The organism is Nannocystis sp. RBIL2, from assembly GCF_026626745.1.
In the GTDB taxonomy this organism is placed as follows: domain Bacteria; phylum Myxococcota_A; class Polyangia; order Nannocystales; family Nannocystaceae; genus Nannocystis.
The window spans coordinates 5,488,166-5,601,683 of record NZ_JAPNJW010000001.1 but is presented as its reverse complement, the minus strand read 5'-3'; the positions used below and the strand labels follow the sequence as shown (position 1 = coordinate 5,601,683).

Sequence of the window (113,518 nt, the reverse complement as noted above, 5' to 3'; positions counted from 1 at the left end):
GGTCCGCCAGCTCACCGCGAAGGACCGCGAGTGGATCGAGTACGCCTGGACGGTCTACGTCAAGCGCGCCGCCGAGTACCTGGCCGAACGGTCAGAGTGATGCGATGAGCCGGGCTTCGGGGCGGGCGCCGTGCGCCTGTCCCGAGAGACAGGCGCACGGCCATCGGCTCAGCTGCACAGGCCGTTGCACTCGGCGACGCACACCTCGTCGCAGAGGCACTGGATCTGCGCGTTGTAGAGGTCGATCGTCGCGGTCTCGACGTTCTCGCCGCACATGTAGAGGCACTCCTGGGTCTGGCAGCCGCTGATACAGGTCTCGAGCGCCTTGCAGGCCGCGTTGGCGGCACAGGCGTCGTTCTCGGCCTTGCAGCCGCCGGTCATGGACTCCTCGGCGCAGGCGTTGCACGCCTCGATGCCGTTGCAGGTGCCCTCGACGCAGGTGTCGTCGCCGGCGCAGGCCTTGCCGCAGCCGCCGCAGTTGGCGGCGTCGTACTGCACGTCGACGCAGGTGTTGTCGCACACCGCCTCGCCGGGGTTGCAGCCCTGGAACGCGTGGAACTCGGTCGAGCTAGTGACGATGTTCAGGTAGCCGACCGGCTGCACGGTGACGCCGGTGAGCTCGCCCTTGGTGGTCAGGTCCTTGTACACGTCGACGCGCTGGCGCTGCACCGACACGGCGATGTTGACCGCCGGGTCGCCGCCGACCGCCGCCTCGAGCGCCGCGCGCGGGATGTCGAACTTGCCGCTGGGGTCATCGGCCTTGCAGGTGATGGTGCCGACGGCGAAGTCGCTGGAGGTGACGGTCGCGGTGATCGTGACCTCGCCGTCGCCGGCGTTCCAGCGCACCGGCAGCGGGCCGTCGCCGAACACCTCGGCGAAGTCGAGGGCGTCGAGCTTCGGGCTGGTCTGGATGAACTCCGTGCCCGTGAACTCCTTCTCGAACGCCGCGAAGCCGGCGTTGCTGGCGCCCGAGGCCTGAACCGTGGCCGTGCCGCCGGGGGCGAACGGCGAGGCGTTGTCGTCGCTCATGAAGGCGTACGGCGGGAACAGGGTGATCGGGATCGGCGTGCCGAGGAAGGTCAGCGCGCCGGCGTCGAACGACTCGATCTTCTTGCAGCCGGGCGTGTTCGGGGCGGGGAAGTAGCAGACCTCGTCGGCGCCGCACGAGGCGTCGCAGATCCGCAGGCACGTGGCCTCGCAGCTGTCGTCGAAGCCGCAGTACTCGTCGGCGTCGCAGTCGCCGCCGCAGTCGGGCACCAGCGCCAACTGACAGCCGGCCACGCTCTCGGTACAGCCCTGAATTGCGCCGGTGTCGGCGTCGGGGACGAAGCTCGCGGACACGGCCGGGGAGCTGTTGCCGCCGGCGGCCGGGTGGCTCTCGCCGAGGAAGATCGTGCCGAGCGCGTGCGGGCCGTCCTGCGGCCCGCCGGTCGGATCTTCGGTGTCACCGGTGCCGCCCTCGGTGGGGTCGTCGGTGGTGCCGTCGGTGGGGTCGCCGGTGGGGTCGCCGGCGGACGACGGGTTGCTGGTGCCCGGGTTCGAGGTCGGGCCCGCGGTGAGGGTCGCGGTGGCCGTCAGCAGCGGGTTGGAGTCGTCACCGCAAGCGGTGAGGGAGAAGAGGCCGAAACCGGCCGCGAGGAGCGCGGCGGCGCGGGGGGGAGCGATCGTGTGCTTCAAGGGGTCCATCCTGTGGCCCGCCGTCGACGGAGCCGGGGCCGAGAGCACACAAAGTTCCCGCGCGGTTCACCCCGCTGCGGGCGAAATCCGGCGTGAGCTTCATCCCGAAGCCTGCTACGGGCCGGGCCGGGTCAGCCGGGGATGACGAAGCACTGGATGCTGGTGTCGATGCGGAAGTTCGACTCGGTGGTGTGGCGCTCGGCGTGGAAGATGTCCATCGCGTAGTTCTGGCCGATCGTGATCCCGAGGTAGCCCGCCTGGGCGTCGAGGTCGATCGTGTCGGTCAGCTGCGGGTGCAGCCCGCCGAGGTCGATCGCCAGCTTGCCGTTGATGAACAGCCACAGATCGTCGTCACCGGTGAACGTGAACACCTCGCCGCCCTGGTAGGTGAACTCGGTGTGGATCTCCGTGGTGAAGTGGAAGTTGTGCGGGTTGCCCTCGTTGCCCCAGCCCTGGTCGTCGATGGGGAAGAAGGCGTTGTTCTGGTAGGTGAACTGGCCCGGCGACACCTCCGTCAGCGGGATGTCGATCTGGAACGCCATGTTGACGTCCGGCGTGTCGTTGTACCATTGAGAGAACTCGTTCGGCCCGGTGGTCTGCGGCGTGCCGCCGGCGTGGGCGTAGACCGGCTTGTGGTCGGGCCCGAGATCCTGCTGGACCAGGCCCTCGTAGGCAGTGTCGCCGCCGAAGCTCTCGAAGTCGGGGTGGCTCGTGCGGAAGTCGCGGATCGTCGCCTTCATCACCGGGTCGCACTCCGGCGGTTCGAAGCGGTGGTGTCCGGCAGCGAGGTGGCTGTCATCGGGAAGGTCGTGCTCGTGCTCGTCGTCGTGGTGTCGTCCGGGCCGGTGGTCGCGGTCGTGGTCGGCGGCTCCGTCGTCGTCACAGTCACCGCCGTCGCCGAGCCGTCGCTGCCGCCGTCGGTGAGCGTGCCGGCCTCGCTGGCGCTGGCGCTCGCGGTGGAGTCGGTCGCGGTCTCGCTGGCGGAGGCGGCGCTCAGCGAGTCGATGCCGGTCTGCCCGGTCGAGTCGGTCGGGTCCTTGCCCTGGCCCGAGTCGCCGCAGGCGGGCAGGAGCGGGGCGATGGCGAAGATGGTTTTAAGGACATGTCGCATGGTGTACTCGCTTCCACGGGTGATGCGGCCGGACCTACCACCGCGGTGGCGCAGCGCCGGTCTGCGGGCGACGGGGGCCCGCTCTGGCGCGAGCCGCCGCGCCGCGGTCGGGTCGGTTCGTCCGCGGCGAAGGACGCGCGGGCCGGGGGCGGCGGGGCGCTCGGAAGTCTCTTCGGACATGACCGAAGAGCCATGTCGAAGATAAAACCGCGCGAGCGCACCAGCCACGCCGACGAGGATAGCTCGCGCCGCCGCTGCGATCGCGGGGGGATGCACCCGCGGGCGTTTCGAGCGGTCTCTGCGCACTTGACGCGACGTGCCGCGGGCGGTAGCCCCGCGGCTGAACAAGCCGCAGCGTGCGGCTCCGAGGCCGCGCCCATGTCGTCGTTCGAGCTCGTCGAAGTCCCTCTCAGCGACCGCAAGCTGGTCGAGCGGTTCATCCGGGTGCCCTGGTACGTCCACCGCGAGCATCACCCGAGCCCGCGCTGGGTGCCGCCGCTGTTGATGGACCGGCGGGACTATCTGAACCCGGACAAGAACCCATTTTTCAAGCACGTGCAGGCGGCGTTCTGGATCGCGCGCAAGGACGGGCGCGACGTCGCCCGGGTCGCGGCGGTCCGCGACGAAGACTTCGTGAAATTCCATGGCCTGCAGACCGGCTACCTCGGCATGTTCGAGTGCCCCGACGACCCCGAGCTCGCGCAGGCGCTGGTCGACACCGCCAAGGCGTGGCTCGCGGCCCGCGGCTGCACCGCGATGATCGGCCCGTTCGAGCTGTCGATGAACTACATCTCGGGCGTGCTGGTCGAGGGCTTCGACCGCGACCCCGGCATCAACTTGCCGTACAACCCGCCGTATTACGACCGCCTGCTCCAAGGGACAGGTATGGCCAAGGCCAAGGATCTGCTGCACTGGGGCATCGACCCGCAGCGGCCGATCCCCGAGCGGGTGGCGAAGATCGCCGCCAAGGTCGCCGAGCGGCGCGGCATCACCATCCGCGACATGCGCTTCGACGACTGGGACGCCGAGGTCCTGCGCTCGCTCGAGGTCATGAACGACGCGTGGGAGAAGAACTGGGGCTTCGTCCCGGTCGGGCGCGAGGAGTACCTGCACATCGCCAAGGACCTCAAGATGGTCCTCGAGCCCGGGCTGCCGATCATCGCCGAGGTGAAGGGCGAGCCGGTCGCGTTCGTGATCACGATTCTCGACGTGAACCCGGTCCTGAAGAAGCTGGACGGCCGGCTGTTCCCGTTCGGGATCGTGCGCCTCCTGTGGGACTTGAAGGTGCGCAAGGTCGTCAAGGGGGGGCGGCTCATCCTGCTCGGGATCAAGGCCGCCTACCGCGGCCAGGGCATCGACACGCTGCTGTTCCTCGCCACCCACCGGGCCGCGCAGCGGCTCGGCTGGACCGAGGGGCAGATCGGCTGGACCCTCGAGGACAACGACCGGGTCAACGCCGCCGTGAAGAACATGGGCGGCTACCCGATCGCCAAATATCGCGTGTACGAGACCACGCTGTGACCCCGCTAACGGTGGCCGGCGCGCGCGCGGCTTCCGGTCGCGCTCCAGTTGCGATATAGCCGCCGGTACTCCGGGGAGCGCCGTGACCGAAGCCGCAAGACCCACCTACGAAGCCGTGCTCGCCAAGATCTACGCCTACTTCGACGAGAACCTGGCCGAAAAGCCAGCCGCTCCGGTGAGCGAGCAGTCGCACCTGATCCAGGACCTGCGGCTCGACTCGATGCAGAGCTTCGAGATGGTGTCCGACCTCGAGGACCACTTCGGCATCACCATGCCGATGGAGCTGTTCCAGCACGTGGTCACCGTCGGCGACGTCGCGCGCGAGGTCGTCAAGGTCATCGCGCAGGAACGCGGCGAGGCCTGAGCGCGATGACGCGACCCGAGACGCTCACGCAGGCCCTCGACGCGGCGACCGCCCGCGCCGACTTCGGTTACTCGCACCTCGTCCAGGAGAAAGACCCGGTCAGGTTCCTGTCGTACGCCGAGACCGCGCGGCGGGCCCGACGCTTCGGCGCGGCGCTGCAAGCGGCGGGGGTCCGCGCGGGCGAGCGCGTCGGCCTCATCCTCCCGGACTCGTCCGAGTTCGTCGAGGCGATCTTCGGGGCCATGTACGCCGGCGCGATCCCGGTGCCGGTGTACCCGCCGATGAACCTCGGCCAGTTCGAGGGCTACCTCGCCAACACCACGCACATCCTGCGGCAAGCCGGCTGCTCGCTCGTCGTCACCGACGCCAAGGTGCGGCCGATCCTCGGCAAGCTGATGAGCAACGTGCCGAGCGTGCGCGCGGTCGAGGTCTACGCGTCGTTCGTCAAGCAGGTCGACGAGCGCGCGGCGCCGATCGGCGTCGACGTGAAGCCCGACGACGTCGCGTTCCTGCAGTTCACCTCGGGCAGCACCTCGCAGCCCAAGGGCGTCACGCTCACCCACGCCAACCTGATCGCCAACATCGCGGCGCTCGGCGCCGGCCTCCACGCCGACGGCGACACCGTCGGCCTCAGCTGGCTGCCGCTCTACCACGACATGGGCCTCATCGGCTTCGTGTTCGCGCCGGCGGTGCTGCAGGTGCGCGGGGTCCAGTTCATGTCGCCGCTCTTGTTCCTCAAGCGGCCGGCGCTGTGGCTGCGCCAGCTGTCGGAGCGCAAGGCGACCGTCACGTTCGCGCCCAACTTCGCGTACGGCCTGTGCACCGCGCGGATCAAGGACCACGAGCTGCAGGGCGTCGACCTGTCGCACCTGCGCGTGGCCGGCTGCGGCGCCGAGCCGATCCAGTACGACACCCTCAACGCGTTCGCCGAGCGCTTCGCCGCCTGGGGCTTCAAGCGCACCGCGTTCCTGTCGTGTTACGGCATGGCCGAGCACAGCCTCGCGGTCACCTTCGTCGATCTGCAGGAGGACCTGCGCGCCGACAAGGTCGACCCCGACGCGCTGGTCCACGGCGAGGCGAAGCCGAGCGACACTTCCGACGCGCTCAAGGTGGTCTGCTGCGGGCGCACCTTCCCCGAGCACGACCTGCGGATCGTCGACGCCGAGAGCAACCCGCTGCCGGAGCGCCGCGTCGGCCAGATCGAGCTGCGCGGTCCGAGCGTGATGCGCGGCTACTGGGGCGACGCCGAGCGCACGCTGCAGGTGCTCAAGGACGGCTGGCTGGCCACGGGTGACCTCGGCTACCTGGCCGACGGCGAGCTCTACGTGTGCGGCCGGATCAAGGACCTCATCATCATCCACGGCCGCAACTACTACCCGCAGGACCTCGAGTGGCAGGCCTCGCAGGTCGAGGGCGTGCGCCGCGGCAACGTGGTCGCGTTCGGCATCGAGGACGCGTCGCTCGGGCGCGAGCGGGTGATCGTGGCCGCCGAGGTCCGCACGCCGCACGCCGAGGACCTGCGCGACAAGATCGCCGCCAAGATCCTCGAGACCCTCGCGCTCAAGCCCGACGAGGTCGTGCTGCTGCCCCCGGGCAGCCTGCCCAAGACCTCGAGCGGCAAGCTGCAGCGCAACAAGACCTCGGAGCTGTACCGCGACGGTCAGCTCGGCAAGGGCGCGGTCAAGGCCGGCACGATCGACGTCATCAAGCACCTGGCGACGTCGCGCTGGAGTTACATCCGCGCGGCCTTCGGCAGCCGCGACGCCGAGGACTGAGCGCGCTCGCCCGGCGCGGCCACGCGCTCGCATCCTCGCGGCCACGGTCGCGGCCGCTTTGGCGTATCGTCGCCGGCGGAGGTGCGAGGATGAAGGCACGCGCGTGGAGGATCTTGGGGGCCGGGGTGCCGGCCATGGCGATCGCCTGCAGCACTGCGGCCGGCGCCAACGACACTGACGGCGGGCCCACGGGCAACGCCGCCGACCCGGCCACCTCGATCTCCTCCACCGGCGATCCCAGCGGCCTCACCGCCTCGGCCGGCGGCAGCGAGGGCAGCACCGACGGGCCGGCGCCGACGACCGGCTTCGATCCGACCGGCGACCCCGAGGGCCTCACCACGACCAGCGGCACCACCGGTGAGCCGCCGGCGCCCAGCTGCGACGGTGGCGGCGGCCCGGCCGTCGCCGCCGAACCTGTCCTTTCGTTTACTTTGAAAGATCGCTGGGAAGAGGCCTGGCTCGGTTCGCCCGCCGTGGCCGACCTCGACGGCGACGGCGACAACGAGGTCATCGTCCCGCGCGGCCAGGCCCTCCTGGCCTGGGCCGCTGACGGCGAGGTCTTGTTTAAATTCGAGGCAGAGGGCGGGCGGATCTGGTCGAGCCCGGTGGTGGCGAACTTCATCGGCGGGCCCGAGCTCGAGATCGCGTTCGCCGCCCGCGACCAGGTCTACCTGCTCGACAGCACAGGCGCGATCGCACCTGGCTTTCCGGTCACCTGGGAGGACGAGCTGCGCAGCATCGCCGCCGGCGACCTCGACGGCGACGGCGGCCTCGACATCGCGGTCAGCGTCGGCCACGGCGGTCCGACCGACGTCGTCAATGCCTGGCGCAGCGACGGCACCCCGCTGCCGGGCTTCCCGCCCAACCAGAGCGGCAGCTCCGGCTGCGACGACAAGTGCTACCTGGCCGGCTGCTACGACCAGAACCTGGCCGTCGGCGACCTCGACGGCGACGGCAAGGCCGACCTGGTCGCGCCGCACGACAACGCCTACGCCAGCATCCACAAGGGCAGCGGCGAGGCCTTCGACGCCGCCGACCTGTTCCCCGTGACCAAGACCCCGGGCGTCCGCCACTTGCACGTCCTCGCCGAGGCGATGCAGGGCTACGCCGAGGACGAGGAGACCGCGCTGCAGGCCCACTTCACCAACACCGCGCCGGCGATCGCCGACCTCGACGGCGACGGCCAGCGCGAGGTCGTCATGCTCGCCAGCGTGCAGAACGCGGCCCAGAGCGACCGCGAGAAGGGCGTCGCGGTGTGGGTCGTCGGCGCGGACGCCAGCCGCCGCCCCGGCTTCGATCCGCCGGTGCACCTGCCCGACTACCTCTCGGGTCTGTGGGACTACGGCGACACCAACATCGTCGGCATCACCAACCAGGTCGCGGTCGCCGACCTGCGCGCGGACCATCCGGGCCTCGAGATCGTGTTCGTCGGCTTCGACGGGCGCGTGCACGCGGTGAGCGCCGCGGGCCAGGTGTTGTGGAGCACCGAGTACACCGCCGACCCCGAGGTCGCGGCCGGCGGCGTGGTGATCGGCGACCTCTCGGGCGACGGCGCGCCCGAGGTCGTGTTCAACAGCTACAGCACCGGCGACGACAAGGGCGCGCTGTTCGTGCTCGGCAACGACGGCGCGGTCCAGCACCAGCTGCCGCTGCCGCGCCGCGGCGCCATGCCCGTGCCCACGCTGGCCGACGTCGACGGCGACGGCCAGGTCGACATCGTCGTCTCGCTCAAGGACGCCGAGGACATGGTCGAGAGCGTGCGCGTCTACACCGTGCCCGGCTCGACCGCCTCGTGCCTGCCGTGGCCGACCGGCCGCGGCAACTACCTGCGCAACGGCCTGGTGCCCTGACACTTTCGATGAGATGTCCGAAGGGACATTCTTTCCCGAGCGTGGCGCAGCGGTGAGCATGTCTTAAAGGACATGTCGAATGGGGCGCTCGCGGCGAACGAAGCGATCGGGACATCCTCGCCGTTGCGCCGTGCAGCAGCGGGTGATAGCACTCGCGTCATGAGCGGCCTCGAGGACATCGCCATCACTCGCTGGGGCGCAGCAGGTCCGCGCATCATCCTCGTCCACGGGGGAGCCCAGGGCAGCGAGGTCGGCGGCGAGCGCCACTTCTCGGCGCAGGCCCGGCTGGCCGACCGCGGCTTCGACCTGCTCGTGCCCGATCGGCCGGGTCACGGCCGCACCCCGGCGCCGGGTCGCCCCGACGACGCCGAGGCCGACGGCGAGTGGGTCGCGCATCTGCTCGGCGACGGCGCTCATCTCGTCGGTCACTCGTTCGGCGGCTGCGTCGCGCTCGCGGCCGCGGCCCGGCGCCCCGCGGCGGTCCGCAGCCTCACCCTCATCGAGCCCGCCATGCTGGCGGTCGGCCTGCCTCATCCCGCCGTGCTCGGCTTCGTGCTCCGCACGGTGTTGGCGCTCAAGCTCTCGCGCTCGCCCGAGGCCCGCGCCCGACGGTTCAGCAAGCTCATGCACATCCCGGACGACATCGGCGGCGGCGGCTCGCCCGCGGAGCTCGCAACCATGGGTCAGGCCATCGAACGTCTCAGAGTCCCCGCGCGAGCCGACCTCGAGCGCGAGCTCGCAGGGGTCGTCCAGGCGAACATTCCGCTGATGGTCGTGACCGGCGGCTGGAGCCGCGCCATGGACATCACCGCCGCCAAGGTCGCGTCGCTCGGCCGCGGCCGCCTGGTCACGATCCCGAGCCCGCATCACTTCCCGCAGCTCGTCTCCGACGAATTCAATGAGGGGCTCGCCGCGTTCGTCATGCCCGCCGAAGCTGAGGTTCTTCGATCGACGAGCTTGCGGAGTCGGCGGTGACGCACGCGCCTCGTCGTCGCCGAGTGCAAGTCGCAGGACCGTGGACGTGAAGGTCTCATGCCGCGCTCGTCCTCGTCGTTCGCGCGGAGAGCCAGGATTTGCGGGGTCGAAGCATATGTCCGAAGGGACATGTCCTTTATTAAAATAAAAACCTGCGAACTGCCGTGCGCCTCGCGGTCTCGGCGCCGCGTCTGCGTAGCCGTCTGCACGCCCCGCCGTGCGCGTGCGCCAGCACCTCGTCGCGATCACGGGCCTTCGCCCGCGCAGTTTGCTAGCGTCTTCACCATGCAGGACTCTGCCCACAGTCACCGCGATCTCGTCATGGGGGCGCTGGCCGGTCAGGCCGCGCTGGCCGCTCGCACCGCAGCGCGCGCGCTGTACGACGCCGGCGGCCGCGAGGTCCTCCCGACCGTCGCGCAGGCCGGGCTGCAGACCGTGTTGACGCGCACCGCCACCGGGACCGTGGCAGCGGCCGCGCCGACGCTGCTGGTCGACGCCGCGGTGCAGGCCGGCGCGGCCGAGGTCACCAGCCTGGCGGTGGTCACGACGGCTCGCGCCGCGGGGGCCCAGATCGCGCGCACCGCCGCGCGGGCGGGCGTGGTCGGCCTCGTCGTCGACGCCGCCTTCGGCGCCGCCGAGGGCGTGATGGCCTACCGCCGCGGCACCATGACCGGCAAGCAGGCCTGTGTCCACGCCACGGTCGAGGCCGGCACCGGCGCCGCCTCGACCTCGGTCGGCGTGCTCGTCGCCGCCGGCGCGGTCGCCCTGACCGGCGGCCTGGCTGCCCCTGCGGTCATGGCCATTGGGACAGGTACCGCTCTGGCCGCCAAGCTCGGCCTGCGTCGCCTGTTCGTCCGCAACCGCGCCAGCAAGCCCGCCGCGCCGCTGCCCGCCGCGAGCTGAGGCCCCGTCTTCCGCACCGCCGCCGCGAACGCCAGCGCGGCTCGATGGGCTCGCCAGGCTCGGGGCCCCTCTCGCTACAGCCAGCCGTGATCTCGTCCGGCCCGTGATCGCCTTCATCGCGGCAGTCATTCGCGAACCACGGGCTCGCCCGATCGAGGAGCCGTTCACTGGTGTCGAGCCTGCTGCTCGGCGCCACGAGCTCATCATTCTGCCCCGAGCCCCACTGCCACCCGCCGCGTCCCCATCGCCCAGGACCATCGTTCTGCTGCTGTTCCCCCGCCGGCTCGCAGTCGCGCCCTCGCGCGGCTCGAACCCGCGCGCTGCGTCCTCACCTCTCTCGCCCGAATCGCCTGCTTGTGCCCCTCTGCGGCTTCTGGCAGGCATATGAGGTCTCGTGGCGACAGTGTGCGGAGATTCGCCCCCATGCGTGGGGTGAGCCGTCGGCGAGGCGTGGAGGATGCACATGCGGATGATGGAGCTTGGACTACGGCGATCTGTCTTTTCGACCACCTTGTTGTTGGCGGCGTGCGGTGAGACCGACACGGCCGGCACGGCCAGCGCGAGCGAGGCCACGAGCACGAGCGGCGACGTGCAGACCAGCACGGGTGCGCCGCTGACGACCACCACAGTCGGCGTGACCGACACGCCGACCACGACGCAGGGCATGTCGGGCGGCGAGACAGTCGCGCCGACCACCGGCGAGCCCACGACCGGCGACAGCACCACCACGACCACCGGCGACACCGACACCACGACCACGGGCGAGCCCGATCCGGTGTGCGGCGACGGCCACGTCGATCCGGGCGAGGCCTGCGACGACGGCCCCGACAACGGCGCGGGCAAGCCGTGCAACCTGCAGTGTCAGAGCAACACCTGCGGCGACGGTGACCAGGGCCCCGGCGAGGAGTGTGACGACGGCGCCGACAACATGGACTCCAACAGCTGCAAGGCCGACTGCACCAACAACGTGTGCGGCGACGGGGCCGTCGGTCCGGGCGAGGGCTGCGACGACGGCAACGACGACGACGCCGACGACTGTACCAACGCCTGCGCTCTGGCCAGCTGCGGCGACGGCATCGTCGCCCCGACCGAGCAGTGTGACGACGGCAACGCCGACAACACCGACGATTGCACCGACACCTGCACCGACGCGACCTGCAGCGACGGTCACGTCCAGGACAGCGTCGGCGAGGAGTGCGACGACGGCAGCGACAACGCCGACAACGCCGCCTGCACCACCGCCTGCAAGCTCAACGTCTGCGGCGACGGGGCCCTCTACAACACCGGCGGCGGCGTCGAGGAGTGCGACGACGGCGTCGACAACGGCCCCGGCAAGACCTGCAACGCCGACTGTCAGTTCAACACCTGCGGCGACGGCGACCAGGGCCCCGGCGAGGCCTGCGACGATGCAAACATCGATCCGGGCGACGGCTGCTCCGCGACCTGCAAGCTCGAGGAGTGCGGCAACGGCACCCTCGATCCGGGCGAGGACTGCGACGACGCCCAGAACGGCGACGACGACGACGGCTGCACCGACAGCTGCGAGCTCCCCGCCTGCGGCGACGGCATCCATCAGCCCAACGAGGGCGAGCAGTGCGACCTCGGCGGCCTCAACAGCGACAGCGGCGCCTGCACCGTCGCCTGCAAGCTCGCCACCTGCGGCGACGGCCTCGTCCAGGCCAACGTCGAGCAGTGTGACGACGGCGCCGCCAACGGCCCCGGCAAGCCGTGCAACGCCATGTGCAAGACCAACGTCTGCGGCGACGGCGACAAGAGCCCGAGCGAGGCCTGCGACGACGGCAACCAGAGCAACGACGACGCCTGCACCAACGTCTGCAAGCTCGCCACCTGCGGCGACGGCTTCAAGCAGCCCGGCGAGGAGTGCGACGCCGGCATGAACAACAGCAACACCGGCACCTGCACCCTCGCCTGCAAGAACCCGATCTGCGGCGACACCTTCGTCCAGCCCGGCAAGGGCGAGCAGTGCGACGACGGCAACCTGTCGAGCAACGACGCTTGCCTCAACACCTGCAAGTCCGCCAGCTGCGGCGACGGCGTCGTCTACCAGGGCGTCGAGCAGTGCGACGACGGCAACCAGAACAACAACGACTTCTGCGGCAACCAGTGCGTCCTGCCGACCTGCAGCGACGGCGTCAAGAACGGCACCGAGACCGACGTCGACTGCGGCGGTGCGTGCGGCAAGTGCGGCCTGAACCTGCAGTGCACCGGCGGCCTCGACTGCGCCAGCGGCTACTGCAACGCCGGCAAGTGCGGCATCGCCACGAACTGCAAGGCCATCAAGCAGGCCACGCCGGGGGCAGGCAACGGCGTCTACCCGATCGATCCGGACGGCGCCGGCGCTCAGCAGCCGTTCAACGTCTTCTGCGAGATGACGATCGACGGCGGCGGCTGGACCCTCGCGCTCAAGGCCAACGGCACGCAGAGCACCTTCACCTACGCCGCCGCGCTGTGGACCAACACCGCGACGCACCAGCCGCAGTTCCCCGACCTCGACCACAACGAGGCCAAGCTGCAGAGCTTCAACACCGTGCCGTTCAACGACCTCCTCGTCGGCATGGAGTACCCGATCGGCAACGGCCCGCTGGTGCTGAAGACCATCAAGCTCGGGGGGCTCGTCCGGCCCTCGCTGCAGAACTTGATGAGCGGCGCCTACGTCGCGACCGCCGTCGGCCGCAACGCGTGGAAGAGCTTGATCGACAACAGCTCCCTGCAGCCGAACTGCAACCGCGAGGGAATCAACAGCGTGCCGTGGAACGTCGCGGGCTGGCCGCGGACGCGGATCGGCATCGTCTCCAATCAGGAGAACAACTGCGACTCGCCCGACTCGTATATCGGCATCGGCGGTGACGGGGGCCAGTGCAACGTCAGCGGCTACTCCGTGGGTGACCTCGCCAGCTGCGGCGGCGACAACGGCGACAAGAACCTCGCGGCGTTCGGCGCAGTGTTCGTCCGCTGAGCTCGCTGGGCGCGGCGCCGGTCGTCTTGCCGGCGGCGCGACCCGTTCCCGCGATCTGCGTTGCCGGGCCTGCGGAAGGGCACCATCCTCTCCGCATGCCCCGCGACGCCGAGCCGCACGCTCCTGACGACGTGCGACAGATCGCCACCTGGCTCGACAGCGCAGTGCGGATCCCCGGCACCGACTGGCGGGTCGGCCTCGACCCGCTCCTCGGCCTCGCGCCCGGCCTCGGCGACACCGTCTCGTCCGTGCTGTCGGGCTGGATCGTCGTGCGCGCGGCCGGCCTCGGCGCCTCGCCGGCCACCCTGGCGCGCATGACCGGCAACGTCCTCGTCGACGCCCTGGTCGGCTCGGTTCCTGTCCTCGGGGACATGTTCGACTTCGGCTTCAAGGCCAACCAGCGCAACCTCGCCTTGCTCGAGGGCCACCTCGCCGACCCCGCGCGGCGCCGCGTCGTCGATCGCCGGCTCGTGATCGCCGTCGCGGTGGTGGCGGTGCTCGTCCCTGTCGGCCTCGCCGCGCTGGTCGGCTGGCTGGTGTTCGCGGCGGTGCGCGCGGTCGGCTGGTGACGCGCGGGAGCGAGCGGCGCATCGGCCGAGCTCGCGTCGATTTCGTGAAACCGCGGTGACATCGACGCAGGTTCTCAGCGGCAGCCCGCCCTGCGCGCCGCCAACGCGAGCGCATCGGCTCCGAAGCGGCGCCCGATCTCCGCCTCCATGACTTTATTAAAGCCGTGGGCGCGGAGCTCTTCGACTGCTGCGCAGTCCGACAGCGCGCGGTGCTCGATCCGGTGCTCGTGCCACAGCAGTCGGGCGTAGCGCTCGCGACACGGGGCAGGCAGCCCGAACGTCTGCAGCGCCAGCTCGCCGCGGCTCAGCGCTGCCCGGGCCTCGCGCTCGCCGTGCGCGTACGCGGACGCCTGCAGCGCCTCGAACGCCTTCACTGCGGCCTCCGGGATGCTCGGGCCGTCCCACTCGGCCAGCGGCGGCGGTGGCCCTTCGGGGTGCGAGGCCGCGGGTGAGGGTCCGTGTCCGGCGCAGGCGGCGAGGCTCAGGGCGACGAGCAGGGACCGGCGAGCGGTTGTCATCACGCTCAGAGGGTGACTCGCCGGCGATCGGCTCACATCCGACCCAGATCGGCCCCTTCGGGTTGCCCGCGCCCGCGGACCTGCGCTATGAGCCATCGTCGCACTCCTTGCCACGAACGGCCGCGCGATGCACCGACGCTTCACGATCCTCCCTTCCGTCGTCCTCTGCGGCGCCCTCTTCGCCGCCTGTGGTGGCGGCTCCGAGAGCCCGGCCAAGCCTGCGCCGGCGGCCCCCGCGGCCCCCGCAGTCCCAGTCGAGGCGGCGGCGCCGGCCCTGCCCGCCGTGCCTGCGACGCCCCCGCTGACCGCCGACGAGCGGGCCGCCGCGCCCGGGCGGATCTACTTCCTCGCCGAGCGCGACGGCGGGGCCACCATCGACGTCATCTTGCCCTCGGGACAGGGCGCAAAGACCATGCTCCAGGGGACAGCCGGTGACGGTCCGCCCTCGGTGCTGCCCGGCCCGGTCGCGCCGGGCGGCGAGCTGATGGCGATCATCACCGTCGACGAGCACGAGGGCGCGCACTTCGAGCGCATCGAGGTCCGGCCGCTCGGGGCCGAGGGCGAGCTCGGCGAGCCGCTGTGGCGCAGCGACGCCGCCCCGCAGGTGCGCAGCCCCGCGTGGTCGCCCGACGGGCGCACGCTCGCCTTCGAAGCCGCCTTCTCGAGCTTCCGCGACATCTACGGGGTCGACCTGGCCGACCGCACCAAGCCCAAGCTGAACCGCCTGACCGACCACCCGGCCGGCAACTACGAGCCGGCCTGGTCGCCCGACGGGCGCCGGATCGCCTTCGTCTCCAGCCGCGACGGCAACGCCGAGATCTACGTCATGCACGCCGACGGCAGCGAGCCGCGGCGTGTGACTCACTTCCAGCTCGACGACTGGGGGCCGACGTGGTCGAAGGACGGCGGGCTGCTGGCGTTCGTCAGCAACCGCGAGAGCGCCGACCGGATCTTCCTGTGCAAGCCCGACGGCAGCGAGCTGCGCCGGTTGACCGCGGACAAGTCGGAGCCGGGCAGCGCGTTCGAGCCGGCCGAGGCCGAGCCGGTCTTCACGCCCGACGGCCAGGGGCTCGTGTTCAGCACCCGCACCGGCCCGCAGCAGGGCGCGCTGCGCCGCGCCGACCTGGCGACCGGCGCGATCACCCCGCTGACCGCCGGCACCAGCTCCGACCGCGAGCCGACCTTCGCGCCCGACGGCAAGCTGCTGGTGTTCGCCTCCGACCGCGACGGCGACCCCGAGCTCTACCTCATGCGCCCCGACGGCACCGGCGTCACCCGCCTCACCGAGCGCAAGGGCGTCGACTGGTTGCCGCGCTGGAGCCCGCGCTGACGGCAACTCTGGAAAGCATGCTCTGAAGGACATGCCCGGAGGGGCATGTCTCATCGAGCATGTCGCTCGCGCGAGAGGCCTGCACGCGGGGGGCGACCCCGGCGGCAGGCCTCGCGTGGCGCCTAGGACTTGCTCAGGTCGCTGCCGGCGCGGCGTTCTTGGCCTCGGACTCGGCGCGCTCGCGGGCGATGCGCTCGCTGTCCTTGGCGTAGGCGAAGTCGTCCGGCTTGGGCTTGCGGATGAACAGCAGGTACACGCCGGCGGCGAAGATGATCATCGTCGCGTAGTGGGCGGTGGTGAGGCCGAAGTACAGCTTGTCCTTCTCGCGCATGAAGTCGAGCGTGAAGCGGAACGGCGCGTAGAGCAGGCACATCAGGCCGGTGATGCGGCCCGGGGCCGACTTGGCCCAGCCGAACACGAAGTGCACGAACAGGACGATCGGCACCAGGTACATGAACTCGAGCAGGCCGTTGTCGAAGCGGTACTCGCCGCCGGGCCACGGGCCGACCGCGAGCGGGTGCGACGGGTCGACGATCGCGCCGGGGTGGTCGTGGACGAGGGCGCAGCCGAGGCGGCCGAGGGTGAAGCCGACCAGCAGGCCGAACACCAGCATGTCGGACCAGATCAGGTACGGCTGCTTCACCTTGCGCAGGTACCAGAAGAACCCGACCAGCGCGCCGAAGAACCCGCCGACGCTCGACAGGCCGTTCCAGATCATCAGCAGCACCGCGGGGTTTCGGGCCACGTCCTCCGGGAAGTAGAACAGCACCGAGACCCAGTGCGAGATGACGAAGCCCGTGATCAGGATGTAGAACATCAGGTCGCGCGCGATGAACTCGTCCATGTCGCGCTTCTTCGCGAACGCCAGGCAGCGGTGGTACCCGAGGATGACGCCCACCGCGACCAGCGGCCCGAACACCTGCAGCTTCAGCGGCCCGATGACGGGAAGATCGGCGATCAGCTTCTCGGGCGGCTTGATGTACGGGATCAGTTCTTCGAGCATCGGAGCCGCAAGGTAGCCGAACCCCCCCGGCCCTGCAAAACCCCGGGCCTCAGCGCGCGCCGGGCCCGGAGCCCGGCTCGCCGTAACCTCCGCCGCCGGGCGTCTCGATCGTGAGGCGCTGGCCGGCCTGCACCGTGATTCGCGCGCGCCCAGGCAGCTCCGCCCCATCGAGCAGATTGCGCCCGCAGGCGCCCGCAGCCCCGCCTGCGAGCCCGAACGGCGCTCTGCTGCGCCGCTCCGCCACGATCGAGACTTCGATCCCGCCGCGCAGGAATTCGAGTTCGCGCACGAGCCCGTCGCCCCCGCGCCAGCGCCCGATCCCCCCCGAACCGCGGCGCAGCGCGAACCGATGCACGCGCACCGGAAATCGCGCCTCGAGCACCTCCGGGTCCGTGATCCGCGTGTTCGTCATGTGCGTGTGCACCCCGGACGCGCCGGCCTCACCGGCGATTGCGCCGCTGCCGCCGCCGATCGTCTCATAGTAACCAAAGCTGGCGTCGCCGAAGCTCAGGTTGTTCATCGAGCCCTGGCTGGCGGCCGCGGCCCCCAGCGCGCCGAGCAGCACGTCGACCACTCGCTGCGCCGTCTCGACGTTGCCCGAGGCCACCGCAGCACCTGTCTCCGGGGACAGGATCGTCCTCGCGGGCAGCACCAGGTCGACCGCGCGCAGGCAGCCCGAGGCCAGCGGGATCGGCCGCCCCGCCAGCAGACGCAGCACGTACAATAGCGCCGACACCGTCACCGCGCGCGGCGCATTGAGGTTGCTCGCCGACTGCGGCCCCGTGCCCGTGAAGTCGACGCCGAGCCGCGCGCCGCGGCTCGTCAGCGTCACCGCGATCGCAGTGCCGTCGTCGAGCGCGTCGGTGAACGAGCGCGCGCCGGCCGGCATGCGCGCGATGAGCTCGGCGACGCACGCCGCCGCGTCGTCCTGGATCGCCCGCAGATAGCTCGCCAGGCCCGCGCTGCCGCAGCTCGCGGCGAGCTCTCGCAGGAGGCGCGCGCCGGCCTGGTTGGCCGCGATCTGCGCCTCGAGGTCGGCGAGGTTCTCCTCCGGGCGGCGCGCGGGCCATGTCCCTTGGGTCAGGATCGCCAGCACACCGTCGCGGTCGAGCTGCCCGCCGCGGACCGCAGGGAACGCGCGGAACACCACGCCCTCCTCGGCCAGAGTGCGCGCGTCCGGCGGCATCGAGCCGGGCGTGATGCCGCCGACGTCGGCGTGGTGCCCGCGATTGGCGACGAACCCGCACAGCGCCCCCGCGGCGTCATGGACCGGCGCGATCACTGTGATGTCGGGCAGGTGCGAGCCGCCGGCCGCGGGATCGTTGGTGACGAACACGTCGCCGATCTGCGGCGAAGGGTGCGCCGCCAGCACGCCGCGGATCGACTCGCTCATCGCCCCGAGGTGGACCGGGATGTGCGGCGCGTTGGCCACCAGCCCGCCCTCGGCGTCGAACACCGCGCACGAGAAGTCGAGCCGCTCGCGGATGTTGGTCGACAGCGCGGTCCGCTGCAGCACGACGCCCATGTGCCGGGCGATGCCGGAGATCCGCGCCCCCATGATCTCGAGGCTGATCGGGTCGACCTCGCCGGCGCGAACCGGTTCGGCGCCCGCCACGTCGCGCGCGACCAGGCAGCCGTCGGCCGCGAGCTCGGCGACAAAGCCGGGCTCGAGCACGATCGTCGCGGTCGCGTCGAGGATCAGCGCCGGCCCCGCGACGACCTGCCCGGCCGCGATCGCCTCGCGCCGCAGGGTCGGCACCTGCTGCCACTCGCCCGCGATCCACATGTCTGAAAGAGCAGGTACTTCGGGGCAGCCTGTCTCTTCGGGCACCTGGCTGCCGACCGCCTCGCCGGTGACCACCAGCTCGACCCGCGCGCTGACGACCTCGATCGGGTGACCCGGCCGGGCGTAGCCGAACTCGCGCGCGTGGGCCTGCTCGAACGCCGCCCGCAGGCCGGGGCCCCAGGGGACCGTCAGGGTCACGTGCGTCCCGCGGTAGCGCAGGTCGACCCGCTGCGCCGCCGCCACCTCGAGGTCGCTCTCGGCCGCCAGCGTCGCCCGGCCCTCGTGCTCTAGCCTTTGGAACATGTCCGAAAGGTCCAGTGATTCTGCGAGCTCGATCCCGCCGACATCGGCCTGGCCGTGCCAGCCGGGCCGGGCCGCGCCGATGCCGACGGCCGACAGCACCCCGGCGAGCGGGTGGAACACGAGCGTGCGGATCTGCAGCGCCCGCGCCACCGCGCACGCGTGCTGCCCCCCGGCGCCGCCGAACACCACCAGGGCGTGCTCGCGGACGTCGTGGCCGCGGCGCACGGTGACGTCGCGGATCGCCGCGGCCATGCGCTCGTCGGCGATCTGCCGCAGCCCCTCGGCGACCTGCAGCGGCGACATCGCGGCCCCGCCGGCGTTCACCTCCTCGGTCAGCGCCTCGAGGCCGGCGAACGAGCGCTCGCGGTCGAGCGCGAACGGGAAGCGCGCCGGGTGCAGGCGGCCGAGCACGAGGTCGACGTCGGTCAGGGTCAGCGCCTGCGCGGCGCTTCGCCCGTAGCACATCGGCCCCGGGTCGGCGCCGGCGCTGTCTGGCCCGACGGACAGCTTGCGATCGCGGTACCTGCACATCGATCCGCCGCCGGCCGCGATCGTGTGGACCGCCAGCATCGGCGTGCGCAGGCGGACGCCGGCCACCCGCGTCTCGTAGCTGCGCTCGAGCTCGCCGCCCCAGCGCAGCACGTCGGTCGAGGTCCCGCCCATGTCGAAGCCGATCACCTGCGGCAGGCCGAGCCGCGTCGCGATCACCGCGCACGCGACCGCGCCGCCGGCCGGCCCCGACAGCACCGCGTCGCGCCCGCGGAACCGCTCCGCCGCGCACAGGTCGCCGCTCGACTGCATCAACTGCAGCTCCGCCGAGCCCAGGCGCTCTCGCAGCCCGCGCACGTAGGCCCGCAGCAGCGGCGTCAAGTAGGCGTCGACCACGGCAGTCTCCGCCCGCGCGAGCAGCCCCTGCGCCGGCGCCACCTCGTGCGACAGCACCACCTCCTCGAACCCGGCCGCCCGCGCGGCCGCCCCGACCTCGCGCTCGAGGCCGCCGTCGCGGTGGTCGTGGATCACCGCCACCGCGGCGCTGCGCAGGCCCTGCGCGTGGATGTCCCGGAGAGCATGCTCCAAAGAACCTGTCTCGGGAGACACAATCACCGCGCCGTCGGCGGCCCGGCGGGCGTCGATCTCGACGACCGCGGCGGGCAGCGGCGGCGGCTTGTGGATCGCCAGCGCGAACAGCTCGGGCCGGGCCTGGTCGCCGATCTCGAGCAGGTCGGCGAAGCCGCGGGTGATGAGCAGGGCAGTGGGTGCGCCCTTGCGCTCGAGGAGGGCGTTGGTGGCGACGGTGGTGCCGAGGCGGATCCTGCAACGCGGCAGGGGCTCGTGGTCGGCGAGCCCGAGCAGCCCGCGGATCGCCCGCAGCGGCGCGTCGTCGGTCGACAGCACCTTGATCGCGCGCAGCCGGCCGGTGCCCGGCGCCCGGCCGACGCAGTCGGTGAACGTCCCGCCGCGATCGATCCAGAACTCCCACAGCTCCTCGCGCATCGCGGTCTCCTTACCACGTCGCCGCGCCGCCGCTCACTCGGGCCGCTCGGCCAGGTTGAGCGTGTCCCACAGCGCCTCCCATACCTCCTCGGCCATCATCGACTCCTTGCGCCCGGGGTCGGTCGCGATAGGCGCGGCGATGTCCCAGTGGACCACCTCGCCGCGCCTGCCGTCCCGCCGCTCGATGATCATCAGCTGGCCGTCGAACCCGCCCGGGGGCGCGAATTTCGCCTGGTCCGGCAGCTTCCACGCCGGCTGTAGCTTGGCCGCCACCATCGCCCAGTCGACCGGCTGCCTCGGCTGTGGCCGACACATCCCGAGGCCGTGGCCGGTGCGCCGGTCGACGCAGTCGATCCAGTCGCGGTACTCGGCGAACACGCCGTCGTCCTCTTCTTGCGTGGGCGCCGACCAGAACACCCACATCTCGCCGGTGACGCCGTCCTCGCCGCTGCGCACCTCGACCAGAGCGCGCCGCGCAGGGGTCCGGATCCACACGCGCAGCTCGGTGTCGAGGGCCCCCAGCCGCGCCTGCGCCAGCGGCGGTGCGCCGCGCAACAGGTCGGCGCGAGCCAGCTCGTCGATGCGGGCGGCGAGCCAGTCGACGGCCGGCAGCTCGCGGACGATGGTCGCGTCCCGCGGCGCAGCACAACCTGTCCCAAAAGTCCAGTGGAGGCCGAGGAGGGCCGCGGCGGCGAGCCGACGAGACGAGACATGCATCGCAGCGGCGATCGTAGCGGGACGGGCGAGCGTTGCCAAACCGCGGGGGACGTGCCAACTATGCCGACCTCGGGCGATGACGACCGGCGAGAAGATCTTTCGTCAATTGCGGCGCCGCGCCAATCAGATGTTCGCCCGCCTGCGGCCGCCGCCGGCCGCCTTCGTCTACGGCCCGCACTACGAGTGCTCGTGGCCGGGCTCGGCGGTCGACGAGGTGCGCGGCGAACGGATCCTCACCGCCCTGGCGGCCGAGGGCCTCGTCACCTTCGAGCAGGTGCGGCGCCCGCCGCTGGCGACGTACCACGCGATCCGTCGCGTCCACGACGACGCCTACCTCGACGCCTGTCAGCGCCCCGAGGTCATGATCGACATCCTCGGCGGGCTCGACGTCAGCGAGGTCGACACTGCGCGGATCCTCGACCTCCAGCGGGCGATGACCGGCGGCACCATGGCGGCCACCGACATCGCACTCGGCACCGGCAAGATCGCCATCAACCTCGGCGGCGGGTTCCACCACGCGCACCGCACGATCGGCCGCGGCTTCTGCGTGTTCCACGACGTCGCGGTGGCGATCGCCGAGCAGCGCGCGCTCGGCTTTCACGAGCGGATCCTCGTCGTCGACCTCGACCAGCACGACGGCGACGGCACCCGCGCCCTGTTCGCCGACGACCCCAGCGTGTTCACGCTGTCGATCCACAATCAGCACTGGGGCGACACCGAGGCGATCGCCTCGACCAGCGTCGCGCTCGGCGACGTCGTCGGCGACACGCTCTACCTCGAGACGGTGCAGCTGCACCTCACCGAGGCGCTGCGCCAGCACCGGCCGCGCCTGATCTACTTCCTCGCCGGCACCGACCCGGCCGTCGGCGACCGCATCGGGGTGTGGCAGATCAGCGCCGAGGGCATGCTCGAGCGCGACATCGCGGTGTTCGAGGCGATCCGCGAGTTCGCCCCGGACGCCGCGGTGGTGATCTGTCTCGCCGGTGGTTACGGGCCGACCACCTGGCAGCACAGCGCGCGCAGCTTCGCCTGGCTGCAGAGCGGCCACCGCGGGTTCGAGCCGCCCGACAACGACGAGCTGACGCTGATGCGCGCGCGCCACTACGCGGCGCTGCTCAAGCCGTCCGAGCTCACCGGCGAGACCGAGGACCTCGGCCTCACGCTCGAGGACCTGGTGCCGAGCCTGGCGGCGGCCGCCCGCGAGCCGCGGTTCTTGGGCTACTACTCGCGCCAGGGCCTCGAATTGGCGCTCGAGCGCCACGGCTTCCTCGGCCGCCTGCGGAACAAGGGCTTCCAGCCGTCGCTCGAGTTCAACCTCGTCGACCCGCAGCGGCACATCCTCAAGATCTTCGGCGACGCGGAGCACAAGGAGCTGCTGTTCGAGCTGGTCGTACGCCGCGACCGACGGACGATCCCCGGCTTCGAGCTGCTGGCGATCGACTGGCTGCTCCTGCAGAACCCGCGGGAGCATTTCTCCGAGGACAAGCCCGCGCTGCCCGGCCAGCGCCACCCCGGCCTCGGCCTCTTTGAGGAGACAGTCGCCCTGCTGATCATCGCCTGCGAGCGCGTCGGCCTGGCGGGGCTGGTGGTCACGCCGTCGCAGTATCACCTCGCGGTGCAGTGGCAGAAGCGGCTGCGCTTCGTCGACCCTCGCGCCGGCGCGCGCATGCGGGCGATCCGCGAGGCGCTGCCCGGCGCGAGCCTCACCGAGGCCGCCCGCGCGCTGCAGGAGGGCCACGTCGTCGACCAGTCCGGAAGGACATGTTCGTATGAACCCTCGCCGATGATCTTCCCGATCTCCGACGAGCTCAAGGCCGAGCTCGACCCCGAGAACTACCTGCGCGCGATCGATGAGGCCGCCGACGAGTTTCGCTTCCAGCTGTCGTCGCCGCGGTGATGGGGTCTTGCTCGCCGCGTCGATGCATTCGGCTTCCGACTGTCGTCGCCAGGTCTTGGTTCCAGCTGTCTTCGCAAGATCGAAGAGCCCGCTTTTGGGCTGGCGCTGAAGGGTCCGCTCTCGGGGCGTGGTCGACCTGCTCGAGCGTACGCCGTCAGACGGGATCGCCGCGCTGTCCGGCTCCGCCTCCCGCAGCTGCGTGGCCGGGTCTACCCCGCTCGGGGGGACGTCGCGGCGCTGACGGGTACCGAGACGAGCGTCGCGCGGATGCGCGGCCCTGCGCGCTGCGCAGGGCGCATTCTCGGTTACGCTGTCGGCATGGCGTCGGCGTGCAATCTCTGGCTCCCGGTCGCGCTCATCGTCGCGCTCGCAGCGAGCGCATGCACCGGTCACGAGGTGGCCACGCGGGCGCGAGCGCAGCCCGTCACGCCCGCGACCTCGGATGAGGCCGAGAAGCTCGTCCCGTCGTCGCCCGCGCCGCAGGTCGTATTCGCCACACCCCGGCCGTCACCTGCACCGCAGGCCGCAGCCGTGCAGCCTCCGGCCGAGGCCGCACCGTCGGGGTGGTTCCAGCCCGGCCGCTACGCGGTCGACGTTCACAAGAAGCTGTCGGGCACGCACGCTCGCAACTGGCTCAGCGAGGACAGCCGGGCGTCGTTCGTGTTGAGCCTGGACGCGAACGGCCAGGCGGACGCGTGCCGGGGCATCCGCACGCGCAGCAGCCACTCCGGGCCCGGGGTCAACTCGTTCTCGAGCACGGCGCATCAGCAGGGCTACCGCGGCCGCTGGGAGCTCAAGGGCGAATGGCTGCACGTCGAGCTGAACGTCGACGACGGCCGCTGCGGCCGCCAGCAGCTCTACGAGAACCTCCAGCCGCAGCGCTGGCTGCTGCGCTGCCGCAAGCTCGGGGCTGGGGAGCATTCGCGCTACACGGAGCGGCTGCTGGCGTGCGCCCTCGACAATCCGCAGGAGCACCAATATCAGGAGTCGTTCGCGTACTTCGTGCCCGAGGTGATCGCCGGCGACTGGCTGCTGCTGGCCCCCAGCGACGGCCTGCGGGTCGATTGGCTCGACGACTCGGTCCCGCCCGGGGCGAACCCGTCGCAGGTGGCGCTGAAGCCGGCGCAAGGGCGAGTGGAAGACGACACTTGGACGAAGCCGTGAACGACCGCGTTCGTTTCGAATAGAAGCGGTGGCATGTTCGCGGCACCAGGCCGCGAGTGCGACGCGCTCTGCGTTCACGCAATCTCGCCGGCGTAGCGTGGCAGCTCGAGGCGGCGAGGCGCGGCTACGACTGCTCAGCGCTCCTGCTCGAGCACGAAACCGTCGTCGATGCAGTAGAGGTGGGCGAGCTTGTTGCAGCGCTGGTTGAGGTAGCTGGTCCACCATCTCTCGTCGCGCCAGCTTTCCCAGTCTGGACCGTCCTCGACGGCCAGCGCGTTCAAGCCCTGCCGCGCGGATGAAAGATCGCTCGCGGAGATCCACGTCTCGCAGTGATCGGCGATGCTGAAGCTCTCGCCGAAGGCCGAGGTGTGGGTCCACACCGGCTGCTGAACCAGCACGTCGCCGAGTTCGGTGCGGGCGATGCCGATGTGGGGCCCGTTGTCGACGAGGTCGAGGAGATCTGCGGCGACGACGAGGCCGCCGCTGAGGATCAGCGGGACAGCCAGGTCCCACTGCTCGAAGCGCGACACCGGTGATTGAAAGTCATCGCTGATCCACGCACGATAGGCGTTCGAGTGCGGCAGGCCGGCCTTGGAGGCAGCAGCATGGCACTTGAGGTCGGCACCGGACACACCGCCGAGGTCTCCGTCGTACGCCTGCGCGGTGATGAACAAAAGTCGGCCGTAATAGCCACAGTGGAGATCGCACGGGGCAAACTCATCGTCCGTGATGCCCGAGCCGTTCTGCTCCCCGCGATCGCAGAGCTCGTGAGCGGGATCCACCACCCCGTCACCGCAGCGGGCGGCCCAGTGGCAAGTATCAGGCCGGCAGCCGCCGTATTCGTCGCTGTTGCCGGCGCCCATGTCGCACTGCTCGACGCCCTCCCACACGAGGCTGTCGCCGCAGGTGGCGAGCTTGCACTCGATCGTGCAGCCGGCGTCGTCGGCGTTGGCCTTGCCGAAGTCGCACTCCTCCGCGCCCTCGGCGATGTCGTCGCCACAGACCGGCTGATCGGGCGTGGTGGTGGTGCCGTCGAAGCTCGTCGACTCCTCGCTCGTGGAGCCCGGCTCAGTGGTCGTGGGCGCGACCGTGGCTGAAGCGGTCGGGGGCGGGTCGAAGGACGTCGGCCCGCCGCTCGCGCTCTCACCGTCCGAGGCGGGCGTCGAGACGAGAGGATCGTCCGTGCAGGCTGTCCCGAAAGACAGGATGATGAACCCGAGGCGGCGAACCTGCGGCGCCATGATCTACTTCCCCTCGATGCAGTAGAGCCGCGAGAGGAAGCCCGCGCAAGGCGTGGGAGGGTCGGGGTACATCGTCCAGAATTCGTCGGTGGCGGAGGAGCTACCCTCATAGACCGAGAAGTCCGAGAGAGCGCTGCTGGTCCAGTTGTCGCAGTGAGTGCCAGGCGCGGCGGTGCCGTCGGGCTGGGTGCCGGTGAGGACGCCGCCGCCGATGTCCTGGTTGCCGTGCTCGTCGACGTTGATCGGCGCCTCGAGCGAGCCGGAGAAGAATTGCTCGAAACTCGCGACGACGATGACGCCGTCGGTGCGGACGTAGCGGCCGCGCCCGGGGTAGAGGCGGTCGCGGACGTCGTGGTCGGCGTCGGAGAGCCAGGCGATGAAGGTCTTCCAGGTATCGTCGGCGAGGCCGCTCTGGAGGGCGTACTGGCGGCAGCGGCTGTCGGCGCCCTCGAGGCCGCCGAGGTCGCCGTCGTTGTGGAGCGCGGCCGATGCGAAGATCCACCGGTTCTTGGTGCATTCGTGGCAGCGGTCGCCGGCGATGTCGTTGGCGTCGTCGCACTCCTCGTCGCCCGCGACGATGCCATCACCGCACACCGCTTCCGCTGCGTCGGTGGTGCCAGTCGTGGTGGTGCCGGGGTCGCCGGAGGTCGAGTCGGTGCTCGCGGCCGTCGTGGTGCTCGCCTGCGAGGTCTCGCCGTCGCTCTCGCTCGCGCTGTCTCCGTCCGTCTCGCTCGCGTCCCCGGTGGCCGTCATGACCGTGGTCGACTCGGCCTCGCTCGTGGTGCTCGAGTCGCCCGTCGTCGTCATCGGCGGCCTGTCGATGTACTTCAAGCCAGGCGCCACGCAGCCGCCCAGGAGCAGCGCGGAGGGCAGAAGCAGGCCGATGCGCGACATCGCGCGACGATGTCATGATCGTCGGGAGCCTGTCAACCGCCGCGATCGCGCAGGGCGATCTCGCAGCGAGCGCGACGGACTCGGACATGCATCTCGACCGCATGCGTGCTCGCAATCGCTAGCAAGGCAGTAGAGAAGCCGGAACTCTCGCGGCCGAGGAGCGGGAAGGCGACAGCCACGAGCAACGCATCGAGCGATGCAAGCGTGCAGGTTGGCAAGGCAGTAGAGCCCCACCCAATCGCAGCTATGCTGGAGCGGTACAAGAGTTGCGTAGGCGTCAAAGAAGTAGAGGCACTGGCCGCCATGCTGGAGGATGCGAGCGTGGCGCAGGCGGCAAGGCAGGAGAGAAGCTCGGATGCGCAGGGGAGAGTTCGGGAAGGGAAATCGCGGGCACCGCGAGCCATGCAATGCAGTAGAGTCGCTGAAGCCGGTCTGCCGGGAGCGCTGGCAGCGGCGGATGGCTCCCTCCATGCCGCGACGTACGACTCCGCGGACCGCAAGCCCGAGAGGACATGTCCTGAGAGTCATATGGCGAGAGAGAGGCCCATGCCGCCCTCGTCGTCGGCACGAGGTGCTCGCCCGGCGGGTCGGGGCCAGACGATGCGGTGCTTTTTGATCCGGCGCTTCATCGCCTGCCGGGTGATGCCGAGGCGCCAGGCGGCGTCGACGATGTTGCCGGCGAGCTCGAGCGCCTCGACGCAGACGCGGCGCTCGACGGCATCGAGGTTGAAGTCTTCACGGGACATGGGCGGCCTTGTACCGCCGCCGCTTGGTCTCGCGCAGACCAAGTCCCGACCCAGCAACAGGCCGCATCTGTCGAGGTGGCGAGCGACACCTCCCGCAAGGCGGCCCCGAGCCATAACCCTGAAGGCCCTCACGACCCGCTCATCCCAGCGACGGATGCGAGAACTGCTCGCGTCGGCGGTCTGTCGACCGCTGCGATCGCGCGGGGGAACGCCGTGGGCTCGGACTGTCCAGGGTGCAAGGGCGTAGAGCGAAGCGGAAGCCGACCCTCGGCTTTTACTTCCTGAGCGGACGAAATGAGCTGGCACATCGACGATCAAGAACACGTGCTGTTGACGTGTTCAGATCCGGAGCGCGTCCGGTCGCTGCTCGAGGAAGCGGCAGGCGGTGGTGCGAATCATCCGCGCTGATCCGTGATCAAGCAAACGATGACGCGTGGGCTCGCACTGAGCCCACGCGTGCCTCCGCTGGTCCGCAGATCACGTCAAGCGATCGAGCTCGCCGGTCGTGGGCAATTGCGTATCGCCCTTGAGCGTCACGCTGGTCTCGCCGACCTGGTCGACGTCCGCGCCCATGGCCTTGGCGATCGACACCAGCAGGCGGTTGTGCGGCGGGCCTTGCGGCTCGTCGCCCCACGTCCCTTTGATAATATTCTTCTGGGCCCAGCGGACGTATCGACCCGTTTTAAAATGATTGGTCGCGCCGGCCATCACGATCGGCCACTGGTTCATGCTGTGCTCGCCGGTGCACAGCTCGTTGCCCCACACCACCAGAGTGTCGTCGAGCAGCGTGCCGCTCTCGCTCGGCACGGCGTCCAGCGCCGCCAGAATGTTCTTAAAATCTTCGGCGTGGATCTTGTGGTAGTTCGTCATCACCTGCATCGCCGTCGGGTCGGACGAGGCCTGGTGCGCGTAGTCGTTGTGGAGGTCGCCGGGCGGGGCGCTGACGTGCTCGTTGCGCAGGCCGCTGAAGGCGAGCATCGCCACGCGGGTCAGGTCGCACGACAATGCCAGCGTCGTCAGCGTCGTGAACACCTGGGCGCGGTGGAAGTAGAACTGCGGGTCCTCCCACGGCGGGCCGCCGTCGGGCTCGGTCGGGGCCTCGCAGACGATGTTGGCCAGGTTCTCGAGCTGCTGGCCGAGCGAGTGCAGCAGGTCGCGGTGCTGCTCGACCTTGAGCTTGTCCTCGTCCGACATCTTCGGCGCCAGCGCGTGGTACTGCTCGCGCACGAGGGAGACCACGCTGCTCTGGCGGTTGCGGATCGTCTTGAGGTCGTCGGGCGGCTCGTTGGGGTCGACCGGGCCGTTCGGGAACAGCTTGCTGTAGAGCTGCCACGGGTCCTGGATCCACGGCAGCGCCTTGCCGCTCGGGTCGTAGCTGTAGGCCCAGCTGCCGTGCGACACCTGCAGCGACGCGATCTGGCCCGGCTCGGCGACCGCGCCGGCGACGATCTGGTCGATCGAGGGCCCGGCTGCGAGCGCGACGCCGCCGTCGACCGGCTGCGCCAGAGTGCCGGTGAGGCAGGTGGCGTGGCCCTCCTCGTGCTCGTTGATCCCGGTCATGTGCCCGGTCGCCATGCCGACCCCGTCGAGCACCAGCAGGCGGTCGCGGAAGCCGTGCAGCGGCCGCAAGATCTCGCTGAAGTCGGACTCGCCGAGGGCCCCGAGCGGCGCCTCCCAATCTGTATCTTCGGGCAGGTTGCCCGGGCGCATGCGCCAGTTCTGATAGACGGTGCCGTGCTCCGTCATCAGCATCAGCAGCCGCTTGACCGGGCCCGGCGGCTCGGCGCGGGCGCCTCGCGGCAGCAGCGAGGGCAGGCACAGCGCGCCGAGGCCGAGGCCGAGGCCGCCGAGGAAGCTGCGCCGGCGCAGGCGCGGGGCGCGGAGGTGCGAGGCGGTCATGGGGCCTCCTTTCGGGTGCGGAAGGCGTCACTGGTGACGACGGCGAGGAGGAGGGCGTGGACATCGCCGCTGGACTCGGCGAACTGGGCCCGCAGATCGTCGAGGCTGCACAGGTCGGCCGCGGTGGTGCCGCGACCGAGGGCGTAGCGGTAGACCTGCGAGACCACGCAGTCGTGGGCCTGGGTGCTGGTCGCCAGCTTCTGCGACAGCTCGACCGCGCCGTCGAAGGCGCCGTCGACGTCGGTGCCGATCAGCTCGCCGCTCGCGTCGACCGGCTCGCCGTTGTCGAGGTCGCGCCAGTGACCGAGCGCGTCGTAGTGCTCGAAGCCGAAGCCGACGCCGTCGATCGTGGTGTGGCACGAGGCGCAGTCGGCCTGCGCGGTGTGCTTGGCGTAGCGCTCGCGGTTGGTCTTGGGCTGGCCGGGCTCGCCCTCGTCGGGCGGGTTGGTGTTGACGTTGGCGGGCGGCGGCGCGGGCGGGACGCACAGCAGCCGCGCGAGCACGAACACGCCGCGCTTGACCGGCGAGGGGTGGACTGCGTGCGCGGTGCGGGCGAGGAAGCCGGCGCGCGTGAGGATCCCGCTGCGCTGTGCGGGCTCGAGGCTGACGGGCGCCCACTCGCCGGGCGCCGGGGCCTCGACGCCGTACAGCGCGGCGAGGGTGGCGTCGACGTCGGTCTCGGTGCTGGTGAGCAGCGAGGCGAAGGTACCTGGCCCTTCGAACAGGGTCGACTCGACGAAGCGGTCGAGCTCGGCGCGCATGGCGGTCCGCAGCTCGGGGGTGTAGCTCGGGTAGGTCGCGGGGTCGGGGTTGATGAGCGCGACGCCGTCGAAGTCGAACCACTGGCGGTGGAAGTTGACGAGCGCGCCGCGGGCCTTGCTGTCGTCCAGCATGCGCATCGCCTCGGCCGCGAGGCCCTCGGCCGTGTCGAGGTCGCCGGCGCCGGCGGCCGCGAACAGCTGGGCGTCGGGCATGCTGTCCCACAGGAAGTAGCTGAGGCGCGCGGCCAGCTCGTGACCGGTCAGCGCGACGGCCTCGCCGCCTTCGACGGGCTCGCCGCCGAACTCGAGGAAGTAGAGGAACGCGGGCGACTGCAGCAGCGCCTGGGTGGTGAGCTGGAGGGCGACCGCGAAGTTGGTCTCGGCCAGCTGCTGGTCGAAGAAGCCGAGGAACGCGGCCTCCTCGTCGGCGGTCATGGGGCGCCGGAAGGCGCGCGCGCCGAAGTCGAGGATGAAGTTGTGGCCGCACTGCTGCGGCTCGCCGCCGCCGTCGGCCGCGCACGGGAGGAAGGCCTCGGGCGTGGCCCACGCGGCCTCGGTGACTGCCAGCGCGGCGCGCTGGTACTGCTCGATGAGCAGCGCCGAGGGGGTCTGCACGTCGGCGTTGTTCTCGAAGCCGTTGACCTTCGGGTCGACGGAGATCGTCTGCGGCGGCAGCGTCACGCCGGGGAACAGGTCGCGGACCGTGTTGTTGTACTGCGTGTGCGTGAGCCGCCGCAGCGGCGCCGGGCCGGGGTCGAGCGGGCCCTCGCAGTCGGCGGGCGCACCCTCGGTCGGGTCGACGCCGGTGCCCTCGCTCGTGGTCGGCGTCGTCGTCGCTGCATCGGTGGCGCTGCCGGGACCCTCGGTCAAAGCCGCGGTCGCAGTGTCGTCGTCGTTGCCGCCGCCACCACCGCTACATCCCAGGACCAGCGTGCCACCGAGCATCCATGCTCGTGCCTGTCGCCTGTCGATCATCACCTGTCCTCCCGCCCTCGCCACACGGCGCGGCGATCACAGCTACAGGAGGGCGCAGGGGGTGTCAAACGCGCGTACACGCGCGACGCGAGGCCGCGCGCGACGATGGGGGCGCAAGACACCTTGCGAGGTTCGCAGCGACCTCGTTACCGTGGTGCGGTGCGGCAGATGTGGATCGGGGCGGCGCTGGTCGTCGCATGTCAGGGCGGGAGCAAGGAGTCGGCGGGCGTCGACAACACCAGCGAGGCGACTTCGACGACTTCGACGTCGGGCACCTCGGAGGAGATGACGTCGTCACCGACGACGCCGGGGACCACGGCGATCGAGACGACGACGGCGAGCACGTCGACGAGCACGACCGAGGCGTCGACGACCACGGAGGCGCCGACCGGTACCGACGCGACGTCGACGACGACCGGGCCGCCGCCGGTGACCGCGGTGCCGGTGTTCATCGCCCAGGGGCACTACGGGCGCACGACGATCTCCTGCGACGACGGCCACACGTGGATTCAGGACCAGTCGCAGGACGACGCGGTGCGCTGCTTCGAGGCCGGCCTCGACTGCGACCACAACGCGTTCGCGGGCCGCGGGATCGCCCACGGCGACAAGACCTTCGTGCTCACGTGGGGCTGGGGCGCGCCGGGCTCGGTGGTGCGCAGCGAGGACGCTTCGGCGTTCGAGACCGTGCTCAGCGACACGCCCACGTTCGCCGACATCGCGTTCGGCAACGGCCGCTTCGTCGCCAACAATTCGACGACGCAGATCTCCGACGACCTCGGCAAGACGTGGACCGAGGGCGGTCCGCTCGACATCGGCATCAACACCCGCGCGATCGAATTTTTTCCTCATGACGCCGGCTGGTTCGTGGTGACCGGAGAGAGCGGCGAGCAGCGGGCCGTCGTCCGCAGCGCCGACGGGATCACGTGGACGCCGGCGACGACCCGGCCGCCGCAGTGCGGGGGCTACGTGATCGGCATGGCCTATGGGTCAGGTGTGGGCGTGATGGCCAGCGGCAACGGCCACGTCTGTCGCACCAGCGACGGCGGTGACAACTGGGAGCACGTACCGGTGTCCCAGGGCCTGTCGTCGCCGCCGATCTGGACCGGCTCGGAGTTTTTTGTTTACGAGGGCTCCACGCTGCACCGCAGCGCCGACGGGGCGAGCTGGCAGAGCGAGCCGATCTCTCCGGGCGACATCTCGATCGGCCAGGTCGCGCGCAGCCCCGGCGGGACGTTCGTGGCGACCAACGCCGGCTGGATGGTCTGGTACGAGAAGCAGAAGTTTTTCCGCAGCGAGGACGGGGTGAACTGGGAGGTGCTGCCGGCGGAGGCGTTCGCCGGCAGCCACCCGATCTACTTCATGGCCCACGGCGAGGTGACGCCGGGGGCAGGATGCCCGGCCGAGTAGCTCGTGACGGGCGAGATGACCGCGGGTGCGGTCCTGGTATGTCACGACAGATGTTCGTCCTCACGGTCGAGGACGGAAGAGGTAGGTAGACATGAATGTCCGAAAATACATGTCCTTGAAGACATGGGCGATGCTCGCCTTCGTGGCGGGTTGCGAGCCCGAGAGGGAGGCGTCGGGGCCGGACCTGCCGCCGCTCGCGTGGCACGGGGAGCGGGTATCGCTGGGGACCGACCTCGTGCCGGAGGTGTGCGCCGGCACGCTGGAGTTCCTCGACCGCCGCGTCGCGTGGACGGAGGCGGAGCTCGAGCTGGCACCTCGCGCGGAGGCCATCTCGGTGTGGATGCTGTCATACGACCTGGCGGCGGAGGTGTGCGCGGGCTTCATGCCCAAAGCCGGATGCGCCAAGGGCAGCCGGGTGTACCTGGGCGGTACCTACTTTCGCTCGGCGGTGCGGCACGAGCTCGTGCACGCGCGGCACGCTCAGGAGGACGGCAGCAACAAGCCGCTGTTCAGCGAGGGCCTGGCGCAGGCGATCGGCGGCGGCCGGGGGACGCGGGGGTGCCTGTCGACGCCCGAGTGTATGGCGGTCGACCTCGAGCTCCTGCTGGCCAAGACGCGCTCGCAGGCGCTGGGGCGCGATGGTTACGACGCTGGCGGCGATCTCGTGTATGGGATGCTGAAGGAGTTCGGGCCGTCCGAGGTGCTGGCGCTGTTCGCCGAGACCACCAAGGACACCGCGCCGGAAGAGGTGCGGGCGCGCTATCGCGAGCGGTTCGGCTCGGAGCTCGACGACGACTTCCTCCGCTGGCGGCGCGGGCCGCTCGATCGGTTCGAGCCGATGCACCTCGGCTGCGACGCGCAGCGGGCCCCTGACGGCGGCACGCCCGGCGCGGCGCTGCTGCAGGCGAGCATGGACTGCCGCTCGCCGCGGGTCGTCAATGATTTTGAGACCGCGGATTTTCTCCTGCGCGGGGGCGAGGGGGTGCAGGAGGGGTTCGTCGAGTGGACCTTCGAGGTCACGCCCGAGCTCGCGGGGGCGTTCGAACTCCGCAGGGACGTCCGCGGGCGGCTCAGCATCTCGCTGTGCCAGCCGGATGACTTCGCGTGGCGGTGGGTCGACGTGCACGCGCCGTGGCGCACCGACTCGACCTTGCCGCCGCAGCAGGAGGGTCCGGTGATGCTGGGGCCGGGGCTCTACAGGATCAGCTGGGAGCACCCGCTCGACCCCGCGGCCGACCTGGACGCCGTCCTCGCGCCGGTGTGCAGCGTCGCCGAGCAAGACTGTCCTGACGGACAGGTTTGCACGATCTGGCGCCGCTGCGAGGCGCAGGTCGACGCCCCCGCGCCGCTCGGCGCCGCCTGCGAGCAGGCGCAGGACGGACCGCGAACCTGCGAGGTCGGGGCCCGCTGCGTCGGCGAGGTGTGCGCGGCGGAGTGCGACGATCTCAGGACATGTCCTGAAGGACAGGGTTGTTCGCGCCTGCGGGTGTGCGGCCAGGACTGTACGTTGCTGGAGGACGACTGCGCCGCGGGCTTCACCTGCCTGGCGAGCGCCGAGCCGAAGCTGGCGGCCGCCGGGCGCGGCCAGTGCGTGAAGGCCGACGCAGGGGGCTTTCTGGACGCGTGCGATCCGTGGCTCGGCGGTTGCGGCGAGGGGCTCAGCTGCGAGATGGCGCGGTCTTCGCGTCTGCCTGAGGACGCTCCTTGTAGCGAAGCTGCAGGGTGCTGCGTGCCGCAGTGCGATCCGGGGGCGGCCGAGCCGGGCTGTCCGGACGCGGTGCCGCAATGCGACCCGATCGAGGGCGGCGTCGCGGGCGTGTGTCGAGGCAAAATGTGACGGTCGCGCCTCGGCGCGGAGGCGTGCGGGTCGGCGGGGGCTGACCGGCGCCGGCGCATTCAGACATGTCCCGAAGGACATGTCGATTCATGGCCTTCAGCGGACGCCGAGGCCGAGCAGGGCGGTCTGGCCGTAGACGACCTCGCCGGCGCCGAAGCGCTCGCGCAGGCGGGCGAGCACGTCCTGCTCGAAGGCCCGCCAGCGCTCGGGGGCGAGGCGCTGGTGGAGGAGGGCGACCGGGGCGTTGCCGCGTTTATTAAAGGTCCAGAAGGCGTCGACGTCGGCGAAGCGGAACTCGTGGGTGACGGGCTCGACGCGGACGCCGGTGAAGCCGGCCGCGCGGAGGGCCGCCGCGAACTCGTCGGCCTGGCCGAGCGGGGGAGTGCCGCTGCCGAGCGGGAGCTCGGGCATGACGTCGCGCAGGGCCGCGAACATCATGGCGAGCGGGTGCGACTGTTCGAAGGGGATCCACGAGCCGACGACTGCGCGGCCGCCGGGGCGCAGCACGCGGTGGAGCTCGCGCAGGCCGCGGGCGTGGTCGGGGAAGAAGATCAGGCCGAACATCGAGAAGGCGGCGTCGAAGCTGGCGTCCTGCCACGGCAGGTCCTGCCCGTCGCCGACGCGGGCGTCGACTTCGAGCGCGGCCCGGTCGGCGCGCTCGCGCAGGCGGTCGATCATCGCCGCGGCGAAGTCGAGGGCGGCGACCTGCGCGACCTCGGGGGCGACCAGCAAGGCCAGGGTGCCGGGGCCGCAGGCGACGTCGAGCACGCGCGCGTCGGCGGTCGGGGCGGCCAGCGCGATCGCGTCGCGGGCGTAGGGGCGCAGGAAGTGGACGCCGTGCTCGGCGTACGCTTCGTCGACGAGGTTCCACGGGGCCGGATCGGCGAGAGGCGACTGCGAGGTCATGCCAGACGGTGACAGCCGGGGATGCGCCGGACAAGCGACGGCCGATGTGCGCAAGGTCAATTTTTGCAAACGTATTGCAAGAGTAGATCGTATGCGGGTGAGAACCCTGGCCGCGAGGCACCGGGGCGCAGTTCTCGACGCGAGCGGTGCGGCAGTAGATGCAAGCGAAGGGCTTTTGCAATTTGACTTGCAAGAACGCGCGGCGTACCGTCGCGCCGTGACCGCCGCCGCGCTTCGCCTGTCCGTCGCCGTCGGGCCTGTCGGGCCGGGTGCGGGCCCCGCAGCGCCCGATCGCGGCGTGTCCGGGGCCGACGTGCGCCCGCCCTCGCGCGGCGCGGCGGTCCGAGAACTTGCAAACACCCCGCGTCATCGCGCAAGGAGAGTCGTCATGCCACGTCCGAAGAAGGTCCTCGTCCCCGCCCTCGCCCTCGCTCTGGTCGCCGGTTGCAACGGCGGAGGCGGCGCGACCGGGAGGGTGCAGGTGTTCGTCGAGGCCGAGGACACCATCCCCGAGGGGCTGCAGCCGGGCACCGGCGAGGAGAACATCGTCGACGGGTGGGCCGCGGATTACACCAAGTTCCTGGTGGTGGTCGGCAACTTCCGCGCCGCCCAGAGCGCCGACGCTTCGGCCTCGCTGTCCGACCCCGCGGTCTACGTGGTCGACCTGCTCAACCTGCCGGTCGGCGGGTTCGTCCTGACCGAGTTCGACGACGTCGACGCGGTCCGCTGGGACCGCGTCGGCTACGACATCCCCAACGCCTCCGCGTCGGTCGAGGCGGCCGAGGGCACCTCCGCGGAAGATCTGCAGTTCATGATCGACAACGGCTTCTCGATCTACGTCGAGGGCGCGATCACCAAGGCCGACGGCCAGTCGTGCCTGCCCGGTAGCGACGACTGCGAGCCGGCGACCGAGGTGAAGTTCGCGTGGGGGCTCGCGGCCGGGACGTCGTTCGACGACTGCGCGCCGGAAGAGGGCGACGCCGGCTTCGCGGTGCCGTCGGGCGGGACGGCGCAGATCAAGCCGACCATCCACGGCGACCACTGGTTCTTCACCAACATCACGCAGGGCGCGGAGATCACCGAGCGGCGGGCGCAGTGGATCGCCGACAGCGATCTCGACCGCGACGGCGAGACGACGCTCGACGAGCTGCGCATGGTGAAGGCCGCCGAGGTGTTCACGCCGGAGCTCGGCTACTCGGTGACGGGCGCGTCGATCCCGGTGACCACCGCGTACGACTACCTCGCGGCCCAGGCGCGCACGCTCGGCGACTTCCAGGGCGAGGGCGAGTGTCCGACGCGTGCGGCGCTGTGAGTCGATCGCGCAGGAGCGCGATCGCGGACGCGCCTCGGTGGAGCAATGAGGAACCTCTCGCGTCCGCGGGCGCGTGGGCGCGCGAGGCCGCCGCCGGCCCGAGTTCACACCCGCGCCGGCGCTGTTAGGCTCGGATGGGATGCCGAGCAAGTTCGCGGGGTCGGGCCTGATGATCGCGCTGTTGATGGGGTGTGCCGAGGGCACCATCAGCGACACCGGGTCGATCCCGCTGCCCACCACCAACAACATCACCACGGCCCACCCGAACAGCTCCGTCAGCGACAGCGACGGCAGCAGCGGCGACGGTAGCGGCAGCGAGAGCGAGAGCGGCGAGGAGCCGACGTCGAGCTCGCCGGGGTCCAGCGACCCGATCACCACGGGGACCAGCGCGCCCGCGGGGGTGTGCGGCGACGGCAACGTCGACGCCAACGAGGCGTGCGACGGCGAGTCGCTGGTCGGCAGCACGTGCATGACCGAGGGCTACGGCGCCGGCACTCTGTTGTGCGGGCCCGACTGCAAGCTGTTCATCGACGGCTGCTACACGTGCGGCGACGGCATCGTCCACATGGCCGAGGCGTGCGACGGCTCCAACTTCAACGGCAAGAGCTGCCAGAGCCTCGGCTACGGCGGCGGCAGCCTGGTGTGCGCGCCGAACTGCAAGAGCATCGACACGGCCGGCTGCACGCCGCTGGCGTCGTGCGGCAACGGGGTGCAGGAAGGCGCGGAGCAGTGCGACGGGGCCCAGCTCGGCGGCCAGACCTGCATCAGCCTCGGCTACGACATGGGCGCGCTGGGCTGCACCCCGTCGTGCACGATCGACACCTCGGGCTGCGAGACGCTGATGTGCGCCGGGCAGGGCGAGTTCTGCATCTTCGACGAGAACAACCCGCAGTCGAATTGCTGCCCGGCCGGGGTGAAGGACAACATCCTCGGGATCTGCGACTTCTTCATCTGCTTCTGAGCGCGCTGCGAGTGACGGACGAGGACGACGACGAGGCGATGCCGCGCGCGAGCGTCGAGGCGGCGCTCGCTTGGCTGGCGACGCGAGCACCGCTGCGGCGAGCGCCGCGAGGGGCGCTGCCGGGGGCGATCCTGGCGCTGCGCCACCGCCTGGGTCGCGAGCTGCCGGTGAGCCTGGTGAAATTTTTGGAAGAGCATCACTGGCTCGCCACCAACTCGGTGACGACGCTGGCGGTCGAGGGCAACGGGCGCCGCACGATCGAGGCGGCGCGCCAGGCGGTCGCCGAATACGTGGAGACGACGTGGCGCTCGCTGCCGCAGGTCGACGCCATGGCGCGCGCGAACGGTGAGGCGCTGCTCGCGTGGATCCCAGTGGTCGAGATCGGCAACCCGCTGCCCTTCGGCAGCGCGCTGTTCCTCGACGAGGCAAGCTCGTTCCGCTGGGCCGCGGTGCGCGAGTTCCCGTTCTGCCGCTTCGCCGCCGATTCGACGCCGTCGTTCACGATTGCGCTGTTGACCACGCTCGCCGAGTGGCACGACGGCTGAGCGCGTCGCGAGGCGGCGACCTCGAGGGCGGCGCTTTGCAAGCTCGGACGCGATCACCGCGAGTTGCCGCGCATGCCGATCGCCCTCAATCTTGCGCGTATGCAGCACCGCCGATTGTCACCCCTGAGCCTGCTGTTCTGGATCGGCGTGGCCTACGTGCCCGCTCTGTCCGGGTACTTCTTTGGGCCCGACCGCTGGTACCACCGCCTTCACAAGCCCGACTGGACCCCGCCCGACTCGGTGTTCGGCCCGGTGTGGCTGACGCTCTACGCGACCATGGGCCTGAGCATCTACCTGGTGGCGCGCAAGGACAAGCACCCGCTGGTGCCGTGGGCGATCGGCCTGTTCTTCCTCTACCAGCTGCTCAACGCCGCCTGGTCGCCGCTGTTCTTCGGCCTCCACCGCCCGGACCTGTCGCTGGTGTGCGTCGGGGTGCAGTGGTTCGCGCTGATGTCGATGATCCGCGCGTTCTTCAAGGTCAGTCCGGCGGCCGGGTTGCTGCAGATCCCGCACCTGCTGTGGGTGTCGTTCGCGTTCGCGCTGAACGCGTCGATCTGGAACCTCAACCGTTGAGCCCGGCGGGCGTCGTGGGCTGTCCCCTGGGACAGCCCACGATTACTATCGCCCCGATCGTCTTTCACTGCGCGCGAATGCAAGCGTGCGGGCGAGGCGAACGCGCGATACGTCGCATGTGAACGCGGATTGCCTCGTTCGTCGTCGCCATGCAAGGATGTCTGCATGACCGACAAGACAATCGGATGGAGCTTCGTCGCGGCCCTGATCTGCGGGGCCGCCTGCGGCGGCGGGATGGAGAGCCAGGCCTGCAAGGACTACTTCGCGGCCGTCGAGGCCTGCGCCGCGAAAGCGCCCGCGCCGAAGGGCGACATCTTGCGCAAGATGGCCGCCACTTCGAAGGAAGGCTTCGCCAAGAACAGCAATCCCGTGGCTGTCAGCGAGAGCTGCAAGGGGATGCTCACCAGCCTTCAGGCCGATCCCGACTGCAAGTAACGGTTGATAGCGTGTCCTGAGGACATTCACGCGCTCGCCGGGGCCGCGAGGTCGAGCGGCGCGACGGGCCCCTGCTCAAGGCGCTCGTCCGGCTGGCAGCGGTAGCGGGTGACCTGCCCGTCCTCGGCGATCTGCACGCCGTACTCGCCAGTCCACACGCCGAGCTCCGGGCGGAGGTCGAGCGCGGCGCCGGGGGCCTGCGGGTCGAGCCGGCGTGAGCCGCCGTCCCACGCGACGTCGAGCACGGGCCGACCGGCGCTGCAGCGGAGCGTCAGGGCGGTGAGCGGGGCGCCCTGCGGGGCGCTGCGCGGGGTGAGGACGCGATCTTTCAAGGTGACGAGGTGGAGCTGCGTGCAGCGAGCGGCAGGGTCGTCGCTCAGCCGGCAGCGCTCGTCGAGGCCGGCGTCGTCGCCGGCGCACCACGAGACCAAGGCCTCGCCGTCGAAGCCGCGGCGGAACGGAGGCCGGCAGCGGACGCGGCGGAACTTCGGGGTGGCTGCTTTGGTGGCGCCGCGCGGCAGGTAGAGGTCGGCGTGGCTGGGGCCGCCGTGCCAGGCCCAGACGTCGAGCAAGACACCGGCGCCGACGTCGACGAGCGCGCCCATGTCGGACTGGCCACCGTCGACTCCGACCTCGGCGACGTGGTTATCTTTGAAATCGCCGCCGCGCATTGTGTAGAGGTGATAGCCGGGGCACGCACGGGTGCCGCCGACGACGCGATCGCGGCACTGCACCGGTGCACCGATGGCCGCGATCACTGCGTCGTCGGGGGCGAGGGCGAGCACCCGCACGCGGTCGCCACCCCAGGCCGAGAGAGCGTCGGCGGTGAAGCGATCGAGGACGCGCGCGCCGGTGACGGACAGATCGGGAGCGAGGACGGCGGCGCCGAGCAGGCCGCTCGGTGCCTCGATCTCGGCGACGTAGGCGAGCCACGCGTGGCCCTTCGCGGTGCTCACCGCGAGGTCCACAATCTCGCCCTCGGTGCGCAGGACGTGCCTCGGCGGCGCGAGCGGGCTGCCGCGCGGGTCGAGCTGTTGCGCGACGATCTCGCTGGTCTCGCCGTCGTGACGCGACCACACGACGAGGACGCCGGTGGGGCTGGCGGCGTAGTCGAGCGGGCCGGGCGTCGGGGCGTCGGGAGGCGCGGCGACGTCGAGCTGGGGCGGATCGGCGGGTGCATGCGCGGCCGGGCGCTGCTGGGCTTCGGTCGCGGGCTCCGCGGCGGCGCGCGGCGGGGGATCGAGCGCGGGCCTCGGCGAGCTCGACGGACAGGCGAGGAGCACGAGCGCGCCGGCGGCGTGTCGACGCGAGGCGAAGAGGCGGCCGAGCATGCGGCGAGGGTAACAAGAAGCGCGAGACGTTGGCGACGAGGGCGGTACAATCGCCGCGTGGCGAGCGAGCGACCGCTGCGAGAGCTGGTGAGGAGCCGCGGCGTCGACGATGCTTGCCGCGCGATCGATCCGGACGAGCGGCAGCTCGAGGGCCTGCTCTACGAGGGCCGCCGTGCGACGGTCGGGGACGCGCGCGCGGCCGAGCTGGAGGCGCGCACTCTGAAGCTCGGGCCGGCCGAGTACGCGGCGTGGCGGGTCCAGCAGCGGCGGCCGCTCGCTCACATGATCTCGGGCGCGCCGCTGTCGAGCGAATCGCCGGCGCAGTTCGTGCTCGACGGCGTGGTGTGCCGCAGCGTGTGGAGCTTTTATCAGTGCTTGAAGCTGCAGGAGACCGATCCGTCACGCGCGGCGGTGGCGGCCGGGACGTCGGGGCGGCGGCGGGTCGGCACGGGCGGGCGCCGGTCGTTCCGCTGGCGCGGCCAGGAGATCGCGGTCGGCTCGCCCGAACACGGGGCGCTGATCGCCCGCGCGACCGAGGCCAAGCTGCTGGCCCACCCGTACGTGCGCCAGGCGCTGCTGGCGACCGGGATGTCGCTGCTGTACATGGGCCAGGCCGGGGTGACCGCGCTCGGGCGCTACATGCCGCTGGCGCTGATGGTGCTGCGATTCAGGCTGCAGCAGAGAATGATGTGAGATGTTTGATAGAACATGTCATGAAGAGCATGTTCTGAACGTCATGCGAAGCGGCGGGCGAACGGGCCCATGGTGCGCTGCTCGAGGCTGGTGTCGAGGACGGCGAACACCACGCGCTCGAAGGTGCCGCGGAACGGGCCGGTGAGGGCGGCGTGGAACTGGCTGGCGACGAGCTCGGGGTCGCAGCCGAACGCGCCGCAGCCCCAGGCGCCGAGGACGACGCCGTCGTGGCCGTGGCGAGCGGCGAGGGCCAGGACGCGGGCGATTCGGCCGGCGAACACCTGCGGCAGCTCGGCCTCGCGTTCGGGCGCGCGGCTGCGCAGGGCGTTGCGGTTCGGCGCCGCGGCGGTGATGAAGCCGCACTGCCACGGCTGCTCGAGCAGCGGGCCGTCGTCGCCGCGGAACACCGGGACGGCCGGCGAGTAGATCATCGCGTCGCCGTGCATCGCGTCGTGCCAGCCGCCGTGCTCGCCGTACATCGCCCGGCCTTCGAGGCACACGTACAGCGCCGAGGCGCGGCACAGCGACTCCTCCTGGGCTCGCGCGCCGGACAGGAAGCCGCCGCCCGGCCGGCGCGCGGAGGCGAAGTTGAGGGCGACGACGTCGCGGCCGTCGTCGTGCAGGCGACGCGCCGCGACCAGGGTGCTGTCATTGACGACCTCGATGCGGGTGGACCGGTGACCGCGGGGCGCGAGGTCGAGGGCGAGGGCGGGAGGGATGTCGGCGGTGCCGGCGATCGCCCGCGCGATCGCGTCGCCGAGCGCGACGACGCGGCCCGACGGCGCGGTGTAGCTGCCGGCGCGACAGACCTTCAGGGCTTCCGCCCCCATGGCCGCGGCGTCGGACCGAGAGATCTCACGAGGATCGCGCATGCGGTGAGGATCGTCGATTCACCGCTCGGCGTCCATCGATCGGGAACGCGCACCGATGATTGGCGAGATTTGGTAGCGTGACGCATGATCCGCGGATTGCGCGATTTTTCGTGGGCGGCGTGGCTGGCTGCCGGGTCGATTGGCGGTTGTTCGGGCGGCGGCGACGGCAGCACCGACGCCACCGGCGCGACGACCACGACGGGGACGACGGAGCCGCCGCCGGCGACCACCACCGAGGCGGCGAGCGACGCGACCACCACGGGCGGAACGACCGCCGAGGTCTCGACGAGCACGAGCACGGGCACGACGGCGGCGCCGACGACCGGGGAGCCGACGACCGGGGCGCCGGCGACGACCGACGCGAGCACGACCACGGAGGGCACGACGGGCGCGGCGGGCAGCGCGGGCTGTGGTGTGATGAATCCTGCGAGCGGGCCGCTGACGATCGAGGTGCAGGATCAATCAGGGCAGTACATCGTGTCGCTGCCGCCCGACTACGACCCGAACACGGCCTATCCGCTGGGCTTCGGATTCCACGGCCGCAATCGCACCGGGCCCAATTGTCAGGACGGCGACTGCGCCGGGTTCCAGGCGGCGATGGGCGATCACGCGATCCTCGTGTACATGACGTCGCTCGGCGGGACCGGCTGGGAGGGTGACGGCGAGCGCGAGATCAACGCCGAGTTCTTCGCCGCGGTGCTCGATCGGCTGACGAACGAGTACTGCGTCGACGAGGCGCGGGTGTTCGCGGCCGGCACCAGCTCGGGCGCGCACTTCGTCAACGTCCTCGGCTGCCGGTTCGGCGACCGGCTGCTGGCGATCGCGCCGGTGGCCGGCTATCTGCCCGAGAAGGACGATTGCGTCGACCGGGTCGCGGCGCTGGTGATCCACGGGATCGCCGACGTCCACGTGCCGTTCGACAACGGCGAGGAGGCGCGCGACTTCTGGCGCGAGCGCAACGGCTGTGACGCCGCGACGGCGCCGCCGATCGCCGAGGTCCACGCGGCGGTCGAGGCCGAGCCGGAGAGCCACGCCTGCGCGGCGTACCAGGGCTGCGACGCCGGCCTGCCGGTCGTGTGGTGCGAGCACAGCGAGGGCGGTTATGACGGCACCACGCACGGGTGGCCGCTGTTCGGGGGGCAGCAGATCTGGGAGTTCGTGCAGGGTTTGTGACGACGCGAAAGGGGCCGCGACCGGCGAAGCGCCGATCGCGGCCGTGTGATGGGCGCTGCGCGGATCAGAGGCGGTCGGGGTCGATCACGAGGTCGAGGCAGATCTCCACGTCGATGAAGATCAGGCCGTCCTCCTCGTGGACGTCGATATTCCCGTCGATGTTGTCGTTGTCGTCGTCGTCGTCGTTCTCGTGGTCGTCGTTGTCGTCGTCGTCGTGGTCGTCGCCGCCGCGGGCCTTGAGGTCGTCGTCGGCGTGACAGAAGGCGGCGCCGCCGGTCTCACATTGGCTGCGGCAGGTGGCCAGGCGCTCCTCCACGCAGGTGTCGAAGTCGTCGGCGCGGGCGCGGTTGGCGATCTCGGTCTGGCACAGCGGCGCGACCGCCTCGGCGGAGCAGCTCGCCAGGCACTGCGGACCCTCGACGAGGTCGCACGAGTAGGAGCGGTTGTCCTGGTTGAGCACGAGCTGTGCCTCGAAGCAGACCATGATCGCGATCAGGTCGTCGTCGCCGTGGTCGTCGTCGTCATCGTCGTCGTCGTGGTCGCCGTCTCGGTCGTCCCACAGAGTCTCCTGGGCCTGAAGGGCGAGGGGACGCGCCATCGTCGGCTGGGAGGTGACGAACGGCAGTGCGAACGCGAGCGCAGGGGCCAACATGAGAATGTTGCGAGACATGGTAGCAATCCTTTCTTCCGGACGACGGCGAGTGGATTCCCGCCGCCGTCCCGACTCGAAGGATGATTGCGTCGCGCGGCCGAGCAATCGCGAATTGTGGCCAGGAACGGCCGCGCGGGCCCCTCGCCGCGGTCCGGAGCCGCGAATACACCGGTGATATCGCGGGTGCCGGCTCTTCGCCGGACGAGGCCGCGCGGCGACGAATTGCGGCGGTCGGCCCTGCGGGATGTAACGCGCTACACAATATACATAGTCCATCGTGTGAATCGCCCGCCGCGCCGCCCGAGTCGGACGACGCGCCGTCGCCCGCGTCCGGGCCGCCGGCGAATCCTCGGCGGGAACTGGCCGGATTCATTGGACAAGCGGCGCGCCCGCGGCGGCCCCGGAGCCCGCCGCGCACGGCCGGGGCCGATCCGAGGGCTCGCGTCATTCGTCGGTCTTCACATATGAGCCGTCGCCCACACGAGGCCGCGGCCGGCCGCGAGTGACCGGCTGTGCGACATTCATCGCACCCGCCGCGCGGCGACCGGCGCGCCGAAGTAGTATGTATATATGTTTGAATGGTCAGGTGAACCGCCGATCGACCCGCTGTTGCAGGTCCTCGACGTCCATTCCGCAGACCGCGTGAGCCGACGGCGGATCCCAGGGCGGGTCGTCGGGGTCCGCACCTCGCCGCGCCAGGCGGTCCGCGGAGGTCTCGCCGGCCGGAGGGCCCCATCCTTCGTAGCCGGGGCGAGGCATGACATGTTGGTCGGGAGCGACGCCCGGGCGCGCAAAACGAGGGGACCAAGAATTTTTCGCTCGGGCGTGAACCGGAGGGGCACAGTCCCCGACTATCCGCAGTGAGACCTCATGAGCCGCGAGACCGACCGCATCCGTCACGAACTGTTGGCGCTCCGCTGCCGGCGAGGGGAGCCCGCCGCGCTGGCCGAGCTGGTGCGCGCCTGGGAGCCGCGGCTGTTCTTCTACGTCCGGCGGATGCTGGTCGACGAGGAGGAGGCGTGGCAGGTGATGCAGGAGGTGTGGGTGGCGGTGCTGTCGCGGATCGATCGGCTGCGCGAGCCGCAGTGCCTGCCGCAGTGGCTGTACACGATCGCCCGCAACACGCTGATGACCCACCTGCGCGGGCGCTACGCCGAACGCGAGCGGGCCGGGCCCGAGGCGCCGGAGCCGGTCGACGAGGACGACCCGCTGGGCCGCTGGGCCGACGCGGAGCAGGTCTACGCCGGCCTGGCCCGCCTGCCGCCGGTCGACCGCGAGGTGCTCGCTCTGTGCTTTTTGGATGACCTCTCGATCGCCGAGATCGCCGAGGTCCTGACGATCCCGCCGGGCACCGTGAAGTCCCGGCTGTTCAAGGCGAGGAAGGCCCTGCGGGCCGTGCTGGAAGGAGATGGGTGATGGCTGACCGTTCGGACAGGTTCTCGGACTCTCTGCTCGCGCTCGAGCAGGCGCACACGACTGCGGGGCTGCGCGAGCAGCATCGGCGGCAGATGGAGGCGATGCTGGTGCGGCCGCTGTCGCCGCTGCAGCGGGTGCTTCACGCCGCGGTGGCGGTGGCCGGGCTGGTGGGCGCGGGCGTGTGCGCGGCGCTGGTGGTGACCGAGCCGGACACTCTGGCGCCGCTGACCCGGGCCGCGCTGACGCTGCTCGCGGGGTTCGGGGCGAGCTGGTCGCTGTGGGCCGCGGGGGTGCTGCGGCGCGGGGCGGTGCATCGCCGCCGCGACCGCGGGGCGGCGGCGCGGATGGCCTTCGGCTTCACGCTGATCACCGTGGCGATGACCGCGGCGCTGGCCGCCGGGTCGCCGGGCCAGGGCGCGCTGGCGATGCTGGTGGTGTCGCTGGCGCTGCTGGTGACGGCCGCGGTGGTGATGCTGATGCACGCGATCGAGCAGGCCGAGCTGCGCGGACGCGAGCAGGTGCTCCAGCTGGAGCTGCGGGTGCTGACGCTGATGGCGAGCGCCCGCGGCCCGGACGGCGATTGTGCATAGTTCGGCAGGAGGGGGTCTTGCGAATCGCCGGACCCTCTGGCAACTTGCGCGGCCTTATGTCCGATATCGACGTCGTCCGCGCGCTCCGCAGCGAGGGGCTCGACGGGCTGGTGCGGCGCCTGGCGCTGCAGACCCGCCGGCACCGCGAGCACCCGCAGCTGGTCCTCCTCAAATACGACATGATCGAGACGCCGATGGGCGATCCGGTGGCCCGCCAGTGTCGCGGCCTGGTGGTCGACGAGGCCGACGGCTTCCGTCCGGTGGCGTACCCGTACGACAAGTTCTTCAACGCCCACGAGGGCCACGCGGCGCCGATCGACTGGAGCACCGCGCGCGTGTTCGAGAAGATCGACGGGACGCTGGCGACGCTGTACGCGTACCGCGGGGCGTGGCACGTGGCGAGCGCGTCGCTGCCCGACGCGCAGGGGCAGCTGCGCAACGCCAAGCGGAGCGTGGCCGAGGCGTTCTGGGAGGTGTTCCGCGCCGGCGGCTACGCGCTGCCCGACCGCACGGACCACTGCTTCATGTTCGAGCTGTGCCTGCCGAGTGACCCGGTGCTGATCCGCCACGCCGCGCCGCGCCTGCTGCTGCACGGGGCGCGCGACCTGACGACGATGCAGGAGGCCGAGCCGGACCCGTTCGCGCGCGCATACGGGTGGGAGCTGGTGCCGACGCACGCGGTCGCCGACCTCAAGCAGGCGCTGCAGATCGCCCGCGAGCTCGACCCGGCCCGCCACGAGGGGCTGGTGGCCCGCGACGCCCGCTTCAACCGGGTGAAGATCAAGTCGCCGGCGTTCGTGGCGCTGCACCACATGCGCGGGGCGACCAACCTCCGCCACCTGCTCGAGGTGGTCCGCACCAACGAGAGCGACGAATTCCTGGCCTACTTCCCGGAGGCCCGCCCGGCCTGGCAGGCGGTCCGCGAGCGCTTCTTCGCCCTGCGCGCGGAGGCCGAGGCGGCGCTGGAGCGCGGCAAGGAGATCGCCGACGACCGCACGTTCGGCCAGTCGGTCCGCGACCTGCCCTACAGCTCGATCCTGTTCGCGGTCCGCAAGGGCAAGGCGCAGTCGATCGCGGCGGTGTTCGGGGAGATGTCGCTGCAGAATTTGGAGAAATTGCTGCGCCTCGGCGAACTCAGCCGCGAGCTCGGGGTGCCGCTCGAGCCGCGCGCGCGCGGACCGGTCGACGACGCTTGAGTGCATGAAGTCAACGGCCGGCCGCGGTGCATTGCACTGAGTGCAGCACGCGCGGCCTGGGCCGTGGCACGCGTCGAGCTTCCGCAGCTCGGCGGTCTGCTGCGCCCGAGCGGGGGCTCGCGTCGGGCTACGGCGATGATGTCTTCAAAAACATAGCCGATGAGACATGTGTGTTTGGACATGCTCTCCAGAGCATGTCCGAATGCGCAGCTACAGGCCGATCGCTTGCAGGCAGGCGAGGACGAGCGGGAGGGTGGCGAGCGACAGCAGGGTGGTGACGACGGAGGCGGCGGCGGCGAGCTGGGCGTCGCAGCCGGCGTTGGTGGCGATGATCGCCGAGACCACTGCTGTGGGCATGGCGGCCTGCAGGACGGCGGTGCGGGCGACGTCGCCGCGGACGTCGAGAAGGAGCAGGACGAGGCAGGCGATCGCCGGGGCGACGAGCAGCTTGATGGCGGCGATGCCGGCGAGCGGGACGGTCTGGCCGCGCAGCGAGCGGAGGTCGAGGCCGAGGCCGATGGTGAGGAAGGCGAGGACGGCGGTGGTCTGGCCGACCTGGGCGAGCGGGCGCGCGAGCGCGGCCGGGATGGCGAGGCCGCTGACCGCGAGCGCGAGGCCGACGAGCACCGCGACGATCATCGGCTGACGCAGCAAGGAGCCGCCGGCGCGGAGGAGCCGCGGGACGAGCGGGCTCTGGACGGGAATGCGTGGCCGCGCCATGGCGCCGGCGAAGGCGACGCCGAAGGTGAGAAGGAGGATGGTGGTGTCGACGGTGTCGATGATCACCGCGGCGGTGGCGGCCCCGCGCGAGCCGGGGAACACGGCCAGGACGAAGGGGACGCCGAGGAAGGCGGTGTTGGCGAAGGCCGCGGTGACGCCGGCCGCTCCCTGGGCCGGGCGCGAGGCGCCGCGCGACCGCATGAGCAGGACGCCGAGCCCACAGGCGCTGAGCAGGGCGACGGTGCAGGCGAGCACTGCCGGGACGAGCGCGGGCTCGAAGCGCGCGTCGGCGAGGATGACGACGATCAGCGCCGGCATGGTGACCGTCAAGATGATGCGCGCGAGCACGTCGGGCGCGCTGGCCGGGACTGCGCCCGCGAGCCGCAGCAGCTGGCCGACGGCGACGAGCCCGAACAGGGCGATCAGGAGCGGGAGGATGTCGCCGGTGGGCACTGCGCGAAGGTTTTACTCGCGATCGCCGGCGCTGGCTGCGGAGGCGAGAAGGACAGGTGACCGCGCGCGGGGCCGCTACTGGCCGTTACTCGGCGGCGTTGTTGCGGGACGAGGCCTTCTTCTTGGCGGTCGCGCGCCGGGCGGGCTTCTTGGCGGTCTTCTTCGCAGCGACGCTTCTGGTGGGCTTCTTGGCGGTCGCGGTCTTCTTGGTCGCGGGCTTCTTGGTCGCGGTCTTCTTTGCAGCGGGCTTCTTCGCGGCGGGTTTCTTCGCAGCGGGTTTCTTGGTCGCGGGCTTCTTCGCAGCGGGGGCGGTGGTCTTCTTGGTCGCGGGCTTCTTTGCAGCAGCCTTCTTCGCAGTGGGTTTCTTGGTCGCGGGCTTCTTCGCGGCGGGCTTCTTGGTCGCAGCCTTCTTCGCGGCGGTCTTCTCGCTCGCGGTGTCCTGGTGCGGGTACCAGAGCGAGGCCCGGGCTTCGATCGCGGCCATCTCGGCGAGGCTGGGGCGGGTGGGGTCGTCCCACCAGCTGTCGTAGCCGGTGGTGCCGAAGCTCGAGCCGAAGCTCAGGCCCTCGAGGTAGCGCGGGTTGGTGACGCGGACGCGGAGGACGAAGCGGTGGGCGGGGTACTGCGCCTCGGCGGCGTCCTCGTCGTGGATGCTGAAGCGGCCGGTCCGCCAGGCGCGCTCGTCGGTGATGACGCCGATCCGCTCGACCAGCTCGGTCGCGGCGATGAACTTGTCGACGTGCTCGCGGTGGAAGCTCTCCTGCCACACGGGCGGCGTCGGGCCGCCGACCTCCTGCATCGCCTTCTGCAGCGGGGTCGGGTTGGCGCCCGGGTACGGCATGCCGTCGCTCAGCGCCATCACCGCGAACGAACGCGTGAGCGCGTAGTCGTTGGCGCCGCCGGCCGTGCTGGTTGTGCAGTGGAGCTCCACGGTGTCGTCGCTCACGCGCCGGGCCTCTATGTAGAAGGTGTCGCTGGACATCGGACGCGACGATAGCACGCGGCCGCAGTGAGCACATGGCCGATGGACCATGTGCGCCGCACCGCTGATTCGGGCTTGTCAGCCCCGGGCCGATGCGCGCACCATCGAGCATGACCACGTTCATCGCGCTCCTCCGCGGCATCAACGTCGGCAGCACGCGCAAGCTGCCGATGGCCGAGCTGCGGGCCCTGTGCGGCGAGCTCGGCTTCGCCGAGGTGCAGACGTACATCCAGAGCGGCAACGTCGTGTTCACGGCGGACGGCGCGGCCGAGGATCACGAGGCGCTGCTCGAGCAGGGCATCACGCGAGTGTTCGGGCTGCAGGTCGACGTCATGGTGCGCACGGCCGCTCAGTGGGCGCAGATCGTGGCGGGCAATCCGTTGTGGGCGGAGGCCCAGGCGGAGGCCAATCACGTGCTGCTGGGGGTGTCGAAGCGGCCGCCGCGGGCCGACGCGGTGGCGAAGCTGCACGAGCGCGCGACGGCGGGTGAGCGAGTGGTGGCCGCGGGCGAGGTGCTGTGGTTCCACTACCCGAACGGGATCGGGGGCACCAAGTGGTCGCCGGCGCTGGTCGACCGCCTGGTCGGATCGCCGCTGACGGGCCGCAACTGGCGGACGGTGCTGCAGCTGGCCGCGATGGCCAAGGTTTAATTTTAAAAAAGAATCAACCGCGGTCAACGGCGAGCGAGCGGCCAGTCCCAGGCGAGGCCGAGCAGGCCGCGCAGCAGCGGTCGACCGATGGCGAAGGCCTCGACGCCGCCGCTGCGGACGCTGAGCGGCGGCAGGAGGACGTCGATGCCGGCGCCGCCGTGGGCCGAGAGCCGCGGGCCCAATCGCACGGCCAGGGTGAGCGTGGCCGAGAGCATGCCGATCGGCTGAAAGTCGCTGGCGCTGCGGTACGGGCTGGTGGCGCGACCGACGGCCCAGCCGAGCGCGAGGCCGCCGCCGAGGCCGAGGCGCAGCGTGGTGCGCGAGCCCAGCTGCCAGCGCAGCCCGAGTTGCGCGCGCCCGCCGACGAGGCCGAGCAAGATCGATCCGCGGAGATCCGTCCGCCAGCCGGGCGTCACCAGGCCGGTGAGGCCGCCGGCGAACTCGAGACGACGACCGAGTTCGCGCCATCCAGTGAGCTCGAGGCCCGTGAGCACGCCGGCGCCGCCCGGGCCGCCGCCGACGTTCGCGGCGACGAGCAGGCCGTGGTGCTTCACGGGCGCAGCCGGTGCGACGGGCGGCGGGAGGTCGTCCGCGAACTCGGGCAGCGCGGGTGACGGGCGAGGGAGCGGCGTGAACGGAGCTGGTCCTGGGATCGGGTTCGAGGTCGCGGTGGTGGGATTGGTCGCGTTCGAGAGCGAAGCAGGGCTGGTCGCAGAGGTCGAGGTCGAGGTCGTGTTGGTGGTCGCAGCGATCGGGGAGCGCGGGGCGGCGTCCGCAGGCGTGACCCACGGGGCCAGCGGGACGAGCGGGGCGGCGGACGTCGACGCGGCGGGGGCCGGCTCGGGCTCGGCGCGGCCGCGCGTCTCGGTGTGGACCATCTCGGCGGCGCGGAGGGCGACGAGGCCGGGTTGACGACCGTCGTCGATCGCTAGCTCGAGGCGGCGCGGGGCGGTCGCGGCGGGATCGACGAACCACAGGGTGACGGCGGCGCGCTCGTCGTTGCGGGAGACCTGCACGACCGCAGCGGCGGCGTGCTCGGCGAGCAAGGTCGCCATCGCACCGTCGTCGCGTCCGCGCGCGCCGGCGTCGGTGACGGTCATGCCGAGCGCGCGCAGCTCGTCGCGGACGCGCAGCTCGGCGAGGCGCCAGCGCGCGTCGGGGGCGTGGACCAGGACGACGGTGGCGGCGTGGGCGGGGCCGCTGCCGGTGAGCCAGACCGTGGCGGCGAGCAGACATGCGGCGCGGCGAGCCATCGCGCGACAAGGATGCCCGATGCTCCGGCGATCGGCGACCGCATCTCGCGGAGCCGCAACGGACCCGCCCGCGGCGTGACGACGCGACGATCCCGCGGCTCACCTTCGTGGCCGAACGGACATGTCGATAAGGGCATGTCTAAAGGTTCAGGAGGAATTCGCGCCGCGGGGTCACGGGAGAAAGCACACCCCGAGGTGCTCGAGCCCGGCCGGGGGCGGGGGATCGGGGTAGAAGGTCTTGCACGCTTGCCCGACTCCGGGACAGGCCGGGGCGTTCAGGTCGCAGAAGGGGATGCAACAGGCGGCGCCGTCCTTGTCGCACTCGGCGGCGCTCTCGTTGGCGAGGCAGATCAGGCCGTCCTCGCATTGGTCGACGTACTCGCACACCTCGAACAACCCGTGCTTCGGCTGGTCGCCGTCGGGCCAGCAGCCGAACTCGTGGGCGAACCAGAGGCAGGTGTGGCCGGCCGGGCAGGCGTCGAGCAGCGGGTCGCAGGCGGCGAGGCACAGCGGGAGGGCGGCGTTCATGCACATCTGGCCGATGGGACAGGCAGGATTGTCGGCGGCGCCGGTGCAGAGCGGGATGCAGGTTCCCTTTTGACTGAGGGGATCGACGTCGTGGCAGTAGAGGCCGAGGTCACAGGTGTCGGGCCCGAGGTGCCCCTCGACGAGCACCTGGCACGGCTCGCCGAGCTGCGCGGGGCCGGGGGCGATCGCCGCGCAGGCGATGCTGCCGGTGCTGAACGGCGGCGGGCCGGCGGCGGAGCACTTCTCGCCGACGGGGCAATCTTGCGTCCACACGTCGCACTGGGCGGGCGGATCGGGCGGCGAGATGAAGACGCCGTCGTCGGTGGGGGTGCAGACGAAGGTGCAGTCGTCGGTGACGCCGGAGGTGAGGGTCGTGGGGTCGGGAGTCGGAGGAGCGCTGGAGGTCGAGGATATCGAGGCGCCGGAGGTGGTCTGCGGCGGGCCGCCGGTCTCGCTTGCGGTGGCGTCGCCGGGGTCCGACGGGTCGACGCCAGTGGTGAGGATCGGGTCGAGAATCCCCGGCCCGCAACCGGTGAGGGTGATGGCGAGGAGGAGCGCCCGTCGCATGCGAGAGAAGGTCGCGCGAGGCGGGGCGGATGGCTCAGGAAAAAGATTCGCCCGGTCGCGGCCGGGCAGAAGCCGCGGCCGGACGATGACGGGGGCGCCTCAGGGCAGGAGGCAGACGCCGAGGTCCTGGAGGCCCGCGGGAGCCTCGCCGGGTCCGTAGAAGGGCGTGCACTGCTGGCCGACGCCGGGGCAGGTGTCGGGGAGGTCGACGTCGCAGTAGGGGGTGCAGCAGCCGATGCCGTTCGGATCGCATTCGCTGGCGCTCTCGGAGCTGAAGCAGGTCAGGCCGCTCTGGCACGCGTCGGCGCACTCGCACGCCTCGAACAGCCCCTGCGTTTGACCGCTGCCAGCCCAGCAGCCGAACTCGGGGTAGAGCGAGAGGCACCCGGCGTCGCCCGGGCAGGTGTCGAGCCGCGGATCGCAGGCGTCGAGGCACATCGGCAGGGCGGCGTTCAGGCACACCTGTCCGGAGGGGCAGGTGGGATCGTAGATGTCGCCGGTGCAGAGCGAGCGGCAGGTGCCGTGCTGCGTGACGGGATCGACGTCGTAGCAGTAGAGGCCGATGTCGCAGGTGTCGGGGCCGAGGTGGCCCTCGACGAGCACCTGGCACGGCTCGCCGAGCTGGGCGGGGGCGGGGACGATCGGGGCGCAGGCGATGCTGCCGGAGGAGTACGGCGGCGGCCCCTCGGCGCCGCACTTTTCGCCGGCGGGGCAGTCTTGCGCCCACACGTCGCATTGTGCGGGCGGATCGGGCGGCAGGATGAAGACGGCGCCGCTGGGGTCGGGATCGTCGGTGGTGACGGTCGCGACGGGATCGTCGGTCGTCGTCTCGCTGGTGGACGGGTCCTCGGTGGTGACGGTCGAGGTCTCGGAGGGCCCGGTCTCGGAGGTGAAGCCGGTGGTGATGATCGGATCGAAAATATCGCAGCCGCCCAGAGCGATGACGAACGCGAGGGACAGGGACGAGCGAGGGAATGTCGGCATGTCCTTGGGGTCGCAGGAGGCAGCGGCAACGGCTCATATTTCTTTCTTTTTTAAATAAATTGAGGGGGCGTCGGCGCGAGACGATCTTAAATGGCGCGAGTCGCGAGTGAATCGGGCATTCATGATTGCGCCGACTCCGGCGTATGCATGTTCGGCGCCTCCGAAGGGGGGCGACGGAGCGCCGCAGATGGTTCAACGGCGGGTGTCGAGCTCGTCGAGGCGGCGGCGGGCGTCGGCGGCCAATGCACCGTCTGGTGCTTCGGACAGGTACCTATTAAACCAGTCGGCGGCGCGGGGCGGGTCGTGGTCGAGGTCGAGGGCGATGCGGCCGAGCAAGAAGGCGGCGGTGCGGGCGCGCGAGTCGGTCGGGAAGCGCCGGCGCAGGGCGAGCAGGGCCTCGCGCGCCCGGGCGGCGTCGCCGGTGACACGGGCGCAGTGGGCCAGGAGGTCGAGGTCGCCGGCGGCGAGCGTGCGGTGCAGCTGCGAGAGGCCGAGGCGCGCGGCGCCGGCGAGCGCGGCGGTGCAATCGCCGGCCTCGGCGAGGGTGAGCCACGTCGATGATTCGGCGGCGCGGGTGGTGGAACGAGAGGGCGCAGCGGCCCTTGTGATTGGCGGCTGGGGGGTCACGGAGTGATTTGCGGCGGGCTCGGCGGCGACGGGAGTCGGGGCAGGAGAGGGGTCGGTGGCGGGAGGGAGTGATTCGCGGCGGGCCAGGACGTCGCTCGCGGCCGAGGGGTCGCGCAGCTCGAGGCGCTGGCCGGCGCGGACCTGCGTAGTGCCGGTGGCGTCGGTGACGTCGACGCCGCCGCGGTGGACCTCGACGCTCAGGACGCCGGTCTCGGAGCTCCACGTGGCAGTGACGTCGGCGTCGGTGAGCGCGACGGTGAAGGGGCCGGCGGTGACGGCCCAGTCGCGCCCGGGGACGGCCACGACGTGGAGCGTGAGGGCGCCGCGCTCGAGGGCGAGCTCGACGCGCGTGGGCTCGGCGCGGGTGAGGCGCGCGCCGGCGCGGGCGGCCAGCTCGGCGCGGCTGTCGTCGGGGAAGTCGAGGACCAGGGCCTCGCGCTCGGGGGCAGCGAGCCAGGCGCCGACCATGACCGCCTGCTGGGCGACCGTGACGGTGAGCGGCGCGCTCACGGTCGCGGGGCGGGCGAGGAACATGGCCAAAAGGACAGCCGCGGCCAGCGGCACGAGCCACCAGCCGGCGTGGGCGCGGGGTCGGGGCGCGCGGGTGAGGCGAGCCACCGCGGCCCGCTGACGCTCGCGGCGGACCGCTCCGGGGCCGTCGCCGAGGTTGCGGGCGACCTCGCGGGCGAGGCGCTGCACGGGGTCGGTCATCGCTTCACCTCGAGTTCGCGCAGGTGTTCGGCGAGCATCGGGTCGCGCTCGGCGAGCCGGCGGAAGCGGGCCTGGGCGGCGGACAGCCGGCGCTTGACGGTGGCGAGCGAGCAGTCGCAGGCGGCGGCGACGTCGCCGAGCGGCTGTTCGTCGATGAAGCGGAGGGCGAAGGCGATCCGCTCGTCGGCGGGGAGGCGGGAGAGCACGCCGTAGGTCCGCTCGAGCAGCTCGCGCGCCTCGTGCGAGGCGGTCGGGGTGTGGACCTGCTCGGCGGCTGCGGCCTGCAAGCCGAACAATCGCCGCACGCGGCGGCGGCGAATCTCGCTGCGCACGGTGTTGACGGCGACCGCGGCGACCCAGCCGCGCAGAGCCTCGGGGTCGCGGACGCGCTTGAGGCCAGCGAGGAGGGCGACGAAGACCTGCTGCACGAGGTCGTCGTGGTCCTCGTCGGCCCCGAGCACGCGCCACACGAGCCGGTTGACCTGGGCCCCCACGAGGTCGAACAGGGCAGCTCCCGTGCGCGGGTCACCGGCATGCGCGAGCTCGAGCAGCGAGGCCGCAGCATCGGCCGCTCCCGGCCCCTCGGGTTCTTGATCGCTGCGGACGACTCGCAGGGGCATCCAGAATTCAGAGGTCGCACGAGCCGCCCGCGATGGCTCAGAAAAGCTTCGGACCTGCGCCGATGGCGCGAGAGTGGGGGAGGCGGCGAGGTGCGCGAGGCTTGCCGCGGTCGGCCGGAAGGGATCGGGTATTGCCGACTGCGGCCGGTAGCGAGGGGGCGGCGGCGGGTTTGGGGCTTGCCGGTGGGCGACGGGCAGGCGGCTGGGTGATCGGACGGTCGCTGCGGATGCGATCGCCGGATGCGGCGACGAGGCGGCCGGCGGCCGGGGTCGACGGCAACCGCGCGAGCACGACGACCGAAGGCGGCATGAGCACGACGATCGGGGCCGGCTCACGGCTCATGGCAGCGCGAGCGCGGCGACCGCGTTCGGCACGAGCATGGCGTGCGGGGGACGGAGTCACGGCCGACGGCAGCGAGCTCGCCGACCGAGGTCGACACGAGCACGACGTGCGCAGGTCCATGGCAGCGCGAGCGCGAGACCGAGGTCGTGATGACTTTCGACCTCGATCGATCGGGAGGTCGCGCCGCGCTCGACGTCATGAGCTTGCCCGGCTCCGAGTCGAGCCGGCCGTACTCGATCGGATTGCTTCCGCCGCTTCGACTCGCGCGGATGGTCACACGGACAGGTTCTCTCAGGGGCTCCGGCGCTCATGAAGTTTTCTTTGCCGTCGGCGGGTGCGCCGCTGCGGCCGGTGATGTTGCTCGGTGACTTCGACTCGCGGACACATGACCTGACGACGTGATCCTCACGAGGCGAGCCAGGCGCCGTCTGCCGATTCGATCGCCGCGCGTGCTCACAGCAGCGATCGCGACATCGAATCGCGGTGCTGCGAACGATCGGTCGCACTGCATCGAGCCGGTGATTCGCGGGCGTCGATTCGTGGGGCTGCGGGCGGCTGGATACGCGGCGCTGGACCGGCTTGCGATGGCAGCCGAGTCCGCTGTGCATTGATTGCAGCGCCTCGCAGACCGCGCCGCGTAGACTCACGGTTCGGGTGATAGCAAGCGCGATTCGCTTGGGCTAAGCCCCGCCGCGCAGGCAAGAGCTCGGCGTGAGCTGGCTCTTGCATCATGACCCACGAGACATCTTCACCATGCCCGAACACGTGATCTTCGGCCTCGATCCCCTCTGGCTGGCCACCGCGCTGCTCGTCCTCACCTATGCCGCGATCATGTCGGAGAAGATCAATCGCGCCGTGGTGGCGCTGCTCGGCGCGGGCTTGATGATCAGCCTCGGCGTGCTCACCCAGGAGCAGGCCATCCACGGCGTCGACTTCAACACCATCGCGCTTTTGACGGGGATGATGATCCTCGTCAACATCACGCGGAAGAGCGGCATCTTCCAGTTCATCGCCTTCTGGTCGGCGCGCAAGGCCGGCGGCGTGCCGTGGAAGCTGCTCATCATGCTCACCCTGGTGACGGCGGTGCTGTCGGCGCTGCTCGACAACGTGACGACGGTCCTGCTCATCACGCCAGTCACGCTGCTGGTGGCGCGCGAGCTCGACGTGCCGGCCTACCCGTTCCTGTTCGCGGAGATCTTCGCGTCCAACATCGGCGGCACCGCGACGCTGATCGGCGACCCGCCGAACATCCTCATCGGCTCGGCGGCCTCGCTGTCGTTCAACGACTTCGTGCGCAACCTGGCGCCCGTGGTCGGCGTGCTGATCGCGCTGCAGGTGCTGGCGCTGCACGCGATTTGGGGCAAGAAGCTGCGCGCCAACCCGGAGGCGCAGCGCAAGATCATGGCGCTGGAGCCGGCCGAATCGATCAAGGACCACGGCCTATTGGTCAGCTCGCTCGGCGTGCTGTTCGCGGTGCTGGCCGGCTTCGTGACCTCGCGGCAGACCGGGATCGAGCCCGGCACGGTGGCGATGTTCGGCGCCGCGGTGCTGATGTTCCTCTACATCCGCAAGCACCCGGGCCACGACCAGTCGCACCGCGTGCAGGACATCTTCGGCGAGGTCGAGTGGGTCACGATCTTCTTCTTCGTCGGCCTGTTCATGGTCGTCGCCGGGGTGGAGCACGCCGGCCTGCTCGACCACCTCGCCCACGGCCTGGTCGACGTCACCGGCGGCGACCGCAACGTCACGGCGGTGGTGATCCTGTGGGCCTCGGCGGTGCTGTCGGCCATCATCGACAACATCCCGTTCGTCGCCACCATGATCCCGCTGATCAAGAGCATGACCCCGGCGATGGGCGGCACCGAAGGCGTGCTGCCGCTGTGGTGGGCCCTGTCGCTCGGCGCGTGCCTCGGCGGCAACGGCACCCTGGTCGGCGCGAGCGCCAACCTGACCGTGGCCGGCCTGGCGGAGCGCGAGGGCGTGCAGTTCAAGTTCCTGACGTACACCAAGCTGGCGTTCCCGCTGATGCTCGGCAGCATCGCGGTCGCCCACGCGTACCTGTACTTCTGGTTCCTGGACTGAAGTCGGCGCGCACCGACGTGCGACGCGGCCGCGCCCTCGGGTGCGGCCGCGGTCGCGATCAGGGCTCCAGCAGGTCGACAGGGACGCGGGCGACGAGGCCGTAGGGCGCGGGCGCGTCGAACGAGTGGCCGAACAGCGAGACGGGGCCGGCGAAGCGGGCCAGGAGCACCACGTGTCCTTCGGGATAGGTGGCGATCCGGTCGACCCCGCCGCCCGCGGCGGCGCACAGCGGCATCGACCAGCGGTGCTCGCCGCTGTCGTCGAGGCTGGCCAGGAAGGCGCACGGGGCTGTCTTTTTGGTCAGGAGCTCGCCGCCGAATTCGATCTGCCGGTTGAAGGTGCCGCCGAGGACCCAGCTGCCTGCGGGGCCGGCCGCGACGCCGCAGCCGGAGTCCACGCCCGTGCCGCCGTGCACGCCGGCCCACGCGAGCTCGCCGTCGGCGTCGTAGCGGACGGCGAAGTGGTCGGCGTCCGCGTCGGTGGCGAGCGATGGGCCGGCGCCGAAGTCGATGCTGCCCTGGAACCACCCCGCGAGCAGCACGCCGCCGTCGGCCGCGAAGCGGGCGCCGCAGCCGGCCGAGTTGCCGCTGCCGAGCTGCTTCGACCAGCGATGCTCGCCGCTGTCGCCGTCGAACACCGCCAGGTAGGCGCCGCCGTCGAGGAGCGGGCCGCCGCCGAGGTCGATCGAGTTGGCGAACCATCCGGCGACCGCGACGTCGCCGTCCTCGCCGACGGCGAGGTCGTGGGCGCTGACGTCGGCGAGGTTGCCGAAGGTCTTCGACCACACGTGGGAGCCGTCGACGTCGAGCTTGGCGAGCAGGAGGTCGTGCGCGTCGGCGGCGACGAGCGGGCCGCCGCCGAGGTCGATGATGGACTCGAAGGCGGCGGAGAGGAGGATGTCGCCGGCGCCGTCGAGGACCGCGCGCGGCTCGAGCTCGACGCCTGGGCTGCCGAAGCTGCGCGCCCACTCGGGCTCGCCCTCGGCGTCGAGCCGCAGCACGAGGATGTCGCTGAGGCCGAGCGAGACGAGCGGCGGCAAACCGGGCAGCTCGAGGGCGTCGTTGAACTCGGCGACGAGCAGGAGGCGCCCGTCGCTGCCGGCGGTGATCGTCGCTTCGTGCTCGTCGCCGGGGCCGCCGAAGCGCCGGGCCCACAGGAGCTCGCCGGCGGCCGTCCAGCGGGCCACGAACAGATCGAGGCCGCCGGCGCTGGTGAGGATCTCGCCGTCCAGCGGCATGGTGCCGCTGAACACGCCGGCGACGACGACATCACCCTGCTCGGTGACGACGACGCTGTGCCCGCTCACGGCCTCGGTACCGGCGAGCGGCACCAGCCACAGGCCGGCTTCCTCGGGGCCGCCGGTGGTGGTGGTGTCGCCGGTGCTCGCGGTCGAGGTGCTCGAAGTCGTGGGCTCGGCGGTGGCGGTCGGTTCGCCGGCGGTGGTCGCGGTCGCGCCGTCGCTTGTCACTGTCGAGCCTGCTGTGGTCGCGCCGGTCGAGCTCGACGTCTCGCCCTCGCTGGTGGTCGCGGGGTCGCCCGGACACGCGCTCACGAGCGCGAGCACGAGGGCGAAGGAGCAAGAGCGCGCAGGCGAGTTCATGCGTGGAATGGTACCAGGCGGGCGGGCGCCGCCGATCGGGGGCTGACGGGTGGACGAACTCGTGCGACCATGACGCGTGCGCTCGTGGTCCCTCAGGCGGCCCGACGGCGTGGCGCTGGTCGGCGAATCGCGCGGACAGGGCGAGCCGGTGGTGCTCGTCCATCCGACCGGGACGACGCGGCGCGGGCTCGCAGCGACCGCCGAGCACCTGGCGCGGCACCTTCGCGTCGTCACCTACGATCGCCGCGGCTGGGGCGACAGCCGCGGGACGGTCGCGCCGCAGCGCTGGTGGGCGACCCACGGCGACGATCTGATCGCGGTGATCGAGAGCATGGGCGAGGCGGCCGAGGTGGTGGCGTGGGCGGGAGGCAGCGCGGCGGCGATCCACGCGGCCCTGCGGCGGCCCGAGCTGGTGCGCCAGCTGGTGCTGTTCGAGCCGACGATCGGCGCCGGTCCGCCGCGGGCGCGCCGGCTGCGGCACCTGCGGCGCGCGCTGGCGTGGGCGGCGATGGGCGAGCACCGTCGCAGCCGCGCGGTGTTCTGGCGGGCGACGACGCAGCGCGGGGTGTGGTCGGCGGAGGCCGGGAACCGCGGACTCACTTGTGCTTTCGACCATGTCCGAGCGGACATCCGCGAGATGTTGCTGAGCGCGCCGGGTCCGCTGGCCGACGAGCTGCGCGCGGGCACCGAGGACCACTTGCTGGCGCGGCTGGAGGAGCTGCGACCGGAGGTCCACATCCTGCTGGCCGGGATGAGCGTGCGCTCGCTGTATCGCATCGCCGACCGCTGGGTCGAGCGCTGCCCGACGGCCGGCTTCCGCGGCGAGGACGACTGCGACGCGTTGCTGCCGCTGAACCGCCCGCGGGTGTTCGCGGCCTGCGTGCTGGAGATGCTCGGCTACGCCGACTGGCGCGCGATCGCGGCGGCCCGGCTGGCCGAGCTGCGTGAGGTGCTGCGCCTGCCTGCGCTCGAGCGCGTGCGCGTGAGGTGCGTGCGCAACAGCGAGGTGTTCATGCCCGACGCGGTGACGGGGTCGCTGCACTGGGACCCGGAGGCCGAGAGCAGGTGCGCGAGCCTGGTGGTCGGCTCGACGTACGAGGTCACCGGCGTCAGCGCGCGCGAGTTCGGGGTGATCGACGAGTGCGGCGAGGATTACGGCTACCCGCCGCAGTGGTTCGAGCCGGTGGCGATCGATTGGTAGGACAGGCGCGAATGATCGAGCCGACCGAGCCGACCGAGATGGTGCGCCGGCGACCGGGCATGTACGTCGGCAACCTGCAGGACGGGACCGGCGTGATGAACATGGCGCTCGAGCTGGTCGCCAACGCCGTCGACCGGGCGCTCGTCGGGAACTGCTCGCGGCTCGATGTGCAGGTGGAGGACGACGACAGCATCGTCGTCCGCGACGACGGGCCCGGGATCGCGGCGGACGGTGAGGATGGGCGCCGGTCGCTCGCCGAGATCCTCGAGCGGCGCTTCGAGCGACCGACGGTCGACGGGCATCGCCCGCACGTGCATCTGGGGTTCGGCGGGGCCGGTCTCGCGGCCGTCAATGCGCTCAGCGAGCGGTTCGAGATCGTCACGGTGCACGCGGGGCGCCGGGCGACGCGGCGTTACTGCCGCGGTGTGCCGCTGGAGCCGATGCACGTCGAATCGACGGACTCGCCGTCGGGTACGCGCATTCGCTTTCGGGCAGATCCGCAGATCTTCGCGCCGATCGCGGTGCCGCAGGTGACGCTGTTCAAGCGGCTCCTGGATCTGTCATTCCTGCTGCCGCAGCTGCGCCTGTCGTGGCCGGGGGCCGGCGAGCGCCACGGGCGTGGATTGGCGGAGCTGGTGGCCCTGTCGTGCGGTGACGCGCTCGGCGGAGTCGCTCGGCGGCGCGAAGTGGTCGAGGGTCCGGAGGGACCCATCGACGTCGAGGTCGCGCTCGCGTGGGGCGACGGTTCGACGGACCCGCCGATCTTTCACACCTTCGTCAACTTAGCGCGCACCGTCGACGGGACCCATCTCGACGGCTTGCTCGACGCGTTGCGCGGCTTCTTCCCGCGGCGGGGCGCGGCGGCGCGACGGGCCGGGTTGTCGGCGGCGGTGGCGGTCCTGCTCGCCGATGTGCAATTCGGTCGACCGGTCCGCGAGAACCTCCGCACGCCGGCGGCGCAGCCGGCGGTCAGAGCGGTGACGACCGCGGCGCTGCGCGCGTGGGCGGAGCGCTGGCCGGAGGCCGCGGCGCAGCTCCGTGCGCGCGGGGCGGGTTGACGATTCACGGCTGGACGCACGGGCCGGTGCCGTTCTTCTCGCCGCCGTTCTGCCAGCAGTCCAGCCAGTCGTCGAGGTACGCCGCGCGGTCGGCGATGAACTCGCGCATGGTCTCGACGCCGTTGTAATACTGATTGTTGGTGAACGGCTTGTTCACGTCGGTCAATGCGGCCTCTTCGATCTGGGCCGACCAGGCGTCCATGCGGGCGTGCAGCACGTTCACGTCGTAGGCCGTCGCGCGCACGTGGGCGAGCGCCTCGATGTACTTGGCGAACCACTCCGGGTCGTCGGTGACGATGTCGTAGAGCGGGCGGCCCTTGTCGTTCGGCTTGATATAGGTGTACGGGTCGATGTCGGGCTCGACGCGATCGAAGGTGGCGTCCTTGTCCCAGGGGATGACGTTGAAGCCGGTCTTGGGGTCGTTGTACATGTAGAGGTTGAGGCCGCCGGCCCAGGCGCCGTCGTTGTCGGGCATGACCGCCTCGGCGGCCCACTCGAGCACCGCCTCGTCGATGTTGAGGATCGGGACGAGGTCGGCGAGCGTCTCGGCGTCGTCGAGCGCCTCGATGTCGCTCTCGTCGGGGTCCTCCTCGTTGGTCTTCTTCTCCCAGTCGCCGCCGCGCTTGTAGAGGTTGCCCTCGGAGAGCTCAAACACGCGCTCGAGGAACTCGCTGTCGACCTTCTCGATGCTGGTGAAGAGGCCGTAGTAGTCGCCGTTGAGCATCAGGCGGGCGTTGTTGGCGCAGGGCGCGGGCAGGCCGAGGTCGCGGAAGATGTGCATCGCCATGCGGTCGCGCAAAAAGGCGCGGTTGTACTCGGCGGCGTCGAACAGGATCTTCTTCAGGCCGCGGAACCGGCCCTTCTTGTCGTAGGTGTTGAAGGCGATCTCGAACTGCATCTTGCCCTGGCCGGGCCACCAGGTCGCGTTGCCGCGCAGGCGGATCGAGGCGTAGGTGATGATCTCGTCCTCGTACTTGAACTGCTTCACCGGGTGCTCCGGCGTGTTGTTGTCGTCGCCGGCCTCCCACTCGGCCTTGAGCCCCGCCAGCTCCTCCGGGGCCAGCTCGATTTCGAAGGTCGGCAAAATGTCCTGGGCGTAGATGTCCGGGCAGGCCTTCGGGGCCCAGGTCGGCGGCGGATCGACGGCGCCGGTGGTCTCGTCGCCGGTGGTGGTGGTCGGTTCGTCGCCGGTGGTGGTCGAGGTCGTGCCGGTCGTGACCTCCATGGCGCCGGTGGACTCGCTGCCGCCTCCGGTGGTGGTCGGAGCGTCCGTGGTGGTGGTGGCGTCGGTGCCCGTGCCCGGCTGGATCGGGTCGGTGGTGCCGTCGTCCTCGTCGGCGCCGTCCGTTCCCGTACCGGAGGCAGTGTCAGAAGCAGGACATCCAGTGACTGCGATGATAGCGAGGAGGGTCATCCAACAGCAGCGCATATTCGACCAATCTGCAGAGGGTGGTCATTGATTCAAGGGCGGCGCGTCACGGAAGTGCGTCACGGATCTAACGGGATCCGTATATACGATGCGCGCGCGCGAAGTCGACGATTGCAGCGTAAACCCATTGAGCACAGGGCGCCACGGATCGGCCTTGTGGGTGTCGAATGCGTCACGTAAGGGGGGGCCTGACGCGGGTGGTCCGCGTCACCGGGGTACGGCGGCGAAAGCCGGCGGGGCAGCCGCGGCGGGGGGGCCCGGCGGCGGTTTCGGCGATGGAGTGATCGCCGGGGCCCGTGCGCACGAATGCGCCGGGAAAGCGACGGCCGCCACGATCGCGGCGGGGGCAGGACGAGGCGGACGGGGCGGGCGCTGCGCGTGTGATCCCGGCGGCCGCGGGCGACGCCGTGGAGCGGGCCGGCGACCGGGTGCACGGCCCGATCGAGCCAGGGAATGCTCGAGCTCACGGTCTCGGGGCGCAGGCGGTCCTAGGATGGACGGATGTGAAATCGCGGGCATCCCCGGCCCGAACGATCGCTGCGGCGATTGCAGCACAACCAGCGCGCCGTGGGGCGCGGCGACGACGGAGGGCGATGTGTCATGTCCGTAGTGACGGCAAACGTGATCGAGAGGCGCGAATACAAGTACTTGATCGACGACGTGACCGCGGCGCGGCTGCGCGCGGCGATCCGGCCGTTCTGTGACATCGATCCGTACGCCGGCCGCAGCCCGGGCGGGCGCTACACGATCGAGAGCCTGTACCTCGACTCGCCGCTGATGGGCCTCTACTGGGCCAACGAGCACGAGCAGGTCGATCGCATCAAGATGCGCGTGCGCGGTTACGCGGAGTCGCCGGGCAGCCCGGTGTTCTTCGAGGTCAAGCGGCGCATCAACGACGTCATCACCAAGACCCGCGGCCGGGTGCCGCGCGCGTGCTGGGCGACGCTGCTGTCCGACCCCGCTGCGCCGATCCCCGCCGAGATCGCCGGCAAGGACCGCCCGGCGGTCGAGCGCTTCCTGGCGCTGTCGCGCACGCTCCACCTGCGCCCGTTCACGCTGGTCCGCTACGACCGCGAGCCGTACTTCAGCCGCGTCGACGACTACGTGCGGGTGACGATGGATACGCGGATCCGCGCGCAGGCGATGGACAAATGGACGTTCACCGCGCCGCCGCGCAACTGGCGGGCGCTCGACGACGGGGTCACGCAGAAGTCGCCCGAGTCGATGATCGTGCTGGAGCTCAAGTTCACGACGCAGGTCCCGCTGTGGCTGCACAGCATCGTCGAGCGGCTCGACCTGACGCGGCGCTCGTTCTCGAAGTACGGGACGTCGATCAAGGCGTTCTACGGGGCGATGGACGCGCGGACCGGCCGGTTCGCGGGAGGTTGGCGATGAACCCGACCGACTTGCTGCTGGCCGGCGACGCCGAGCCGTTCGCGCTCAAGAGCGCCGCGCTGGCGCTGCTGCTGGCCTTCGGGCTGACGCAGGTGCTCGGCGCGGTCTATGTGTGGACCTTCCGCGGGATGTCCTATTCGCAGGGGCTGGTCCACGCGATCGTGCTCGGCAGCATCATCGCCTGTATGTTGATGCTGGCGATCGGAGGTAGCATCGCCGCCGGCCTCGGCATCGCCGGCGGCCTGGCGATCGTCCGCTTCCGCACCGCGCTGCGCGACCCTCGCGACATGATCTTCGTGTTCGCGGGGCTCGGCACCGGCATCGCCGCCGGGCTCGGCGCCCACGCGGCGGCCTTCTGCGGCACGGCGCTGTTCTGCCTGGCGGTGTGGCTGCTGACGCTGTCGGAGTTCGGCAGCCAGCGCCGCTTCGACGGCCTGCTCCGCTTCCAGCTGCCGATCGGCGCCGACGAGGTGCCGGTGATGAAGCTGCTGCGCCAGCACAGCCGCTTCCTCGCGCTGGTGACGCTGCGCGAGGTGGCCCAGGGCGAGGCGATGGAGCACGCCTATCAGGTCCGCCTCGGCGACCCGAGCCACCGCGCTGCGCTGGTGCGTGCGCTCGAGGCGCTGCCCGGGGTCCAGGACGTTTCGTTGCTGCTGCAAGAGCCGACGGTGGAGATCTGAGCCATGATGACGGGGTATATCAGGACTCGCATTCTCCCCTGGGTGGTATGGGCCGGGACGATGGCCGGCGCCGGGTGGCTGTGGCTCGACGTGCGCGCCGAGGGCAGCGCGGTCGGGTTCGCGCTCGGGGTCGAATACGCGGTGCAGCCGGCGACCGCCGGGCGCGTGCAGACGATCGAGGTGGCGCCGGGCCAGCACGTGCGCGCCGGCCAGGTGGTGGCGCTGCTCGACACCGCCGAGCTCGACGCGGAGCAGGCGATCCTGGCGGCCGAGCGCGCGCGGCTGGAGGCGTCGCTCGGGGCGGTCCGCTCGGAGACCGCGATGCAGATCGACGACAAGGCCCGCGAGGCCGACGAGTCGGTGGCGGCGGCCGAGATGGCGGTGCACTCGGCTCGTAGCAATCGTGAGGTGCGCGCGGCCGAGCTGCGGGCGATCAGCAGCCAGTTCGATACGCTCGCCGGGCTGGTCAAGGAGCGCATGGCCGACCGCCGCGACCTCGACGCGCTCGGGGTCAAGCGCGCGGCGCTGCGCAAGGAGGTCGAGGCCGCCGATTCGCTGGTGCCCGAATTGGTGCGCCAGGCGGCGGCGGCCCGGTCCCGTCGCGCGGGGCTGCCGACCGACGCGACCGAGCTGGCATTGCGGCCGGTCCGCGCCGAATTGGCGGTGGTCGCGGGGCGCGAGCAATTGTTGGCAGTGCGCCGCGAGCAGACGGTGCTGCGCGCCCCGGCCGACGGCCAGGTGGCGGAGATCCACGCGCGCGCCGGGCAGGTCGCCGGGCCCGACGCGCCGGTGTTGACGATCGTCGGCCGTGGCGCCGGCGAGGACGACGAAGTCACCGTGTGCCTGCGCGAGCACCAGGCCGGGCAGGTCCGCGTCGGCGAGGCGGTGGCGCTGCGCTCGCGCGGGGCCGGCGGGCGAGCGGTGGCCGCCCACGTGACGCGGCTGGGGCCGCAGATCGCCGAGTTGCCGGCGCGCTGCCGCCGGAACCCGGAATTGCCGGAGTGGGGCCGCGAGGTCGCGGTCGCCCTCGACGAGCACGCGCCGCTGCTGCCCGGCCAGGCCTTCGCGGTCAGCTTCCTCGGCCATCCGTCGCCGTGCGCGGCGGGCGAGCCCGAGGCAGCGACCGACGAGCAGGTGCTGGCGGCGCCGATGGTCGACGCGATGCTCCAGCCGACCCGCGCCGTCGCGCCGGAGAAGCCAGGGGTGCCATGATTCGCGCGGGCTGGATGGTGGTCGCGGCTATGTCGATAGTCGGCTGCGCGAGCGCGCCGGCGGTCTCGCCCGAGCGGGCGATAGCGACCTGGCGCGAGATGCAGGTCGGCCAGCCGCGCGGCGCGCTGCCGGAGAGCACTGCGGCGGCGCTCGCGGGCGGCGACGCCCTGACGGTGGAGCAGGCCTACGCGTTGGCGCTGGCGAACAACCCGGAGCTGGCGGTGGTGGAGGCGCGCGCGGAGGTGGCGACTGCGGAGATCGGGGCGGCGCGGCAGCTGCAGAACCCGAGCGTGCGCGTGTCGAACGTCGGCGTCGACGACTCGGCGCCCGGGCGGATCGGCTTCAACATGGGCCTGCGCGCGCCGATCCCCCGACCCGGCAGCGTGCGCGCGCGCGCCGACGCGGCCCGCCACGCGGCCGCCGGGGCGCACGGCGAGGCCGAGGCGGCGCGCAGGCAACTGCGGGCGAAGGTGTATCGATTGTTCGCCCGCCTGGCCTGGCTCACCGCCGACCTCGAGGAGGTGTCGCGCGCGGTGTCGCTGTGCGAGGAGCGGCAGCGCCAGCTCCAGGCCAGGGTGGCCCGCGCGGTGGCGACCGAGGTCGCTCTGGCGATGGCCGAGGTGGCCCGCGCGGAGGCGGCCGACGAGGTCCGCAAGCTGCGCGCCGAGCTGGCCCGCGTGGAGGCCGAGCTGGCGCGGGTGGTCGGGCCGGGGCCGGCGTTCAGCGTGCGCGTCGACCGGGCCCAGCTCGACATCGACGCGCTGGTGCTCGACCCGGCGGCGCTGACGGAGCAGGCGCTGCGCTCGCGCCCGGAGCTGCGCGCGGTGCAGACGAAGGTCGGTCAGGCGCGCTCGGCGATCACTCTGGCGAAGGTCGAGGCGGCGCCGTGGATCAGCTGGGCGCAGGTGAATTACTTCTTCGGCCCGGGCCCGGCGACGCCGTCGTCGTTCGGGGTCGGCTTCGCGGTCGATGTCCCGCTGCTCAGCCTCAATCGCGGCAAGATCAAGACGGCGAAGGCGATCATGCGCCAGCGCCAGGTCGAGGAGCGGGCCGAGGTCGCGGCGATCGCCGGCGAGGTCGACGAGGCGATCGCGCGCGCGCAGCGGGCCGACGCGCGGGTCCAGGAGATCGAGCACGACCTGCTGCCGCAGGTCGATGCGGCGGCGCGTCAGGCGGACGCGGCGCTGGTGGCGGGGACGCTCGACGTGGTCGAGGTCCTCGATATCGAGGCCCGCCGGGTCGCCGCGCGCCGGCTGCACCTGGCGGCCCGCTTCGAGCGCCGGGACGCGCTCATCGAGCTCGAGGCCGCGGTCGGGGCACCGCTGCCTCGCTGACAGGGCCTGTCTTCACGCCCCCTTTTGCCATCATCGAGAAGGTGTCATGTTCGATCGTCGAATCGTAGGAGTATTCCTGTCACTATTGTCCATCTCGGCGCCGGCGGCCCTCGGCTGCAATCAGGGCGGCGGTGTGAACCCTGCCACCACCGACGACGCGCCCCCGGCGGGCTCCAGCGAGACCGGCGACGAGCCGGCGCCGGGCACCAGCAGCGGCGGCGACGACCCGGCGGTGACCTCGGAGGGGCCGGGCCAGCCGGTGTGCGGCGACGGGCTCGTCGAGGGCGACGAGCTGTGCGACGGGGCCGAGGTCGGCGGGATGTCGTGCGCCGACATCGACCCGGGCTTCACCGGGGCGCTGGCGTGCGCGTCCGACTGCCTGTCGTTCGACATGGGGGACTGCGAGGGGGCGCCGATCGAGTGGCTGGTGGCGCTGAACGAGCTGACGTCGAAGGGCGCGGAGTCGGGGCCGTTCGCCGGCAGGGGCGACGCGATCGAGCTGCTCAACGCCGGCGGCGCGCCGGCCGACCTGTCGGGCTGGCGGCTGTCCGACGACCCGCTGCTGCCGGTCGACAAGACCTACGTGTTCCCCGAGGGGACCACGCTGATGCCCGGCGAGCGCTTGGTGCTGGTCGAGCTCGACCCGGTGTCCGGCGAGGGCGACCTGCCGTTCGGCATCAGCTCGAGCAACGAGGAGACGCTGACGCTGGTCGACGGCGGCGACGAGGTCATCGACGCGCTGACGGTCGAGGGCGTGGCGGCGATGGTGTCGTGGTGCCGCCTGCCCGATGGGACAGGTTCTTGGGGCCACTGCGAGCAGACCCTCGGCGCGCCGAACATCGAGGCGCTGGCGATCTGCGGCGACGGGATGCGCGAGGGCGGCGAGGCCTGCGACGGCCTCGACGTCGGCGCGGCCAAGTGCGCCGACCGGGGCTTCAGCGCGGGGGCGATGACCTGCACGCCGCAGTGCGTCCTCGACACGTCGATGTGCATGTCGGACCTGGCGGCGGCGATCAACGAGCTCGAGTCGACCAACGACGAGATCGAGCTGTTCAACGCCGGCGCCGACATGATCGACATGACCGGGTGGATCCTCACCGACAAGGCGTTCGACGCCGCCTACGACCCGGCGGTCGACGACGAGGAGCTGGTGTTCGCCGCCGGCACGACGCTGGCGCCCGGCCAGTTCCTGGTGGTCGGCAAGGGCGACCTGGCCGGCCAGCACCCGTTCGGCCTCAGCTCCAACGGCGACACCGTGACCCTGCTGAAGCCCGACCTGACGCCGGTGTCGCAGGTCACCTACGGCGCCGACCAGGCCGCGCTGTCGTTCTGCCGCCTGGCCGACGGGCCGCAGGGCAGCTGGTCGTCCGGCTGCAAGCCGACGTTCGGGGCCGCCAACTCGAAGTAGGAGCGCGGCAGTAACCTTGGGACATGCTCGTACGAGCATGTCCTAAGAGTCATTGTCCAAAGGCCGGCTCGGGTCCGCCCACGGGCGCGGCCGCTCGCCCGCGGCTGGGCCCGGCGGCGGGAGACGACCGCCGGGGCCCGTGGTATACGTCGCGGCCGCCCATGTCCGCGAAGGTCCGCAAGCTGCCGCTCGTCCTCGGCCTGGTCGCCCTGGTGGCGACGCCGCTCGTCACCCGCCTGCTGGTCCACGGCGACATGCCCGACACGTGGGGCACGTTCCCGCCGCCGAAGAGCCCCGACGTGCCGGGCTTCAGCTGGCTGGTGTTCGGCCTCGGCGTCGCGCTGGCGCTGGGCATCCTCGAGTTCCTGCGCGCGCCGCAGCGGTTCGGCTTCGCGCCGCCGGCGACCGCCCGCGAGGAGTACGTGCCGCAGGTCCGGTTCCCGCCGTGGTGCGTGCCGGGAGCGCTGCTGGCGATGGCCTCGTGGGCGCTGATGTGGGGCGAGCTGCCGGACGCGGCGGCGCCGCTGGTGCCGTTCAGCTTCGTGCCGCTGTGGTGGGGCTTCATCCTCGCGCTCGACGGCGTGGTCTACCGCCGCACCGGCGGGCTGTCGCTGGTGGCGCGCCGACCGTGGGCGATGCTGGCGATCGCCGCGACCTCGTGCGTGAGCTGGTACTTCTTCGAGTACCTCAATTACTTCACGCGCTCGAACTGGTACTACCCGAACGACACGATCTTCTCGCAGTGCGGCTACCTGCTGTGGTTCGGCCTGGCGTTCACCACGGTGCTGCCGTCGATCTTCGTGGTCTATCAATTGCTGACGACGATCACGCCGCTGCGGACCCGCTTCGAGAACGGGCCGCAGATCGAGCTGTCACGCGGGGCGGTGCGCAAGCTGCTGGGGCTCGGCCTCGGCTCGCTGGCGGCGCTGGTGCTGTGGCCGGCGCCGCTGTTCCCGCTGCTGTGGTTGAGCCCGCTGGTGGTGCTGGCGGCGGCGGTGTCGCTGTCCGGCGCGTGGACGCCGTTCTCGCCGATCCGCCGCGGCAACTGGGCGCCGGTGGTGCTGATCGGCCTGGCGACCGTGCTCAACTACCTGGTCGGCGAGATGTGGAATTTCTACAGCACGCCGCAGAACCCGAACTTCTGGAAGTACGACGTGCCTTACGTCAGCGTGCTGCACGTGTACGAGATGCCGCTGCTCGGGTACTTCGGCTACCTGCCGTTCGGCATGCTGTGCTGGGTGTGGTGGATCCACCACGCGCGGCTGTTCGGGCTCGATCCGGCGATCGACGTCGTCGCCGGCGCCGGACCGACGCTCACGCGGCGCAGCGACGCATGAGCGCGTGAGGCCCGGGCCGCGCCGGGTTGCGAATTCGGGCGGTGGGGGCCGGTGCACCCCGCTTTACGGTGGTGACTCGCTTCCCAAACCCGGCCCGGCGTGCCACGATGAAATTCATGTCTGTCGGGCTTTCGCGCGTCGATTCGCGCATTCGTCGTGCGCGTGTCGACGTGTACGGTGCGGAGCTCGATCTCTGCACCCGCGCCGCCACGATCTTCTGGCACCGCTTCGGCCAGGTGCCGCTCGTCGTCGGCGAGGGCGCGTGGGTGCCTCTGCCCGAGCCGATGGGAGACCTTCGCGGCAGGCTCGTCGTCGAGGGCGTCGATCGTCGCACCTGCGCCTTGTTGGAGCATCGGCTCGCGCGCGGCAATCGCGACTGGACGTACGAGAGGGGCCCGTGGGTCGGCGCCGAGGCGACCGCGCGGGCCGCAGGGGTCGACGCCGGGGCCGCGGGCGTCCTGCGCAAGGTCTTGTGGCTGTTCTATTGCGAACGCTGGCCGCTTCAGTTCGCCGACGGCTGCGGCTGGGGCAGCGGCGGCTATGGGCCGCTGATCGCGGCGGCGCTGGCAGACCCGGCCCACATGCGCGCCCGCTGGGAACTGCTCATCCTCACCGGCGCGCTGCAGTGGCCGGCCTGCGAGGGAGGCCTTGAGCGAATCGCTAGCCACTCTCACGGCGAAGAGTTCTACGCTGCGCCCTGAAGCGCAGCCCGAACCCTCGCGGGGTCGTCAGTAGCGGTCGCCGCCGCGGCTCGGCTTGCGCCCGTAGCCGCCACCGCCACCGCCACCGCCACCGCCACCGCCGCCGCCCTGCGGGCCCGAGAAGCTGGGGCGCCGGTCCTCAGCCTCCGAGACGCGCAGCGGGCGGCCGTCGAGCGACGCGCCGTGCAGCGCCTCGATCGCGCGCTGGGCGTCGGCTGCGCTCGTCATCTCGACGAACGCGAAGCCGCGCGAGCGACCGGTTTCCCGATCGGTCATCAGCTTGACCTCTTTGACCGCGCCGTACGGCTGAAACGCCTGCTGGAGGTCGCTGTCGGAGATCTGGAAGGAGAGATTGCCTACGAAGAGTCGGTTGCCCATTGTCTTGATTCGTCTCTGGCTCTCGGCGCGGCGCGCCGGTTGGGGGGGAATTCTCGGTCGAAGAGCCGGCGCTCGAGCGAAGATCGCAGCAAAGCAGGTGCTGCACCATCAACGTCGCCGGAAATGAACCCCAAAACCTTCAGCCGACGCGGAAGTCGACCAAGTGCCCGAGCGTGCAAGTGCGCCAGAAACGAATGACGCCGGCAAGCTAGCACGGCGCCGCGGCGATGGCAACGCGGCGGGGGCTCGGGGCCCGACCTCGACGGATGCAGCGAGGCGTCTGCGTCGGGGCCGCCGCGCTAGCGCACGCGGTGAGCGCGAGCGCACGAATCGCGGCCGGCGGGCTACAGGCGAGCGAACGAGCTCGGCCGGGAGCGGGGGCGGCCCGACCCCGGCGAGGCGGTGATTGTGAAGATGTCTCGAGGGACAGGTGTGAGGCGGGCCGCCGCCGGCTCGCCGACGGCGCCGCGCTCACGCGAGGCTCAGCGCGCCGGTGCAGTACTTGGGGTTGCCGAAGGTGGTGGTCTCGAGGCCCATGGCGTTCATGCAGCCGACCAGCAGGTTGTTGTGCGGGACGTCGCCCTGGACCTGCATCCACCGCCCGGTCTTCATGGCCCCGCCGCACTTGCCGGCGAGGACGTAGGGGATCTCGTGGCGGTCGTGGTCGTTGCCCTTCTGGTGCTCGTTGACCCAAATCAGCAGGGTGTTGTCGAGCACGGTGCCGTCGCCCTCGGGGATCGACTTGAGCCTCTCGATCAGGTAGGCGAACTGCTCGCAATACCAGATGTTGATGCGGGTCAGCTTCTCCTGGGCGTCAGCGTCGCCGTCGCCCCGGTGGGCCAGCTCGTGGTGACCCTCGGGGATGTCGAGCCACGGGAACGGCTTGGCGGTGGCGCTGTTCATCCACATCAAGGAGGCGACGCGCGTCAGGTCGCAGGCGAGGGCCATCGCCAGCAGGTCCATCTGCAGCTTGCCGGTCGCGGGGATGTTGCCGACCTTGCTCGGGTCCTTGACCTCGCCCAGCACCGGCGGCTGGCAGGCGCCGCCGATCGTGCCGCCGGTGTCGAGCCGCATCGCGATGTCGCGCACCGCCTCGAGGTGGGCGTCGAGCTTGAGCTTGTCGGCCGCGCCGACCTTCTTGACGAGGCGCTGGTAGTCGTCGGCGACGGCGTCGAGGACGATCTTGCGCTCGGCGATCTTGCGCGCCTGCGCGGCCGGGTCGCTCTCGAGGTCGCCGAAGATCCGGTCGAAGGCGGCGGTGGGGTCGTTCTCCGGCGGGATCGGCTGGGCGGGGCCGCGGTAGGAGATCCGCGAGCCCACGTTGGCGCCGTAGACGTGCACGCCGAACTCGAGCGAGCGGAACTTGGTCTCGTTGCCGACGGCGTCGGCGATGGCCTGGTCGACGGAGATGCCGTCGGCCCAGCCGGCCGAGAGACCGTCGGCGCCGGCGAAGTCGCCCTCCTGCAATTCGGTGCCGGTGAGGCCCTGGCCGGTGCCCTTCTGGTGGGCGTCGCCGGGGCCCTTGTAGGCGGACAATTCGTCGACGCCGTCGAGGACGAGGACGTCCTGCTTGTGCGACTCGAGCGGCTGGAGGATCCGCCCGAAGGAGTAGGCGTCGGCGCTGCCGCTCGGCCGCCAGTCGTTCATGATGGTGCCGTTCGGGGTCCAAAACACGACGAACCGCTTGGGGCCGCCGGCGCCGCGGAACTGCTGCGGCAAGGCGCTGACGGGCGGGGCGTCGCAGCCCTGCATGATGTCGAGCAGCGGCAGGGCGAGGCAGGCCCCGCCGGCGCCGCGCAAGAAGGTGCGGCGGGACAAAGTCGAGCGTTTCATGGTCATTCTCCTTCGGGGGCGCGGCGGAAAAGGAAGGCTTCGCTCTGGGTGAGCGCGACGATGAGGTCCTGGATCCGCCGACCCGAGCCGGCGAACTGGCGGGTGAGGTCGTCGATGGTGCAGGCGTCCTCCTTGGCGTCCGCGCGGCCGTAGGCGTAGCGGAACCACTGCAGGGTCATGCAGCGCTCGACCTCGGGGGAATCGACGAGCAAGGACGCGAGCTCGGGGACGCCGTCGAAGGTGCCCTTGGTGGTGCCGCCGATGATCTCGCCGGTGGCGTCGATCGGCTGGCCGGCCTCGACCTCGCGCCAGCGGCCGATGCCGTCGAAGTGTTCGAAGCCGAAGCCGATCGGGTCCATCATGCCGTGGCAGCCGGAGCACGAGGGGTCGGTCGAGTGCTGCTTGAAGCGCTCGCGCGTCGGCAAGTTGGGGTCGACCTCGGGCGGGGTGATGTCGACGTTGTCGGGCGGCGGCGGGACGACCTGGCACAGGAGCCGCTCGCGCACGAACTTGCCGCGGTGGATCGGCGAGGTCTGGTTGGGCTTGGCCAGCACCGACAGGAGGCCGCCCTGGGTCAGGAAGCCGGAGGCCTGGCCGGCCGGGAGGTCGAACTTCTGGAAGCCGTCGCCGCTGGGGCCGTCGAGGCCGTAGTACTCGGAGAGCGCGCCGTTGAGGAAGGTGTAGGGCGCGAGGTACATCGAATCGAGGTCGCCCTTGTCGTCCCAGATCACGTGGTCGAGGAACTCCTCGGCCTCGGCGCGCAGCATCGGCCGCAGGTCGAGGGCGAATTCGGGGAAGGCCTCGTCGTCCTTCTCCAGCTCCTCGATGCGCTTCAGCTCGAGCCACTGGCCGTGGAAGTCGCGCACGGTGGCCCGCGACCGCGCGTCGGCGAGCATGCGCGTGGCCTGCTTGGCCACGTCCTCGGGCTCCGCGAGCCGACCCTCGGCGGCGGCCGCGAACAGCTCGGCGTCGGGCATGGTGCCCCACAAGAAGTAGGACAGCCGCGAGGCGAGCTCGTACGGGGCGACCTTGAGCACGTCGCTGCCGTCGACCGGCTCGCCGAACTCGACCCGGTAGAGGAAGTGCGGCGACTGGAGCATCGCCGTCAGGGTCAGCCGCACGCCGGTGGCGAAGTCGAACTCGTCGGCGGCGGTCTGGTGCACCGCGAGCAATTGCGAGACCTCGTCGCCGCTCAGCGGCCGCCGATAGGCGGAGCGGCCGAACTCGGTGATGAACTGCTCGGCGCACGCGTCCTCGCCCTCGGTCTTGACGTCGCAGCCGCGCAGCAGCGCCGGGAGGTCCTTGACGGCCTCCTCGGCGAGCGCCTCGGCGGCGCCGAGGTAGCCCTCCGCGAGCAGCGAGGTGACGACCAGGGCGTCGGCGTTGTTGTTGAACCCGAGCGCCTCCTCCTCGGCCGGAAAGGCCTGCGCCGGCCGGCCGTCGGCGCCCAGCAGGTCGCGGACGGTGTTGTCATATTCGCGCCGGTTCATGCGCCGGATCGGCGAGGGCCCGGGCTCGATGCCCTTGCACTCGGCCGCCTCTCCGCCCTCGGTGTCGACCGCGACGCCGTCCGTGGTGCCGTCGCTGTCGCTGTCCCCGGTCGTGGCCCCGTCGCCTCCGGAGCCGTTCTGACAGCCGCCCGCAGCGGCGGCCACGATCGCCCACACTACGATCCCTCTGACATTCATACCTGGATCCTTGACGGGCATGAGGACCGACAGGCTGTGCGCTGCAGCATCGCGGCCGAGGCCCGCGCAGGCGAGCGGCGCAGACGGTCCGCCGCGGCGGCTGTCCGGACATCCGTTCATTCGTCGCCCGATCGCGCAGCGCCCGCCCGCGAATCCATTGATAACACCGTGAGAAATGCATTGTCATGACTGCGGATCCGGTGTGTGCTCCGCTCGACGAGGTCCGTCCGCGAGCGCACGAGCCGTGACGGCCGCCAAGATCCTTGCGCGCTTTTACGCCGCCGGCTACGTTTCGCCGCGAGGACGACGGGTGCCGAAGAAGCCAGAGAAGATCACCCTGAACCACGACTTCGCGTTCACCAGCGACGCCCACCTCGACGAGCAGATCGCGGCGTTCCGCGCCGCTCACGAGGCCGAACACCAGCAGATCCTGGCGATGGACGCGCGGCGCTCGCTCGGCCCCGGGAAGGTGCGGGTGACGTTCCGGGTGATCGAGAAGAAGCCCCGCCGCGGATAGCGAGGACGTGTCACTCCGGACATGTCCCTTCAGATAGATGCCCTATTGGGCGCAGGCGCCGCGATGGGCTTCAGGGGGTCGGCTGCTCGGCCAGCCGCCACGGCGGATTACGTCGATTCTCGCCGGCCCAGAACAGGCAAACGACGTTGCCGTCGGGATCGCGCAGGTAGGCCTCGCGCCACAGCCACGGCTGGTCGACCGGGTCGGCGTCGAACTCGAGGCCCTGCCGCTTGAGCGCGGCGACGCGGGCGTCGAGGTCGGGACACTCGAAGTAGACGACGACGCCGGTGGGCCCGAGGAGGCGATCGGCGTGGTGGAGCGAGAGGGTGCTGCCGCCTTCGAGACACTCGAAGCGGGCGTACTTCGGCAGGCTGGCGACGATCTGGCGCAGGCCGAGCCGGCAGTAGAAGGCGGCGCCGCGTGCGACATCGGCCGACGGCAAGGTGACCTGATTGAGCTGCATGGGGCGAACGGTAGCGCGGAATGGAGCGCGTCGGGCGAGGCCGCGCGCGCTCGCCCGCGGCGGAGCGTGGTAACCTGCGCCGGAGATGGCGAAGCGATACGCGCTGGAGCTCGACGAGGCGCTGCACGCGGGCTGGGTGCGGGCGCCGGGCGACGGTTACTTCGACCTCGATCCGTGGCTGCGCACGAAGGAAGGGGCGCTGCTGGTCGAGCCGGCGCCGCTGTTCTGGGACTGGGTCGAGGGCAGCCTTTACGACGAGCGGCGCGAGGCGGCGATCGTGGCGTTCGACGCGGAGGGGCGCGAGGTCGAGCGGCTGGTCCTCGGCGGGGCGCGAGTGGTCGAGCTCGGGCTGCCGTCGCTCGACGCCGAGGGCGTGGGCGCGCTGTGGCTGCAGGTCGAGGCGAAGACGGCGGAGATGCAGGGCGGTGCTGCGACCGCGGAGGCGCGCGGTGAGGCGCCGACGATCGCGGGCTGCCGCGTCCACTTGCACGGCCCCGAGCCGCAGCAGGTCCGCGAGATCGATGCGGTGACGATCACTCTCGGCCGCCGCGGGCTGCAGCGCGTGAAGCTGGCGGTCGAGGGCGAGGCGGACTGGGAGGCGGCCGAGGCGCTGGTCGACCGCGAGGGCGCGCTCGAGTACGTGGCCGCCGGTACGGGGCCGGTGCTCGCGCGGGTGGAGTTCAAGATCGCGGGGATCGACGTGGAGCGAGTGGAGGCCGCGGCCGAGGGCTCGCAGCGGGCCAAGCTGGTGCTGGCGTGCCGCGGGCTGCGGCTCGGATCGACGGGCAGCGGCGAGTCGTCGTAGGTGGCGATCAGTAGACCGAGAGCTCGCTCCAGTCGGCGTCGTCGCGGGCGGTGCGGCGGTGGACGAGGTCGAAGCGATCGCGGCCGTCCGGGTCGTGAGCGGTGAGCAGGTGGCCTTCGCCGTCGAGCTCGAGCCGGCGCCAGGCGCCCCAGCGCTCGAAGCTGAGCTGGAGGCCGCGGTCGCTGTCGCGCGGGTTCCAGGACAGGTCGTCGATCGGGGGCCGCGGGGACGAGATGACCTGTCCGCAGAGACAGCCATCCCGAAGCCAGGCGAGCACGCCGCGCGGGTGCCAGATCGCGTCGACGGGGACAAAGTCCTCGTCGTGGCTGCGGTAGTCGTACTCGATGGCGACGGTGTGCCAGCGCGACGGATCGGCGGTCGGGGCGAACACCTGCAGGCCGCCGTAGCGGTCGCCGTAGGAGCCGTAATCAGACCACGGCTGGCCTGACTCGAAGCCGAGGATGAGCTGTCCCCCGGGACAGAAGCGGGCGAAGGTCCAGCGGTCGAAGAAGTCGATGGTGGGCAGGTCGACGACGCGCGAGCCGCCGCGCAGCTGGCCCGCCTCGAAGCGCCACGCGCCGTCGGGCGAGGCGGCGAAGATGTCGGGGTCGGCCATCGCAGAGGCAGGATCGCCGAGGCGCGCCGAGGTGTCGAGGCGGGAATAGGGCCCGATGCGGGGCGGTTGGGGCCGAAGATGCACCGCGTCGAGGGCAAAAAAGAACACTGGGTCGACCGCTGATGACTGGCCGAGCTGGCGGCTCGTCACGCGGCGGTCCACCTGGACTTCGGGACAGGTGACGGGGCGTTCGCGCTCCGCCGCGCGCGCAGCGAGCCGTCGACGCTGGTGATCGGGGTCGACGCGAGCACGGAGGGCCTGCGCGAGCCGTCACGCCGCGCTGCGGGCAAGCCGGCCCGCGGCGGGCTGGCGAACGCGATGTTCGGGGTGCTGCCGCTGGAGCGCGCGCCGGGCGAGCTGATCGGGCTGGTCGACTCGCTGACGGTGCTGCTGCCGTGGGGCTCGTTGCTGCGCGCGGTGGCGCTGCCGGAGGCGGAGGGGCTGGCGCGGCTGCGCGGGCTGTGCAAGCCGGGGGCGTCGCTGCAGGTCGTGTTCGGCTACGGTCCCGGCGATCCGCTGGCAGTGCAGGCGCTGCCCGGATTGCAGGAGGAGGCCCGCGCGGCGGCGCTGGTGCAGGCGTACGCGCGCGCGGGGTTCACCGTGAGGGCTCGCGCGACGAGCCGCGAGGAGGTCGGCGAGCTGCCGACGACGTGGGCGAAGAAGCTGGCGTATTCGAACCGCGAACGCGAGTTCGTGGCATTGACTGGAGTGGCGCGCTGATGCAGGCGGCGACGATCGAGGATCGCAAGGCGATCACAAGGCGATGCGTCACGGTTGAGTCCGGTGCCGAGTCGTCCTTCGACCTGCGAGCATTGTGGCCGTGTCGCTCGCGGGCGTGCGGTGCTTCGGTGCACCTGCATCGGTGTCGGCGATGACCCGTGATTCGTCACACCGAATTGGGGTCACGCTGCGGGGCGGCCGCGAGAGCGCCGGGCGCTCACGCGCCGTTGCGCACGGGTCGCGGAGTGCGGACGGCGCGATAGGGGAAACCGGGGCGGCGCAGCGGCTCGAAGGCGGTCACGAGGGCGGAGAAGACTTCGGCCTGCTCGGCCTCGCTGGCAGATGACTCGGCGGCGACCCGCAAGAGCACTGCGGACGGGAGGGCGAGCACGAGAGAGAGGAAGCCGAGGCTGTGCCAGGTGGCGGCGACCAGGCCGATGACGAAGAGGCCGGTGACGACGCTGGCGGCGTCACCGAGGTCGCGCGGAAACTCGATCTGCGAGCCACCCGGCGCCGACGAGACATACACGCGATAGGAGCGCGGGGCGGCCCCGGAGTGGACTTCGATGTAAAAGCAATCGGGCTGGTCGTCGGCGCGAAAACGGAGGCGGGCTGTCGAAACAGCGGGAAACCGGGCGGCCGCGTGGGCGACGGCGGTCGCGGGCGGGACGACGAGCAAGAGCTTCGGCACAGACATAAGCGGGTCCTGTTAGCGACACGAACCGGCCGACAGATCGAGGCGTCGACCGTGAATAGGAGTTCACACGCTGCACGGTAACGAGGTTCGAGACGGCCGCGCGAATCCGCGCCGGGGCCTCGAAAGGCGCTCGCCCAGGCGGCGAGGCGGTCCTCGTGAATCGCAGCAAGGCCGTCAGTATGACCGATGCGAAGGCTCTGGGGTGGATCGAGGAGATCTCGCACGCCAGCGGCGGGGGCCGGTCGATGGAACCCGCCATGACCCGCGAACCCGGTCGAGAACATGGATCGATGTTGCGCAGGCCGGAGGACGCGAGCCTCGCTGCGCGAGACGACGAGCTGCGGGCTCATCGAAGTCTCGGAGAGATCTGCGTGGGTCGCAGGGAGCGACCGACGGATCTGCTGCGAGCACGAGCGCGCGCCTGCGAGGCCCGGGCTCGACGTTCCTGGGCAGAAGCGCCGGCTGATTCGGCGGGGCTCAGCGAAGGTCGTCGGTGATGCGCCCCAGGCGCGTACGCAGTTCGGGCGCAGCGACGGCGGTGGTGACGAGTCGCAGGCGGGTGCCGTTGTCGGTCTCCTCGACGAAGAGGCGGCCGAGCTCGAGGAGGCGGGCCACTGCGGCGGTGTCGCGGACGTGATAGGGCGACGCAGGTCGGTAGCGCTGGCCGGTGGGCAGCGCCTCGGCGAGGCTGAGCCGGGCCAGCACTGCCTGCAGGTCGCCCTCGGCGGCGACGAGACCGGCGACGCGATCCCAGGCGCCGAACAGGGCGGTGTGGGCAGCGAGGGCCGCGGCGGTGACCTCGAGGATCGCAAAGGCGCCGTTCAGCGCGAAGTCACCGGTGAGCACGCGACCGACGAAGATATCGTCGGCGTCGGACAGGTCGGGCGGCAGCTGGCCGGCGACGAACAGGTACCAGGATTCGCCGGGATCGAGGAGCGCCGCGAGCAGACCGACGAGGCGCGTGCGCCAGGCCGCCAGAGCATCGGCGGCGAGGACATCGGCGAGGCTGCGGTAACGCCCGACGCCGTCGCCGACCGAGCCGGAGTAATCGGTGATGTAGTCGATGTCGTCGAGGATGGGTCCCTCGACGAGGCCGAGCTCGAGCGCGACGAGGCCGGGCGGCAAGGGGAGGTGCGGGTCCCAGTCGGCGTGGGCGAGGTTGCGAGCGGGCTCGAGAGTGAAGCGAGGAATGTTCATCGCGGGCGCGGAGGATCGTCTACCGCGACAGCTCGGCCGCGGTCACGCGTTGTTGCGCCGCCGGCATCGTGGGGGTGAAGCGGGCGGCGAAGGCGGCCTGGACGCGGGGCATGGCGGTCACGTCGCCGGCGCCGAAGATCTGGCGGTCGGGACGGACGAGCACGAAGTCGAGCCGGCGCGCGCGCAGGAAGCGGAGCAGGGCGCCGTCGTGCTCCTCGAAGTCGACGCCGGGGCGGACGAGGACGATGTCGTGGCCGGCGGCCCACTCGCGCAGGCGCGAGGTGAGGCACTCGGCGCGGACGACGAGGGCGAAGCGATAGCCGAGCAGGTCGTCGAGCGAGACGTCGGCGCCCTGGTGGCGCGCGCGGACCTGCGGCAGCGGGTGACCGTGCCAGCGCGAGGCGAGATCGAAGCAGCCGGCGCGCAGCCGCGGGCGGCGCATGGAGAGGCGCCGCGAGAGGGCGAGGAGCGGCGAGACGCGGCCGATCAGGCGCACGAGGTGACGCCGCCACCAGCGCTGCACCGCGCCGTCGGCCTGCAGCCGCTTGCCGAGGAACAGGGTGCCGCGCAGGACCTGCTCGACGTGTGGTCGGCGCTCGCGTTCGTAGCTGACCAAAAGGTCATGTGATGCGCGGCCCGTGATCACGCGCTGGAGCTTCCACGCGAGGTTGACGGCGTCGCGGATGCCGGCGCACATGCCCTGGCCGGCGGAGGGCGGCATCATGTGGGCGGCGTCGCCGGCGAGGAGGGCCGTGCCGGAGCGCCAGATGTCGGCCAAAAGCGCGTTGTGGGCGTATTTGGCGATCCGCGTGATCTCGAGGCGATCGGGGTCGATGTCGCGGGCGAGCCAGCGCCGCACCGTGGCCTCGTCGGGCAAGTCCTCGTGCTCGCCGAGCTCGAACTCCCAGCGGCGGTTGCGGCCGATGCCATGGGCGTAGATGCTGAGCCGCTCGCGTTCGAGGCGGTAGCGGAAGCGGCCGGGCAGGGCGGCGGCGTCGGCGAGGTCGCGCAGCAGGGTGTCGACGATCAGCCAGTGACGCCGCGGGGCGAGCGAGGTCATCGTCGCGCCGAGGGCGGCGCGCGTGAGGCTGCGGCCGCCGTCGCAACCGACCAGCCAGGCGGCGCGCAGGCGCAGGGATTCGCCGTCGGCCCGCCGGGCGGCGAGGATGACGTGATCGGCGCGGACGTCGATGTCGACGACGTCGAGGCCGAGCTCGAGCCGGACCTGCGGATAACGACGCAGGCCGTCGCGGAGGATCTGCTCGAAGGCCGGCTGGTCGAAGAAGCGCGAGCCGCTGTAACCGTGGGGGCTGTCGCGCTCGCCGATACGGTCGACCAGGAGCAGCTCGCCGCCTTCGTCGACGATCTCGGCCTCGCCGAATTCGCAGGTGTGCGGCCACAGCTCGGCGAGCAGACCGGTCGCCTGGAAATTGCGCAGGGTCTCCTCGTCGATGTGGGTGGCCCGGGGGATCGGGTGGACCGCAGGCTCGCGCTCGCAGACGACGACCCGCAGGCCGAGACCCCCGAGCAAGTTGGCCAGGACGGCCCCGGTCGGGCCGCAGCCGAGGATCGCTACGTCGAACGACGGTGTGGACATTCCGCAGAAAATAGGCGCACTCGGGCCGCCGGGGAATGTTCACAGGAAGACACCCGGTGGCACCGAATCGGCCAGCCGGGTGTCGTGGGGGCGCAGTTCTGCGCCGTGGGCCGCAGGGGCCGAATTCAGCGCGGTACGAGGGTGTTGCGGCCGACGAACAGGTCCTTGACGTAGCTCGGCGAGGGGTGCTCGTCGCGGACGACCGGCCAGCCGCAGAATTCGCCGACGCGTGGGTCGACGGCGTAGTCGCTGCGGAGCTGGCCGCGGAGCTCGTCGTCGGCGACGGTGCGCAGCTTGGTCTTGGGGACGGCGGCGCCGAACAGGGCGCCGCGCGGGTGGCGATGCGGGCCGACGACCCGGTAGGCGCCGAGCGAGCGGCCGCCGCCCTCGCCGTCGACGAAGTAGAGGTGGATGATGTCGCCGAAGTCGACCTTGGCGACGTTGGCGATCATCTGGGCGTGGGCGACGTCGGCGAAGGCGCTGCGGCAGATGAAGCCGAAGTTGTCGGCGATTTCCTGCGTGGTGGAAGAATCAGCCCTGGCATTGCTCGCGCGGTACAGCCACTCTTGCATGCCGGGGATGCTCTCACGTCCGCCCCTCGGGGTCGCGGGGCATGTTTGCCCGGAGCGCCGGCGCGCTAGACGGGCGGCGGGTTGCGCTCCTCGAAGCCCCGCTGGTGCCAGTACGGGTAGGGCGGTGTCTGCTCGCTGGCGGCGTCGAGGCGGGCGACCTGCTCGGCCGAGAGATTCCAGCCGACGGCACCGAGGTTCTGCTTGAGCTGCTCCTCGTTGCGCGCGCCGAGGACGACCGTGGCGACGGTCGGCCGCTGCAGCAACCAGTTGATTGCCACCTGCGGCACCGTCTTGCCGGTCTCGCGGGCGATCTCCTCGACGGCGTCGAGCACGCCGAAGAGGTGGTCGTCGCTGACCGGCGGTCCGAACTCGGCCGAACCGTGCAGGCGGCTGTCCTTCGGCAGCGGCTTGCCGCGGTGGATCTTGCCGGTCAAACGACCCCAGCCGAGCGGGCTCCACACGACGGCGCCGACGCCCTGATCGACGGCGAGCGGCATGAGCTCGTGCTCGTAGTCGCGGCCGATGAGCGAGTAGTAGGCCTGGTGGGCGACGTAACGCGGATAGCCGTAGCGATCGGCGACGGCCAGCGACTTCATCAGGTGCCAGCCGGAGAAGTTGCTGCATCCGACGTAGCGCAGCTTGCCGGCGCGCACGAGGTCGTCGAGGGTGGAGAGCACCTCCTCGATCGGGGTGATCGCGTCGAAGCCGTGGAGCTGGAACAGGTCGATGCGATCGGTGCCCAGCCGCTTCAGCGCGGCCTCGACGCTGCGGATCAGGTGGAAGCGCGAGCTGCCGACGTCGTTGGGCCCCTCGCCGGCGCGGAAGGTGGCCTTGGTCGAGATCAGGACCTGCTCGCGCCGACCCTTGATCGCCTCGCCCAAAATCGACTCGGCGGCGCCGGCCGAATAGACGTCGGCGCTGTCGAACAGGGTGAGGCCCGCGTCGAGGCAGATGTCGACGAGCCGCCGCGCGGCGGCGACGTCGGTGTCGCCCCAGGCGCTGAACAACTTGCCCACGCCGCCGAAGGTGCCGGTGCCGAAGCTCAGCACGGGGACCTTGAGACCGGATGCTCCGAGTCGTCGGTATTCCATGATGAGCGATCCATAACACCGGACTGCGCGGGTCTGACCGGGCTCGAGCAGCGAGAGGTCGCGCGCGGGCCGACCGCGGGCCACGGTGCGGGGCGACGGTCAGCGCGAAGCTCGCTCGTGGCGAAAAGCCCACACACGACTCGCACGTGCGAGCGAGAGGCGCGGGGGGCTCACGCGGGCGGTCGAGGTCGTATGCTCGGGCAGGACCGGAGGAGCGATGGGGTTCGACCGAGAGGCATTCTTCGCCAAGGCGATCGCGGAGGCCCGCGACGAGCACGGAGACGTGGCGCCGCCGTGGGCACGGTACCCGGAGATCCCAGCGCGCAGCATCGGCTGGCGCATGGGCTACGGCGAGAGCTGGGCCGAGGTATGGCACGAGTGGCTGTCGCGGGCGCCGACCGATCGCGCGTGGCGGCTGGACTATTTGAAACGGCACGCGCCGGCCCCCCGCACTTGGACGGCGACGGTGACCTGGGCGCTGGTGCCGGAGTTCCGGCTCCGCGAGGCGCTTTCGGACGCGTTGCTGGCGGAGCTCGAAGCGGCCGGGGTGATCGGCGACGACGTCGGGCTGGTGGCGTGGGAGCGGCTGTACGGGGCGAGCCCGCCTGCGCCGTGGGCGAGCCGCAAGGAGGCGCCGGCGCATGCGGTCCGCTACGGGACGCGCGAGTTCGACTTCTGGGCCCGCTGGTGCGCGAAGCGTCGCGACGATGGCGGGCTGACGCAGTGGCTGGCCGCGGTGGCGCCGGCGCCGGAGCCGTGGAGGGCGGTGCGCGAGGCGGTGGAGCGCGGGACGCCGGCCGAGCCGGTGAGCAGCAACGTGTACGAGCGCGCGGGGGTGCTGCTGGCGGCCCAGGGCTCGCTGCCGGCCCCGTGGGCGCTCGGCGAGGAGGTCGGGTCGCTGCGCGAGAAGTTCGATGAACACGACAGCTACGCGGACGCGTGGAGCCTGTGGGTGCGCCATCGCTTCGACGACGCGAAGACGTGGCGCGAGTACCTGCAGGCGCAGCCGCGCCACCCGGAGGCGTGGGCGAAGGCGGTGACGCGGTTGTCACGGCGGTGATAAAACTGTCTCCCAGGGCATGCTCTGAAGATAATGTTCACGAGGACATGTCGTCATGAGCATGTCCTCAAGGTCATCTCTTGGAGAGCATTCATGCGCGGCCGATCGCGAGCAAGGTCGCGGGCAGCTCCTGCATCACGACCGCGGCGGCGTCGCCGCCGAAGCGGGCGGCGACCGGCAGGAGCAGGCGGTCGCGCAGCCAGCGAGCGACGGGGTTGGTGATCTCGGCGAGCGCGCCCATGCTGCCGGCAGCGCGGGCGACTCGCTGCACTGCGGGCCGACGCCGGCGCTGATAGGCGTCGAGGCCGCTCGCCAGGTCGGCGGCGCGGCGCAGCTCGTCGAGCAGCACTGCGGCGTCGACGAGGGCGCTGTTGGCCCCCTGGCCGAGGTTGGGCGACATGGCGTGGGCGGCGTCGCCGAGCAGGGCGAGGCGGCCGTCGACCCACCGCTGACAATCGACGCGGATCACGCGATTGAAGATGAGGTCGTCGAATCGCCGCACCGCGCCGAGCAGGGGGATCGACGGCGGATAGGCGCGGGCCCACACTGCGCGCAAAGCCTCGAGGTCGCGGGCCGCGATCGCGTGACGGCACGCGCGGGTGCCGGCGGAGGCGAAGAAATAGGTGCCGCCGTCGACCGCGAAGCTGCCGAAGATGCCGGCGCCGGTCCAGGCCTCGACGCCCTGCGCGGCCTCGACGTCGACGAGCGCCCGCAAGTAGGCGATGCCCGGCGGACGCACGCGCGCGCCGAAGTCGCCGGCGGTGCGGATCCGCGAATGCACCCCGTCGGCGCCGACGACCAGATCTGCGCGGTGCTCGACGGTCCGACCGTCGACGCGCGCGGTCACCCGGCCGTCCCGCTCGGCGCCGATCACCTCGGCGCCGAACTGCCGCTCGACGCGAGGCTCGGCCGCGAGGGCGTCGAGCAGCAGGCCCTGCAGGTCGCTGCGCCGGATCATCCGCACGCGCGGGGTGGGTCGCGGGGGCGCGAGCATGAGCCGGCTGCGACCGTCGACGATCGCGGGCGAGTCGACGGCGCGACCGTGCGCGGCGATCGCAGGGCCGAGGCCGATCGATTCGAGCACTGCGAGGCCGTTCTCGGCGAGGCCGATGCCGGCCCCGACGGCGCGCGGCTGGGCGACCTTCTCGAGCAAGGTGACGCGGGCTCCGGCGCGCGCGAGGAGGAGGGCCGTGGCAGCGCCGCCAGTGGCGCCGCCGACGACGAGGACGTGGAGCTGCGAGAGGTTCATGGCGAGGAGGATGAAGCGCCGCGCCGCGGGCTGCCTTGACCGCGGTCGCCAAGCTTGTGGCTTTGCCGGCCATCGTCGACAATCCGCGCGGATGTCGAGCCCCTCGGTCCTGGCGGCGATGACGACGCAGGTGCTGGCGGCGGCGGAGAGCCTCGGGGCCGAGGTGCCGGCGATCGTGCACGAGGCGGGGATCGATCCGGCGCTGCTGACGGACCCGGACGCCCGGGTGCCGCTCGAGCAACACCTGAAGATGTGGGAGATCCTGTCGCGCCGCGGCGACGGGCTGCACATCGGCGCGCGGATCGGGATCGCGGCGCTCGGGGTGATCGGCTACGCGATGCAGCACGAGGCGACCGTGGGCGACGCGCTCGCGTGGCAGCAGCGCGTCGGCGCGGTGCTGTACCCGGGCCTGGTGCCGCAGCTCGAGCGCCGGTGCGACGCTGCGGGCGATTACGTGGTGTTCGTGCGCGCGATGGTGCCGGCGTTCGCGCGGCTGCGCGAGCCGATCTTCGCCCAGGCGGCGTCGATCGTGGCGATGATGCGTGCGCTCGCGGGCGTGACTGCGCGGCCAGCGTTCGTGGCGCTGCCGCTGTCGCGGCCGGCAGATCCGCGCGAGGTCGAGGCCTACTTCGCCTGCCCGGTGGCCTGGGACGCGCCGCTGCTGCAGATCGGGTTCGACGCGGGGTTGCTGGCAGTGCCGCTGCCGCGCGCCGATCCGCAGCTGTTCGGCTACCTGGCCCGGCGCGCCGAGTCGATGCTCTTAGAAGGAATGCCGGCCGACGCGAGCTGGGCCGATCGGGTGCGGCGGGAGATCGGCGCAGCCCTGACGGAGGGCGAGCCGCGGCTGCAAGCGGTGGCGAAGCGCCTGGCGGTGTCGGAGCGGACTCTGCACCGGCGATTGCTCGACGAACAGACGAACTTCACCGGGCTGGTCGAGGAGGCCCGGCACGCCCGTGCGCTGCAATTGCTGGCGGACCGCTCGCTGAGCGCGTCCGAGGTGGCGGTGCTGCTCGGTTACGCCGAGCCGGCGCCGTTCTTCCGCGCATTCAAGCGCTGGACCGGCGAGACGCCGCAGGGCTGGCGCCGGCGTGAGACGGCGTGAGCGGGTGGAATGCTCGCAGTACGCATTCTTGAAGAACTGCGCACTGCAGCGCGACGAATGCATGCAGTGCCGGGATTTACGGTGCCGTCAATCGGCTGGCATGATCTGCAGTCGCGGCGCCTCAATAAAATACTGCGCGGAACTGACCATTGAGGGGAGCGCGGGCCCGCGCGGCTGTGGGCGCGCGGGGGTGCGGCGCCGGCTTCGCGGGATCAGGGGGTGGCGCGCCAGATCCGTAGCAAGAATTTTTGACCGAGCTGGACGGGGCGGTAGCTCTCCTTGGCGCGCACCAGCGAGGGCGAGCCGGCGCCGTCGCCGGTGTTGATCAGGGCGTCGTCGCCCAGGAGGCGGCAGAACTCGCGGAAGATGAATTGCGAGGCGCCCGGGACGTCGAGGTCGGTCTTTTCGAACAGCACGTTGACGACGCCGGTCGGCAGGCGCTCGCCGAGGGTGATGCCGGCGAGGGTGTCGCCGATCATGAGGCGCACGCCGAACAGCTCGAGGGCGTCGAAGTGTTGCATGGCGGCGGCGAGGGCGAAGGCCTCCTCGTCGTGGGCGTGGTCGTGGTCGCCGCCGCGCTGGCTCAGCCACAGGCGGGTCAGCCGGGCCACGGCCTCGGCGTCGGACTGGCGCAGCGGCTCGGCGCGGGCGCTGGGGTAGGTGCGCAGCAGCTGGTTGATGTCGTTGCGCTTCGACTTGTAGCGGGCGCCGCGGAGCTCGACCATCTCGCTGCGGCGGTAGAGGAAGTCGGGGCTGCCGGGCACGACCTCGAGGGTGTGGCCGCGGAGCCAGCCGTCGCCGTGCTCGCGCAGGCGGGCGACGCACTCGGGGGCGACGAAGCGCAGCTCGCCGACGACTGGGCCGGTGTTGGACCGCTCGAGCAGGGCGACGCACGCCTCGAGCGCGGCGGCCTCTTGCCACGGCGCGCCGAGCGGGGGCAGCTGCATCGACAGGACGCCGTCACGCTCGCCGAACAGCCCGAGCGAACCCGCGACCGAGGCGATGAACAGGCGCTGGCTGAGCTGCCAACAGACGTTGTTGGCGAAGCTGTAGTCCGACAGCGAGACGCCGGCAGCCGCCAGAGCCCGGTCGAAGGCAGGCTTGTGGTCGAGCGCCAGCGGCTCGATGGTCCAGGGAGCAGGTTGTAAGAGGGTGTCGAGGGGTCGACTGGGGTCAGGCATGCAGGGCCGACGGATCAGGGCGGCTGGAAGTCGACCCTAGCACCGTGCCTTGCGGCTGTCACGGGGAGGGTGAAACGGTCGGCTGCGGCGCGAGCCGCGGGCGGAAGACCGGGGGGTGCAGACCTGCCCTCGGGTCATTGCCCCGGCGCGAGGCTGCCCGCGGCCGGAGCGATTGGCGGGAGTCGAGGGACGAGCGGGAGTGTTATTATGAATTGCGATTCACCGCAGTCGCCGCCGGATTCGGGGGTAGATGATGTTGGGGGGGGAGGCGGACAGCGATGGCGCGGCGATCCTGTGAGGACCAGCCGCGCCTGCGCGGCGGGCTTCGAGCGGGATTTTTAGAAAGGGCACCGCGGCGGTGTCTGTGCGCCTTCCTGCGAGATCTGCCGCTCCAGCACGGTCTTGCGCGAGGGCGACGATGGGGCGAGAACGGATGACGCCGTTCGCGACGGTGGGTGCTCGCCTATGCGCGATCGCATGCGGCCGGTCAGGCACGAGTGCGCGAGGGACTGAATCGTCGTCGCGCGTTGAACTTGATTCAACGAGGTAAGAATGGGTGGGTGCGAAAGACGAGTATCATGATTGCCAAGGGATCTTGGGGCTGTGATGAATGTCTTGCGGTGGAATCCGCTCGGAGCTCAGGCGAGGCGACGTTGGTATTGAGGTTCATCGCTGTGGATCGCGCTCGCACGGCTGCCACGGGAGTACCTCGAGCGTGCCGGTGAAGCGGTCAGCGAGGACGAGCTCCGGCCTTTGGTCGTCGTCCACGTCGGCGACGACGAACCGATGGGTGCCTGCGCCCGTGCCGAAGACCACCGCCGGCCCGGGGCCCCCTGTGCCGGTGGGTGTGAAGATCTTCAGCGCCGCCTCACGGTCGGAGAGCGTCACGAGCTCGTCGGCGGCGTCGCTGTCGAGGTCCCGTACCGCCATCGCCAGCACGTGACCGACGTGCCAGCGCACCGGCGGGGCGAACTCGGCGTCCCTGCGCCCCCACAGGACGTACAGGTGGCGCCGCCGATCGACGACGACGATCTCGATGTCTCCGTCGCCGTCGAGATCTCCGGACGCGAGCGCGGCCACGTCGCTCGAATGAGCGATCTCCTTGGTCGTGCGCCCCAGGTCGACGAGGTACGAGCCGGCGGACTCGCCGGGGTCGTCGGTCAGTTCCCCGAGCCGGATCGGCTCGTCACCTTCGCGCACCAGATAGAGCGCGAGCTCGGACTCGTCCTGGGCAAAGTCCGCGCCGTCCAGCGACGACCGATGCGCGTCACGTACCGACATCAGAAAGTCGTCGGGACCGCCGCCGCTTCGCCGCACCGGCCCGAGCATGCGCGCGACCGACATGAGGTTGTCGTGGCCGCGCGGGATCGGCGGAGGTACGATGAGATCGGGGCCGTCCCGCGGAGGCTCGGTCTCGACGCGATCCGCGTGCTTCGCACGGCCAAACCCGACGCCGGGCTCCTTCCGTCGCGGGGGACCCGCGGGCGCGACGCGACCGCGGTCCGGCCCACACGGGATCCTCGGCGCCGCTTCGCCACGGCCGAGCGGCCGCAGCTGCAGCGCGCCTTCCTCGAGGACCAGACGCATGCAGCCGCCATCCCGTTCGACCACCACCTCGTCGTCGCCGTCACGATCGACGTCGAATGTGAGCATCGACCGGATCCCGTCGGCCGGCCGCGGACCGGGCGGACGCAGCGGGAACATCGTGGGATGCACGTGTAACCGCCCCTGCACCGCGACGACGTCGAGCACGCCATCGCCGGTGAGGTCTTCGACGAGAAAGCCGAGGCCGTCGAGCGGATGCTCGCCGCGCAACGTCAGCGTATTTCCTTCCAGGCCGTAGATCTGCAGCCGCGGAGAATCGACGCGTTCGGTCGGGTCGAGCGGCGTGAGGGGGACCGGATCTCGTGTGTCCGGAAACCGCTCCATCGTCGAGACGATGCCCGCGAAGACCAGGATCTCGGGCGCCGCGTCGCCGTCGAGGTCGCGCACGAGGACGCGATGGGGCGACGGAGCGACCTTCGTGAAGAGCTGAGGCATGAGGATCTCCAGACCCTCGTCGCGGTAGATCGTCAGCCGGCCCGGGTCCTCCGCCCGCCCTCCCAGCGAGACGCCGACACCCTCGACACGGCCGTCGCCGAGGAGGTCGGCGAGCGCTCCCGCGGTGGTCTTGCTCGTCTTGCAGCAAATGCCGTCGCGGTACAGCTCCTCGCGGCGGCGGCGGCCCAGGCTCGTGATCGTCTGGCCCCACGAGCGATGGTGAAAGACTGCAAGCTCGCGGCCTGGATCGCGGCGTATGTCACCCATTGCCACCGCGCAGGGGAGCCGATCCACGAGGTCGCGCCAGACGTCGTGAACCTGACCCTCGCGGCCCGCGCGGATCACCCGCAGGCTGCCGTTGCGAGTCTCGGAACCTGACCCGAAAGCCAGCTCGACGGCACCGTCGCCGTCGAGGTCGCCGGTCGCCAGCGCCAGCGCAGGTTCGTCCAGAGCGAGCGTCTGCGCCGGGCCCAACGTCCCGTCGGCGGCGCCGAGGTGCAGGCTGGCCGCGGGCAGGTCGCGGTGAATCGCGATGACGTCGGGGTTCCCGTCAGCGTCGACGTCGCCGATCGCGAGGGCGAACGGTGCCGGCGCGGTGCTCACCCGCTGAACCTCGCGCCAGCGGTGGCCCTCGCGGCGCACCAGCGACAGGTCGTTCGAGCTCGCGTTCGCCACCACCAGCGCCGGCGATCCGCCGGCGCGCGAGAGCACCGCGAGATCGACCGGACTCTCGCCGACCGCGAACGAGCGGTCGGCGGGCAGACACCGCGCGAACTTGTTCCGCTTTCGCCCTGGCTCGGTCGTCGAGTCCGCCGCGTCGACCGGGTTGCGTGATCGCACCGACTCCGTGCGTCGCACGCATCCGCTCAGCACAGCCCAGCCTGCGAGGGCCACGACCGCAGCGATTTGCGACGCCCGTCTCGTCGGTCCGCGTCGGTCCGTCGCTCGCACCTGCACGGCCGCTCCAACCTAGCACACGCAGAGCTCGCCGACGGCGCGGACGATGAAGACCACGGGAGGCGCGCGTCATCGTCCGGCGCGAGCCGAGCCCATGGGGCGATGCAGTGAACGGTCTTCTCGCGGCCATGGAGATTCGGGACCGCGCCGAGTTGGCCGCGATAGCGTCTCCCCAGCAAATCAGTCGTCGCCGAGGTCGAGCAGTTTGAAGCGGACCTTCTCGAGCGGCAGGCCGCGCGCGAAGAACCTGACTCCGTTCGCTGCGGCGATCGCCCGCGCACGACCTCGTCGCTTCCGCTGCGCTGGCGGTGCGCCGGTGCGCGGACGCGCCACGTCGGCGCGGCGGAATCGATCGAGTCCGCCGCACGACCTCGTGGTATTCGAGCGTCGTGTCGACGACGAGCCCTTCCGCCGCGCCTGCGCCTCCACCCGTCGCCGAACCGGTGTGGGAGACCGACTGGGCGCGTTTCTTCCGGGCACTCGCCCTGTGGACGCTGATCCCCTCGGCAGTGCTCGCGCCGGTCCTGCAGTACGTGACGAGTCCCCAGCTCGACGGCATCGGGGGCCTCGTGCGCGCCTTCGTCGCCAGCGTACAGGTGCTCGGCTTCGCCACGGGCCTCTGCCTCGCCCTGATCCTCGCCGTCTCGAGCAGCACCGCCTTGCTGCGCGTCTGCTACACGTTCGAGGCGTCGGAGCACGGCGTCGCGCTGCGCGACGACCAGGGCAAGCCGCTCGGCGACACCGCCGACGGCAGCCTGCGGGTGACGAACATCAACGTGGCGACGACCAAGAGCATGGTCGGCGGCCTGCGCCTCGAACACCGCGGCGGCAGCTTCCTGGTGCTGCCGAAGCAGTTCGTCGCGCCTTCGCCGGGCATGACTGCGACGTCCGGCACCTTGACGACGAGGACGGTCAGCAACGCGATGTACGATCGACTGCTGCGCCACGCCGCGTGAGCGCGACGCTCACGCCATGGCCTTGCTCGCCGACCCGGCGCGGATCCAGTTGCTCGCCCGCGGGTCTGTGCCCGCGGGCGAATTCTTGGGGTAAGACGCGACTGGAGCGGCCGGCTCGGGCCGGCAAGCGGACGCGAGGAGCCCGGCGCGCAGGGCCCATCGCAAGGGGGGTCGCGGGCGGCGTTCGGGGCTCAGCCCGGCGGGATGCAGACCTTGTCCATCGGCGAGCTGTTGTTGTCCTCGACGCACTCGTTGAGGACGCCGTTGCCCGTGCCGTCGTCGTCGGCGACGGCCCAGACGGTGACGGAGTCGAACAGGCCGGGGTACTCGAGGGTGACCTGCTCGGCGGCGCCTGCCACCAGCGGGCCCTGGGTCGCGACGACGCCGAGGAGGCCGAGGTTCTCCTCGTAGAAGGCGACGTTGACGCCGGGGCCGACGCCGAGGCAGCCCTGGTTGGCGACCCACACCGAGAGCTTGAGGCCGGTGGCGCAGACCTGGGCGTCGAAGGTCAAATCGTAGGGCACGAGGTCAGGGGCGCAGAAATCGGCGGCGCCCTGGACGTTGTTGCGGTAGCTGTTGAAGCTGGCCCAGTTGTTGTCCTCGACGGTGGGGATCTCGCCGACCAATCCGACGTTGGTGATATGATAGGAGTGCTGGTTCCACACCGGCCGCGTCGACACCCAGTTGTCGAGCGAATCTTTGAAGACTTCGATGCCGGCGTCGGTGACGAGCGAGGCCTGGCTGTCGTTGTTGGTGGCGAACACGATGTCGGCTTTAAAGTCGCCGTTGACGTCGGCGATCACCGGGTACTCGGTGCGCGTGCGCGAGGAGTTGCGGTCGCGGAACAAGACCTCGGCGTCGGTCATGTTCTTGTTGCAGCCGGGGCCGGGCGGGTTCATCGCGCAGTCGGGCTCGACGCCGGGGTAGATGCGGATGTACGCCTCGTCGTTGTAGACGACCTCGGCCCGGCCGTCGCCGTCGAAGTCGAACACGGAGGAGCCGGTGACCTGCGAGCTGTCGTCCTCGGTGGCGGCGGTCCACAGCTGCGAGAGGGCCATGCCGTTGAACTGGAACACGGTATAACGCGCGGACCCGGCGACGCCGATGTCGCGCACGCCGTCGCCGTCGAAGTCGGCGATGTTGGGCGGGCCGCCGGTGCCCTGCTGCGGAATGTTGGCAGTGGCGATCTGCACGCCCGTCTGGCCGTTGAGGACGCGGACGGTGCCCTGGGTGACGAGCACGACCTCGGGCTTGCCGTCGACGTCGAAGTCGGCGACGCCGCAGAAGCCGTCGGTGGCGACGTTGGAGGTCCACAGCACCGAGCCGGCGAAGTCGTCGCCGGCGACGGTGCCGGTGGTCTTGTAGGCGGTGCGCCCGCCGATGAGCTCGGGCCGGGTGTCGCCGTCGAGGTCGGCGACGCAGGAGATCGGGCCCTGGACGTTGAGGCCCTGGCCCTGGTTGCCCGGACCCTCGTAGAGCAGCTTGCCGGTGTTGCTGAAGATCGCCCGGCCGAACAAGATCTCGGGGGCGCCGTCGTTGTCCATGTTGGCGATCGCCACCGAGCCGCTCGAGTTGGTGCCGGCGAACGGGTCCGACTTCCACAGCGGGGTGCCGTCGCTGTCGATGGCGATCAAGTACTTGCCCGCGCCGCTGGCGACGATCTCGGCCCGGCCGTCCATGTCGATGTCGCCGGCGGCGATGTTCGAGGTGCTGTTGGTGCGGTACATCGGGTCGGTGACCGTCCACACCTTGGCGCCGGTGTCGCCGCGGATCGCCCGCAAGATGCCGTCGACGGTGATGTCGGTGCCGGTGTACGTGTTGAAGATGATCTCCGGCACGCAATCGTCGTTGAGGTCGACGACGATCGGGATCGACGAACTCTGATAGTGGTTCGGCATGTCGTCGTCCGCCGGGATCAGGTGATTCCAGGTCGGCGTACACACCTTGTCGGTACACACCTCGGCGACCTGACAGTCGGTGTCGACGTTGCACGCGAGCACCTTGCGCCTGCCCCAGGTGAACAGCGGGGTCGGCTTGAAGACGTTGGCCGGCGGGATGTACTGGCAGGTCGGGTCGGCCTGGCTCGGCAAGCACAGGCCGAGGTTCGGGTCGCAGATGAAGCCGTCCTCGCAGGTGTCCTGCGCGGGCTTGGTGGCGCACGCCTGGTCGCTGCACGCCGCCCCGGGGGTGACGCAGGCGCCGAGGTAACACAGCTGGCCGCCTTCGCAGCACTCCTTGGCCTCGCCGCACGGGGGCGGGCCGCCGCAGTCGGGCACGCACTGGCCGTTGTCGCACAGCTCGCCGTCGCCGCAGCAGACGCCGCTGCACAGCTGGTCTTCGGAACATGTCCCCGAGGTCGTGTTGCCGGTGTCGGTGACGGTGCCGACGGTGTCGGTCCCGCTGGTGGGCGCGACGGTGTCGGTGCCGGTCGGGGTGGCGGTGGCGGTGGCAGTGGCGGTGCCGGTGCCCTCGGTGGGACCTCCGGTGGCGGTGCCGTCGGTGCCGGCGGTGGCCTCGGTGGGGCCGCTGGTGATGGGCAAGGTGCCCTGGGTGCCGGCGACGCCGCTTTCGCTGTCGACGCGCGAATCGTCGCCGCAGGCAGCCGCGAGCAGGACGGACGAGGAGAGGATCGAGACGCAGGTTCGCGAGGCGCGGGCCATGAGACCACCTATCGGGGCAAGAGAGAGAGGGGGGCCGATGATAGCTCAGGGCCCGCGAGGGTCGGGGCGAGGTCGAAGGTCACGTCTGCGCGAGGCGGCGCGCAACGGTTCGCGCGCCGGCGTCAGCGCGAGAGGCGGCCGCGGATTCGCCACAGGCAGGTCGCACGACGGCGAACGGGAGGTCGCCGATCGCTGGTGTCCACGCCACGCGAGGACAGCGAGCGACTCTGCGACTCGCGGTGTTGCGCGGGCGCGGCCTCAGAGCGCCCAGTCGCGCGCGAGCTCGCGGTGCTGCTCGGCTCGCGCGTCGTCGCCGGCGGCGGCGGCCAGCTCGGGCCACACGAGCGGATCGGCGAGGCGGGAGACGACGGCGGCCAGGGCGTCGGAGGCGACGCGGAGGTCGGTGTCGGGCGCGAACGCGGCGAAGACGTAGAGGCCGGGCCGCTCCTCGCCGACGGGCGAGGTGAGGCGATAGCCGTCGCCGCTCTGGACCTGGAAGCTGCCCCGGTGGGCCTGCACGACCCGCCGGAGGTCGGCCAGCACGGCCTCGCCGGGGTGGACGCCGTCGATGCTGAAGGCGCGATAGCCGGCGCGGTGCAGCGGCTCGACCTCGGCGTAGAGGTAGACCGGCTGGCCGTCGCCGTCGTCGACGCTGCCCAGCGGCCGCGCGTCGAACACGACCTGATCGAACAGCCGCTGCGGCTGGTCGATGCGGGAGATCTGGAGGAGCCGCGCGGTCACCGGGCCGGTGCGCGCGGCGTAGAGCTCCTGCCGCTTGCCGTTCGGGTGCTCGAGGCGGATCCGGCACAGCTCCCAGCGCAGGTCGATCGGGCCCTCGCCGTCGATCGCCATGTCGAGGCGCGCGGCGCTGTGGCGCACGCGGTCCCAGGCGCCGAGGAGGGTGGCGGCGACCATGCGGTTCCAGTCGTGGGCGCCGGGGGGGAGGTCGGGCTGCAGCTCGAGGGCTTCGTCGACGAGGCGCAGGAGGGTCGGCCAGTCGGCCTGCTGGCGGGCGTTGCTGACGTGGGCCAGGCGGGCGGCGAGGGCGTCGGCGGGATCGGCGGCGAGCTGCTCGAGCAGGCGATTGGCGGCGTCCCATTCGCGCGCGCGAGCGTGCCGGCGGGCGGAGACCCACCGGCCGAGGCGCTGCTTGGCCGGATCGGTGCTGGCGAGCAGGCGCTCGCCGAGCGCGCGGTGACGGTCGTCGTCCTCGGCGTCGCGGTAGGCCATCTCGAGCAGCTGGACTGCGTCGTCGTCGTCGGGGTGGGCGTCGACGTGCCGCTCGAGCAGGTCGGCGGCCTCGCGCGCGAAGCCGAGTCCGAGCAAGGCGATGGCGTGGCCACGGGCGTGCTCAGCCGGATCGGCGCTGCCGTCGGCCTCGACGCGGTGGCGCAGGCGCTCCTCGGGGTCGTCGGGGCGCTGGCTGCGGGGCGCGGCGATGGCTGTCCCCAGGGACAGGCGCAGGGCGGCGAGCCGCTCGGGGGCGCTGCCCGGGCGGTTGAGGCGGGCGGCGAGCCGCTCCATGGTGGCGAGGTGGAGGGCGGCCACTGCCGGGCTGCCGCGCTGGATGGCGAGGTCGGCGGCGGCGGCGGCGATGTCGAACGGGAGGCGGTGCGAGCCGTTGAGCTGCAGGCGGGCGATGAAGCGCTGCAGCAGGCGCCCGAGCTCGACGGCATTGGGCCAGGCGCCGAGCCGCACCAGGTGGACGAGGGCGTCGGTGTACGGCTCGTAGTGGCTGGGGGTCGGGAGGATGTCCGTAGGGACAGGTAGATGGCGGAGGGCGTCCTCGCCGCGGCCGAGGCGGGCGTAGATCCGCGCGAGGTCGATCTGCCGGGCCCGCCGCTGACTCTCGTCGCGCCGGCCGTTGGCGACCGCGTCCTCACAGACTGCGAGAGCGTCGTCGATGCGGCCGAGCGCGATGAGGCAGGAGATCCGCTCCGGCAACAGGGAGGTGCGCTCGCGGCCCTGACCAGCGGCGACGAGCTGCTTCTGCTGGGCGTCGAGGAAGTCGAGCGAGGCCTGCGGGTCGCCCTGCTCGCGCAAGGCGCCGGCGTACTCGCAGCTGATGCAGGTGAAGCACGGCCAGGTCGGGTCGATGCGCGCGAGCGTCTCGCGCGAGACGTCAGCCCGCTCGCGCGCCCACCCGGGGCCGTCGACCTGCGAGTAACAGGCGGCCAGATCTTGCACGGTGCAGACGGCCTGCGGACAGCCGCGCGCGGCCTCGCCGTGGGCGTAGTCGACCAGGGCGACGGCCTCGCCCAGGGCCATGTCGCCCTGACAGCGGTGCAGGACGCGGCTCTGCAAGTGCCAGTGCCGCACGAACACCTCGACCCACGGGAGACCGGCGGCCTTGGCCAGAGCCAGCGCCTCGGGCGCGAGGGCGTCGACGCGATCGTGGTGATCGTCGACCGTGGCGGAGGGGATCCGCCGGATCAGGTCGGCGAGCCGGACGTGGCCGCCGCGCCGCAGCTCGGGATCGATGTCGTGGACCCATTGCCAGATGTCCATGGGGGCATGTCCTTTAGCGCAGGAAGCGAAAATGGGGGTTGGGGCCGACGTTACGGTGGACGAGTCCGACGTGATCGAGGACACCGTGTTGGCCGAGCAGGATCGGGGCGACGAGTCGGCTCGAGGTGGCGTAGACGCGAGCAACGAGGAAGTCGTTGCTGACGAGCGTGATGGCCGCGCCGGTGTCGACGAGCGCTTCGATCGGCCCCGACCAGCGGTGTGAAGCGTCGCTACGCAGGTGAACCCGGACCAGCGGCTGGGCGACGCGGCCGAAGCTGCCGCACGAACGGGTCGTAAACGGATGCGCGATGCCGTGCCGAGGATCCATGGGACGCAGAGGAGCTAGAATGGAAAGGCCGGGACGGTCGCGAGGCACACGTCGTCGAGCGAGAGGCCTTGCGCGCGGATCGACGCGAGCACGTCGTCGACCGAGTCGGCGTGAGCGACGACGCCGCGCGTGGCGTGGAGCGCGACGTGCTGACCGACGTACTGCTCGATCGAGGGATCTCCCAACCAGCGGAAGTACGGGTCCTCTTCGACTCCCTCGAGCTCATCGGCGCTCGACTCGGTCCTGGCATGAGCCGCGGAGAGGTCGGCGACGAGGCTCGACAGCTCAGTGAGCTTCTGCTCGAGGTCCGCGAGCCTGCGCTGGCTGTCGGCGAGCTCGCGCCGCAATGCAGCGATCGATGGGAGCTCCGCGAGCTCGTCGCCGCTCAACCGATTGTGGAGGGCGAGTGAAGCGATGACCTGGCGAGCGATGTCCTTGTCCCCGAGACGCGCGACGAGTTCGGCGACCGAAGCAGAGAACGCCGCGCTCTTGACGGGCTTCTTCCTGATCGCTGCTTTCGCCTTCTTCTTGGCCGCCGCCTTCTTGACGGGCTTCTTGGTGGCAGCCGGCTTCTTCTTCGCCGCGGCTTTCTTCGCTTTGGCTCGCTTCTTCGGCTTCGCGTCGGGCGAGACCCAGGCGTCCGGGTCGCGCAGCGAGTGTTGCGGATGCGGCTGCATCGTCCGCTGCGCAGGTTAGCGCGCGGGGCGGGGGGTGTCGAGGAGCTCGCAGACGGCCCGGCCGTACTCGGCGAGGGCGGTGTGGAGGCCCTCGGCCTCGTTGGCGGCGGCTTCGCTGGCGCCGGCGACGAAGGCGACGAGGGCGCGCAGGAGCTTGACGCCGGGGTGCGTGACGTCGATGCCGGCGCGTTGCTCGAGCAGGCGGACGATCGCGGGGTTGTCGAGGTTGACGTAGAGGTCGGCGTCGACGCTGGCGTCGATCTTGGCGGTGAACATGCGCATGAGGCCGAGCGCGCCGCCGGCGATCCGGCCGGCGGCCTCGTCGCTCTCGACGCGACGCTTGAGCTCGGCCTCGCGGTCGGGCACGAGCACGAGCGGGAGCTCGGCGGGGGCGAAGCGGGCGGCGATCAGGCGTTGACCTGGCCTTGTGAGCATGTCTGAAAGGAAAGCTTGCTGGTCGGCCGGGAGGTCGGCGGGGGGGAACACGCGCCGGTTGCCGGCCGCTGTGCCGAGCTCGATGACCGCGCCGCCGCGGCGGTCGGCGTGGCGGCGGACGAACGGCAGGGCGCCGTAGCGGGTGCCGACGACGACGGGGACGCGGAGGGCGCGGAACAGGACCTCCTCGAAGCCGCCGCGCGGGCTGAGGCTGGCGTACAGCTTGCCCTGGCCGCGCCGCGCGACGACTGCGACGGGCAGGTCGCCCTCGCTGGTGGGGACGGTGAGCTCGTCGGCGAGCAGCTCGAACAATCGGTCGTCGCACAGGGCGGCGCCGAGGAGGGCCTCGTTGTGGCGGAGGAGGACGCGCCGCCAGGCCTCGGGCTCGCGTTCGGCGACCTGCTTCATGCCGTCGACGAGCGCCTCGGCGATCGCGGCGGCGACGGCCCGGTAGGCGGGGTCGCGCTGGAGGTCCTCGCGCGAGGCGGTCGGGGTCAGCTTGGCCGACTCGATCGCGCCGCTGACGAAGCCGGCCCACGGCGGCAAGAGCTCGCGCGCGTCGTCGTCGAGCAGCATGCCGCGGACGTAGACGTGGAGGTTGCGGTTGTCGGAGGTGCCGTAGGTGGCGGCGTCGTGGATCCACAACAGGCCGCGCACGTCGGTGCCCTCGCGCGCGCCGAGGTCGATCGTGCACAGCGGCTCGAACCGACGCTCGAGGCGGCGGGCGAACTCGAGGCGGAGGGCGCGGGCGCGGGCCGGGTGAGCGTCGGCGACGCGCCACGGGGCGGGCTGGGCGTTGACCGCGAGCTCGTCGTCGTCGACGTAGACCGGCAGCGGCAGGAGGGCGCAGTAGTGCAACAGGCGCGCGCGCAGGGCCGAGGCGTCGCTGAGCTCGCGGAAGTTGTCCTTGAGGTGCAGGGTGACTGTGGTGCCGACGGGGCGACTGGCGGCGGGCTCGATGCTGAAGCGCTCGCCGCTGCGCGATTGATAGAGGAGGGTGGTGTCCGGCGATTGATAGGAGGTGGTGGTGACCGCGACGCGGGTGGCGATGACGAAGGCCGAGAGGAAGCCGAGGCCGAACAGGCCGATCAGGTCGTCGCTGCCGTGCTGCTCGCGCAGCTTGCGGGTGTAGCCGGCGCCGATGGTGGCGAGGTAGCGGACGATCTCGTCGCGCGTGAGGCCGGCGCCGGTGTCGCTGACGGAGAGGGTGCCGGCGCCCGGATCGCAGACGACGCGGATCTCGGGCGCGAACGCGGCGGGGTCCTCGAGGCGGCGGCGCACGCACGAGTCGTGGGCGTTCTGGACCAGCTCGCGCAGGGCGACGAAGGGGGTCGAATAGAGGTGCTCGCCGAGCACCGTCATGAGGCCGAAGAGGTCGACCTGGGTGGCGAGGATCTCGGGGGTGGTCATGGTCCGATCAGCTTCTTGACCTTGTCGATGCGGCCCTGGGCGCCGTCGTCGCCGAGGTCGCGCGCCTTCTCGTAGTGGGTCAGGGCGTCGCGGTAGCGCAGGACGACGAAGTAGGCGTCGCCGAGCTTGAGATGGTACGACTTCGACTGCGGCGCGGCCTCGACGGCGAGCTCGGCGAACTGCACTGCTTTTTGCTTGGCGCCGGTGTCGAAGTAGACGTCCGACAGGCCCATCAAGGCGCGGGCGTTGCGGTTGTCGTAGAAGATCGCCTGGTGGAACAGGCTCTCGGCGTCGTTGCGCCGGCCGGCCTTGAGCGCGGCGACGCCGTCGTCGGCCAGCTTCTTGGCCTTGGCCGGGTCGCGGTTCGACTTGAGCGTGGCCTTCTTCGGCCGCTCGACGTCGGCGGCGGCGGGGGCGACGTCGGCGGCGATATCGGTGCTGTCCTCGGGGACAGGTACGGGCTCGGGCGGCGGTGGCGGCTCGGGCGGCGGCTCGGGCTCGAGGCGCTTCGCGGCTGGCTTTTGGGGCAGCTGGATGCCGGCGCCGCGGAGGCCGGCATCGAGGTCGAGGTGCTGGGAGATCGACAGCTGCGAGGCGTCCTGGTGGGCGGCGAGGGTGCGTCGCTGGCGGCGCTCGGCGTCGTCGTCGGCGAGGGCGCTGACGAGGCCGAGGGCCTGCAGCTCGCCGAGCGACCAGCTGCCGCTGCGGGCCTTTTCCTGGAAGAGGTTGAAGGCGCCGGGGGTCATGCCGCTGCGCTCGACGGCCCGCGGGTGGTCGGGGTGGAAGGCGCGGGCCCAGATGTAATACTCGACGGCGAACGGGCGGGCGCCGGCGACGTCCCAGTACTTGTCGCCGAGGTTGACGAGGCCGGCGGCGAACTGACCGCGCAGCTCCTCGGCGCGGGCGTCGGCGAGGCCAGCGGCAGGTCCGGTGATGGCCTCGAGCTCGAGGACCTTGGTGTAGGCGGTCGGGACGTCGGGCCGGTCCGGCGGCGGGGCGACGTAGAAGGTGTGGCTGGCGGCGACCAGCGCCTCCTCGGCGAGAGCGTCGATGCGCGAGCGCTCGCCGGCGGGCGGGTCGGGGGTGCGCAAGGCGACCGCGACCGCGACGCCGGCGGCGACCAGCGAGACGCCGGCGACGACGGGCCACAGCCACCGGCGCGGGACGGCCTGCGGGCTCGGCATGCGCGCGCGCAGGCGTTCGAGCCGGTCGGGGGCGCACTCGGGCAGCGGGAGGTCGTCCCAGGCGGTGCGCAGGCCGCAGGCGATCTGCGCCTCGCAGAGCGCAGCCTCGAGCTCGTGCATGTCGGCGTAGCGGTCGCCTGGCTGTTTGGACAGGCAGCGCAGGACGACCTGCTCGAGCTGCGCGGGCAGCTGGAGGTCGGGCCTGACCTGGCGAAACGAGGGCGGCGGCTGATGCACGTGGGCGTTCAGGACCTCCTCGAGCGCCTCGCTGGGGAACGGCGGGTTGCCGGTGAGCAGCTCGAAGGCGACGCAGCCGGCGGCGTACATGTCGAGGCGACCGTCGAACGGTTGGCCGCGGATCTGCTCCGGCGCCATGTAGTGCGGGGTGCCGGCGATCTTGCCGCGCCGCTCCTGGCCGAGCACTGCGCTGATGCCGAAGTCGACGACCTTGACGACGCCGTCGCGCCCGCCCTTGCGCACGAGGATGATGTTCTCCGGCTTGATGTCGCGGTGGACGATGCCGGCCTTGTGCGCGGCGCCCAGGGCCTTGCACAGCTGACGGAAGATGGCGAGCACCTCGGCCGGCGGACGCGCCTCCGTCTCGCTGGCGGGCACGAGATCCTTGCCGTCGAGCAGCTCCATGCAGATGAAGAGCCGACCGTCGGGCAGCTCGCCGAAGTCGTAGATCTCGACGATGTTGGGGTGACCGGTGCGGCTGGCCGCGCGCGCCTCGGCGCGGAACACGGCGGCCATCTCGGCTCGACGACTGAGGTCGTAGCGCAGGACCTTGAGGGCCACCTTGCGCTCGATGTCGACGTGCTCGGCCTCGTAGACGACGCCCATGCCGCCCTCGCCGAGCCAGCGCACCAGCCGGTAACGCGTGCCGGGGACGACGCGCCCGCTGACGAGGCGCACGCGCGTGCGCTCGCCGCCCGCGCCCGCCGGAGCTTGTTCAGGCTCGAGCATGGTGCCGACGGTGGCGTCGATCGAGCTGGCCGCAAGGGCAGGTTCGGTGATGTCGGGCGAGCTGGCTGAAAGGACAGGTTCGGTAGCGCCGGCAGATGAACCAGCAGCCGCGACCGCCGCACCCGGGCGCGCGACACCCGGGGGGTCGTCGACCCCTACAGGCTCGCCGGTACGGCCGGGCTCGGTCATTTCGCGATGAGTCTAGGCCAGTTTGCGGGCGCCGACGGAGGGGCTGTCGATCGAAGGCAGGGGGCGTCGTGCGAATCCGCGCAGGCCATGCCCGGCGGCGAGATCGAGCACCGGCGAGACCGCGCAGGCCCGGATCGCCGTCCGCTCGAAGTTCCGCGGGGCGCATCGGCGGGGCCATGATGGCTAGCGAGGCTCGACGAGATCGGCGGCGGCGGGAGGGCTCACGAAAACGGGACGCTCGCCGGCGAGGATCGACCGCGGCGCAACGATGCTGCGTGGAAGTCGAGGAACGCGCCGCATCCTCGCACGTGGGCGAGGCGATGCCCTCGACGCGGCACGCTCGTCAAACCGGCGATCACCGAGTGGGCGACGAAGCAGTGGCGACGGAGCGGGCGCTCTCGGAGCGGGCAGCGACGGGCCGGCGATCACGGAGCGGGCAGCGACGGAGCGGGCAGCGACGGAGCGGGCGGCGACGGAGCGGGCGGCGACGGAGCGGGCGGCGACGGAGCGGGCTGCGACGGAGCGGGCTGTGACGGAGCGGGCGGCGACGGAGCGGGCTGCTTGTCTTGCGGGTAGACGAGGATCTTGGCCAGCTCGGGGGTGACGCGCAGCTCGCCGGAGTGAGTGATGAGCGCGGCGTCGAGGCCGGGGTGCGACTGGATGAACTCGAAGCCGGCGTCGGCGCCGAGGACGGCGACGGCGGTGGCGTAGGCGTCGGCCTCGGTGGCGTTGGGCGCGAGGATCGTGATGCTCTGGAGGCTGCGCTGCTCGGGCACGGGGAAGCCGGTGCGCGGGTCGAGGATGTGCGAGTAACGGACGCCCTCGAATTCGATGAAGCGCTGGTAGTCGCCGGAGGTGACGACTGCCCGGTCGCGCGCGGGGATGGCGGCGACGGAGCCGGGGCCGTCGGGGCGCTGGATGCCGACCATCCAGGTCTTGCCGCCCTTGGTGCCGGACACGAAGGTGTCGCCGCCGCCCTCGACGATGTGGTCGGTGAAGCCGCGCTCGCGCAGGACGGTCGAGGCGCGGTCGACCGCGTAGCCCTTGGCGATCGCGCCGAGGCCCATCTTCATGCCCGGCTTGGCGAGACGACCGCTGCGGGTGGTCGCGTCGAGCTCGATCGAGCGCCAGTCGACCAGCGGCAGCTTCTCCAAGATCGCCTCGCGCGTCGGCGGGCGGCTGCCGGGGTCGTATTTCCACAGCTGGCCGACGCCGTAGAAGGTGGGGTCGAAGGCGCCGCCGGTGGCCTGGGCGATCTCCTTGCTGCGCTGCAGGACCTCGAACAGCTCGGCGCTGAGCGGCCGCAGCGGCCCGCCGGCGCCGTCGTTGAGCTGCGACAGCTCGCTGCTCGGGCGCCACTCGCTCATGATCTGCTCGATGCGCTCGATCTCCGCGAACGCGGCCTCGATCGCGGCCCCCGCCTCGGCCGGCTTGCGCTCGCCGACGTGGACGTTGATCGAGACCCGGGTGCCCATCTGCTGGGTCTCGGCGTAGATCGTGCCGTCCTTGCGCACGGGCGGGCCCTCGGGCTCCGGGGCGGGCGTGGGCGCCGGCTCCGGGGCTGTCTTTGCGGGCATGTCGCTCGAGACATGTTTGTTCGGACCTGTCCCCTGGGGCTGACCGCAGCCGAGCAGGAGGACGGCCAGGGCCGCGAGCGCGGGGCGGGTCACTTCTTCTTGTCCGGGCTGAGGCTCGGCGGGCGCGGCGGCGGGGCCTTGGGCGGAGGCGGCCGCGGGGCGGTGACCACCGGGGCCGGCTCGTCGTCGGGTTCGAGCTCGTCGACCGGCTCGAGTTCGTCGATCTCCTCCGGCTCCTCCTCGTCGTCGGGGCTCGGCGGCGGGCGGAAGGCTGACTGCACCGGCGGCAAGCTGTCCTCGCCGCCGGGCAGCTTGAAGCTCGGCGGCCGGAACGAGGCGCCGCTCGAGCTGGCGCTGGCCGCGGCCTTCGGCTCGGGCAGGCGAAACGACGAAAACGAGGGCTTGGGGGCCTCCGGCGGGGCTGCCGGTTTGGCGGCCGGACGCGGCGCGCTCGGCTCGGGGGCGGCGGCCGCGGTCGGCGAGGACGGCGAGCGCTCGGCCGCGGCCGTCGGGCCGGAGGTCGGCTTGCGCAGGTCCGGCAAGGGACGCTTGCCAGAGGCGGAGTCGGACAGGGCACGGCTGCCGGAGGTGGCAGCGTCGGGCAAACGCTGGGCGACGGAGGTCTCGGTGAGGGGGCGCTTGCCGGAAGCAGCGGCGTCGGGCAGACGCTGGGCGACGGAGGTCTCGGTGAGGGGGCGCTTGCCGGAAGCAGCGGCGTCGGGCAAGCGCTGGGCGACGGAGGTCTCGGTGAGGGGGCGCTTGCCGGAAGCGGCGGCGTCGGGCAAGCGCTGGGCGACGGAGGTCTCGGTGGGGCGCTTGCCGGAGGCGGCAGAGTCGGGCGGCCGCTGGGCGACGGAGGTCTCGGTGGGGCCGAGCGGGCGCTTGCCCGAGTCGGCGGCGTCGAACGGGCGCTTGCCGGAGCTCTCGGCGTCGGCGATCGGGCGCCGGCCGGAGGAGGAGGCAGCGTCGGCGGCGGACTCGGCTTCGGCGGCCGGGCGCTTGCCGGAACCGGCAAGGCCGGAGGTCGGCTGGCGGGCGCCCTGGCCGGCGGAGGGCTCGCTGCGGCGGAGCTGGGGGATCGGGCCGCTGGGGCGGCGGCCGGCGGTGGCGGAGTCACCTGGCCGAAGGGCCAGCTCGGCGAGGGCCCGGTGAGCGCTGCTCTCGCCGTCGCCGCGGAGCTCGGTGGGGACCGGGCGGGCGGCGGACGACTCGGACGGCGAGCGCCGCAGGCCGCCGGAGTTCTGCCGGCGCGGCAGCAGCGGGATGTCGTTGAGAGATCTCCACGGCGCGTCCGGCCAGCTCGTTCCGGCGGACCCCGGTGGCGGTCGACGAGGACGACTTCTCCGACCTCAACAGCGCACAAGACAGTCGCGGCGGCGGAGCTTCAGGGCTCCGCGACCGAAGGGTCGCCCGGGTGCTCGACCGCGAGATCTCTCCGGTCTGGCACGACCGTTTCGCGCGGCTCATCGTCCGCAACCTGCCCAACCTGCCCGAGGTCCTCGCGCTCGACATCCACTGCGGGACCGGGCGCGGCACGGGCGAGCTGCTGCATCGGTTAGTGCCGCCAGAACCGCGCCGCCAGCCGCGGACCGGGCCGCGCGGTGCCCTTGGCGACCTCGACGTGGATGAGCCCCGCGTGCACCGTGACCGCCAGGACGTGGCCGGCGTAGTAGGTGTCGATCGCCTCCTTGAGGCGCCAGAACAGCTCCTGCGGGGCGCCGTCCTTGCCGATCACGGCTTTCCACATCTGCAGCGGGCCGTGCTCGATGACCGGGGCGAACAGGAACTCGCGGCCGCTGGGGAACAGCAGCTGGAAGCGCTCGTGCTCGATGACGTAGTCGTCCTCGACCGCGCCGAGGTTGCGCAGCATCTTGCCGAGCTGCGGCCCGGTCGGGCGGATCGCCCGCAGCGCCTCGAGCCGGCGCAGCGCCGCGGTCATGCCGGCGTCGCGCAAGATCTCCGCGAAGATGTCCTCGACCTCTTCCCAGGTGCCGTGCAGCGGCACGGTGGCGAGGATCCGGCCGCCGATCTTGCCGACCCGGACTACTTCAAGTCCGGCCACTTCGCACCACGTCGTAGAGCGCCCGCTGGGTCGGACTCCACGCGCCCGCGACCGGCCAGGTGCGGGTCACGTCGCTGGCCCAGCCGTGACAGTCGGCGCCGCAGTCGGCGAGCAGGAGATCGCCGGTCCGCAGCGGGTGATGACTGTGCTCGTTGTGCAACACCTCGCCGTGCACGGTGACGATGCTGCCGTAGGCCGGGGTCATGCCGCGCGCGGCGAACTCCGCCTCGATCGCGGCCCGCACGTCGGCCTCGCGCCGCCCCGGCCGCGTCGCCGCCATGCCCGCGAGGTGACCGGCACGCGCGGCCTCCGCGGACTGCCGCAGCAGCTCGAGCGCCGGCGCGTCATGTTGCAGGCGCAACGAGATCACCGCGTCGGCGAGCTCGGCGTCCTTGCCCGCGAGCGCGACGGCCCCCGACTCGGACTCGTCGTGCGCGCCCCACGGCCGCCCGAGCAGCGAGGCCTGCCGCGCCCGCGTGCGCGGATGGATCGCCGGCAGCGTGGCGACGCCGCGCAAGGAGTCGAGCGCGGTCCGCAGCTCGGCGAGCGGGCGGATCTTCCGCACCCCGGTGGCCGCCTGCAGATCGTCCCAGGTGGCGCTCGGACCGATCCACAACGGATCGTCCGGCGCCGGCGGCGCTGCGAAGATCTCCCACCCGTCGCCGCTGCCGAGCAGCACCGCCCCCGGCCAGTGGACGCCCGTGAAGTAGAGGAAGTGGCTGTGCGCCCGGTACGGGTAGACGTTGGCCGCGTAGTTGCGCGGCACGAGGTCGCCGGCGAAGAAGATCGCGGGCTCGCCAGCGAGGGCGCGCGACAGTAGCGAGCGGCGAGATACGTAGACCGCGGCAGGCTGCGGCGGGACGAGGACGGACATGCGCGGGAGCTTACCGCAGGTGGCACAAGTTCATGAAGGCCTTCGATGCGCGGTGTGCGCCTGGCGTCATGGGCCGACGCGCTGGAGGTCGATTGTCACCACGGTGTCGAATGGCATGACCATCTCGAGGGCGTAGATGCCGGCCTCGAGCTGCAATTCCTCATCGGCTCGCCGGAAGCTGCGAATCGACTGCTCTTCGCAATCACCGCAGCGGGTCAACACCACCTGAGAGCGCGGATATTCCGTCGAGAGCGGCGGCACGTCGTAGGCGATCTGCAGGCGATAGGTCCCACCGGTCGCGATCTCGATCGTCTGCTGCGCGGCGATGTCGAGGTCGCCGTCGCCCGCACTGCCGTAGAAGTCGGGGTCGTCGCACGAGGCGGCGCGCGTGAGGAGGAAGCGGTCTTTGACGGCGGTGGCGGACTCCGGCTCGCAGACGTCGAGCCGATACTGACAGCGCGCCGGGCCCGACAGATACTCGGCCTCGAGCGCCTGGAAGCTCTCGCCGTAGATGCTCGCGATGAGCGCATCGATCTCCGCGCGCGAGCGTCCGAGAGATTGTTGGAACAATTGCTTGAAGCGCTCCAGACCGCGTGTGTCGATGAGGAATCGGACGAAGTAGGCGGCGGCGGTATAGTCGACCTCGGCGGGGATCCGGTCCAGCATGTCGCCCACGGGCGCCAGCGCCGGCGGCGTCGCGCGTTCGAGGGTCTGCGACAGCGACTCGGCCAGGCCTTCTTCGAGAAACGGTGCGCCCTGACCCCAGAATCTATCGATGATTGCGTGGGTCAACTCATGGCGTAGAACGGCGCCGGTGCGGTCTCCGAGCATGTCGAGATCGGAGATGTAGACCGCTTTTTTATCGGGCTGATAGCAAGCACGCCAGGGGCACGGTATCTCGTCTGTCACACGCACGGGCACCGAAAAATCGTCGGGTGCGTCGATATCGAAGAACTCGAACGCTCGCTCGAAATAGTGATTCAGGTGAGCCTCACTCCCGGCGCAGAGCGATCGGGCTTCGTTCTCGAACGAAAATTCGATGTACTGTTGCGAGGTTGGCGTGTCCTCATCACAAGATGGAGCCGAGAGGCAGACCACGGCGACGAGGATGAAGTGCTCCGCCTGTGCGTGCTGTCTCATACCGTACCGCAATCTTCAGGGTCGATGACGCAGAGTTCGGTGCCTCGGCCGAGCCAGCCCGTCGCCGCGTCGCAAATGCCGTCTTCCGACCAGGGGCACGGATCCAGCTCGGTGTCCTCGCCGAGGTTGTCGCCCACCCGGATTTCGCCCCCTACGGTGATTCGTGCGAGCAGCGAGTCGGCCGTGACTGGTAGCAGCGATAAGTTGCCATACATCGAAAGATTCCCCGACACTTCGGCGAGCGCGGGAAACCACGCGTCCGGGCCGGTGAACGCCGCGTTGCGGACGACCGCCAGGTCGCCGATGCGCGCCAGCGCGGAGAAGGCGGCAAGCCCGGGCAGCGCCTCGTTCTCCTCGAGCATCAGGCCTGCGAGCGACTCGACGGCTCCGAACCCCGTAACCGTCTGCAGCGCGGGATTGAGCGTGATGTGAAGACGGCCGTCGGCGGTCAGCGAGGAGGCGGCGCCGTCGATCCGCTCGAGCCTCGCGTTGTCCGTGATCATGAGCCACGAGGTCCCGGGGGCGGTCCAGCGGATCTCCTCCAGGGCGTCGTTGTCTTCGATCAGCGCTGCTTTCACTGCTTCCAGGGCCGAGAATCCGGCGAGGGATTCGAGCGAGGCGTTGGCGACGATCGAGAGGGTCTCGACCGCCCGGAGCGCCGGCAGCTCGGCGGAGCGCAGGCTCGGGTTGTCCGTCACCAGGAGGTCGCCGCCGACCTGGCGGAGCGCGGGTAGCTCGAGGGCGAGCAGGCCGGCGTTGTGGGTGACGCGGAGGTCGCTCGCGACCTCCGTCAGTCTCGAAAGGCCCTGGAGCTCGCGCAGCGACGGATTCAGGGTGATGAACGCCATCTCGACGGCCGTCACGCCCTCGCCCAGCTCCAGCTCGACCAGCGCCGGGTTCTCCGCCACGTAGAGCCCTCCCGACAGGTCCTCGAGGACAGGGAAGCCACGCACGGCGGTGAGGACGGCGTTGTGCGAGATCGAGAGCGAGCCGCCGATGCTCACCAGCGCCGGCCAGGCCGGGAGCTCGGCGAGCGCCGCGTTGTCGTGGACGACCAGGGAACCCTCGATCGCCTCGACGCGCGCCAATACCGCGAGGTCTTCCGGCGCTCGTCCCTGCACCACCAGATCGCCGCGTACACAGAAGAGACCGGCGGGTGGCGACTGCCACAATTGCGCGTCCTCGATGCAGGCAGCATCGTCGGGCGCGCAACCCACGAGGGCGGCGACGCAGGGGCTCAGCGCCCATGTAGCTCGCTTGCGCGTCACGTGCCCGATCTCGCGTAGCATAGTGGAAAGGTCCCGTCCAATCGGTTGCGCGCATGGCGCGCGCTCGGTCCGGCGCGCCCTCGGGGGCGCGACGGACCGAGCGAGTCCACGTCAGCTCCCGGTGATACGCAGCCAGAGCGACATCCCCTGCGACGACCAGTTGAGGTCGAGCTGGAGTTGCTGGCCGTTCCAGGTGCCGCGCGCGCCGTCGACCACGAACACCGCACCGTCGACGCCGGCGCTCAGCGGCATGCCGTCGAGGGTGACGCCGCCCGTCGAGACCGTGGCGAACAGGTCGGCGTCGGAGAAGGTGACCAACCCGGTCCGCTGATTCAACTCACCGAGCACCGGCTGCAGCAGCCTGACCTCGAGATCCGAGACGGTAAACGGCACCGAGGTCGTCGCCCCGTTGGCGTTCCTCGTGGTGTAGAGGCCATGCACCTGGGCGGAGCCGGCGCGGATGTCGTTGAGCGAGACGTCGCAGACCAGGACCCCGGGCGGGCAAGCGGCGAGGGAGAAGTCGAGGACCCCGTTCAACTCGTTGGTGCTGGCCGAACCGCCGCCGATCGACAGCTCGGCGGATGCGGCGAAGGACAGCGGATCTTCCAGCCACATCGGGCCGCTGCCCGAGCACATCGTGAGAGGATGGGTGGCCTCGGTCGGGGTGAAGTTGTAGAGGTCGCCGCACGGGAAGGTGGGGCTCCAGATCTTCGTCTCGCTGTTGTCGGCCTCGGTCTGGTGACCCTGGTTCTTGAACATGCACAGCTCGTAGCAACCGTTCGCCGCGGACTGCTCCGAGTCGGCCGTGACGCAGTCCGGGACATTCCCCGGAGGCATGCAGCGCGGGTCCTTCGTCGTCGGCGGGAAGGTGTCGGTCATCACCCCGCAGATCGCCGGGGAGCCGTTGCAGATCCAGATGCCGGTGGACGGCGGCTCCTCGGGGCCGCCGGTCGGATCGGTCCCGCCGTCGCACCACTGCTCCAGCAGTTCGTAGTCGTTCAGCCCGTTCTTGGCCGGGCACCACGACAGCTCGTTCCACCGGTCCTTGGGCATGTTGTCGTTGAGCCAGCCGTTTACCTGGTTGCCACACGCACGGCAGTCGTCGCAGCCCGACATGAACCAGCCGTCGCGGATCTCCGGCTCCGACTCGTCGTCCTCGGTGTCGGGGTCGTCGGCGACCGGGGCCGGCAGGTTGGCGCAGTCGACGACGCCCTGAAACGGCGCTCCGGAGAGCTGGGGCTTGCCGTCGTAATCCGCCGGCGTGCCGCCCCACAGGTCGGCGCAGATCGATTCGCGCACGTAGTGGCCGCGCGCGGAGCAGTCCCAGTCGTCCTGCGTCATGCAGACGAGCTGGTGACCCGAGACGTCGGGCGTGCACTCCACGACGTAGCCCGGCCACACAGGCGGAGCATCGCCCGTCTCGCTGGGCGTGCTGGTGTCGGTCGACTCGACGCTGTCGCCGCAGCCCGCGAGCGTGCAGGCCAGGGCGAGGGTCGAGACGAGGGAACGATGGATGATACGGGATTGCATGATACAGCTCCTTCTACGATTCGAGCGCGGCGAGATAGTGTCTCGCCCGCGCTGCAGGTAAAGCACCCGTCGACCTCGGGTTCAAGGATTTCAGCCCGACCTCGATTGTGAGGACCAGGCTCAATCCCAGTTGGGACACCGAGACTGGCGTTGGGAGCGGAGGCAAGATTCAACGCCGGAGCGCCCAGTCATGCAGAGAGGCACTCATTGTCGTGAGGGAGGACGACGACCAGAGTTGGCAATACCCAATCCGAGTTGGAGGTCCGTCGTGAATGGCGTGTCCCACGATCTCGATGTCATGAGATAACTCTCGCCTTCTTCGCGCGGATTGGACCTCTTCTCTTCGGCCGCGCGGGCCAGTACCCTCGCGCGTGTGGGCCAACCCCCGGAACGGCGTCTGTTGTGGATCTTGATCGGCCTGGCGCTGCTGTCGCGCCTGGTCTGGGTGCTGTGGGTGCATCCGCCGGGGGAATACCTGTACAGCGACATGCGGCTGTACGCCGAGCGGGCGGTGGCGCTGGCGGACAAGGGCATCCCGGCGCCGACGCGGACGCTGGCGTGGCAGGCGTACGGCACGCACATGCTGCTGGCGGCGCCGCTGCGGCTGTTCGGCACCCAGCCGCCGATGCTCTCGGGGGCGCTGCTGTGGGGCCTCCTCGGCGCCGTGTCGGTGCCGCTGGCGTACCTGCTGGCGTGCCGGGTGCTGCGCGAGCGCTGGCAGGCGCGCACGGCCGGGATCGCGGCGCTGCTGTGGTTCCCGAACCTGTCGACGACCGGCTTCTTCCTCTCGGAGACGCCGTTCTTGTGCGCGCAGCTGCTGTCGCTGTACTGGCTGGTGGTGTGCTTCCAGGAGGGCAGGCGCGCCTGGCCGGCGGGCGTGGCCTCGGCGGTCGCGTTCATGCTGCGGCCGCAAGCGGCGGTGTTCTACGTGTTCGTGCTGCTGATCTGGCTGGTCAACGTGCGCCGGCTGCAGCACATCAAGTGGCACCACATCGTCGGCGTCGGCGCGCCGCTGGTGCTCGCGCTCGGCTTCAGCTTGTGGCGCTTCCACTACCACACCGGCTATTGGGGCGGGATCGCCGAGAACGCCAACATGAACCTCACCGCCGGGCGGTGCCACAACATCAACACCCAGGCGTACCGCACCCAGCGCGAGTTCACCACGGCCGAGCGCAAGGACGACCAGACCAATGGCCGGCGCGTGACCCTGCCGGGCTTCCGCACGCTCAAGAACTGGGTGCCCGAGTGGTCGCCGCTGGCGCTGCGCCCGGCCCTCAAGGGCGACAGCATCCGCTTCGTCGGCTACATCGGCGACCCGTTCATCCACAAGGACATCCGCGCCAAGTGCTACGCGGCCACCGGTCTCTTGGAGCAGGTGCGCTACAGCTTCGTCAACATGATGCTGCAGTGGTTCATCGCCGGGCAGTGGCCCGAGACGAGCAAGGGCCACAAGCACACGCTGGTGATCGCCGAGTTCTACCGCTACTTCTTCAACACCGTGGTGCTGCTGCCGTCGCTGGTCGGCGTCGGGCTGGCGCTGCGCGGGGTCCGGCGCGATCCGGCGTTGGCCGTGCTGGCGGCTTGCCTGGTGGGGGCCATGATCATCGCCGCGATCTTCTTCGGCGACCCGCGCCTGCGCACGCCGTACGACCCGGTGTCGATCATCCTCGCGCTCTACGCGGTCGCCGTGGCCCTCCCGGCGTGGCGTGCGTGGCGGGCCCGGCGGGCCGGCAACACGCCCGCGCCGGCGGCGTGAAGGGCCGCTCACGGGCGCCGGCGAGCGGCCGCAGCGGTTTTCGCGGTGCCGCCGCGCGAGAGGTGTGTTACCCCTTGGCCGCGCCAAGCCCGGAGGAACCATGCCCGTCGCCGACTACGCCACCTACTGCCGCATGCTCGACAACGCCAGGGCGAACAAGTTCGCCTACCCGGCCATCAACATCACCTCGTCGAGCACCATCAACGCCGCGCTGGCGGCGTTCAGCGAGGCCAAGAGCGACGGCATCCTGCAGGTGAGCACCGGCGGCGGCGAGTTCGCTTCGGGACAGGGCGTGAAGGACATGGCCTTCGGCGCCATCGCGCTGGCGGAGTTCATCCACCGCGTCGCCGAGCGTCACCCGCACTACGTGGCGATCCACACCGACCACTGCCCGGCCGACAAGATCGACAAGTTCATGCGCCCGCTGCTGGCCGAGACCCGCCGCCGACGCGCGGCCGGGCTGCCCAACCTGTTCTCGTCGCACATGTTCGACGGCTCGGAGCTGCCGCTCGGCGAGAACATGAAGGTCGCGCGTGAGCTGCTCCAGGAGTGCGCCGAGCTCGAGATCATCCTCGAGGTCGAGGCCGGTGTGGTCGGCGGCGAAGAGGACGGGGTCAACAACGAGCACGCGCCGGCGTCGAAGCTCTACACCACCCCCGAAGACATGGTCGCGGTGGCGCGGGCGCTGCGCGAGATCAAGGGCGGGCGCTACATGTTCGCCGCCACGTTCGGCAACGTGCACGGCGTGTACAAGCCGGGCAACGTCAAGCTCAAGCCGACTATCCTTCGCGACGGACAGCAGGCGGTCGCGCGCGAATTCGGCGAGGCGGCGCGCTTCGACCTCGTGTTCCACGGCGGCTCCGGCAGCGAGCTGAGCGAGATCCACGAGACCCTCGAGTACGGCGTCGTCAAGATGAACATCGACACCGACACCCAGTACACCTATACCCGGCCCATCGCCGACCACATGCTGAAGAACTACGACGGCGTGCTGAAGATCGACGGCGAGGTCGGCAACAAGAAGCAATACGACCCGCGCTCGTACCTCAAGGCCGCCGAGAAGAGCATGCAGGCGCGCATCAAGCAGGCCTGCGCCGACCTGCGCTCGACCGGCACCACGCTGTTCAAGCGCTAGACTTCACTCGACCTCTCACGAAAGCTGCACGAACGATCATGCGGGTACACGTCGACGCCGAGCGCCCGAACCCGCGCAAGCTGCAGCCCGCGGTCGACGCCTTGAAGAAGGGGCAGGTGATCGTCTACCCGACCGACACCGGGTACGCGTTCGGCTGCGCCATGTCGAGCGTCAAGGGCATCGCGGCGATCCGCAGGCTCAAGGGGCTCGACGAGCGCTCGCACAAGCCGCTGACGATGATCGTGTCGGGCCTCGCCGATGTCGGCCGCTTCGGGGTGCTCGGCACCTCGCACTTCCGCCTGGTCCGCCGCCTGCTGCCGGGGCCGTACACTCTGGTGCTGGCGGCGACTTCCGAGGTGCCGAAGAGCATGCACAACCGCCACCACGAGGTCGGCCTGCGCGTGCCCGATCACCTGGTGTGTCGCATGCTGATCGGCGAGCTCGGCGAGCCGCTGCTCAACGGCTCGGTCACGCCGGGCGAGGGGTCGACGCCCGAGCTCGAGGACGCCGAGGAGCTCGAGAACCGCTACGCCCGCGAGGTGGCGGTGACGGTCGACGTCGGCCCGCAGTGGCCCGACCCGTCGACGGTGCTGCGGATGATCGGCGACGACATCGAAGTGTTGCGCGAGGGCAAGGGGGACTACCGTCCGTGAGCGACGAGGCGGCGCCGCCGCGGCCGCGGGCGCGAATCGTGCTCGCAGACAACATGGACCTGCTGCCCGGCCTGCCGGCCGGCGGCTTCTCGCTGATCTACATCGACCCGCCGTTCAACACCGGGCAGACCCAGCGGCGGGCGCAGCTGCGGACGGTGCGTGACGCCGAGGGCGACCGCACCGGCTTCAAGGGTCAGCGCTACCGCACGATCAAGCTCGGCGA

General features: G+C 71.2%; 98 protein-coding genes and 1 pseudogene (2 of these 99 cut by a window edge). 46 read left to right on the top strand and 53 right to left on the bottom strand.

Annotated elements, in window-relative coordinates:
* Positions 1 to 100, top strand: the 3' portion of a protein-coding gene (locus OV090_RS22300; protein WP_267706066.1) for a gamma carbonic anhydrase family protein. It extends 419 nt beyond the left edge of the window; only the last 100 of its 519 coding nucleotides appear in the window; the start codon falls outside the window, past its left edge; its stop codon occupies positions 98 to 100.
* A gap of 68 nt (positions 101 to 168) precedes the next feature.
* Here the strand turns inward: OV090_RS22300 and OV090_RS22295 are convergent, their stop codons facing one another.
* The 3 genes from OV090_RS22295 to OV090_RS22285 form a co-directional block, all read right to left on the bottom strand.
* A complete protein-coding gene (locus OV090_RS22295) occupies positions 169 to 1,677 on the bottom strand; it encodes a hypothetical protein (RefSeq protein WP_267706065.1) in 1,509 nt (502 codons plus the stop codon).
* A 131-nt stretch (positions 1,678 to 1,808) separates the two neighbouring features.
* Complete coding sequence (locus OV090_RS22290; RefSeq protein WP_267707144.1) at positions 1,809 to 2,417, bottom strand: fibro-slime domain-containing protein; 609 nt, start codon at positions 2,415 to 2,417, stop codon at positions 1,809 to 1,811.
* A complete protein-coding gene (locus OV090_RS22285) occupies positions 2,417 to 2,788 on the bottom strand; it encodes a hypothetical protein (protein WP_267706064.1) in 372 nt (123 codons plus the stop codon). The genes OV090_RS22290 and OV090_RS22285 overlap by 1 nt, the downstream gene beginning before the upstream one ends.
* A 378-nt stretch (positions 2,789 to 3,166) precedes the next feature.
* Between OV090_RS22285 and OV090_RS22280 the strand changes: the two genes are divergently transcribed.
* From OV090_RS22280 to OV090_RS22245, 8 genes are all read left to right on the top strand, one after another.
* On the top strand, positions 3,167 to 4,309 hold the full coding sequence (locus OV090_RS22280) for an N-acetyltransferase (RefSeq protein WP_267706063.1): 1,143 nt from the start codon (positions 3,167 to 3,169) through the stop codon (positions 4,307 to 4,309).
* Between the two features lie 82 nt (positions 4,310 to 4,391).
* The gene (locus tag OV090_RS22275) at positions 4,392 to 4,673 is read left to right on the top strand and encodes an acyl carrier protein (RefSeq protein WP_267706062.1); all 282 of its coding nucleotides are present in this window, start codon (positions 4,392 to 4,394) and stop codon (positions 4,671 to 4,673) included.
* A 5-nt stretch (positions 4,674 to 4,678) separates the two neighbouring features.
* On the top strand, positions 4,679 to 6,448 hold the full coding sequence (locus OV090_RS22270) for a fatty acyl-AMP ligase (protein ID WP_267706061.1): 1,770 nt from the start codon (positions 4,679 to 4,681) through the stop codon (positions 6,446 to 6,448).
* Between the two features lie 89 nt (positions 6,449 to 6,537).
* Positions 6,538 to 8,298, top strand: coding sequence for a VCBS repeat-containing protein (locus tag OV090_RS22265; RefSeq protein WP_267706060.1), 1,761 nt, complete (start codon positions 6,538 to 6,540; stop codon positions 8,296 to 8,298).
* Positions 8,299 to 8,457: 159 nt separating this feature from the next.
* Positions 8,458 to 9,273, top strand: coding sequence for an alpha/beta hydrolase (locus tag OV090_RS22260; RefSeq protein WP_267706059.1), 816 nt, complete (start codon positions 8,458 to 8,460; stop codon positions 9,271 to 9,273).
* Positions 9,274 to 9,558: 285 nt separating this feature from the next.
* Positions 9,559 to 10,176: a hypothetical protein gene (locus OV090_RS22255; protein WP_267706058.1), complete on the top strand. Its 618-nt coding sequence runs from the start codon at positions 9,559 to 9,561 to the stop codon at positions 10,174 to 10,176.
* A gap of 469 nt (positions 10,177 to 10,645) precedes the next feature.
* Positions 10,646 to 13,153 (top strand): DUF4215 domain-containing protein, encoded by a 2,508-nt coding sequence (locus OV090_RS22250; protein ID WP_267706057.1) that lies wholly within the window; start codon positions 10,646 to 10,648, stop codon positions 13,151 to 13,153.
* Between the two features lie 95 nt (positions 13,154 to 13,248).
* Positions 13,249 to 13,722: a DUF4112 domain-containing protein gene (locus tag OV090_RS22245; protein WP_267706056.1), complete on the top strand. Its 474-nt coding sequence runs from the start codon at positions 13,249 to 13,251 to the stop codon at positions 13,720 to 13,722.
* Between the two features lie 74 nt (positions 13,723 to 13,796).
* Here the strand turns inward: OV090_RS22245 and OV090_RS22240 are convergent, their stop codons facing one another.
* Complete coding sequence (locus tag OV090_RS22240; RefSeq protein ID WP_267706055.1) at positions 13,797 to 14,240, bottom strand: hypothetical protein; 444 nt, start codon at positions 14,238 to 14,240, stop codon at positions 13,797 to 13,799.
* A gap of 127 nt (positions 14,241 to 14,367) precedes the next feature.
* On the opposite strand from OV090_RS22240, the gene OV090_RS22235 reads away from it, so the two are divergent.
* The gene (locus OV090_RS22235) at positions 14,368 to 15,570 is read left to right on the top strand and encodes a tolB protein precursor protein (protein ID WP_267706054.1); all 1,203 of its coding nucleotides are present in this window, start codon (positions 14,368 to 14,370) and stop codon (positions 15,568 to 15,570) included.
* A gap of 133 nt (positions 15,571 to 15,703) precedes the next feature.
* Here OV090_RS22235 and OV090_RS22230 read toward each other — a convergent pair whose 3' ends face one another.
* From OV090_RS22230 to OV090_RS22220, 3 genes are read right to left on the bottom strand one after another with little or no spacing between them, the layout of a single operon-like run.
* The gene (locus OV090_RS22230) at positions 15,704 to 16,573 is read right to left on the bottom strand and encodes a prolipoprotein diacylglyceryl transferase family protein (RefSeq protein ID WP_267706053.1); all 870 of its coding nucleotides are present in this window, start codon (positions 16,571 to 16,573) and stop codon (positions 15,704 to 15,706) included.
* 49 nt (positions 16,574 to 16,622) lie between these two features.
* Positions 16,623 to 20,156 carry a hydantoinase B/oxoprolinase family protein gene (locus tag OV090_RS22225; RefSeq protein ID WP_267706052.1) on the bottom strand — a complete coding sequence of 1,178 codons (3,534 nt, stop codon included), beginning with the start codon at positions 20,154 to 20,156 and terminating at the stop codon, positions 16,623 to 16,625.
* A gap of 33 nt (positions 20,157 to 20,189) precedes the next feature.
* Positions 20,190 to 20,873, bottom strand: a complete 684-nt coding sequence (locus tag OV090_RS22220; RefSeq protein WP_267706051.1) for a hypothetical protein — start codon at positions 20,871 to 20,873, stop codon at positions 20,190 to 20,192.
* Between the two features lie 76 nt (positions 20,874 to 20,949).
* Between OV090_RS22220 and OV090_RS22215 the strand changes: the two genes are divergently transcribed.
* Together OV090_RS22215 and OV090_RS22210 are read left to right on the top strand one after the other, a co-directional pair.
* Positions 20,950 to 22,770, top strand: coding sequence for a histone deacetylase (locus OV090_RS22215; RefSeq protein WP_267706050.1), 1,821 nt, complete (start codon positions 20,950 to 20,952; stop codon positions 22,768 to 22,770).
* Positions 22,771 to 23,301: 531 nt separating this feature from the next.
* Positions 23,302 to 23,934: a hypothetical protein gene (locus tag OV090_RS22210; RefSeq protein ID WP_267706049.1), complete on the top strand. Its 633-nt coding sequence runs from the start codon at positions 23,302 to 23,304 to the stop codon at positions 23,932 to 23,934.
* A gap of 134 nt (positions 23,935 to 24,068) precedes the next feature.
* Here the strand turns inward: OV090_RS22210 and OV090_RS22205 are convergent, their stop codons facing one another.
* The 5 genes from OV090_RS22205 to OV090_RS22185 form a co-directional block, all read right to left on the bottom strand.
* Complete coding sequence (locus OV090_RS22205) at positions 24,069 to 25,175, bottom strand: hypothetical protein (protein WP_267706048.1); 1,107 nt, start codon at positions 25,173 to 25,175, stop codon at positions 24,069 to 24,071.
* Between the two features lie 3 nt (positions 25,176 to 25,178).
* Positions 25,179 to 26,069, bottom strand: a complete 891-nt coding sequence (locus tag OV090_RS22200) for a DUF4215 domain-containing protein (RefSeq protein ID WP_267706047.1) — start codon at positions 26,067 to 26,069, stop codon at positions 25,179 to 25,181.
* A 524-nt stretch (positions 26,070 to 26,593) separates the two neighbouring features.
* Positions 26,594 to 26,815, bottom strand: a complete 222-nt coding sequence (locus OV090_RS22195; RefSeq protein ID WP_267706046.1) for a helix-turn-helix domain-containing protein — start codon at positions 26,813 to 26,815, stop codon at positions 26,594 to 26,596.
* 477 nt (positions 26,816 to 27,292) lie between these two features.
* Positions 27,293 to 28,714 (bottom strand): DUF1552 domain-containing protein, encoded by a 1,422-nt coding sequence (locus OV090_RS22190; protein WP_267706045.1) that lies wholly within the window; start codon positions 28,712 to 28,714, stop codon positions 27,293 to 27,295.
* A complete protein-coding gene (locus tag OV090_RS22185; RefSeq protein ID WP_267706044.1) occupies positions 28,711 to 30,420 on the bottom strand; it encodes a DUF1592 domain-containing protein in 1,710 nt (569 codons plus the stop codon). The genes OV090_RS22190 and OV090_RS22185 overlap by 4 nt, the downstream gene beginning before the upstream one ends.
* 189 nt (positions 30,421 to 30,609) lie before the next feature.
* Between OV090_RS22185 and OV090_RS22180 the strand changes: the two genes are divergently transcribed.
* Together OV090_RS22180 and OV090_RS22175 are read left to right on the top strand one after the other, a co-directional pair.
* A complete protein-coding gene (locus OV090_RS22180; RefSeq protein ID WP_267706043.1) occupies positions 30,610 to 31,857 on the top strand; it encodes a hypothetical protein in 1,248 nt (415 codons plus the stop codon).
* A 109-nt stretch (positions 31,858 to 31,966) separates the two neighbouring features.
* A complete protein-coding gene (locus OV090_RS22175) occupies positions 31,967 to 33,694 on the top strand; it encodes a hypothetical protein (RefSeq protein WP_267706042.1) in 1,728 nt (575 codons plus the stop codon).
* A gap of 96 nt (positions 33,695 to 33,790) precedes the next feature.
* On the opposite strand, the gene OV090_RS22170 is transcribed toward OV090_RS22175, so the two are convergent.
* Positions 33,791 to 34,600, bottom strand: coding sequence for a class I SAM-dependent methyltransferase (locus OV090_RS22170; RefSeq protein WP_267706041.1), 810 nt, complete (start codon positions 34,598 to 34,600; stop codon positions 33,791 to 33,793).
* A gap of 388 nt (positions 34,601 to 34,988) precedes the next feature.
* Between OV090_RS22170 and OV090_RS22165 the strand changes: the two genes are divergently transcribed.
* From OV090_RS22165 to OV090_RS22145, 5 genes are all read left to right on the top strand, one after another.
* Positions 34,989 to 35,912, top strand: a complete 924-nt coding sequence (locus OV090_RS22165; RefSeq protein ID WP_267706040.1) for a hypothetical protein — start codon at positions 34,989 to 34,991, stop codon at positions 35,910 to 35,912.
* A 139-nt stretch (positions 35,913 to 36,051) separates the two neighbouring features.
* Complete coding sequence (locus OV090_RS22160) at positions 36,052 to 36,873, top strand: hypothetical protein (protein WP_267706039.1); 822 nt, start codon at positions 36,052 to 36,054, stop codon at positions 36,871 to 36,873.
* Positions 36,874 to 36,884: 11 nt separating this feature from the next.
* Entirely contained in the window at positions 36,885 to 37,418 is a 534-nt protein-coding gene (locus OV090_RS22155; protein WP_267706038.1) for a hypothetical protein, read from the top strand.
* A 72-nt stretch (positions 37,419 to 37,490) separates the two neighbouring features.
* On the top strand, positions 37,491 to 37,991 hold the full coding sequence (locus OV090_RS22150) for a TspO/MBR family protein (RefSeq protein ID WP_267706037.1): 501 nt from the start codon (positions 37,491 to 37,493) through the stop codon (positions 37,989 to 37,991).
* Positions 37,992 to 38,156: 165 nt separating this feature from the next.
* A complete protein-coding gene (locus tag OV090_RS22145) occupies positions 38,157 to 38,426 on the top strand; it encodes a hypothetical protein (RefSeq protein ID WP_267706036.1) in 270 nt (89 codons plus the stop codon).
* Between the two features lie 26 nt (positions 38,427 to 38,452).
* Here OV090_RS22145 and OV090_RS22140 read toward each other — a convergent pair whose 3' ends face one another.
* Positions 38,453 to 39,757, bottom strand: a complete 1,305-nt coding sequence (locus tag OV090_RS22140) for a hypothetical protein (RefSeq protein ID WP_267706035.1) — start codon at positions 39,755 to 39,757, stop codon at positions 38,453 to 38,455.
* Positions 39,758 to 39,814: 57 nt separating this feature from the next.
* Here OV090_RS22140 and OV090_RS22135 point away from each other — a divergent pair, with 57 nt between their 5' ends.
* Positions 39,815 to 40,450, top strand: coding sequence for a hypothetical protein (locus OV090_RS22135; protein WP_267706034.1), 636 nt, complete (start codon positions 39,815 to 39,817; stop codon positions 40,448 to 40,450).
* A gap of 41 nt (positions 40,451 to 40,491) precedes the next feature.
* Here OV090_RS22135 and OV090_RS22130 read toward each other — a convergent pair whose 3' ends face one another.
* Complete coding sequence (locus OV090_RS22130) at positions 40,492 to 41,322, bottom strand: TIGR02452 family protein (RefSeq protein ID WP_267706033.1); 831 nt, start codon at positions 41,320 to 41,322, stop codon at positions 40,492 to 40,494.
* An 84-nt stretch (positions 41,323 to 41,406) separates the two neighbouring features.
* Between OV090_RS22130 and OV090_RS22125 the strand changes: the two genes are divergently transcribed.
* The gene (locus OV090_RS22125) at positions 41,407 to 42,495 is read left to right on the top strand and encodes a hypothetical protein (RefSeq protein ID WP_267706032.1); all 1,089 of its coding nucleotides are present in this window, start codon (positions 41,407 to 41,409) and stop codon (positions 42,493 to 42,495) included.
* Between the two features lie 64 nt (positions 42,496 to 42,559).
* Here the strand turns inward: OV090_RS22125 and OV090_RS22120 are convergent, their stop codons facing one another.
* Both OV090_RS22120 and OV090_RS22115 read right to left on the bottom strand, forming a co-directional pair.
* Positions 42,560 to 43,165 carry a hypothetical protein gene (locus OV090_RS22120; RefSeq protein WP_267706031.1) on the bottom strand — a complete coding sequence of 202 codons (606 nt, stop codon included), beginning with the start codon at positions 43,163 to 43,165 and terminating at the stop codon, positions 42,560 to 42,562.
* A gap of 564 nt (positions 43,166 to 43,729) precedes the next feature.
* Positions 43,730 to 43,906, bottom strand: coding sequence for a hypothetical protein (locus OV090_RS22115; protein ID WP_267706030.1), 177 nt, complete (start codon positions 43,904 to 43,906; stop codon positions 43,730 to 43,732).
* A 111-nt stretch (positions 43,907 to 44,017) separates the two neighbouring features.
* On the opposite strand from OV090_RS22115, the gene OV090_RS22110 reads away from it, so the two are divergent.
* From OV090_RS22110 to OV090_RS22100, 3 genes are read left to right on the top strand one after another with little or no spacing between them, the layout of a single operon-like run.
* A complete protein-coding gene (locus OV090_RS22110; protein ID WP_267706029.1) occupies positions 44,018 to 44,563 on the top strand; it encodes a sigma-70 family RNA polymerase sigma factor in 546 nt (181 codons plus the stop codon).
* Complete coding sequence (locus OV090_RS22105) at positions 44,563 to 45,153, top strand: hypothetical protein (RefSeq protein ID WP_267706028.1); 591 nt, start codon at positions 44,563 to 44,565, stop codon at positions 45,151 to 45,153. Before OV090_RS22110 ends, OV090_RS22105 begins: the two co-directional genes overlap by 1 nt.
* 56 nt (positions 45,154 to 45,209) lie before the next feature.
* A complete protein-coding gene (locus OV090_RS22100) occupies positions 45,210 to 46,349 on the top strand; it encodes an RNA ligase (RefSeq protein WP_267706027.1) in 1,140 nt (379 codons plus the stop codon).
* A gap of 210 nt (positions 46,350 to 46,559) precedes the next feature.
* On the opposite strand, the gene OV090_RS50800 is transcribed toward OV090_RS22100, so the two are convergent.
* A complete protein-coding gene (locus tag OV090_RS50800) occupies positions 46,560 to 47,522 on the bottom strand; it encodes an AEC family transporter (protein ID WP_267706026.1) in 963 nt (320 codons plus the stop codon).
* 85 nt (positions 47,523 to 47,607) lie between these two features.
* On the bottom strand, positions 47,608 to 48,504 hold the full coding sequence (locus OV090_RS22090; protein WP_267706025.1) for a hypothetical protein: 897 nt from the start codon (positions 48,502 to 48,504) through the stop codon (positions 47,608 to 47,610).
* A 110-nt stretch (positions 48,505 to 48,614) separates the two neighbouring features.
* Here OV090_RS22090 and OV090_RS22085 point away from each other — a divergent pair, with 110 nt between their 5' ends.
* Positions 48,615 to 49,154 carry a DUF1697 domain-containing protein gene (locus OV090_RS22085; RefSeq protein ID WP_267706024.1) on the top strand — a complete coding sequence of 180 codons (540 nt, stop codon included), beginning with the start codon at positions 48,615 to 48,617 and terminating at the stop codon, positions 49,152 to 49,154.
* Positions 49,155 to 49,177: 23 nt separating this feature from the next.
* On the opposite strand, the gene OV090_RS22080 is transcribed toward OV090_RS22085, so the two are convergent.
* From OV090_RS22080 to OV090_RS22060, 5 genes are all read right to left on the bottom strand, one after another.
* Entirely contained in the window at positions 49,178 to 50,407 is a 1,230-nt protein-coding gene (locus tag OV090_RS22080) for a hypothetical protein (protein WP_267706023.1), read from the bottom strand.
* A gap of 171 nt (positions 50,408 to 50,578) precedes the next feature.
* Complete coding sequence (locus tag OV090_RS22075; protein ID WP_267706022.1) at positions 50,579 to 51,502, bottom strand: hypothetical protein; 924 nt, start codon at positions 51,500 to 51,502, stop codon at positions 50,579 to 50,581.
* Between the two features lie 99 nt (positions 51,503 to 51,601).
* The gene (locus OV090_RS22070) at positions 51,602 to 52,486 is read right to left on the bottom strand and encodes a hypothetical protein (protein ID WP_267706021.1); all 885 of its coding nucleotides are present in this window, start codon (positions 52,484 to 52,486) and stop codon (positions 51,602 to 51,604) included.
* A gap of 192 nt (positions 52,487 to 52,678) precedes the next feature.
* Complete coding sequence (locus OV090_RS22065) at positions 52,679 to 53,824, bottom strand: hypothetical protein (protein ID WP_267706020.1); 1,146 nt, start codon at positions 53,822 to 53,824, stop codon at positions 52,679 to 52,681.
* Entirely contained in the window at positions 53,821 to 54,444 is a 624-nt protein-coding gene (locus OV090_RS22060; protein ID WP_267706019.1) for a sigma-70 family RNA polymerase sigma factor, read from the bottom strand. Before OV090_RS22060 ends, OV090_RS22065 begins: the two co-directional genes overlap by 4 nt.
* A 1,096-nt stretch (positions 54,445 to 55,540) precedes the next feature.
* On the opposite strand from OV090_RS22060, the gene OV090_RS22055 reads away from it, so the two are divergent.
* A complete protein-coding gene (locus tag OV090_RS22055) occupies positions 55,541 to 56,869 on the top strand; it encodes an ArsB/NhaD family transporter (protein ID WP_267742571.1) in 1,329 nt (442 codons plus the stop codon).
* Positions 56,870 to 56,927: 58 nt separating this feature from the next.
* Here OV090_RS22055 and OV090_RS22050 read toward each other — a convergent pair whose 3' ends face one another.
* Positions 56,928 to 58,469 carry a hypothetical protein gene (locus OV090_RS22050; RefSeq protein WP_267706017.1) on the bottom strand — a complete coding sequence of 514 codons (1,542 nt, stop codon included), beginning with the start codon at positions 58,467 to 58,469 and terminating at the stop codon, positions 56,928 to 56,930.
* 76 nt (positions 58,470 to 58,545) lie between these two features.
* Here OV090_RS22050 and OV090_RS22045 point away from each other — a divergent pair, with 76 nt between their 5' ends.
* Positions 58,546 to 59,670: an alpha/beta hydrolase gene (locus tag OV090_RS22045; RefSeq protein ID WP_267706016.1), complete on the top strand. Its 1,125-nt coding sequence runs from the start codon at positions 58,546 to 58,548 to the stop codon at positions 59,668 to 59,670.
* Between the two features lie 11 nt (positions 59,671 to 59,681).
* Positions 59,682 to 60,728: an ATP-binding protein gene (locus OV090_RS22040; RefSeq protein ID WP_346660372.1), complete on the top strand. Its 1,047-nt coding sequence runs from the start codon at positions 59,682 to 59,684 to the stop codon at positions 60,726 to 60,728.
* 4 nt (positions 60,729 to 60,732) lie between these two features.
* Here the strand turns inward: OV090_RS22040 and OV090_RS22035 are convergent, their stop codons facing one another.
* Positions 60,733 to 62,142, bottom strand: a complete 1,410-nt coding sequence (locus OV090_RS22035; protein WP_267706015.1) for a CotH kinase family protein — start codon at positions 62,140 to 62,142, stop codon at positions 60,733 to 60,735.
* Positions 62,143 to 62,778: 636 nt separating this feature from the next.
* Between OV090_RS22035 and OV090_RS22030 the strand changes: the two genes are divergently transcribed.
* The 7 genes from OV090_RS22030 to OV090_RS22000 all read left to right on the top strand — a co-directional run bounded on the left by OV090_RS22030 (position 62,779) and on the right by OV090_RS22000 (position 70,224).
* A complete protein-coding gene (locus tag OV090_RS22030) occupies positions 62,779 to 63,552 on the top strand; it encodes a polyphosphate polymerase domain-containing protein (protein ID WP_267706014.1) in 774 nt (257 codons plus the stop codon).
* Positions 63,549 to 64,232, top strand: coding sequence for a DUF4956 domain-containing protein (locus OV090_RS22025; protein WP_267706013.1), 684 nt, complete (start codon positions 63,549 to 63,551; stop codon positions 64,230 to 64,232). Before OV090_RS22030 ends, OV090_RS22025 begins: the two co-directional genes overlap by 4 nt.
* Before the next feature lie 60 nt (positions 64,233 to 64,292).
* Complete coding sequence (locus OV090_RS22020) at positions 64,293 to 65,444, top strand: HlyD family efflux transporter periplasmic adaptor subunit (protein ID WP_267706012.1); 1,152 nt, start codon at positions 64,293 to 64,295, stop codon at positions 65,442 to 65,444.
* A gap of 29 nt (positions 65,445 to 65,473) precedes the next feature.
* Positions 65,474 to 66,778: a TolC family protein gene (locus OV090_RS22015; RefSeq protein ID WP_267706011.1), complete on the top strand. Its 1,305-nt coding sequence runs from the start codon at positions 65,474 to 65,476 to the stop codon at positions 66,776 to 66,778.
* A gap of 85 nt (positions 66,779 to 66,863) precedes the next feature.
* On the top strand, positions 66,864 to 68,186 hold the full coding sequence (locus OV090_RS22010; protein ID WP_267706010.1) for a lamin tail domain-containing protein: 1,323 nt from the start codon (positions 66,864 to 66,866) through the stop codon (positions 68,184 to 68,186).
* Between the two features lie 161 nt (positions 68,187 to 68,347).
* A complete protein-coding gene (locus OV090_RS22005) occupies positions 68,348 to 69,523 on the top strand; it encodes a hypothetical protein (RefSeq protein ID WP_267706009.1) in 1,176 nt (391 codons plus the stop codon).
* A 68-nt stretch (positions 69,524 to 69,591) separates the two neighbouring features.
* On the top strand, positions 69,592 to 70,224 hold the full coding sequence (locus OV090_RS22000; protein ID WP_267706008.1) for a hypothetical protein: 633 nt from the start codon (positions 69,592 to 69,594) through the stop codon (positions 70,222 to 70,224).
* A gap of 27 nt (positions 70,225 to 70,251) precedes the next feature.
* Here OV090_RS22000 and OV090_RS21995 read toward each other — a convergent pair whose 3' ends face one another.
* The 3 genes from OV090_RS21995 to OV090_RS21985 form a co-directional block, all read right to left on the bottom strand.
* On the bottom strand, positions 70,252 to 70,602 hold the full coding sequence (locus OV090_RS21995; protein ID WP_267706007.1) for an RNA-binding protein: 351 nt from the start codon (positions 70,600 to 70,602) through the stop codon (positions 70,252 to 70,254).
* A 471-nt stretch (positions 70,603 to 71,073) separates the two neighbouring features.
* Positions 71,074 to 72,435, bottom strand: a complete 1,362-nt coding sequence (locus tag OV090_RS21990) for a DUF1552 domain-containing protein (RefSeq protein ID WP_267706006.1) — start codon at positions 72,433 to 72,435, stop codon at positions 71,074 to 71,076.
* Between the two features lie 2 nt (positions 72,436 to 72,437).
* Positions 72,438 to 74,090 (bottom strand): DUF1592 domain-containing protein, encoded by a 1,653-nt coding sequence (locus OV090_RS21985; protein ID WP_267706005.1) that lies wholly within the window; start codon positions 74,088 to 74,090, stop codon positions 72,438 to 72,440.
* Positions 74,091 to 74,433: 343 nt separating this feature from the next.
* Between OV090_RS21985 and OV090_RS21980 the strand changes: the two genes are divergently transcribed.
* A complete protein-coding gene (locus OV090_RS21980; RefSeq protein WP_267706004.1) occupies positions 74,434 to 74,640 on the top strand; it encodes a hypothetical protein in 207 nt (68 codons plus the stop codon).
* Positions 74,641 to 74,710: 70 nt separating this feature from the next.
* Here the strand turns inward: OV090_RS21980 and OV090_RS21975 are convergent, their stop codons facing one another.
* Positions 74,711 to 75,103 (bottom strand): VOC family protein, encoded by a 393-nt coding sequence (locus OV090_RS21975; RefSeq protein WP_267706003.1) that lies wholly within the window; start codon positions 75,101 to 75,103, stop codon positions 74,711 to 74,713.
* A gap of 85 nt (positions 75,104 to 75,188) precedes the next feature.
* Here OV090_RS21975 and OV090_RS21970 point away from each other — a divergent pair, with 85 nt between their 5' ends.
* Positions 75,189 to 75,908, top strand: a complete 720-nt coding sequence (locus OV090_RS21970) for a hypothetical protein (RefSeq protein WP_267706002.1) — start codon at positions 75,189 to 75,191, stop codon at positions 75,906 to 75,908.
* A gap of 7 nt (positions 75,909 to 75,915) precedes the next feature.
* On the opposite strand, the gene OV090_RS21965 is transcribed toward OV090_RS21970, so the two are convergent.
* The gene (locus OV090_RS21965; RefSeq protein ID WP_267706001.1) at positions 75,916 to 76,524 is read right to left on the bottom strand and encodes a hypothetical protein; all 609 of its coding nucleotides are present in this window, start codon (positions 76,522 to 76,524) and stop codon (positions 75,916 to 75,918) included.
* Positions 76,525 to 76,752: 228 nt separating this feature from the next.
* Between OV090_RS21965 and OV090_RS21960 the strand changes: the two genes are divergently transcribed.
* Positions 76,753 to 77,244, top strand: a complete 492-nt coding sequence (locus OV090_RS21960) for a hypothetical protein (protein WP_267706000.1) — start codon at positions 76,753 to 76,755, stop codon at positions 77,242 to 77,244.
* 217 nt (positions 77,245 to 77,461) lie between these two features.
* Here the strand turns inward: OV090_RS21960 and OV090_RS21955 are convergent, their stop codons facing one another.
* From OV090_RS21955 to OV090_RS21935, 5 genes are all read right to left on the bottom strand, one after another.
* Positions 77,462 to 77,941: a hypothetical protein gene (locus tag OV090_RS21955; RefSeq protein WP_267705999.1), complete on the bottom strand. Its 480-nt coding sequence runs from the start codon at positions 77,939 to 77,941 to the stop codon at positions 77,462 to 77,464.
* A gap of 477 nt (positions 77,942 to 78,418) precedes the next feature.
* Positions 78,419 to 79,138 (bottom strand): hypothetical protein, encoded by a 720-nt coding sequence (locus OV090_RS21950; RefSeq protein ID WP_267705998.1) that lies wholly within the window; start codon positions 79,136 to 79,138, stop codon positions 78,419 to 78,421.
* 19 nt (positions 79,139 to 79,157) lie between these two features.
* Entirely contained in the window at positions 79,158 to 80,735 is a 1,578-nt protein-coding gene (locus OV090_RS21945; protein WP_267705997.1) for a bifunctional 3-(3-hydroxy-phenyl)propionate/3-hydroxycinnamic acid hydroxylase, read from the bottom strand.
* Positions 80,736 to 80,860: 125 nt separating this feature from the next.
* The gene (locus OV090_RS21940; protein ID WP_267705996.1) at positions 80,861 to 81,307 is read right to left on the bottom strand and encodes a hypothetical protein; all 447 of its coding nucleotides are present in this window, start codon (positions 81,305 to 81,307) and stop codon (positions 80,861 to 80,863) included.
* Between the two features lie 65 nt (positions 81,308 to 81,372).
* A complete protein-coding gene (locus OV090_RS21935) occupies positions 81,373 to 82,398 on the bottom strand; it encodes an aldo/keto reductase (protein ID WP_267705995.1) in 1,026 nt (341 codons plus the stop codon).
* 217 nt (positions 82,399 to 82,615) lie between these two features.
* Here OV090_RS21935 and OV090_RS21930 point away from each other — a divergent pair, with 217 nt between their 5' ends.
* Positions 82,616 to 83,458 (top strand): hypothetical protein, encoded by an 843-nt coding sequence (locus tag OV090_RS21930; RefSeq protein ID WP_267705994.1) that lies wholly within the window; start codon positions 82,616 to 82,618, stop codon positions 83,456 to 83,458.
* A 91-nt stretch (positions 83,459 to 83,549) separates the two neighbouring features.
* On the opposite strand, the gene OV090_RS21925 is transcribed toward OV090_RS21930, so the two are convergent.
* Positions 83,550 to 84,707 (bottom strand): NAD(P)/FAD-dependent oxidoreductase, encoded by a 1,158-nt coding sequence (locus OV090_RS21925; protein WP_267705993.1) that lies wholly within the window; start codon positions 84,705 to 84,707, stop codon positions 83,550 to 83,552.
* Between the two features lie 91 nt (positions 84,708 to 84,798).
* Between OV090_RS21925 and OV090_RS21920 the strand changes: the two genes are divergently transcribed.
* Entirely contained in the window at positions 84,799 to 85,809 is a 1,011-nt protein-coding gene (locus tag OV090_RS21920; RefSeq protein WP_267705992.1) for an AraC family transcriptional regulator, read from the top strand.
* Positions 85,810 to 86,021: 212 nt separating this feature from the next.
* On the opposite strand, the gene OV090_RS21915 is transcribed toward OV090_RS21920, so the two are convergent.
* Both OV090_RS21915 and OV090_RS21910 read right to left on the bottom strand, forming a co-directional pair.
* A complete protein-coding gene (locus OV090_RS21915) occupies positions 86,022 to 86,990 on the bottom strand; it encodes a phosphatidylglycerol lysyltransferase domain-containing protein (protein WP_267705991.1) in 969 nt (322 codons plus the stop codon).
* 666 nt (positions 86,991 to 87,656) lie between these two features.
* Positions 87,657 to 88,982 carry a VCBS repeat-containing protein gene (locus OV090_RS21910; RefSeq protein ID WP_267705990.1) on the bottom strand — a complete coding sequence of 442 codons (1,326 nt, stop codon included), beginning with the start codon at positions 88,980 to 88,982 and terminating at the stop codon, positions 87,657 to 87,659.
* A gap of 9 nt (positions 88,983 to 88,991) precedes the next feature.
* On the opposite strand from OV090_RS21910, the gene OV090_RS21905 reads away from it, so the two are divergent.
* Positions 88,992 to 89,408: a hypothetical protein gene (locus tag OV090_RS21905; protein ID WP_267705989.1), complete on the top strand. Its 417-nt coding sequence runs from the start codon at positions 88,992 to 88,994 to the stop codon at positions 89,406 to 89,408.
* A gap of 968 nt (positions 89,409 to 90,376) precedes the next feature.
* On the top strand, positions 90,377 to 90,943 hold the full coding sequence (locus OV090_RS21900; protein WP_267705988.1) for a hypothetical protein: 567 nt from the start codon (positions 90,377 to 90,379) through the stop codon (positions 90,941 to 90,943).
* A 191-nt stretch (positions 90,944 to 91,134) separates the two neighbouring features.
* Here the strand turns inward: OV090_RS21900 and OV090_RS21895 are convergent, their stop codons facing one another.
* From OV090_RS21895 to OV090_RS21830, 14 genes are all read right to left on the bottom strand, one after another.
* Positions 91,135 to 93,603 (bottom strand): FG-GAP-like repeat-containing protein, encoded by a 2,469-nt coding sequence (locus OV090_RS21895; protein WP_267705987.1) that lies wholly within the window; start codon positions 93,601 to 93,603, stop codon positions 91,135 to 91,137.
* Between the two features lie 258 nt (positions 93,604 to 93,861).
* The gene (locus OV090_RS21890) at positions 93,862 to 96,111 is read right to left on the bottom strand and encodes a hypothetical protein (RefSeq protein WP_267705985.1); all 2,250 of its coding nucleotides are present in this window, start codon (positions 96,109 to 96,111) and stop codon (positions 93,862 to 93,864) included.
* Between the two features lie 13 nt (positions 96,112 to 96,124).
* A complete protein-coding gene (locus OV090_RS21885) occupies positions 96,125 to 96,439 on the bottom strand; it encodes a hypothetical protein (RefSeq protein WP_267705984.1) in 315 nt (104 codons plus the stop codon).
* A gap of 14 nt (positions 96,440 to 96,453) precedes the next feature.
* Positions 96,454 to 97,116 (bottom strand): DUF5678 domain-containing protein, encoded by a 663-nt coding sequence (locus tag OV090_RS21880; RefSeq protein ID WP_267705983.1) that lies wholly within the window; start codon positions 97,114 to 97,116, stop codon positions 96,454 to 96,456.
* Positions 97,117 to 97,131: 15 nt separating this feature from the next.
* A complete protein-coding gene (locus tag OV090_RS21875; RefSeq protein ID WP_267705982.1) occupies positions 97,132 to 98,961 on the bottom strand; it encodes an ATP-binding protein in 1,830 nt (609 codons plus the stop codon).
* Entirely contained in the window at positions 98,958 to 101,300 is a 2,343-nt protein-coding gene (locus OV090_RS21870; RefSeq protein ID WP_267705981.1) for a serine/threonine-protein kinase, read from the bottom strand. Before OV090_RS21870 ends, OV090_RS21875 begins: the two co-directional genes overlap by 4 nt.
* A 425-nt stretch (positions 101,301 to 101,725) precedes the next feature.
* Positions 101,726 to 102,970, bottom strand: a complete 1,245-nt coding sequence (locus OV090_RS21865; protein WP_267705980.1) for an FAD:protein FMN transferase — start codon at positions 102,968 to 102,970, stop codon at positions 101,726 to 101,728.
* Positions 102,967 to 103,662 carry a hypothetical protein gene (locus OV090_RS21860; RefSeq protein ID WP_267705979.1) on the bottom strand — a complete coding sequence of 232 codons (696 nt, stop codon included), beginning with the start codon at positions 103,660 to 103,662 and terminating at the stop codon, positions 102,967 to 102,969. Before OV090_RS21860 ends, OV090_RS21865 begins: the two co-directional genes overlap by 4 nt.
* 599 nt (positions 103,663 to 104,261) lie before the next feature.
* Positions 104,262 to 104,429 carry a hypothetical protein gene (locus OV090_RS21855; RefSeq protein ID WP_267705978.1) on the bottom strand — a complete coding sequence of 56 codons (168 nt, stop codon included), beginning with the start codon at positions 104,427 to 104,429 and terminating at the stop codon, positions 104,262 to 104,264.
* A 3-nt stretch (positions 104,430 to 104,432) separates the two neighbouring features.
* A complete protein-coding gene (locus OV090_RS21850) occupies positions 104,433 to 104,939 on the bottom strand; it encodes a hypothetical protein (protein WP_267705977.1) in 507 nt (168 codons plus the stop codon).
* Entirely contained in the window at positions 104,926 to 105,813 is an 888-nt protein-coding gene (locus OV090_RS21845) for an aminopeptidase P N-terminal domain-containing protein (RefSeq protein ID WP_267705976.1), read from the bottom strand. The genes OV090_RS21850 and OV090_RS21845 overlap by 14 nt, the downstream gene beginning before the upstream one ends.
* A 66-nt stretch (positions 105,814 to 105,879) precedes the next feature.
* Positions 105,880 to 106,953, bottom strand: coding sequence for a hypothetical protein (locus OV090_RS21840; RefSeq protein WP_267705975.1), 1,074 nt, complete (start codon positions 106,951 to 106,953; stop codon positions 105,880 to 105,882).
* Complete coding sequence (locus OV090_RS21835; RefSeq protein ID WP_267705974.1) at positions 106,950 to 108,221, bottom strand: hypothetical protein; 1,272 nt, start codon at positions 108,219 to 108,221, stop codon at positions 106,950 to 106,952. Before OV090_RS21835 ends, OV090_RS21840 begins: the two co-directional genes overlap by 4 nt.
* Before the next feature lie 111 nt (positions 108,222 to 108,332).
* Positions 108,333 to 109,751 (bottom strand): hypothetical protein, encoded by a 1,419-nt coding sequence (locus OV090_RS21830; RefSeq protein WP_267705973.1) that lies wholly within the window; start codon positions 109,749 to 109,751, stop codon positions 108,333 to 108,335.
* 373 nt (positions 109,752 to 110,124) lie between these two features.
* On the opposite strand from OV090_RS21830, the gene OV090_RS21825 reads away from it, so the two are divergent.
* From OV090_RS21825 to OV090_RS21810, 4 genes and pseudogenes are all read left to right on the top strand, one after another.
* Positions 110,125 to 111,507 (top strand): hypothetical protein, encoded by a 1,383-nt coding sequence (locus tag OV090_RS21825; protein ID WP_267705972.1) that lies wholly within the window; start codon positions 110,125 to 110,127, stop codon positions 111,505 to 111,507.
* Between the two features lie 100 nt (positions 111,508 to 111,607).
* Complete coding sequence (gene fbaA, locus OV090_RS21820) at positions 111,608 to 112,642, top strand: class II fructose-bisphosphate aldolase (RefSeq protein ID WP_267705971.1); 1,035 nt, start codon at positions 111,608 to 111,610, stop codon at positions 112,640 to 112,642.
* 38 nt (positions 112,643 to 112,680) lie between these two features.
* Positions 112,681 to 113,295, top strand: a complete 615-nt coding sequence (locus tag OV090_RS21815) for an L-threonylcarbamoyladenylate synthase (protein WP_267705970.1) — start codon at positions 112,681 to 112,683, stop codon at positions 113,293 to 113,295.
* A 53-nt stretch (positions 113,296 to 113,348) separates the two neighbouring features.
* Positions 113,349 to 113,518 (top strand): annotated as a pseudogene (locus OV090_RS21810) (site-specific DNA-methyltransferase) (its annotated part continues 601 nt past the right edge of the window); the annotation flags it as partial.

What these genes read in the sequence shown, in the direction of transcription:
- OV090_RS22290 (WP_267707144.1), bottom strand. Translation starts at nt 2,417, where the DNA reads ATGAAGGCGACGATCCGCGACTTCCGCACGAGCCACCCCGACTTCGAG.
- OV090_RS22285 (WP_267706064.1), bottom strand. Translation starts at nt 2,788, where the DNA reads ATGCGACATGTCCTTAAAACCATCTTCGCCATCGCCCCGCTCCTGCCC.
- OV090_RS22280 (WP_267706063.1), top strand. Translation starts at nt 3,167, where the DNA reads ATGTCGTCGTTCGAGCTCGTCGAAGTCCCTCTCAGCGACCGCAAGCTG.
- OV090_RS22270 (WP_267706061.1), top strand. Translation starts at nt 4,679, where the DNA reads ATGACGCGACCCGAGACGCTCACGCAGGCCCTCGACGCGGCGACCGCC.
- OV090_RS22265 (WP_267706060.1), top strand. Translation starts at nt 6,538, where the DNA reads ATGAAGGCACGCGCGTGGAGGATCTTGGGGGCCGGGGTGCCGGCCATG.
- OV090_RS22260 (WP_267706059.1), top strand. Translation starts at nt 8,458, where the DNA reads ATGAGCGGCCTCGAGGACATCGCCATCACTCGCTGGGGCGCAGCAGGT.
- OV090_RS22255 (WP_267706058.1), top strand. Translation starts at nt 9,559, where the DNA reads ATGCAGGACTCTGCCCACAGTCACCGCGATCTCGTCATGGGGGCGCTG.
- OV090_RS22250 (WP_267706057.1), top strand. Translation starts at nt 10,646, where the DNA reads ATGATGGAGCTTGGACTACGGCGATCTGTCTTTTCGACCACCTTGTTG.
- OV090_RS22245 (WP_267706056.1), top strand. Translation starts at nt 13,249, where the DNA reads ATGCCCCGCGACGCCGAGCCGCACGCTCCTGACGACGTGCGACAGATC.
- OV090_RS22240 (WP_267706055.1), bottom strand. Translation starts at nt 14,240, where the DNA reads ATGACAACCGCTCGCCGGTCCCTGCTCGTCGCCCTGAGCCTCGCCGCC.
- OV090_RS22235 (WP_267706054.1), top strand. Translation starts at nt 14,368, where the DNA reads ATGCACCGACGCTTCACGATCCTCCCTTCCGTCGTCCTCTGCGGCGCC.
- OV090_RS22230 (WP_267706053.1), bottom strand. Translation starts at nt 16,573, where the DNA reads ATGCTCGAAGAACTGATCCCGTACATCAAGCCGCCCGAGAAGCTGATC.
- OV090_RS22225 (WP_267706052.1), bottom strand. Translation starts at nt 20,156, where the DNA reads ATGCGCGAGGAGCTGTGGGAGTTCTGGATCGATCGCGGCGGGACGTTC.
- OV090_RS22220 (WP_267706051.1), bottom strand. Translation starts at nt 20,873, where the DNA reads ATGCATGTCTCGTCTCGTCGGCTCGCCGCCGCGGCCCTCCTCGGCCTC.
- OV090_RS22215 (WP_267706050.1), top strand. Translation starts at nt 20,950, where the DNA reads ATGACGACCGGCGAGAAGATCTTTCGTCAATTGCGGCGCCGCGCCAAT.
- OV090_RS22205 (WP_267706048.1), bottom strand. Translation starts at nt 25,175, where the DNA reads ATGGCGCCGCAGGTTCGCCGCCTCGGGTTCATCATCCTGTCTTTCGGG.
- OV090_RS22200 (WP_267706047.1), bottom strand. Translation starts at nt 26,069, where the DNA reads ATGTCGCGCATCGGCCTGCTTCTGCCCTCCGCGCTGCTCCTGGGCGGC.
- OV090_RS22195 (WP_267706046.1), bottom strand. Translation starts at nt 26,815, where the DNA reads ATGTCCCGTGAAGACTTCAACCTCGATGCCGTCGAGCGCCGCGTCTGC.
- OV090_RS22190 (WP_267706045.1), bottom strand. Translation starts at nt 28,714, where the DNA reads ATGACCGCCTCGCACCTCCGCGCCCCGCGCCTGCGCCGGCGCAGCTTC.
- OV090_RS22185 (WP_267706044.1), bottom strand. Translation starts at nt 30,420, where the DNA reads ATGCTCGGTGGCACGCTGGTCCTGGGATGTAGCGGTGGTGGCGGCGGC.
- OV090_RS22175 (WP_267706042.1), top strand. Translation starts at nt 31,967, where the DNA reads ATGTCCTTGAAGACATGGGCGATGCTCGCCTTCGTGGCGGGTTGCGAG.
- OV090_RS22170 (WP_267706041.1), bottom strand. Translation starts at nt 34,600, where the DNA reads ATGACCTCGCAGTCGCCTCTCGCCGATCCGGCCCCGTGGAACCTCGTC.
- OV090_RS22165 (WP_267706040.1), top strand. Translation starts at nt 34,989, where the DNA reads ATGCCACGTCCGAAGAAGGTCCTCGTCCCCGCCCTCGCCCTCGCTCTG.
- OV090_RS22160 (WP_267706039.1), top strand. Translation starts at nt 36,052, where the DNA reads ATGCCGAGCAAGTTCGCGGGGTCGGGCCTGATGATCGCGCTGTTGATG.
- OV090_RS22150 (WP_267706037.1), top strand. Translation starts at nt 37,491, where the DNA reads ATGCCGATCGCCCTCAATCTTGCGCGTATGCAGCACCGCCGATTGTCA.
- OV090_RS22145 (WP_267706036.1), top strand. Translation starts at nt 38,157, where the DNA reads ATGACCGACAAGACAATCGGATGGAGCTTCGTCGCGGCCCTGATCTGC.
- OV090_RS22140 (WP_267706035.1), bottom strand. Translation starts at nt 39,757, where the DNA reads ATGCTCGGCCGCCTCTTCGCCTCGCGTCGACACGCCGCCGGCGCGCTC.
- OV090_RS22130 (WP_267706033.1), bottom strand. Translation starts at nt 41,322, where the DNA reads ATGCGCGATCCTCGTGAGATCTCTCGGTCCGACGCCGCGGCCATGGGG.
- OV090_RS22125 (WP_267706032.1), top strand. Translation starts at nt 41,407, where the DNA reads ATGATCCGCGGATTGCGCGATTTTTCGTGGGCGGCGTGGCTGGCTGCC.
- OV090_RS22120 (WP_267706031.1), bottom strand. Translation starts at nt 43,165, where the DNA reads ATGTCTCGCAACATTCTCATGTTGGCCCCTGCGCTCGCGTTCGCACTG.
- OV090_RS22115 (WP_267706030.1), bottom strand. Translation starts at nt 43,906, where the DNA reads ATGCCTCGCCCCGGCTACGAAGGATGGGGCCCTCCGGCCGGCGAGACC.
- OV090_RS22110 (WP_267706029.1), top strand. Translation starts at nt 44,018, where the DNA reads ATGAGCCGCGAGACCGACCGCATCCGTCACGAACTGTTGGCGCTCCGC.
- OV090_RS22105 (WP_267706028.1), top strand. Translation starts at nt 44,563, where the DNA reads ATGGCTGACCGTTCGGACAGGTTCTCGGACTCTCTGCTCGCGCTCGAG.
- OV090_RS22100 (WP_267706027.1), top strand. Translation starts at nt 45,210, where the DNA reads ATGTCCGATATCGACGTCGTCCGCGCGCTCCGCAGCGAGGGGCTCGAC.
- OV090_RS22090 (WP_267706025.1), bottom strand. Translation starts at nt 48,504, where the DNA reads ATGTCCAGCGACACCTTCTACATAGAGGCCCGGCGCGTGAGCGACGAC.
- OV090_RS22085 (WP_267706024.1), top strand. Translation starts at nt 48,615, where the DNA reads ATGACCACGTTCATCGCGCTCCTCCGCGGCATCAACGTCGGCAGCACG.
- OV090_RS22080 (WP_267706023.1), bottom strand. Translation starts at nt 50,407, where the DNA reads ATGGCTCGCCGCGCCGCATGTCTGCTCGCCGCCACGGTCTGGCTCACC.
- OV090_RS22075 (WP_267706022.1), bottom strand. Translation starts at nt 51,502, where the DNA reads ATGCGACGGGCGCTCCTCCTCGCCATCACCCTCACCGGTTGCGGGCCG.
- OV090_RS22070 (WP_267706021.1), bottom strand. Translation starts at nt 52,486, where the DNA reads ATGCCGACATTCCCTCGCTCGTCCCTGTCCCTCGCGTTCGTCATCGCT.
- OV090_RS22065 (WP_267706020.1), bottom strand. Translation starts at nt 53,824, where the DNA reads ATGACCGACCCCGTGCAGCGCCTCGCCCGCGAGGTCGCCCGCAACCTC.
- OV090_RS22060 (WP_267706019.1), bottom strand. Translation starts at nt 54,444, where the DNA reads ATGCCCCTGCGAGTCGTCCGCAGCGATCAAGAACCCGAGGGGCCGGGA.
- OV090_RS22055 (WP_267742571.1), top strand. Translation starts at nt 55,541, where the DNA reads ATGCCCGAACACGTGATCTTCGGCCTCGATCCCCTCTGGCTGGCCACC.
- OV090_RS22050 (WP_267706017.1), bottom strand. Translation starts at nt 58,469, where the DNA reads ATGAACTCGCCTGCGCGCTCTTGCTCCTTCGCCCTCGTGCTCGCGCTC.
- OV090_RS22040 (WP_346660372.1), top strand. Translation starts at nt 59,682, where the DNA reads ATGATCGAGCCGACCGAGCCGACCGAGATGGTGCGCCGGCGACCGGGC.
- OV090_RS22035 (WP_267706015.1), bottom strand. Translation starts at nt 62,142, where the DNA reads ATGACCCTCCTCGCTATCATCGCAGTCACTGGATGTCCTGCTTCTGAC.
- OV090_RS22025 (WP_267706013.1), top strand. Translation starts at nt 63,549, where the DNA reads ATGAACCCGACCGACTTGCTGCTGGCCGGCGACGCCGAGCCGTTCGCG.
- OV090_RS22020 (WP_267706012.1), top strand. Translation starts at nt 64,293, where the DNA reads ATGGCCGGCGCCGGGTGGCTGTGGCTCGACGTGCGCGCCGAGGGCAGC.
- OV090_RS22015 (WP_267706011.1), top strand. Translation starts at nt 65,474, where the DNA reads ATGTCGATAGTCGGCTGCGCGAGCGCGCCGGCGGTCTCGCCCGAGCGG.
- OV090_RS22005 (WP_267706009.1), top strand. Translation starts at nt 68,348, where the DNA reads ATGTCCGCGAAGGTCCGCAAGCTGCCGCTCGTCCTCGGCCTGGTCGCC.
- OV090_RS21995 (WP_267706007.1), bottom strand. Translation starts at nt 70,602, where the DNA reads ATGGGCAACCGACTCTTCGTAGGCAATCTCTCCTTCCAGATCTCCGAC.
- OV090_RS21990 (WP_267706006.1), bottom strand. Translation starts at nt 72,435, where the DNA reads ATGAAACGCTCGACTTTGTCCCGCCGCACCTTCTTGCGCGGCGCCGGC.
- OV090_RS21975 (WP_267706003.1), bottom strand. Translation starts at nt 75,103, where the DNA reads ATGCAGCTCAATCAGGTCACCTTGCCGTCGGCCGATGTCGCACGCGGC.
- OV090_RS21970 (WP_267706002.1), top strand. Translation starts at nt 75,189, where the DNA reads ATGGCGAAGCGATACGCGCTGGAGCTCGACGAGGCGCTGCACGCGGGC.
- OV090_RS21965 (WP_267706001.1), bottom strand. Translation starts at nt 76,524, where the DNA reads ATGGCCGACCCCGACATCTTCGCCGCCTCGCCCGACGGCGCGTGGCGC.
- OV090_RS21955 (WP_267705999.1), bottom strand. Translation starts at nt 77,941, where the DNA reads ATGTCTGTGCCGAAGCTCTTGCTCGTCGTCCCGCCCGCGACCGCCGTC.
- OV090_RS21950 (WP_267705998.1), bottom strand. Translation starts at nt 79,138, where the DNA reads ATGAACATTCCTCGCTTCACTCTCGAGCCCGCTCGCAACCTCGCCCAC.
- OV090_RS21945 (WP_267705997.1), bottom strand. Translation starts at nt 80,735, where the DNA reads ATGTCCACACCGTCGTTCGACGTAGCGATCCTCGGCTGCGGCCCGACC.
- OV090_RS21940 (WP_267705996.1), bottom strand. Translation starts at nt 81,307, where the DNA reads ATGCAAGAGTGGCTGTACCGCGCGAGCAATGCCAGGGCTGATTCTTCC.
- OV090_RS21935 (WP_267705995.1), bottom strand. Translation starts at nt 82,398, where the DNA reads ATGGAATACCGACGACTCGGAGCATCCGGTCTCAAGGTCCCCGTGCTG.
- OV090_RS21930 (WP_267705994.1), top strand. Translation starts at nt 82,616, where the DNA reads ATGGGGTTCGACCGAGAGGCATTCTTCGCCAAGGCGATCGCGGAGGCC.
- OV090_RS21925 (WP_267705993.1), bottom strand. Translation starts at nt 84,707, where the DNA reads ATGAACCTCTCGCAGCTCCACGTCCTCGTCGTCGGCGGCGCCACTGGC.
- OV090_RS21920 (WP_267705992.1), top strand. Translation starts at nt 84,799, where the DNA reads ATGTCGAGCCCCTCGGTCCTGGCGGCGATGACGACGCAGGTGCTGGCG.
- OV090_RS21915 (WP_267705991.1), bottom strand. Translation starts at nt 86,990, where the DNA reads ATGCCTGACCCCAGTCGACCCCTCGACACCCTCTTACAACCTGCTCCC.
- OV090_RS21905 (WP_267705989.1), top strand. Translation starts at nt 88,992, where the DNA reads ATGGGGCGACGGAGCGACCTTCGTGAAGAGCTGAGGCATGAGGATCTC.
- OV090_RS21895 (WP_267705987.1), bottom strand. Translation starts at nt 93,603, where the DNA reads ATGGCCCGCGCCTCGCGAACCTGCGTCTCGATCCTCTCCTCGTCCGTC.
- OV090_RS21890 (WP_267705985.1), bottom strand. Translation starts at nt 96,111, where the DNA reads ATGGACATCTGGCAATGGGTCCACGACATCGATCCCGAGCTGCGGCGC.
- OV090_RS21885 (WP_267705984.1), bottom strand. Translation starts at nt 96,439, where the DNA reads ATGGATCCTCGGCACGGCATCGCGCATCCGTTTACGACCCGTTCGTGC.
- OV090_RS21880 (WP_267705983.1), bottom strand. Translation starts at nt 97,116, where the DNA reads ATGCAGCCGCATCCGCAACACTCGCTGCGCGACCCGGACGCCTGGGTC.
- OV090_RS21875 (WP_267705982.1), bottom strand. Translation starts at nt 98,961, where the DNA reads ATGACCACCCCCGAGATCCTCGCCACCCAGGTCGACCTCTTCGGCCTC.
- OV090_RS21870 (WP_267705981.1), bottom strand. Translation starts at nt 101,300, where the DNA reads ATGACCGAGCCCGGCCGTACCGGCGAGCCTGTAGGGGTCGACGACCCC.
- OV090_RS21855 (WP_267705978.1), bottom strand. Translation starts at nt 104,429, where the DNA reads ATGCAGCAGCTCGCCCGTGCCGCGCCCGGTCCCGCAGTGGATGTCGAG.
- OV090_RS21845 (WP_267705976.1), bottom strand. Translation starts at nt 105,813, where the DNA reads ATGTCCGTCCTCGTCCCGCCGCAGCCTGCCGCGGTCTACGTATCTCGC.
- OV090_RS21840 (WP_267705975.1), bottom strand. Translation starts at nt 106,953, where the DNA reads ATGAGACAGCACGCACAGGCGGAGCACTTCATCCTCGTCGCCGTGGTC.
- OV090_RS21830 (WP_267705973.1), bottom strand. Translation starts at nt 109,751, where the DNA reads ATGCAATCCCGTATCATCCATCGTTCCCTCGTCTCGACCCTCGCCCTG.
- fbaA (WP_267705971.1), top strand. Translation starts at nt 111,608, where the DNA reads ATGCCCGTCGCCGACTACGCCACCTACTGCCGCATGCTCGACAACGCC.
- OV090_RS21815 (WP_267705970.1), top strand. Translation starts at nt 112,681, where the DNA reads ATGCGGGTACACGTCGACGCCGAGCGCCCGAACCCGCGCAAGCTGCAG.